This window comes from Microbacterium sp. NPDC056052 (genome assembly GCF_042266785.1).
Lineage (GTDB): Bacteria > Actinomycetota > Actinomycetes > Actinomycetales > Microbacteriaceae > Microbacterium.
On record NZ_JBHJWV010000001.1, the window covers coordinates 168039 to 283381 of the forward strand.

90 protein-coding genes, 2 tRNA genes and 1 pseudogene (2 of these 93 cut by a window edge) are annotated in these 115343 nt (G+C 69.5%); 61 read left to right on the top strand and 32 right to left on the bottom strand.

Features of this window, described 5'->3' with window-relative positions:
* Positions 1–143: the 5' end (the start) of a valine--tRNA ligase gene (gene valS, locus ACFC1J_RS00830; protein WP_375901628.1), read on the bottom strand. The gene continues 2461 nt to the left of window position 1, outside the view; only the first 143 of its 2604 coding nucleotides appear in the window; the start codon lies at positions 141–143; its stop codon lies beyond the left edge, outside the window.
* A 175-nt stretch (positions 144–318) separates the two neighbouring features.
* Here valS and ACFC1J_RS00835 point away from each other — a divergent pair, with 175 nt between their 5' ends.
* The 4 genes from ACFC1J_RS00835 to ACFC1J_RS00850 are packed head-to-tail and all read left to right on the top strand — an operon-like array spanning position 319 to position 5363.
* Entirely contained in the window at positions 319–1944 is a 1626-nt protein-coding gene (locus ACFC1J_RS00835; protein ID WP_375901630.1) for an ABC transporter substrate-binding protein, read from the top strand.
* A gap of 25 nt (positions 1945–1969) precedes the next feature.
* Positions 1970–2989 (top strand): ABC transporter permease, encoded by a 1020-nt coding sequence (locus ACFC1J_RS00840; RefSeq protein ID WP_375901632.1) that lies wholly within the window; start codon positions 1970–1972, stop codon positions 2987–2989.
* Entirely contained in the window at positions 2986–3798 is an 813-nt protein-coding gene (locus ACFC1J_RS00845) for an ABC transporter permease (RefSeq protein WP_375901634.1), read from the top strand. The genes ACFC1J_RS00840 and ACFC1J_RS00845 overlap by 4 nt, the downstream gene beginning before the upstream one ends.
* Complete coding sequence (locus ACFC1J_RS00850) at positions 3795–5363, top strand: ATP-binding cassette domain-containing protein (protein WP_375901636.1); 1569 nt, start codon at positions 3795–3797, stop codon at positions 5361–5363. Before ACFC1J_RS00845 ends, ACFC1J_RS00850 begins: the two co-directional genes overlap by 4 nt.
* 76 nt (positions 5364–5439) lie before the next feature.
* Here ACFC1J_RS00850 and ACFC1J_RS00855 read toward each other — a convergent pair whose 3' ends face one another.
* Positions 5440–6084 carry a pentapeptide repeat-containing protein gene (locus tag ACFC1J_RS00855; RefSeq protein WP_375901638.1) on the bottom strand — a complete coding sequence of 215 codons (645 nt, stop codon included), beginning with the start codon at positions 6082–6084 and terminating at the stop codon, positions 5440–5442.
* 280 nt (positions 6085–6364) lie between these two features.
* On the opposite strand from ACFC1J_RS00855, the gene ACFC1J_RS00860 reads away from it, so the two are divergent.
* From ACFC1J_RS00860 to ndk, 5 genes are all read left to right on the top strand, one after another.
* Complete coding sequence (locus ACFC1J_RS00860) at positions 6365–7207, top strand: DUF559 domain-containing protein (protein ID WP_375901640.1); 843 nt, start codon at positions 6365–6367, stop codon at positions 7205–7207.
* A gap of 475 nt (positions 7208–7682) precedes the next feature.
* Entirely contained in the window at positions 7683–11066 is a 3384-nt protein-coding gene (gene ileS, locus ACFC1J_RS00865; RefSeq protein WP_375901641.1) for an isoleucine--tRNA ligase, read from the top strand.
* A gap of 41 nt (positions 11067–11107) precedes the next feature.
* A complete protein-coding gene (locus ACFC1J_RS00870) occupies positions 11108–12418 on the top strand; it encodes a bifunctional folylpolyglutamate synthase/dihydrofolate synthase (RefSeq protein WP_375902689.1) in 1311 nt (436 codons plus the stop codon).
* The gene (locus tag ACFC1J_RS00875; RefSeq protein ID WP_375901643.1) at positions 12406–12882 is read left to right on the top strand and encodes a DUF4233 domain-containing protein; all 477 of its coding nucleotides are present in this window, start codon (positions 12406–12408) and stop codon (positions 12880–12882) included. Before ACFC1J_RS00870 ends, ACFC1J_RS00875 begins: the two co-directional genes overlap by 13 nt.
* 11 nt (positions 12883–12893) lie before the next feature.
* Positions 12894–13310 carry a nucleoside-diphosphate kinase gene (ndk, locus tag ACFC1J_RS00880; RefSeq protein ID WP_375901645.1) on the top strand — a complete coding sequence of 139 codons (417 nt, stop codon included), beginning with the start codon at positions 12894–12896 and terminating at the stop codon, positions 13308–13310.
* 63 nt (positions 13311–13373) lie between these two features.
* Here the strand turns inward: ndk and ACFC1J_RS00885 are convergent, their stop codons facing one another.
* Positions 13374–13985 (bottom strand): vitamin K epoxide reductase family protein, encoded by a 612-nt coding sequence (locus ACFC1J_RS00885; protein WP_375901646.1) that lies wholly within the window; start codon positions 13983–13985, stop codon positions 13374–13376.
* A 262-nt stretch (positions 13986–14247) separates the two neighbouring features.
* On the opposite strand from ACFC1J_RS00885, the gene ACFC1J_RS00890 reads away from it, so the two are divergent.
* Complete coding sequence (locus ACFC1J_RS00890; protein ID WP_375901648.1) at positions 14248–16674, top strand: Rne/Rng family ribonuclease; 2427 nt, start codon at positions 14248–14250, stop codon at positions 16672–16674.
* 34 nt (positions 16675–16708) lie between these two features.
* On the opposite strand, the gene ACFC1J_RS00895 is transcribed toward ACFC1J_RS00890, so the two are convergent.
* Both ACFC1J_RS00895 and ACFC1J_RS00900 read right to left on the bottom strand, forming a co-directional pair.
* Positions 16709–16879: a TMEM175 family protein gene (locus ACFC1J_RS00895; protein ID WP_375901650.1), complete on the bottom strand. Its 171-nt coding sequence runs from the start codon at positions 16877–16879 to the stop codon at positions 16709–16711.
* On the bottom strand, positions 16876–17175 hold the full coding sequence (locus tag ACFC1J_RS00900) for a DUF4031 domain-containing protein (RefSeq protein WP_375901652.1): 300 nt from the start codon (positions 17173–17175) through the stop codon (positions 16876–16878). The genes ACFC1J_RS00895 and ACFC1J_RS00900 overlap by 4 nt, the downstream gene beginning before the upstream one ends.
* A gap of 271 nt (positions 17176–17446) precedes the next feature.
* Between ACFC1J_RS00900 and rplU the strand changes: the two genes are divergently transcribed.
* The 11 genes from rplU (at position 17447) to ACFC1J_RS00955 (ending at position 27844) form a co-directional block, all read left to right on the top strand.
* The gene (gene rplU / locus ACFC1J_RS00905; RefSeq protein ID WP_233309240.1) at positions 17447–17755 is read left to right on the top strand and encodes a 50S ribosomal protein L21; all 309 of its coding nucleotides are present in this window, start codon (positions 17447–17449) and stop codon (positions 17753–17755) included.
* A 20-nt stretch (positions 17756–17775) separates the two neighbouring features.
* A complete protein-coding gene (gene rpmA, locus ACFC1J_RS00910) occupies positions 17776–18033 on the top strand; it encodes a 50S ribosomal protein L27 (protein ID WP_375901653.1) in 258 nt (85 codons plus the stop codon).
* Between the two features lie 117 nt (positions 18034–18150).
* Positions 18151–19680 carry a GTPase ObgE gene (obgE, locus tag ACFC1J_RS00915; RefSeq protein ID WP_375901655.1) on the top strand — a complete coding sequence of 510 codons (1530 nt, stop codon included), beginning with the start codon at positions 18151–18153 and terminating at the stop codon, positions 19678–19680.
* Positions 19677–20459 carry a glutamate 5-kinase gene (proB, locus tag ACFC1J_RS00920; protein ID WP_375901656.1) on the top strand — a complete coding sequence of 261 codons (783 nt, stop codon included), beginning with the start codon at positions 19677–19679 and terminating at the stop codon, positions 20457–20459. The genes obgE and proB overlap by 4 nt, the downstream gene beginning before the upstream one ends.
* 126 nt (positions 20460–20585) lie before the next feature.
* Complete coding sequence (locus tag ACFC1J_RS00925) at positions 20586–21812, top strand: glutamate-5-semialdehyde dehydrogenase (RefSeq protein ID WP_375902691.1); 1227 nt, start codon at positions 20586–20588, stop codon at positions 21810–21812.
* Positions 21813–21860: 48 nt separating this feature from the next.
* The gene (locus ACFC1J_RS00930) at positions 21861–22088 is read left to right on the top strand and encodes a hypothetical protein (RefSeq protein ID WP_375901658.1); all 228 of its coding nucleotides are present in this window, start codon (positions 21861–21863) and stop codon (positions 22086–22088) included.
* A 9-nt stretch (positions 22089–22097) separates the two neighbouring features.
* Positions 22098–22694, top strand: a complete 597-nt coding sequence (nadD, locus tag ACFC1J_RS00935; RefSeq protein WP_375901660.1) for a nicotinate-nucleotide adenylyltransferase — start codon at positions 22098–22100, stop codon at positions 22692–22694.
* Positions 22691–24184, top strand: coding sequence for a hypothetical protein (locus tag ACFC1J_RS00940; protein WP_375901661.1), 1494 nt, complete (start codon positions 22691–22693; stop codon positions 24182–24184). The genes nadD and ACFC1J_RS00940 overlap by 4 nt, the downstream gene beginning before the upstream one ends.
* Positions 24181–24570, top strand: coding sequence for a ribosome silencing factor (gene rsfS, locus ACFC1J_RS00945; protein ID WP_375901663.1), 390 nt, complete (start codon positions 24181–24183; stop codon positions 24568–24570). The genes ACFC1J_RS00940 and rsfS overlap by 4 nt, the downstream gene beginning before the upstream one ends.
* Before the next feature lie 38 nt (positions 24571–24608).
* Positions 24609–25493 carry a formate dehydrogenase accessory sulfurtransferase FdhD gene (fdhD, locus tag ACFC1J_RS00950; protein ID WP_375901664.1) on the top strand — a complete coding sequence of 295 codons (885 nt, stop codon included), beginning with the start codon at positions 24609–24611 and terminating at the stop codon, positions 25491–25493.
* Positions 25490–27844 carry an FdhF/YdeP family oxidoreductase gene (locus tag ACFC1J_RS00955; RefSeq protein WP_375901666.1) on the top strand — a complete coding sequence of 785 codons (2355 nt, stop codon included), beginning with the start codon at positions 25490–25492 and terminating at the stop codon, positions 27842–27844. The genes fdhD and ACFC1J_RS00955 overlap by 4 nt, the downstream gene beginning before the upstream one ends.
* Before the next feature lie 27 nt (positions 27845–27871).
* Here the strand turns inward: ACFC1J_RS00955 and ACFC1J_RS00960 are convergent, their stop codons facing one another.
* The gene (locus ACFC1J_RS00960; protein WP_375901668.1) at positions 27872–28414 is read right to left on the bottom strand and encodes an NUDIX hydrolase; all 543 of its coding nucleotides are present in this window, start codon (positions 28412–28414) and stop codon (positions 27872–27874) included.
* Between the two features lie 44 nt (positions 28415–28458).
* The gene (lysA, locus tag ACFC1J_RS00965) at positions 28459–29760 is read right to left on the bottom strand and encodes a diaminopimelate decarboxylase (RefSeq protein WP_375901669.1); all 1302 of its coding nucleotides are present in this window, start codon (positions 29758–29760) and stop codon (positions 28459–28461) included.
* Here lysA and ACFC1J_RS00970 point away from each other — a divergent pair.
* From ACFC1J_RS00970 to ACFC1J_RS00980, 3 genes are all read left to right on the top strand, one after another.
* Positions 29719–30024 (top strand): LysR family transcriptional regulator substrate-binding protein, encoded by a 306-nt coding sequence (locus tag ACFC1J_RS00970; RefSeq protein WP_375901671.1) that lies wholly within the window; start codon positions 29719–29721, stop codon positions 30022–30024. The genes lysA and ACFC1J_RS00970 overlap by 42 nt on opposite strands.
* A gap of 114 nt (positions 30025–30138) precedes the next feature.
* Positions 30139–30211, top strand: a tRNA-Ala gene (locus tag ACFC1J_RS00975).
* 1013 nt (positions 30212–31224) lie between these two features.
* Positions 31225–32562 carry a Shedu anti-phage system protein SduA domain-containing protein gene (locus ACFC1J_RS00980; RefSeq protein ID WP_375901673.1) on the top strand — a complete coding sequence of 446 codons (1338 nt, stop codon included), beginning with the start codon at positions 31225–31227 and terminating at the stop codon, positions 32560–32562.
* On the opposite strand, the gene ACFC1J_RS00985 is transcribed toward ACFC1J_RS00980, so the two are convergent.
* From ACFC1J_RS00985 to ACFC1J_RS00995, 3 genes are all read right to left on the bottom strand, one after another.
* Entirely contained in the window at positions 32484–33743 is a 1260-nt protein-coding gene (locus ACFC1J_RS00985) for a hypothetical protein (RefSeq protein WP_375901675.1), read from the bottom strand. The two genes, ACFC1J_RS00980 and ACFC1J_RS00985, sit on opposite strands and share 79 nt — an antisense overlap.
* Positions 33740–37132, bottom strand: a complete 3393-nt coding sequence (locus ACFC1J_RS00990; RefSeq protein ID WP_375901676.1) for an AAA domain-containing protein — start codon at positions 37130–37132, stop codon at positions 33740–33742. Before ACFC1J_RS00990 ends, ACFC1J_RS00985 begins: the two co-directional genes overlap by 4 nt.
* A gap of 247 nt (positions 37133–37379) precedes the next feature.
* Positions 37380–38306 (bottom strand): toll/interleukin-1 receptor domain-containing protein, encoded by a 927-nt coding sequence (locus tag ACFC1J_RS00995; protein WP_375901678.1) that lies wholly within the window; start codon positions 38304–38306, stop codon positions 37380–37382.
* A 385-nt stretch (positions 38307–38691) separates the two neighbouring features.
* On the opposite strand from ACFC1J_RS00995, the gene ACFC1J_RS01000 reads away from it, so the two are divergent.
* Positions 38692–42378, top strand: coding sequence for a DNA-binding protein (locus tag ACFC1J_RS01000; RefSeq protein ID WP_375901680.1), 3687 nt, complete (start codon positions 38692–38694; stop codon positions 42376–42378).
* Between the two features lie 53 nt (positions 42379–42431).
* Positions 42432–42639: pseudogene (locus ACFC1J_RS01005) on the top strand (CoA-disulfide reductase); the annotation flags it as partial.
* A 259-nt stretch (positions 42640–42898) separates the two neighbouring features.
* Here ACFC1J_RS01005 and ACFC1J_RS01010 read toward each other — a convergent pair.
* Both ACFC1J_RS01010 and ACFC1J_RS01015 read right to left on the bottom strand, forming a co-directional pair.
* The gene (locus ACFC1J_RS01010; protein WP_375901681.1) at positions 42899–43738 is read right to left on the bottom strand and encodes a hypothetical protein; all 840 of its coding nucleotides are present in this window, start codon (positions 43736–43738) and stop codon (positions 42899–42901) included.
* A gap of 9 nt (positions 43739–43747) precedes the next feature.
* Entirely contained in the window at positions 43748–44335 is a 588-nt protein-coding gene (locus ACFC1J_RS01015) for a hypothetical protein (RefSeq protein ID WP_375901683.1), read from the bottom strand.
* 311 nt (positions 44336–44646) lie between these two features.
* Here ACFC1J_RS01015 and ACFC1J_RS01020 point away from each other — a divergent pair, with 311 nt between their 5' ends.
* From ACFC1J_RS01020 to ACFC1J_RS01035, 4 genes are all read left to right on the top strand, one after another.
* Positions 44647–45018 (top strand): hypothetical protein, encoded by a 372-nt coding sequence (locus tag ACFC1J_RS01020; protein ID WP_375901684.1) that lies wholly within the window; start codon positions 44647–44649, stop codon positions 45016–45018.
* Between the two features lie 3 nt (positions 45019–45021).
* Positions 45022–45573, top strand: a complete 552-nt coding sequence (locus tag ACFC1J_RS01025) for an ImmA/IrrE family metallo-endopeptidase (protein ID WP_375901686.1) — start codon at positions 45022–45024, stop codon at positions 45571–45573.
* A 927-nt stretch (positions 45574–46500) separates the two neighbouring features.
* Positions 46501–46983, top strand: a complete 483-nt coding sequence (locus ACFC1J_RS01030; RefSeq protein ID WP_375901688.1) for a hypothetical protein — start codon at positions 46501–46503, stop codon at positions 46981–46983.
* Between the two features lie 228 nt (positions 46984–47211).
* The gene (locus tag ACFC1J_RS01035; protein WP_375901690.1) at positions 47212–48141 is read left to right on the top strand and encodes a hypothetical protein; all 930 of its coding nucleotides are present in this window, start codon (positions 47212–47214) and stop codon (positions 48139–48141) included.
* A 117-nt stretch (positions 48142–48258) separates the two neighbouring features.
* On the opposite strand, the gene ACFC1J_RS01040 is transcribed toward ACFC1J_RS01035, so the two are convergent.
* Positions 48259–49149 carry a DUF2262 domain-containing protein gene (locus ACFC1J_RS01040; RefSeq protein ID WP_375901692.1) on the bottom strand — a complete coding sequence of 297 codons (891 nt, stop codon included), beginning with the start codon at positions 49147–49149 and terminating at the stop codon, positions 48259–48261.
* Between the two features lie 55 nt (positions 49150–49204).
* Here ACFC1J_RS01040 and ACFC1J_RS01045 point away from each other — a divergent pair, with 55 nt between their 5' ends.
* A complete protein-coding gene (locus ACFC1J_RS01045; RefSeq protein WP_375901694.1) occupies positions 49205–49867 on the top strand; it encodes a hypothetical protein in 663 nt (220 codons plus the stop codon).
* A 76-nt stretch (positions 49868–49943) separates the two neighbouring features.
* Here ACFC1J_RS01045 and ACFC1J_RS01050 read toward each other — a convergent pair whose 3' ends face one another.
* Positions 49944–51134 carry a hypothetical protein gene (locus tag ACFC1J_RS01050; RefSeq protein ID WP_375901695.1) on the bottom strand — a complete coding sequence of 397 codons (1191 nt, stop codon included), beginning with the start codon at positions 51132–51134 and terminating at the stop codon, positions 49944–49946.
* A 168-nt stretch (positions 51135–51302) separates the two neighbouring features.
* Between ACFC1J_RS01050 and ACFC1J_RS01055 the strand changes: the two genes are divergently transcribed.
* From ACFC1J_RS01055 to ACFC1J_RS01065, 3 genes are read left to right on the top strand one after another with little or no spacing between them, the layout of a single operon-like run.
* Complete coding sequence (locus ACFC1J_RS01055) at positions 51303–52772, top strand: DUF3375 domain-containing protein (RefSeq protein WP_375901697.1); 1470 nt, start codon at positions 51303–51305, stop codon at positions 52770–52772.
* On the top strand, positions 52769–53497 hold the full coding sequence (locus ACFC1J_RS01060) for a DUF4194 domain-containing protein (protein ID WP_375901699.1): 729 nt from the start codon (positions 52769–52771) through the stop codon (positions 53495–53497). Before ACFC1J_RS01055 ends, ACFC1J_RS01060 begins: the two co-directional genes overlap by 4 nt.
* Entirely contained in the window at positions 53494–56850 is a 3357-nt protein-coding gene (locus ACFC1J_RS01065; protein ID WP_375901701.1) for an ATP-binding protein, read from the top strand. Before ACFC1J_RS01060 ends, ACFC1J_RS01065 begins: the two co-directional genes overlap by 4 nt.
* A 35-nt stretch (positions 56851–56885) precedes the next feature.
* Here the strand turns inward: ACFC1J_RS01065 and ACFC1J_RS01070 are convergent, their stop codons facing one another.
* Entirely contained in the window at positions 56886–57113 is a 228-nt protein-coding gene (locus ACFC1J_RS01070; protein ID WP_375901703.1) for a hypothetical protein, read from the bottom strand.
* Between the two features lie 85 nt (positions 57114–57198).
* Between ACFC1J_RS01070 and ACFC1J_RS01075 the strand changes: the two genes are divergently transcribed.
* Together ACFC1J_RS01075 and ACFC1J_RS01080 are read left to right on the top strand one after the other, a co-directional pair.
* Positions 57199–58200 carry a helix-turn-helix domain-containing protein gene (locus ACFC1J_RS01075; RefSeq protein ID WP_375901705.1) on the top strand — a complete coding sequence of 334 codons (1002 nt, stop codon included), beginning with the start codon at positions 57199–57201 and terminating at the stop codon, positions 58198–58200.
* Between the two features lie 164 nt (positions 58201–58364).
* Entirely contained in the window at positions 58365–59435 is a 1071-nt protein-coding gene (locus ACFC1J_RS01080; protein WP_375901707.1) for an NAD(P)-binding domain-containing protein, read from the top strand.
* Between the two features lie 19 nt (positions 59436–59454).
* Here ACFC1J_RS01080 and ACFC1J_RS01085 read toward each other — a convergent pair whose 3' ends face one another.
* Positions 59455–60744: a threonine/serine exporter family protein gene (locus tag ACFC1J_RS01085; RefSeq protein WP_375901709.1), complete on the bottom strand. Its 1290-nt coding sequence runs from the start codon at positions 60742–60744 to the stop codon at positions 59455–59457.
* An 86-nt stretch (positions 60745–60830) separates the two neighbouring features.
* On the opposite strand from ACFC1J_RS01085, the gene ACFC1J_RS01090 reads away from it, so the two are divergent.
* Positions 60831–62036 carry a glycoside hydrolase family 3 N-terminal domain-containing protein gene (locus ACFC1J_RS01090; RefSeq protein ID WP_375901711.1) on the top strand — a complete coding sequence of 402 codons (1206 nt, stop codon included), beginning with the start codon at positions 60831–60833 and terminating at the stop codon, positions 62034–62036.
* 19 nt (positions 62037–62055) lie between these two features.
* On the opposite strand, the gene ACFC1J_RS01095 is transcribed toward ACFC1J_RS01090, so the two are convergent.
* The gene (locus tag ACFC1J_RS01095; protein WP_375901713.1) at positions 62056–63009 is read right to left on the bottom strand and encodes a 3-methyladenine DNA glycosylase; all 954 of its coding nucleotides are present in this window, start codon (positions 63007–63009) and stop codon (positions 62056–62058) included.
* On the bottom strand, positions 63006–64064 hold the full coding sequence (locus ACFC1J_RS01100) for an App1 family protein (protein ID WP_375901714.1): 1059 nt from the start codon (positions 64062–64064) through the stop codon (positions 63006–63008). Before ACFC1J_RS01100 ends, ACFC1J_RS01095 begins: the two co-directional genes overlap by 4 nt.
* A gap of 123 nt (positions 64065–64187) precedes the next feature.
* Between ACFC1J_RS01100 and leuS the strand changes: the two genes are divergently transcribed.
* Together leuS and ACFC1J_RS01110 are read left to right on the top strand one after the other, a co-directional pair.
* Positions 64188–66806, top strand: coding sequence for a leucine--tRNA ligase (leuS, locus tag ACFC1J_RS01105; RefSeq protein ID WP_375901716.1), 2619 nt, complete (start codon positions 64188–64190; stop codon positions 66804–66806).
* Positions 66807–66852: 46 nt separating this feature from the next.
* A complete protein-coding gene (locus tag ACFC1J_RS01110; protein ID WP_375902693.1) occupies positions 66853–68595 on the top strand; it encodes a GDSL-type esterase/lipase family protein in 1743 nt (580 codons plus the stop codon).
* 47 nt (positions 68596–68642) lie between these two features.
* On the opposite strand, the gene ACFC1J_RS01115 is transcribed toward ACFC1J_RS01110, so the two are convergent.
* Positions 68643–69245 (bottom strand): HD domain-containing protein, encoded by a 603-nt coding sequence (locus ACFC1J_RS01115; protein ID WP_375901718.1) that lies wholly within the window; start codon positions 69243–69245, stop codon positions 68643–68645.
* A 1126-nt stretch (positions 69246–70371) separates the two neighbouring features.
* Here ACFC1J_RS01115 and ACFC1J_RS01120 point away from each other — a divergent pair.
* From ACFC1J_RS01120 to ACFC1J_RS01130, 3 genes are all read left to right on the top strand, one after another.
* On the top strand, positions 70372–70830 hold the full coding sequence (locus tag ACFC1J_RS01120) for a hypothetical protein (protein ID WP_375901720.1): 459 nt from the start codon (positions 70372–70374) through the stop codon (positions 70828–70830).
* 209 nt (positions 70831–71039) lie between these two features.
* On the top strand, positions 71040–71702 hold the full coding sequence (locus ACFC1J_RS01125; RefSeq protein ID WP_375901721.1) for a ComEA family DNA-binding protein: 663 nt from the start codon (positions 71040–71042) through the stop codon (positions 71700–71702).
* Complete coding sequence (locus ACFC1J_RS01130) at positions 71699–74062, top strand: ComEC/Rec2 family competence protein (protein WP_375901722.1); 2364 nt, start codon at positions 71699–71701, stop codon at positions 74060–74062. The genes ACFC1J_RS01125 and ACFC1J_RS01130 overlap by 4 nt, the downstream gene beginning before the upstream one ends.
* Positions 74063–74169: 107 nt before the next feature.
* On the opposite strand, the gene ACFC1J_RS01135 is transcribed toward ACFC1J_RS01130, so the two are convergent.
* The 3 genes from ACFC1J_RS01135 to ACFC1J_RS01145 form a co-directional block, all read right to left on the bottom strand.
* Positions 74170–75093 carry a peptidoglycan DD-metalloendopeptidase family protein gene (locus ACFC1J_RS01135; RefSeq protein WP_375901724.1) on the bottom strand — a complete coding sequence of 308 codons (924 nt, stop codon included), beginning with the start codon at positions 75091–75093 and terminating at the stop codon, positions 74170–74172.
* Positions 75094–75343: 250 nt separating this feature from the next.
* Positions 75344–77881 (bottom strand): bifunctional lysylphosphatidylglycerol flippase/synthetase MprF, encoded by a 2538-nt coding sequence (locus ACFC1J_RS01140; RefSeq protein ID WP_375901726.1) that lies wholly within the window; start codon positions 77879–77881, stop codon positions 75344–75346.
* 122 nt (positions 77882–78003) lie between these two features.
* Entirely contained in the window at positions 78004–78480 is a 477-nt protein-coding gene (locus ACFC1J_RS01145) for an Lrp/AsnC family transcriptional regulator (protein WP_375901728.1), read from the bottom strand.
* A gap of 113 nt (positions 78481–78593) precedes the next feature.
* Here ACFC1J_RS01145 and ACFC1J_RS01150 point away from each other — a divergent pair, with 113 nt between their 5' ends.
* The 9 genes from ACFC1J_RS01150 (at position 78594) to ACFC1J_RS01190 (ending at position 92492) form a co-directional block, all read left to right on the top strand.
* Positions 78594–79799, top strand: a complete 1206-nt coding sequence (locus ACFC1J_RS01150; RefSeq protein WP_375901730.1) for a trans-sulfuration enzyme family protein — start codon at positions 78594–78596, stop codon at positions 79797–79799.
* 84 nt (positions 79800–79883) lie between these two features.
* Positions 79884–81149 carry an MFS transporter gene (locus ACFC1J_RS01155; protein WP_375902695.1) on the top strand — a complete coding sequence of 422 codons (1266 nt, stop codon included), beginning with the start codon at positions 79884–79886 and terminating at the stop codon, positions 81147–81149.
* Between the two features lie 150 nt (positions 81150–81299).
* Positions 81300–83654 (top strand): hypothetical protein, encoded by a 2355-nt coding sequence (locus ACFC1J_RS01160; RefSeq protein ID WP_375901732.1) that lies wholly within the window; start codon positions 81300–81302, stop codon positions 83652–83654.
* Positions 83651–86311 (top strand): FtsX-like permease family protein, encoded by a 2661-nt coding sequence (locus ACFC1J_RS01165; protein ID WP_375901733.1) that lies wholly within the window; start codon positions 83651–83653, stop codon positions 86309–86311. The genes ACFC1J_RS01160 and ACFC1J_RS01165 overlap by 4 nt, the downstream gene beginning before the upstream one ends.
* Before the next feature lie 83 nt (positions 86312–86394).
* Positions 86395–87330, top strand: coding sequence for an ABC transporter ATP-binding protein (locus tag ACFC1J_RS01170; protein ID WP_375901735.1), 936 nt, complete (start codon positions 86395–86397; stop codon positions 87328–87330).
* The gene (locus tag ACFC1J_RS01175) at positions 87327–88031 is read left to right on the top strand and encodes an ABC transporter ATP-binding protein (RefSeq protein WP_375901737.1); all 705 of its coding nucleotides are present in this window, start codon (positions 87327–87329) and stop codon (positions 88029–88031) included. The genes ACFC1J_RS01170 and ACFC1J_RS01175 overlap by 4 nt, the downstream gene beginning before the upstream one ends.
* Before the next feature lie 93 nt (positions 88032–88124).
* Positions 88125–88712 carry a helix-turn-helix domain-containing protein gene (locus ACFC1J_RS01180; protein WP_375901739.1) on the top strand — a complete coding sequence of 196 codons (588 nt, stop codon included), beginning with the start codon at positions 88125–88127 and terminating at the stop codon, positions 88710–88712.
* Positions 88709–90007 carry an MFS transporter gene (locus tag ACFC1J_RS01185; protein WP_375901741.1) on the top strand — a complete coding sequence of 433 codons (1299 nt, stop codon included), beginning with the start codon at positions 88709–88711 and terminating at the stop codon, positions 90005–90007. The genes ACFC1J_RS01180 and ACFC1J_RS01185 overlap by 4 nt, the downstream gene beginning before the upstream one ends.
* Positions 90008–90065: 58 nt before the next feature.
* Entirely contained in the window at positions 90066–92492 is a 2427-nt protein-coding gene (locus ACFC1J_RS01190; protein ID WP_375901743.1) for an HAD-IC family P-type ATPase, read from the top strand.
* 82 nt (positions 92493–92574) lie between these two features.
* On the opposite strand, the gene ACFC1J_RS01195 is transcribed toward ACFC1J_RS01190, so the two are convergent.
* The gene (locus ACFC1J_RS01195) at positions 92575–93732 is read right to left on the bottom strand and encodes an acyltransferase family protein (protein ID WP_375901745.1); all 1158 of its coding nucleotides are present in this window, start codon (positions 93730–93732) and stop codon (positions 92575–92577) included.
* A gap of 72 nt (positions 93733–93804) precedes the next feature.
* Positions 93805–94296 (bottom strand): YbaK/EbsC family protein, encoded by a 492-nt coding sequence (locus ACFC1J_RS01200; RefSeq protein WP_375901747.1) that lies wholly within the window; start codon positions 94294–94296, stop codon positions 93805–93807.
* Between the two features lie 78 nt (positions 94297–94374).
* On the opposite strand from ACFC1J_RS01200, the gene pepN reads away from it, so the two are divergent.
* Together pepN and ACFC1J_RS01210 are read left to right on the top strand one after the other, a co-directional pair.
* A complete protein-coding gene (pepN, locus tag ACFC1J_RS01205; RefSeq protein ID WP_375901749.1) occupies positions 94375–96870 on the top strand; it encodes an aminopeptidase N in 2496 nt (831 codons plus the stop codon).
* A gap of 173 nt (positions 96871–97043) precedes the next feature.
* Complete coding sequence (locus ACFC1J_RS01210) at positions 97044–98198, top strand: cation:proton antiporter (RefSeq protein WP_375901751.1); 1155 nt, start codon at positions 97044–97046, stop codon at positions 98196–98198.
* On the opposite strand, the gene ACFC1J_RS01215 is transcribed toward ACFC1J_RS01210, so the two are convergent.
* A complete protein-coding gene (locus ACFC1J_RS01215) occupies positions 98182–98718 on the bottom strand; it encodes a GNAT family N-acetyltransferase (protein WP_375901753.1) in 537 nt (178 codons plus the stop codon). The two genes, ACFC1J_RS01210 and ACFC1J_RS01215, sit on opposite strands and share 17 nt — an antisense overlap.
* A 1-nt stretch (position 98719) precedes the next feature.
* Positions 98720–99358 (bottom strand): MBL fold metallo-hydrolase, encoded by a 639-nt coding sequence (locus tag ACFC1J_RS01220; protein ID WP_375901755.1) that lies wholly within the window; start codon positions 99356–99358, stop codon positions 98720–98722.
* A 128-nt stretch (positions 99359–99486) separates the two neighbouring features.
* Between ACFC1J_RS01220 and ACFC1J_RS01225 the strand changes: the two genes are divergently transcribed.
* The 7 genes from ACFC1J_RS01225 to ACFC1J_RS01255 all read left to right on the top strand — a co-directional run bounded on the left by ACFC1J_RS01225 (position 99487) and on the right by ACFC1J_RS01255 (position 105468).
* Positions 99487–99559, top strand: a tRNA-Glu gene (locus ACFC1J_RS01225).
* A gap of 146 nt (positions 99560–99705) precedes the next feature.
* Complete coding sequence (locus ACFC1J_RS01230) at positions 99706–100446, top strand: DUF1684 domain-containing protein (protein ID WP_375901757.1); 741 nt, start codon at positions 99706–99708, stop codon at positions 100444–100446.
* 65 nt (positions 100447–100511) lie between these two features.
* On the top strand, positions 100512–102017 hold the full coding sequence (locus tag ACFC1J_RS01235) for an ABC transporter substrate-binding protein (RefSeq protein WP_375901759.1): 1506 nt from the start codon (positions 100512–100514) through the stop codon (positions 102015–102017).
* Positions 102018–102054: 37 nt separating this feature from the next.
* Positions 102055–103026 (top strand): ABC transporter permease, encoded by a 972-nt coding sequence (locus ACFC1J_RS01240; protein ID WP_375901761.1) that lies wholly within the window; start codon positions 102055–102057, stop codon positions 103024–103026.
* A complete protein-coding gene (locus tag ACFC1J_RS01245) occupies positions 103023–103850 on the top strand; it encodes an ABC transporter permease (RefSeq protein WP_375901763.1) in 828 nt (275 codons plus the stop codon). Before ACFC1J_RS01240 ends, ACFC1J_RS01245 begins: the two co-directional genes overlap by 4 nt.
* Positions 103850–104680 carry an ABC transporter ATP-binding protein gene (locus ACFC1J_RS01250; protein ID WP_375901765.1) on the top strand — a complete coding sequence of 277 codons (831 nt, stop codon included), beginning with the start codon at positions 103850–103852 and terminating at the stop codon, positions 104678–104680. The genes ACFC1J_RS01245 and ACFC1J_RS01250 overlap by 1 nt, the downstream gene beginning before the upstream one ends.
* Positions 104677–105468 carry an ABC transporter ATP-binding protein gene (locus ACFC1J_RS01255; protein ID WP_375901767.1) on the top strand — a complete coding sequence of 264 codons (792 nt, stop codon included), beginning with the start codon at positions 104677–104679 and terminating at the stop codon, positions 105466–105468. The genes ACFC1J_RS01250 and ACFC1J_RS01255 overlap by 4 nt, the downstream gene beginning before the upstream one ends.
* Here the strand turns inward: ACFC1J_RS01255 and ACFC1J_RS01260 are convergent.
* A complete protein-coding gene (locus tag ACFC1J_RS01260) occupies positions 105434–106774 on the bottom strand; it encodes an acyltransferase (RefSeq protein WP_375901769.1) in 1341 nt (446 codons plus the stop codon). The two genes, ACFC1J_RS01255 and ACFC1J_RS01260, sit on opposite strands and share 35 nt — an antisense overlap.
* A gap of 229 nt (positions 106775–107003) precedes the next feature.
* On the opposite strand from ACFC1J_RS01260, the gene trpS reads away from it, so the two are divergent.
* The gene (gene trpS / locus ACFC1J_RS01265; RefSeq protein ID WP_375901771.1) at positions 107004–108044 is read left to right on the top strand and encodes a tryptophan--tRNA ligase; all 1041 of its coding nucleotides are present in this window, start codon (positions 107004–107006) and stop codon (positions 108042–108044) included.
* Here the strand turns inward: trpS and ACFC1J_RS01270 are convergent.
* From ACFC1J_RS01270 to glgX, 5 genes are all read right to left on the bottom strand, one after another.
* The gene (locus ACFC1J_RS01270) at positions 108032–109144 is read right to left on the bottom strand and encodes a DUF4349 domain-containing protein (RefSeq protein ID WP_375901773.1); all 1113 of its coding nucleotides are present in this window, start codon (positions 109142–109144) and stop codon (positions 108032–108034) included. The genes trpS and ACFC1J_RS01270 overlap by 13 nt on opposite strands.
* On the bottom strand, positions 109141–109701 hold the full coding sequence (locus tag ACFC1J_RS01275; RefSeq protein WP_375901774.1) for an RNA polymerase sigma factor: 561 nt from the start codon (positions 109699–109701) through the stop codon (positions 109141–109143). The genes ACFC1J_RS01270 and ACFC1J_RS01275 overlap by 4 nt, the downstream gene beginning before the upstream one ends.
* A gap of 55 nt (positions 109702–109756) precedes the next feature.
* Complete coding sequence (gene glgB, locus ACFC1J_RS01280; RefSeq protein WP_375901776.1) at positions 109757–111955, bottom strand: 1,4-alpha-glucan branching protein GlgB; 2199 nt, start codon at positions 111953–111955, stop codon at positions 109757–109759.
* Positions 111952–113970 carry an alpha-1,4-glucan--maltose-1-phosphate maltosyltransferase gene (locus ACFC1J_RS01285; protein ID WP_375902697.1) on the bottom strand — a complete coding sequence of 673 codons (2019 nt, stop codon included), beginning with the start codon at positions 113968–113970 and terminating at the stop codon, positions 111952–111954. The genes glgB and ACFC1J_RS01285 overlap by 4 nt, the downstream gene beginning before the upstream one ends.
* 109 nt (positions 113971–114079) lie before the next feature.
* Positions 114080–115343, bottom strand: the 3' portion of a protein-coding gene (glgX, locus tag ACFC1J_RS01290) for a glycogen debranching protein GlgX (RefSeq protein WP_375901778.1). Its footprint extends 836 nt past the window's final position; the window shows 1264 of its 2100 coding nt (coding positions 837–2100); its start codon lies off the right edge, out of view — the gene reads right to left on this strand; the stop codon is at positions 114080–114082.

The window sequence follows — 115343 nt, forward strand, 5'->3', positions numbered from 1 at the left end:
ATCGAGTAGACGCCGTCACGGCCGCTCTGCGCCGCGCGGAGGCGGTCGAAGAGGAACGTGCCGTCCGTGGACCAGCGCTCACCCCACTTCGCTTCGAGGCCTTCCAGCGCCGGCTTGTCGGGAATCGGGTTCGCCTGTGACATGGGTCTCTCCTCGTGCGATGTGTGCGGCACTGTGTGAGCGTGCCTGAGTGTGGGGTGTGGCGACAGTCTACCGGGCAGGCCCGCGCGCCCGGCCACCGATAGATCCACCCTGTCCACAAACCGGTAGCCTGGAGTGTCCCGCACCCGCACCCTCATCGCACCCCGAGGATCCCTCATGCCCTCTCCGCTTCGGCGTCGACTCCTGCCCCTCACCGCGCTCGCCGCGGCCGCCGCGCTCGCGCTCAGCGCCTGCTCCGCCTCGACGGGATCCGCCTCCGGACCCGGAGACGCGAACGGCGAGATCGTCTGGGGCGTCGACGGCAGCCTGCTCTCCTCCGGGAAGATGGATCCGCAGACCAGCCAGCTCGACGTGACCGCGATGGTGCAGCGCGCCGTGCTCGACTCGCTCGTGTTCCAGAAGGCGGACGGATCCTTCGTGCCGTGGCTCGCGAAGAAGTGGGAGGTCTCCGCCGACGGCACCGCGTACACGTTCCACCTGCGCGACGACGTCACCTTCACGAACGGGGAGACCTTCGACGCCGCCGCCGTGAAGGCAAACTTCGACCGGATCGCGGATCCTGCGACCAAATCGGCACAGGCGGCGAGCATGCTCGGCGGCGAGCTGTACAAGGGCACGGAGGTGGTCGACCCGACCACGGTCAAGGTCTCCTTCTCGCAGCCCTACGCCCCGTTCCTGCAGGCGGCGAGCACGGCGCAGCTCGGCTTCTACGCGCCGAAGGTCCTCGCCGAGCACTCCGCCGACCTCGCCGCCGGCGGCAAGGACGTCACCGTGGGCACCGGCCCGTTCCGGATCTCGACGTACACGCCGGATCAGGAGATCGTGTACACCCGCAACGCGACCTATGCGTGGGCCCCCGAGGGGGAGAAGGCCCCCGCCTTCAAGACCCTGCGCGTGCAGATCCTGCCGGAGGCCTCGGTGCGCAGCGGCTCCGTCTCCTCGGGCGAGATCGATCTCGCCTCGCAGCTGCCGCCGAACCTCGTGTCGCAGGTCAAGGGGTCCGCGACGGTGAAGTCCGTGCAGGTGCCAGGCCTGCCCTACTCGCTCTTCCTGAACGAGAAGAACGGGGTGTTCGCCGACCAGAAGGTGCGCGAGGCGTTCACCCGCGCGATCGACGTCGACACCGCGGTGGACAAGATCTTCTTCGGCCAGTTCCCGCGCGCGTGGAGCATCCTCGGGCCGACCACTCCCGGCTACGACAAGAGCCTCGAGAAGAGCTGGCCCTTCGACAAGGAAGCCGCGAACAAGCTCCTCGACGAGGCGGGTTGGACGCAGCACGGAGCCGACGGTATCCGCACCAAGGACGGACAGCGGCTCACCGCGAACTGGATCGCGTGGACCCCCGTCTCGGACGATCACGCCGCCCTCGCGAACGCGATCCAGTCGGACCTCAAGGCCGTCGGCTTCGAGATCACGCGGGAGACGCTCGAGCCCGGTGCATACAACGCGAAGTACGGTCCCAAGACGTTCGACATCACGGACTGGGACTTCTCCGGCGTCGATCCCGATCTGCTGCGCAGCCATCTCGCGACGGACGGCTTCCAGAACGCGTCGTCCGTGAGCGATCCGAAGCTCGACCAGCTCCTGAAAGACGGCATCGCCACCACCGACGCGGCGAAGCGCGCCGACGTCTACGCGCAGATCCAGAAGTGGAACGCGAAGGACGACGCGATCGTGCCGCTCTACGTCACCTCGGCGATCACCGCGGTCGGCGACACGGTGGCGGGCCTCGGCTTCGACATCTACGGGCGGCCGCTGTTCTTCGGCGCCGGCGTGAAGTGAGCGCGGTTCGCGGTATCGTCCGCTCGTGAGGGATCGTCCGGGGCAGTCGCCGACGAGCGTCTCGCCGCGATCCGGGGCACTCCTGCGCCGGATCGGCGGTGCGGCGCTCTCGCTCGTGCTCGTGCTCTGGGGTGCGGCGACGCTTTCGTTCCTCGCGTTCCGCGTGCTGCCGGGCGACCCGGTGAGCGTCATGCTCGGTCCGCAGGCCCAGGTGAGCGAGGCCGTCAAAGCCGGGATCAGGGCGGACCTGGGACTGGACCGACCGATGTGGCAGCAGTATCTCTCGATGCTGGGGGATCTGCTGCACGGGGATCTCGGAATGTCCTACCAGCTGCGGATGCCGGTGAGCGAGGTGATCGGGCGTCAGCTCGGCGCGACGCTGCAGCTCACGGCGGCCGCCCTCGCCGTCGCGGTCCTGCTCGCGCTCGCCGGAGTGCTGATCGCCCGCCGCCCGTTCGCCCGCGGGCTCCTCGCCGCGGCCGAGCTGGTCGTGCTGTCCTCGCCGGTGTTCTGGATCGGGCTGCTGCTGCTCACGGTGTTCGCCTTCGGCCTGGGCTGGTTCCCCGTGGCGGGCTCCAGGACCGGAGCCGGCCTCGTGCTGCCGGCGGTCACCCTCGCGCTGCCCGTCGCGGCCCTGCTCGGCCAGGTGCTGCGCGACGGCGTGGAGGCCGCGGAACGCCAGCCCTGGGCGCTGACCGTGCGCGCCCGCGGGGCCGACCACACCCGGCTGACGCTGCGGCACACCCTGCGGCACGGCTCGATCGGGGCGCTGACCCTGAGCGCGTACCTCGTTGGATCGCTGCTCGGCGGCGCGGTGCTCGTGGAGACGGTGTTCGCCCGCCCCGGCCTCGGCCGGGTCACGCTCGCGGCGATCACGGGCCGCGATCTGCCGGTGGTCACCGGGATCATCCTGTTCAGTGCCCTCGTCTTCGTGATCGTGAACACGCTCGTGGAGCTCGCGGCGCCGTTCCTGGACCCGCGGCTGCGCACCTCGGCCACCGCCGTCGACGAGGCCGCTCCCGCGCGCCCGGAGGCCCGACGATGAGGCTGCTGCGACGGCTACTGCTCGCGCTCGCCGTGCTCGTGCTGGCGGCGGTCGTGCTCGCCGCCCTCGTGCCCGGGCTGCTCGCCCCCGCGGATCCCGTGCAGACGCATGTGCGCGACGCGCTGCTCCCGCCCGGTCCAGGTCACCCCTTCGGCACCGACCAGAGCGGGCGCGACGTGTACGCCCGCGTGGTGCACGGTGCCGGGCGCTCGCTGGGGATCGGCGTCCTGGCGACGGGCCTGGCGCTCGTGGTCGGCCTCGTGCTCGGCTCGCTCGCCGGGGTCTCGCCGCGGCCGGTCGACGCGGCGCTCATGCGGACGAACGATGTGCTGATGGCCTTCCCGGAGTTCCTGCTGGCGCTCGTGGTCGTCGCGATTCTCGGCCCCAGTGCAGCCAATGTCGCGATCGGCGTGACGCTCGCCGCGATCCCCGTGTACGTGCGGCTCGCCCGCTCCCAGACGCAGGTGCTGCGTCGCGCCGAGCACGTCGAGGCGGCGCGGATCCTCGGCGTCGGAGCGTTCACGGCCTTCCGCCGGCACGTCGCACCGGGCGTGCTGGGGGCGCTCAGCGTGCTGGCCACGATCGGGCTCGGATCCAGCATCCTTGCGGCCGCCGGTCTCAGCTTCCTTGGTCTCGGGCCTACCGAGCCGTCGCCGGAGTGGGGGCTCATGCTCGCGGGCGGACGGAACGTGCTGGGGCAGGCGTGGTGGATCGCGGTGTTCCCCGGGCTCGCGATCACTTTGACGGTGCTCGCGGCGACCTTCCTCGGCCGCGCGCTCCGCGCCCGTGCCGAGGGGAGGCGCCCATGAGCGCCGCGACGTCTGGGAGCGCTGCTCTGTCGGCGCCCGAGCCCGCTCACCGGTCGGTTCCCCGGCCCGCTCTCCGCGTGGAGGGCCTGCGGATCGGCATCGACGGGCGGGTCCTCGTCGACGACGTCTCCTTCGCGGTCGCGCCGGGAGAGTGCGTCGCGCTCGTCGGAGAGTCCGGGGCGGGGAAGTCCCTCACCGTCCGCGCCCTGCTCGGCCTGCGGCCGGAGCATGCCGAGGTCTCGGCGGACACGTTGGAGGTGGACGGCGTCGAGGCGCGGCGGCTGGCCGCACGCGGGTGGCGCACGCTGCGCGGAGCGCGCATCGCCCTCGTCTCGCAGGACGCCCTCGTCTCCCTGGATCCGCTGCGCCGCATCGGCGCCGAGGTCGCCGAGCCGCTCGAGATCCACGGATCCCTGAGCCGCGCGGGGCGCGCGGCGCGCGTGCGGGAGCTCCTCGTCGACGTGGCCATGCCGGATCCCGAGCGACGCGCCAGGCAGCGCCCGCACGAGCTGAGCGGGGGACTGCGGCAGCGAGCGCTCATCGCGAGCGCGCTCGCCGCGGATCCGGCGGTGCTGATCGCGGACGAGCCGACGACGGCACTCGACGCGACCGTGCAGGCCAGGGTGCTGGCGCTCCTGCGCCGGATCGCTGACGACGGCACCGCGGTCGTGTTCGTCAGCCACGACATGGCGGCGGTGCGCCGGATCGCGGACCGTGTGGTGGTGCTGCGGGACGGGCGCGTGGTCGAGCACGGGCCGGCGGCGGAGCTGCTCGCCGCGCCGCGGGACGCCTACACGCGGGAGCTGGTGCTCGCGTCCTCGCGGACTCCGCGCACCCCGCCGGCCGGGGACGCGCCTGTGCTCGCCACGGTGACCGGGGTCGGGAAGAGCTTCGACCGCCCCGTGCTGCGCGACGCGTCGTTCGTGCTGCGCGGGGGAAGGACCCTCGGCGTGGTGGGGGAGTCCGGATCCGGGAAGACCACGCTGGCCCGGATCCTGCTCGGCGTCGAGCGCGCCGACACCGGCACGGTCGCATGGGCCGCCGGCGTGCGACCGCGGATCCAGCTCGTGCACCAGAACCCCCTCGGCGCGTTCGATCCGCGGTGGACGATCGGACGCTCGCTCCGGGAGGCGCTCGCGGCCGGAGGCGTTCCGCGCGGACGTCGGGCGCTGCGCGCCGCCGCACTGCTGGGCGAGGTCGGACTGGATCCGGCGCTCGCCGGCCGGCGCCCCGCCGCGCTCTCGGGCGGGCAGCGGCAGAGGGCGGCGATCGCGCGCGCGCTCGCCGCGGATCCCGAGGTGCTCGTGCTCGACGAGCCGGTGTCGGCGCTGGACGCGACCGTGCGTGCGCGAATACTCGCGCTGCTGGATCGCCTGCAGCGCGACCGCGGACTGACCATGCTCCTCGTCTCGCACGACCTCGGTGTGATCGCGTCGGTCGCGGACGATCTGCTCGTGATGCAGGACGGCGCGATCGTCGAGCAGGGTCCGGCCGCGCAGGTCCTCGACGCTCCGCAGCACCCCTTCACGCGCGAACTGCTGGCCGCCTCCGACCCCTCCGCCTGACCCCTCTACTTCGAGTCGTCCCCGTGAGCGGAGCCCAGAGCGTGCGGTCAGGGGGACGACTCGGAAGTGGGAGGGGTCAGTCCTGGACGTCGATGCCGGCGGCGCGGGCGAAGACCGGAGCGAGCAGCTCGACCTGCCGGGGGCTCAGGGTGACGCCGCGCAGCGAGGTCACATCGAGGAACGCCAGGGCGTCGAGCCCGCGCAGGTCGAGCGCGTCGGCCTTCAGGCCCCGGGTGTCGACCTCGTCCGCACTGCTGCGCTCGAAGCGCACACGGGTGACCGTGGCTGCCGGCACGTCGACGGTCGCGAGCGTGCAGTCCGCGAGGAGCGAATCCTGGACCCTCGCGGCCGCGAGGGAGAGGTAGTCGATGCGGGCGTGCTCGACGATCAGCTCGGCGACGTGCGCGCCGGACAGGTCGAGCGTGCCGATCCGGCCGCCGGCGATGCGCAGCCGGCGGATCGTGGCGTTCTTGAGGGACAGCACGGGCGTGCGGGCATCCACGATCTCCACGTCCAGCAGCGTCGCGCCGGCGAGATCGACGCGTTCCGCGGCGCCGGACAGCGAGCACTGCTCGAACTGCGCGTGCGCGAGATCCTCCGTCAGCGGGATCCGCAGGCCGATGTGGTCGCTGTGCCGGCGGCCCACCCCGTCGTCGAGTTCGTCCGGCAGATCCGGCGGCGAGACGCGGGGCGGCTGGGGGCGTTCGGTGGTGCGGGCCATACCACGACCCTAGGGCCGGCCGCCGACAGAGTGCTGGGGGCCGGAGCCGCACTGTCGCGGCGCGGGATGCGGGTACGCAGCCTCGGAGTTGTGCGTCATCTTCGGAGTGAATCGCGGGATCGCTCCGAGGATCGTGCACTTCTCCGTGCGGAGCGTCGTCCTGGCCGTCGGCCGCCCGGGCTCGGGCGGATCGTCCCTCACAATCGCCTCATCCGTCCGGTTTCGCACGGGTTGAGCGATCGGCTCTCGCGGCAGCCCTGTGCCGCATCACGGTAGGGGGATGACCTCTCGTTCGCTGGATCCTGTCGAGTTCGTGGCCTCCCGTGGCGGCGTCGTCCGCGTCGTGCGATTGAGGGACGAGGGGATCGGACGCCGCGCGATCGACGGAGCGGTGGACGCCGGCGGGCTGCACCGGGTGCGGCGGGGCTGGCTGGCGACTCCGGAAGCGGATCCGGTGCGCGTCGCCGCCGCGCGGAGTGGCGTGGTGATCACGTGCGTCTCGAGGGCCGCGCAGCTCGGGCTGTGGGTGCACGAGGCGCCGATCGCGTTTCATGTCGGAGCGGATCCGAAGTCCACCGGCCATCGATCCGACCGCGCCCACGTGCACTGGTTCGCACCGATCGTGCCGAGGGATCCGGACGCGTTGGAGGATCCGATCGAGAACGTGCTGGCAGCGGTGGCGCACTGCGAACCGTTCGAACGAGCCCTCGCGACCTGGGAGTCGGCGCTGAACAAGGGCCTTGTCACGGTCGAAGGCCTTGCGGGCTTTCCCTGGAAGCCCGCCGCGCGCCGGATCCTCGCGGAGGCGACGCCCTTCGCCGACGCCGGGTTGGAGACCTATCTGCGCCCGAGGCTGCGCTGGCTGCAGCTTCCGATCCGGATCCAGACCTGGATCGCCGGGCACAAGGTCGACGCGCTCATCGGTGATCGCCTCGTGCTGCAGATCGACGGCGCCCATCACGTCGGTGCACAGCGCAGCGAGGACATCCGTCACGATGCCGAGCTGCGCCTGATGGGCTACCACGTGATCCGGATCAGCTACCCGCAGATGATGTTCGAGTGGCCGGCGGTGCAGGACCTGATCATGCGCGCGGTCGCGCAGGGATTGCACCGCGCGGCATGATCGCACGGAGCAGGGGATCGGACGCTCCTCTCGCCCCCCGGGTGCCGTCCTTTCGGATCCTCGCACCGGTCCGGATTCACGTGCGCAGCTTCGGAGATGTACCGCAAGTTCGGACCGAATCTCGGGATCCGTCCGAAGATCGCGCACAACTCCGAGTGAACCGCACCGTCCCGTCCGGCAGCGTTAGACTGGACGGACGAGCATCGATCCGGCCATCACCGGGGAGCTCTCGGAAGAACACTCCTACCAGTTCAGCGCACGCACGATCGGCTGAGCGACCGGGGCAAGTAGAACCGAGCGGGGCAGGCCCGTCACAGCCGCAGTGAGAGTGGCAGTTCGGTCCAGCGGTTGCTGAGCCTGTCGAAGCACAGGGACCGAACCGCACGCGGGGTGGTACCGCGGTCCCTTCTGCCGGAAACAGCGCAGGGATCGTCCTCGCAGCAGCATCCGCCCGCCACCGACACTGCGAGACACGATGACCTACCCGCGCACATCCTCCGCCGGATCCTTCGGCCCCGCCGCCGACGCCGTCACCCCGAGCCCGCGCTTCCCCGAGATCGAACGCGACGTGCTCGCGTTCTGGGAGGCCGACGACACCTTCCGCGCCTCGATCGCGCAGCGCGAGGGCGCCGAGGAGTGGGTCTTCTACGACGGCCCTCCGTTCGCGAACGGCCTGCCGCACTACGGCCACCTCCTCACGGGGTATGCCAAGGACCTGTTCCCGCGCTTCCAGACCATGCTCGGCAAGAAGGTCGACCGCGTGTTCGGGTGGGACACGCACGGCCTTCCGGCGGAGCTCGAGGCGATGAAGCAGCTCGGGATCACCGAGAAGGACGAGATCGAGCAGATGGGCATCGACGTCTTCAATGCGAAGGCGCGCGAGTCCGTGCTCGCCTACACGCACGAGTGGCAGGACTACGTCACCCGTCAGGCCCGCTGGGTCGACTTCGAGCGCGGCTACAAGACGCTCGATCTCGGCTACATGGAGAGCGTGCTCTGGGCCTTCAAGACCCTGCACGAGAAGGGCCTCGCCTACGAGGGCTACCGCGTGCTGCCGTACTGCTGGCGCGACGAGACTCCGCTGAGCGCGCACGAGCTGCGCATGGACGACGACGTCTACAAGGAGCGCCAGGATCCCTCCGTCACCGTGAGCTTCCCGCTGTCGGGGGAGAAGGCCGCAGCACTCGGCCTTGAGGGCGTCCGCGCACTGGCCTGGACCACGACCCCGTGGACCCTGCCGACCAACCTCGCGCTCGCCGTGGGGCCGGAGATCGTCTACGCCGTGCTGCCTCTGGGCCCGAACGGCGCGTCCGAAGGCGCGCAGGGGGACCGCTTCCTGCTCGCGCGGGATCTGCTCGGCGGGTACGCGAAGGACCTCGGCTACGACAGCGCCGAGGATGCGCTCGCCGCGGTCTCGGCGACCGTGACCGGCGCCGAGCTCGGCGGGGCGACCTACGACCGCCTCTTCGACTACTACGCCGACGCTGAGACCTGGGGCACGCAGAACGCCTGGCAGGTCCTCGTCGACGACTACGTGACCACCAGCGACGGCACGGGCATCGTGCACCAGGCTCCCGCCTACGGCGAGGACGACCAGCGCGTCGCGGGTGCCGCGGGGATCCCCACGATCCTGTCGCTCGACGAGGGCGGCCGCTTCCTGCCGAACGTCACGGACGTCGCGGGCGAGCTCTGGATGGACGCCAACACCCCGCTCGTGCGCCTGCTGCGCGGGAACGGGCGCCTGCTGCGCCTGCAGAGCTACCTGCACTCCTACCCGCACTGCTGGCGCTGCCGGAACCCCCTCATCTACAAGGCGGTCTCCAGCTGGTTCGTGCGCGTCACGGATTTCAAGGACGACATGCTCGCGAACAACGAGCAGATCACCTGGGTGCCGGAGAACGTCAAGCACGGTCAGTTCGGCAAGTGGCTCGAGGGCGCGCGCGACTGGTCGATCAGCCGCAACCGGTACTGGGGATCCCCGATCCCGATCTGGAAGAGCGACGACCCCGAATACCCGCGCGTGGACGCCTACGGATCCCTCGCCGACATGGAGCGTGATTTCGGGCGCCTGCCGCGCAACGCCGAGGGCGAGGTTGATCTGCATCGCCCGTTCATCGACGAGCTCACCCGGCCGAACCCCGACGACCCCACCGGCAAGAGCACGATGCGGCGCATCGAGGACGTCTTCGACGTGTGGTTCGACTCCGGATCCATGCCGTTCGCGCAGGTGCACTACCCGTTCGAGAACCAGGAGTGGTTCGACTCGCACTCGCCGGCCGACTTCATCGTCGAGTACATCGGGCAGACCCGCGGCTGGTTCTACCTCATGCACGTGCTGTCGACCGCGCTCTTCGACCGCCCCGCGTTCACCGGCGTGAGCTGCCACGGCATCGTGCTCGGATCCGACGGCTACAAGATGTCGAAGTCGCTGCGCAACTACCCTGACGTCTCCGAGGTGTTCGACCGTGACGGATCCGACGCGATGCGCTGGTTCCTGATGTCGAGCTCGGTGCTGCGCGGCGGCAACCTCTCGGTCACGGAGGAGGGGATCCGCGCGGGCGTGCGCGAGTTCATCCTGCCGCTGTGGAACTCGTGGTACTTCTTCGCGACCTACGCGAACGCCGCAGGCGGCCCCGACGGAGCCGGGTACCAGGCGCGCTGGCGCACGGATTCGACCGATGTGCTGGACCGGTACATCCTGGCGCGCACGGGCGACCTCGTCCGCGGCGTGCAGGAGGACCTTGAGGGCCTCGACTCGACTACGGCCGCCTCGCGCCTGCGCGACTTCGCCGAGGTGCTCACGAACTGGTACATCCGCCGCTCGCGCGACCGGTTCTGGGTCGGCGTCGACTCTTCGACAGGCTCAGGGGCCGATTCCGGCACCGAGGCCTTCGACACGCTCTACACGGTGCTCGAGACGCTGACCCGCGTCGCGGCCCCCCTCGTGCCGCTCATCGGCGAGCGCGTGTGGCAGGGACTCACCGGCGGGCGCAGCGTGCACCTGACGGACTGGCCCGACGCCGACCTGTTCCCGCACGCGGACGAGGTGCGCGACGCGATGGACGCCGTGCGCGAGCTGTCCAGCGTCGGCAACGCGCTGCGCAAGAAGGAGAAGCTGCGCGTGCGGCTGCCGCTGGCCCGCTTCACCGTGGTGACCCCGCACGCGGAGGCCCTGGCGCCGTTCGAGGACATCCTCCGCGAGGAGCTCAACGTCAAGTCCGTCGAGCTCGTGGCGCAGGGCGAGGGCACCGCGGCCGAGTACGGCATCAGCCATCGCCTGAGCGTGAACGCCCGCGCCGCGGGACCGCGCCTCGGCAAGGAGGTGCAGCGCGTCATCCGCGCGGCGAAGGACGGCTTCTGGACCGAGGAATCCGGCGTGGTGACGGCCGACGGCATCGCCCTGGAGCCGCACGAGTACGAGCTCGCCCTGGAGACCACGGGCCGGCCGGAGGGCGAGGCGCTCGCTGTCGTCCCGACCGGCGGCTTCGTGCTGCTCGACACCGCGACCACCCCCGAGCTCGAGGCGGAGGGCCTCGCGCGCGACGTGATCCGCGCCGTGCAGGACACCCGCAAGAACGCCGCGTTCGACGTGAGCGACCGCATCAGGCTGCAGCTGCGCTTCGAGGACGCCGAGGACGCCGCGGCCGTGCGCTCCGCCTTCGCGGTCGCCGGCGTCGCCGAGGAGACGCTCGCCGTCGAGGCGGACATCGTGGAGGCGGGCGCCGAGTTCGCCGCGGCCGAGTTCGTGGCGGACATCGACAAGGGCACCTACGCCAACCGCGGCGGCTTCGCCGTCGCGGTGAGCCGGATCGGAGACGCATCGTGCGATGCGCTGAGCGAGCGGAGCGAGACGAAGTGACGGATGACCGGGAGCGCGCGGACGCGGTCTACTCCGCGCTCATGGAGCGCGCGGGGGAGCGCTGGGTGCAGCCCCGCAAGGAGCGCACGGCGCGCCTGCTCGAGCTCATGGACGACCCGCAGAAGACGTACCGCGTCGTGCACCTCACGGGCACGAACGGCAAGACGTCGACCGCGCGGATGATCGAGAGCCTGCTGCGCGCGCACGGACTGCGCACCGGGCTGTTCACGAGCCCGCACCTCGAGCGCTTCACCGAGCGGATCATGATCGACGGCGAGCCCATCGCGGACGCCGCCGTGGCGGACGCCTGGGAGGAGATCGAGCCCTTCGTGGGCATCGTGGACGCCGAGCTGGAAGCCGCGGGCGACGCGCCGCTGACCTTCTTCGAACTCCTCACCGTGCTCGCGTTCGTGGCCTGCGCGGACGCCCCGATCGACGTGCTCGTGCTCGAGGTCGGCATGGGCGGGTCCTGGGACTCCACGAACACGGCGGACGGCGATGTCGCGGTGTTCACGCCGATCGACCTCGATCACGCCGACCGTCTCGGCGACACGATCGCGAAGATCGCCGAGGTGAAGGCCGGGATCATCAAGGACGGCGCGGCCGTGGTCTCCTCGCGGCAGACGCCCGAGGCCGAGGCCGTGCTGCGCCGCGTCGCGACGGAGCGCGGTGCGAGCATCGCCTTCGAGGGCCAGGACTTCGCCCTCGTCGAGCAGCGCCTCGCCGTCGGCGGTCAGCAGATCACCGTGCGCGGGCTCGCAGGGCAGTACGCCGACGAGTACCTGCCGATGTACGGCGAGCACCAGGGCTTCAACGCCGCTCTGGCGATCGTGGCCGTCGAGTCGCTCATCGGCGGAGCGCAGCACGCGATCGTGGGCGATGTGCTCGCCGAGGGCCTGACGGGGGCGACCTCACCGGGCCGCCTCCAGCTGCTCGGGGTCGCGCCGACCGTGATCGTCGACGCCGCGCACAACCCGCATGGCGCTCGCGCCCTCGCCGCGGCGATGAAGGACAGCTTCGACTTCGACGAGTGGGGCCTCGTGCTCGGCGTGCTCGGCGACAAGGATGCGGCCGGCATCGTCGAGACGCTGCTGCCGTCCGTCGAGCACGTGTTCGCGACCGCTCCCGACTCGGATCGTGCGAGCGACCCGGACGCCCTCGCTGATCTGGTGGAGCGCGCGGGCGGCAGGGCGACCGTGCACCCGACCCTGGCCGACGCCGCGGACGCGGCGCGCGAATGGGCGGCCTCGGCAGACCGGCGCGCGGTGATCATCGCCGGATCCGTCGTGCTGGCGGGCGAGGCGATCTCGCTCGCCGCCGCGGAGGACTGGAAGAGCGGATGGCGCGCGTGACCGACGAGACCGCATCGGGATCCCCGGCCGCGAAGCCCCGCCGTGCCCGCCCGCCGCGCGGCCTCGCCCAGAAGCTCGGATCGATCATCCTCGCGTTCGAGGCGATCGTCGTGGGCCTCGCGGGGCTGACCGTCTTCGGCCTGAAGGCGCTCGGCCCTGGCGTCGAGCCGTGGTGGGGCATCGTGGGCGGCGCCGTCGTCGGCGTCGCGATGCTCGTCGCGGCAGGTCTCATGGGCAGCAGAGCCGGAATCGTGATGGGATGGATCCTGCAGGTCATCGTCCTGCTGTCCGCCATCCTGGTGCCCGCGATCCTGCTGGTCGCGATCGTCTTCGGCGGCATGTGGGCCTACGCGATGATCGTGGGCGGACGCGCGGACCGCGCTGCCCGCTCGGCGGGCTCCTCCGAGCCCTCGGCGGGCGCCGCCCCCGGATCCTCCACCGACACCCCTGGAAACGACGACTGAGAGTGACTGACATGCCCACCGAAGAGACCCTCGTCCTGGTCAAGCCCGACGGCGTCGCGCGCGGCCTGACCGGCGCGATCCTGGCCCGCATCGAGGCCAAGGGCTATGCCCTCGTCGACATCCGCCTCGTCGACCCCGACCGCGACCTCCTGGCCGCGCACTACGCCGAGCACGAGGGCAAGCCGTTCTACGAGCCGCTGCTCGATTTCATGCTGTCGGGCCCGTCCGTGGCGATCCGCCTGGCCGGCAACCGCGTCATCGAGGGCTTCCGCTCGCTGGCCGGCACGACCGACCCGACCACCGCGGCCCCCGGCACGATCCGGGGCGACTTCGGTCGCGACTGGGGCCTGAAGGTGCAGCAGAACCTGGTGCACGGCTCCGACTCGCCCGAGTCCGCCGCGCGTGAGCTCGGCATCTGGTTCGGCTGAGCCCGCACGAAGAACGCCCCCATCCGGCCTCGGCCGCGACGGGGGCGTTCTTCGTCGCCGGGCTCAGCGGAACAGGCGGATGACCTCGCCGATCAGGTCCACGCCGGCGGACTGCGCCAGCAGGATGACGATGACGAACGCGATGATCGAGGCGAGGGGGACCCAGGCGCCGAGCCGCTTCGCGCGCTCCTGGGCGCTGCGGCTGATCGGGAAGGTTCCGTTCGCGAAGAGCTGGAGCACGGTGGCCAGGAATGTCGGGATCACCACGATGTAGGTCAGGCCGCACCACGGGCACAGGGTGTGCAGCGAGAAGAAGCTCTGTCCGATCAGCCAGCAGATGAACACGAACGCGCCGGTGATGCCGAGGCCGAAGAGCCCCCAGAACCAGCGCGGGAAGCGGGCACCCGCGAGGATCGCGACCCCGACCACGAGAGGCGCCATCCATCCGGTGAGGCCGATGAGCGGGTTCGGGAAGCCGAACACGGAGCCCTGCCACGAATCGAGGTTCGCGCCGCACTGCACGAAGGCGCTGATGTCGCACCCCAGAGCGGCCTTGGGATTCGCCGCGGTGGCGAACTTGTCGAGGGTGAGCTGGAAGGCGGCCCACCACCCGACGACGCTCGCGATGATGAGCCAGATGGCGTAGCCGACGGGACGGGTGCGCTGTGCGGACATGCCGCGATTATGGCAGTCGCGCTTCTGTGCGACGTGCATGCGCACGTATCGGTTCGCGTCGAGTCGGGCATCTTGCCGCGATGGTGCGATAATGGAGGGGTCGAACCGCCATGACGGCGGCCGACGGATACAGACTTCGGGGGCCCCGGCCCCCAGCGATCAGAGCACATGCCGATCGCAGACCGATTGAGTTCGCGGCGCCGAGTGCGCCGCACGAGAGAATTCACGACGGCCGGGCCGTCGTGCAGGGAGTACGCCAGAGATGGCCGACGAGAACAATGACAACGCCCCTACCCTCGATCTCGACGCGCTGCAGGCGCCGGTAGTTCCCGAGCCTGCGGAGCCGGCGCCCGCGCCGACGAACGAGGATTCCGCTCCCGACGACGTCGTGGACGCCGCTGAGGCGCCCGTCGCCGAGGCGACCGCGGCCGGATCCGACGAGGACGCGGCCGCGCCCGCCGTCGCTGAGGCCGCTGCTGAGGTCGAAGCGGCCCCCGAGGCGGGATCCGCGGATGCGACCGAGGTCGCGACCGTGACGACCGCCGAGGCCGAGCCTGCTGCTGCAGAGCCCGAGCCCACCGCCGCGGTCGAGCCCGAGCCCTCGGCCGCCACGGCGGTCGAGCCCGCCGCGGAGCCGGAGGCCGCGACCGCGGTGAGCCTCGGCCTGCTGCCGGAGATCTTCGTGTCGCGCGTCTCGACGCAGCTGCACTTCCACGCTCCCGCGTTCGTGACGCTCCCGGCCCGCACGCGCGACAGCGGTCACGACGGCGAGGACAACCGTCGCACCCGCGCGCGCGGCGGCGACGGCGAGCAGCCGCGCCAGCGGCAGCGCGTCGTGGAGTACATCACCGAGCCGAAGGCGATCAAGGGATCCACCCGGCTCGAGGCCAAGAAGCAGCGCCGTCGCGACGGCCGTGACGCCGGCCGTCGTCGCCCCGTGGTGACCGAGGCCGAGTTCCTCGCCCGCCGCGAGGCGGTCGACCGCGAGATGATCGTGCGGTCCAAGAACGGCCGCACCCAGATCGCCGTGCTCGAGGACAACGTGCTCGTCGAGCACTACGTCGCCCGCAATCAGGACGCATCGCTCATCGGCAACGTGTACCTGGGCCGCGTGCAGAACGTCCTGCCCAGCATGGAAGCCGCGTTCGTCGACATCGGTCGCGGCCGCAACGCCGTGCTGTACTCGGGCGAGGTGGACTGGGACGGCGTCGAGACCGGCAACCAGCCGCGCCGCATCGAGCTCGCCCTCAAGGCGGGCGACCGGGTGCTCGTGCAGGTCACCAAGGATCCCGTGGGCCACAAGGGCGCCCGCCTCACCAGCCAGATCTCGCTGCCCGGCCGCTACCTCGTGTACGTGCCGAACGGATCCATGAACGGCATCTCGCGCAAGCTGCCCGACACCGAGCGCGCGCGCCTCAAGCGCATCCTCAAGGAGGTGCTCCCCGAGTCCAGCGGCGTGATCGTGCGCACGGCGGCCGAGGGTGCGACCGAGGAGCAGCTGACCAACGACGTGCAGCGCCTCACCGCGCAGTGGAGCTACATCCAGAAGCAGGTGGAGAGCCAGCAGGCGCCCGCGCTGCTGCACGCCGAGCCCGACCTGCTCGTCAAGATCGTGCGCGACGTCTTCAACGAGGACTTCACCCGGATGCGGATCCAGGGCGCCGACGCCGGCCACACCATCCGCTCCTACCTCGAGGGCGTCGCCCCCGACCTGCTGGACCGGGTTGAGGCGTACGAGGACGTCCGCGATCCTTTCGACGTGTTCCGCGTGACCGAGCAGATCGAGAAGGCACTGGACCGCAAGGTCTGGCTGCCCTCGGGCGGATCCCTCGTGATCGACCGCACCGAAGCCATGACGGTCGTCGACGTCAACACCGGCAAGTTCGTCGGCTCGGGCGGAAACCTCGAGGAGACCGTCACCAAGAACAACCTCGAGGCCGCGGAGGAGATCGTCCGCCAGCTGCGTCTGCGCGACATCGGCGGCATCATCGTCGTCGACTTCATCGACATGGTGCTCGAGTCGAACCGCGACCTCGTGCTGCGTCGTCTCGTCGAGTGCCTGAGCCGCGACCGCACCAAGCACCAGGTGGCCGAGGTCACCTCGCTCGGTCTCGTGCAGATGACCCGCAAGAAGCTCGGTCTGGGCCTGCTGGAGACCTTCAGCGAGCCCTGCGAGGTGTGCGCGGGCCGTGGCGTGATCGTGCACCACGACCCGGTCGTGAAGCACCGCGCGGCCGCACCCCAGCAGAGCTCCAACCGTCGCCAGCGCGGCGGGAACGGCTCCGCGAACGCCGGCGCACCGGCCCCGGCGGCTGCGGCGGCACCTGCGAACGGCGGCACGCACGTGATCCCGGAGGGCGCGAAGTCCGCCCTCGCCCAGATCGCCGCCTCCAGCCGCGCCGCCGAGGCGGCGGCCGGCGAGGCACCGCTCGAGCCCGTGACCGAGGCGCCGACCGAGCGCGCGGGGCAGGATCGCGCCAAGAAGCCGCGCAAGAAGCGCGGCTCCGACCGCGGCAAGTCGCCCAAGACGGAGGCGGAGCAGCTGCTCGACTCCGTGCTGGACGCGCTTCCGGAGCCGAAGGCGCCGGGGCAGGGCCGCAACCGTCGCCGCGTGAGCACCGCCGCCCTCTCCGCGGGCACCGCCATCGTGCACACGACCGAGGCCGCGCCGCAGGCGGACCAGGGCTGACCGGCCCGCAGGGCCACGTCAGGAGGGCTCGGCGCTACGGCGCCGGGTCCTCTTCGTCGTTCCCCACGGGGACCTCGCCGTGGTGCGTGCGCAGGTAGCGTTCGACCCGGCGGTCCGCCTTCGGCACGGCGAGCCCGAGCACCATCGCCGTGATGACGATCGCGAGGACGCCGTCGCTGAACGCCTCCAGCCTGCTCGAGGTCATCGCGGGATCCTCGTGTCGTGATCGTGGCCCCCGACGCGGTCGCGGGCCGGGACCCGCAGGCCGGATGCGATCAGCCGGCGGGTGAGCTCCTTGCCGCCCACGTGCTCCGCGCCGCCCGCGACGAGCCGGTCCAGCGCGTCGGCGGGGACGTCGTAGTGGTCCAGGTCGAACGCCCGCCGGGGGATGTCGTGCAGCGCGGCGAAGGCATGCAGCTCGGCGACGCTGGCGTCGCTGACAAGGTGCGCCCAGAGGCGGCCGTGCGCGGGCCAGATCGGATCGTCTACGAGGATCGCCATTCCGCCGATCCTAGACGCGGGGAGAGGCGTCGAGGCCGATCCGCTCCGTGATCGGATCCGGGATCCCGACACAGCGGCGCTCGCTTTGCGAGGGGGCCGTGGATCCGGTAAAGTAGCTCCTTGGTGCACCGCGCCGGACGCCCCACTCGGCCGCCGCGGGATCATGCAACTCGCGCCCGCCACTGCGGATCCCTCTGCTGTGGCGCGATGCAAGCACAGTCTTCCCGTGAGATTACGGAGCGGTTCCGCTCCCCAACGAAACAGGTATGAAGTGGTTTACGCAGTAGTGCGCGCCGGTGGACGCCAGGAGAAGGTCGAGGTCGGCACGATCGTTCAGCTCGACCGCCTGAAGGCGGCCCAGGGCGACAAGGTCGAGCTCGCCGCGGTGCTCCTCGTCGACGGTGACAAGATCACCACCGACGCCGACAAGCTCGCGAAGGTCAAGGTCACCGCCGAGGTCGTCAGCCACCTCCGCGGCCCGAAGATCGTCATCCAGAAGTTCAAGAACAAGACCGGTTACAAGAAGCGCCAGGGCCACCGTCAGGACCTCACGCGCGTCAAGATCACCGGCATCAAGTAAGCACGAAGAGGAGCTGAGAAATGGCACACAAAAAGGGTGCGAGCTCGACCCGCAACGGTCGTGACTCCAACGCACAGCGACTCGGCGTGAAGCGCTTCGGCGGCCAGACCGTCAGCGCCGGCGAGATCCTCGTCCGCCAGCGCGGCACGCACTTTCACCCCGGCGTGAACGTCGGCCGTGGCGGCGACGACACGCTGTTCGCCCTCGCCGCCGGCGCGGTCGAGTTCGGCGCGAAGGGCGGCCGCAAGGTCGTCAACATCGTCGCGACTGCCGAGTAAGGCTTCCACAGGCTCAGCCACCGGTTGGGCACTGTTCGGCAACGGGGCGGGCTTCGGCTCGCCCCGTTTCCATATCTCCGGGCACGTCCCTTCCCGCACCAATCCAGGAGGATCCGCATGGTCACGTTCGTCGACAGGGTGACGCTGCACCTGCGCGCGGGCAAGGGCGGCAACGGCTGCGTGTCGGTGCACCGCGAGAAGTTCAAGCCGCTCGGCGGCCCGGACGGCGGCAAGGGCGGTGACGGCGGCGACATCGTCCTCGTGGCCGACCCGCAGACCGGGACGCTGCTGTCGTACCACCACTCGCCGCACCGCACGTCGCAGAACGGCGGCTTCGGGATGGGGGACCACCGCTCCGGCTACGACGGCGAGGACCTCGAGCTGCCCGTGCCCGTCGGCACGGTCGTCAAGAGCCCGGACGGCGAAGTCCTCGCCGACCTGATCACCCCCGGCGAGCGCTTCGTGGTCGCCGCGGGCGGTCAGGGCGGCCTCGGCAACGCCTCGCTCGCGACGCCGAAGCGCAAAGCGCCCGGTTTCGCCCTCCTGGGCACGCCCGGCTTCGAGGGCGATGTCGTGCTCGAGCTCAAGACCGTCGCCGACGTGGCGCTGGTCGGCTACCCGTCCGCCGGCAAGTCGAGCCTGATCGCGGCGATCTCCGCCGCGCGGCCGAAGATCGCGGACTACCCGTTCACCACGCTGCATCCGAACCTCGGCGTCGTGCAGGCCGGAGAGTCGCGCTACACCGTGGCCGACGTGCCGGGCCTCGTCGAGGGCGCGAGCGAGGGCCGCGGCCTCGGTCTGCAGTTCCTGCGGCACGTGGAGCGCTGCTCCGCGCTCCTGCACGTGCTCGACTGCGCCACGCTCGAGCCGGGCCGCGATCCGCTCAGCGACCTCGACGTGATCCTCGCCGAGCTCGCCGCCTACGAGGTGCCGGAGGGACAGGTCCCGCTGCTGGAGCGCCCGCAGGTGATCGCGCTCAACAAGATCGATGTGCCGGAGGCCCGCGAGCTCGCCGACTTCGTGCGTCCAGAGCTCGAGGAGCGCGGCTTCCGCGTGTTCGAGATCTCCACCGTGTCGCACGAGGGGCTGCGACCGCTGACCTTCGCGCTCGGCGAGATCGTCGACGCGCACCGCGCAGAGCTGGCCGCGGCCGCTGCGGCGCCCAAGGAACGCGTCGTCATCCGGCCGCGCGGCTCGAAGCGCGAGTTCGAGATCCGCGTCGAGGGCGGCAGCTACGGCAACGTGTATCGGATCCTCGGCGACAAGCCGGTGCGCTGGGTGCAGCAGACCGACTTCCAGAACGAGGAGGCCGTGGGCTTCCTCGCCGACCGGCTCGAGAAGCTCGGCGTCGAGGACGAGCTGTTCCGCCTGGGCGCCGAGCGCGGATCCACCGTCGTGATCGGCCCCGGCGAGAGCATCGTGTTCGACTGGGAGCCGCAGATGTCCTCCGCCGCCGAGCTCATCACCTCGCCGCGCGGTCTGGACTCGCGCTTCGACCCGAACACCCGCCGCACCACGAATGAGCGCCGCGAGCGGTACCACGAGCGCATGGACGCGAAGGCGGCCGCCCGGGCCGAGCTCGAGGAGCGGCGCCTCGCACGAGGCGCCGCAGCGGGGGAGGACGCCGGCAGCGAGGACGTCGAGTGACGGCGCTGACCCGGGCGGACCTGCCGTCGGCGGCGCGGATCGTCGTCAAGGTCGGATCCTCCTCGATCAGCGGCGACGCGGCCTGGCGGATCCCGCTGCTCGTCGAGGCGCTCGCAGAGGCGCACGCGCGCGGCACCGAGATCGTCCTGGTGTCCTCCGGTGCGATCGCGACCGGGATCCCGTTCCTGCAGCTCGACGCCCGGCCCACCGACCTCGCCACGCAGCAGGCCGCGGCCGCTGTCGGGCAGAACGTGCTGATCTACCGCTACCAGGAGGCCCTGCGTCCGCACGGCATCGTGGCGGGGCAGGTGCTGCTGACCACCGGCGACCTGGAGCATCCGACCTCGCGCAGCAACGCGCGCCGCGCCATGGAGCGCCTGCTCGGGCTGCGCGTGCTGCCGATCGTGAACGAGAACGACACCGTCGCCACGCAGGAGATCCGCTTCGGGGACAACGACCGGCTCGGCGCGCTGGTGGCGCAGCTGACCGGGGCCGATGCGCTGGTTCTGCTCAGCGATGTCGAGTCGCTCTACACGCGGCCGCCGTCCGACCCTGCCGCCGAACCGCTCGACATCGTCGCGGCGGGCGCCGACCTGTCCGGCCTCGAGTTCGGCGCGACCGTCGTGAACAGCGTCGGCACCGGGGGAGCGGCGACCAAGGTCTCCGCCGCCCGTCTGGCTGCGGCGAGCGGCATCGGCGTGCTGGTGACCAGTGCGGATCTGGTCGCCGAGGCGCTCTCCGGCGCCGAGATCGGCACCTGGTTCGAACCCGCGGTCTGATTCCGTCATCCGGGCCTCAGGGGCACGGCGCGTGGGTACACTGACCGCATGTCCACCGTGATCGCCGACTTTGCCGTGCCCGCAGACGCCTCCGCGCAGGACGGACCGGATTCGCCCGAGGCGCGCATGCGCGCCGCCAAGGAGGCGTCCCGCGAGATCGCACGACTCACGAGCGCCGGCAAGGTGGCCGCTCTGCACGCCATCGCCGACGCGCTCACGGCCTCGTCGGCCGACATCATCGCCGCCAACGCGCGCGACCTCGCGCGCGGCGCGGAGGACGGCATCGGTGATGGGCTCCTGGACCGGCTGCGCCTGGACGAGAAGCGGATCGACGCGCTGGCGGCTGCCGTGCGCGAGGTAGCCACCCTGCCGGACCCCGTCGGCCGCGTCGTCGGCGGGCATCGCATGCCCAACGGCGTCGCCCTCGAGCAGGTGCGGGTGCCCTTCGGCGTGGTCGGCGCGATCTACGAGGCGCGCCCCAACGTCACGGTCGACATCGCCGCGCTCGCGCTGCGGTCGGGCAATGCGGCCGTTCTGCGCGGGGGCAGCGCCGCCAAGGAGAGCAACACCGTGCTCGTGCGCGTCATGCGCGACGCCCTCGACGCAGCGGGGGTGACCGCGGAGGCGATCCAGACCGTGGACGACTTCGGTCGCGCCGGCGCCACGGCGATGATGCACGCCCGCGGTCTCATCGACGTGCTCGTGCCGCGCGGCAGCGCAGGGCTCATCGAGACCGTCGTGACCGAGTCCACGGTCCCCGTGATCGAGACCGGCGCCGGCGTGGTGCACATCGTGCTGGACGAGACCGCGCCGCGGGACTGGGCGCGCGACATCGTCGTGAACGCCAAGGTGCAGCGCCCCAGCGTGTGCAACGCCGTCGAGACCGTCCTGGTGCTCCGCGCCGCCGCCGACCGGCTCGTCCCGGAGGTCGCGGAAGCGCTGATCGCGCAGGGCGTCACGATCCACGGCGACGAGGACGTCCGCCGGCTCGTGCCCGAGGCGGTCCCGACGACGGACGAGGACTGGGCGACCGAGCACATGAGCCTCGACCTGTCGATGCGCGTCGTGGACGATCTCGACGGCGCGCTCGCGCACATCCGGCAGTACAGCACGGGGCACACCGAGTCGATCATCAGCACCGACGCCCTCGCGATCGAGCGCTTCCTCGCCGAGGTCGACTCGGCCGTCGTGATGGCGAACGCCTCGACCCGGTTCACCGACGGGGGCGAGTTCGGCTTCGGCGCCGAGGTGGGCATCTCCACGCAGAAGCTGCACGCCAGGGGCCCGATGGGACTCGCCGAGCTGACCAGCACCAAGTGGCTTGCGCGGGGGTCGGGGCAGACGCGCGGCTGAGGGCTAGACTGAGGAGCTGAGATCCACCCTGATCACTCTGGAGAATCGATGAACCTCGTCGCACAGCTCGTGCAGACCGCCGCAGAGACCAACGAGCACCACGGAAACGTGGCGCTGGAGACCCTTCCGTTCGGTCTGATCGCCGCCGGCGTGTTCGCGCTGCTCGGCCTGGTCGCGCTCTCCTACCGCAACGTCGCCAACCGCCACGACCGCAAGGCGCAGGCGTGGGCGGCGGAGCACGGCCACGAGGGACATGGGGCCGGTCACGGTCACTGAGCTGATCCGATGACGACCACTCCGGCGCCGCGGATCGGCGTGATGGGCGGAACGTTCGACCCCATCCATCACGGTCACCTCGTTGCTGCCAGCGAAGTGGCGCACTCGTTCGGACTGGACGAGGTCGTCTTCGTGCCCACGGGCCAGCCGTGGCAGAAGAGCGACGTGTCGGACAGCGAGCACCGCTATCTGATGACGGTCATCGCGACGGCCTCGAACCCCTCGTTCACCGTCAGCCGCGTGGACATCGATCGTGAGGGCCCGACCTACACGATCGACACGTTGCGGGATCTGAAGGCGCAGCGCCCGAATGCGGAGTTCTTCTTCATCACGGGTGCAGACGCCGTGGCGCAGATTCTCAGCTGGAGGGATCATGATGAACTGTGGGATCTGGCCCACTTCGTCGCGGTTTCCCGACCAGGTCACGTGCTGAGCACGGACGGTCTGCCCAGTGACGACGTCAGCCAGCTCGAAGTCCCCGCCCTCGCGATCTCGTCGACCGATTGCCGATCCCGCGTCCGCGAGGGGGATCCCGTCTGGTACCTCGTGCCGGACGGTGTGGTCCAGTACATCGCGAAGCATCATCTTTATCGGAGCACGTCATGAGCACATCGGATCAGCAGGCGCACATTGCTGATCAGTCATCTGGCAGCAGCCAGCTGACTCGCAAGCAGCTGCGGGAGGCGCGCCTCACCGGATCGACCCCGATCGTCACTCCGGAGGAGGCCGAGGCGGCACGCCGGCAGAGCATCGCCTCCGCGGTCGCTCAACCCGCCGCGGCTGCGCCGGTGGCGGAGCCCGTCGTTGAGACGCCCGTTGCCGAACCCGTTTCAGCGCCCGTCGCCGACGCGCCCGTCGCCGAGGCCGCCGTTCCGGCTCCCGCAGGGGCCGGTATCGAGCGCCAGGACTCCGGCGAGGGCGAGGAGCCGCTCACCCGCCGCCAGAAGCGCGAGCAGGAGCGGATCCGCACCGGCGTGCTGCCGGTGTTCGATCCGGCCGCGCAGGATGCCCCGATTGCGTCTTCCTCTGCCGTCGTGGAGCCCGCCGCGGCGCCGTCGGCGCCCGCCTCCGCTTTCGCCCCGCCGCCGGTTTCTGCAGCGGCGCCTGTCGCGTCCGAGCCGGCCGCGTCCGAGGCGTCGGAGATGATCACGGACGTGCCGCGACCCAGCTACCCGAGCCGTCGCCGTTCCTTCGAGTCCGCCGCGCCGGTGTCGGCTCCGGAGCCCGATGAGCAGGACGGCGTCGACGACGCCGAACAGGGCGTCGCGCCGGTGTCGGTCTCCTCCGTCATGCGCGCCGAGGAGGAGACCGGACGCATGTGGCACGCGGATCCCGTCTCCGTGGCGCCCAAGGCCGTCGAAGACGCGCAGTCCGTCCGCCAGGCCGACTCGGCCTCCGCCTCGCTGCTGCCCGCGGTCCCCGCGCCGGATGCCGATCCGGTGAGCCTGCCCTTCTCGTCCGAGCAGACGGCCCTCTGGTCGGCCGCGGCGGACTCCGCCGCCGAGGCGCCGCAGACCCCTGCCACTCCGGCTCCGGCTGCGCCCGCCGAGGCCGCCCCGGGCCCCGTGTCTCCGGCCGCGCCCGCCGCAGGGTCCGAATCCACGGTCAACGCCGGTTTCGGCGAGCGCGTGCTCACGGAGCAGGCGCGCACCCCGCAGGTGGATTCCTTCGACGCGCTGATCGGGGACTCCACGGGGTCGCACCACGCCGCGCCGAACGCGCTGATCTTCCAGCAGGCGCCTGCCGGCCTGTCGCTGTCGGGCCCCGTCGCCTCCACCGGCGAGATCCTCGTCACCGGCAGCTACGACCTTCCCTCGGGTCTCGGCTCGCGCGGCCACGCCGACGGCATGGCCGACGGCAAAGAGGTCGACGCGGTTCTCGTCGACGGCGAGCTCGCGCCCGCGTCCTCGCCCACCCCGATCGCCGCCAGCGCGGCGATCGGCACGATCAAGCCCGCCGGCGAGGTCATTCGCCCGCCCGAGCCCGAAAAGGGCAACAAGCTCATGCTCGCTCTGACCATCACCGCCGGCGCTCTCGCCGTCGCCCTGGTCGGCGCGCTCATCGTCGCCATCACCACAGGAGCGTTCTCTTCATGATGCAGTCGCCGTCCGCCGCAGACATGCTGCAGATCGCCGCAGACGCGGCCCGTTCCAAGGGCGGAGAGGACCTGCTCGCGCTGAATGTGTCAGAGCCGCTGCCGCTCGTCGACATCTTCCTCCTCGTCACCGGCAACAGCGAGCGCAACGTCGCCGCGATCGCCGACGAGGTCGAGGACAGGATGATCGAGGCCGGCCACAAGCGCGTGCGCCGCGAGGGCCGCAGCGAGGCCCGCTGGGTGCTGCTCGACTTCGGCGACCTCATCGTGCACGTCTTCCACGAGGAGGAGCGCACGTACTACGGCCTGGAGCGCCTCTGGAAGGACTGCCCCGTGGTGCCGATCGCCGAGCCCACGCCGCTCGGTGTGACCGCCGAGCGGGACTGATCCGGCGAGGATCCGCGATCCGCGAGTAGGGTCGAGCCGTGGGACGGATCACGACGCTGCGGCCGGTCACCCGGATCGCCCTGGGGGAGGGCGTGCATCGTCGCGCCGACACGCTCGCGGTCGAGGAGCCGCTGGAGATCCGGATCGGCGGTGCGCCGCTCGCAGTCACGATGCGCACCCCCGGGCATGACGTCGAACTCGCGATCGGATTCCTCGTCTCGGAGGGCGTGATCTCGGAGAGGTCCGACTTCCGTGCCGCGATCCACTGCGGCGGCCCCGGCACCGGCGGCGCCGAGAACACCTACAACGTGCTCGACACGTCCCTCGCCCCCGGCGTACGGCTGCCCGGCGCCGACGAGGCGCGCCGTTTCTACACGACCAGTTCGTGCGGCGTGTGCGGGAAGGCCAGCATCGACGCCGTGCGGACGGTGTCGCACCACGACGTGACGCAGGACGACGTCCAGGTCGAGGCGGGATGGATCGCCGAGCTGCCGGACCGGCTCCGCGCCGAACAGGCCGCGTTCGACAAGACCGGGGGACTGCACGCCGCCGCGCTCTTCGATGCCGTCAGCGGCGAGCTGCTCGTGATCCGGGAGGACGTGGGCAGGCACAACGCCGTGGACAAGGTCGTCGGCTGGGCGCTGCAGGAGGGGCGGCTCCCGCTGCGCTCCACCGTGCTGCAGGTCTCGGGACGGGCGAGCTTCGAGCTCGTGCAGAAGGCCGCCATGGCGGGGATCCCGATCCTCTCGGCGGTCTCCGCGCCGTCCTCGCTGGCCGCGGAGCTCGCCGAGCAGACCGGGCTGACGCTGATCGGCTTCGTGCGAGGACGATCCATGAACGTGTACGCGCATGCGCAGCGCGTACTGATCGATGCGGCGACGCAGGGCGAGGAGCCCGTGCGAGGAGGACGGACAGAGCGATGAGCGACGACGTGGACGCGCGTGGGGGAACGGCCTTCGGACTCATGCCGGACGAGCCGCGGCAGGGCGGCTACGGGCCGCGCACGACGGCTGCCTGGTCGCGGAAGCCCTACCGTCACCCGGCCGCGGGCTGGGGTGCGGCGAAGTCCGTCGGGCAGGTGCTGCTGCGCGAGCGCGAGCCGATCGCCGGCTCCGGCGCGATGCTCATCATGAACCACGGCGGATCCGGATACGACTGCCCAGGGTGCGCCTGGCCGGACGATCCGGGCAACCTGCGCCTGGACATCTGCGAGAACGGCATCAAGCACGTCACGTGGGAGATGACGCACAAGCGCGTCGACCGGCAGTTCTTCGCCTCGCACACGGTCGCCGAGCTGTCCCAGTGGACGGACTTCGACCTCGAGGACCAGGGGCGCCTCACCGAGCCGATGAGCTACGACGCCGCGAGCGACAGGTACGTGCCGATCTCCTGGGACGAGGCGTTCGCTCTCATCGGCGATGAGCTGCGCGGTCTGGACAGCCCCGACGAGGCCAGCTTCTACACCTCGGGCCGCCTGAGCAACGAGGCGACGTTCCTGTACCAGCTCATGGTGCGCGAGTACGGCACCAACAACCTCCCTGACTGCTCGAACATGTGCCACGAGGCCTCGGGACGCGCGCTGAAGGCCTCGCTCGCCACGGGCAAGGGAACCGCGGATCTGCGCGACTGGGAGGAGTGCGACGCGCTCTTCGTCCTCGGCGTGAACGCCGCATCGAACGCTCCGCGCATGCTGACGGCGCTGTCCGATGCCGTCCGCCGCGGCGCCCAGGTGGTGCACGTCAATCCGCTCGTCGAGGTGGGGGCGACGCGGACGATCGTGCCGCACGACTTCGTCGACATGGCGCTGTTCAAGAGCACCGCCACGAGCACGATGAATCTGCAGGTGCGGCTCGGCGGCGATCTCGCGCTCATCCGCGGGATGGCCAAGGTCGTCTTCGAGGCGGCCGCGGCGGATCCCGCTGTCCTCGACACCGCATTCCTCCGCGCCTGCACGAACGGGCTCGAGGACTACCGCGCACTCGTCGAGGCCACGCCCTGGGCGGAGCTCGTGCGGCAGTCCGGCCTCAGCGAGGGGCAGATCCGCGAAGCCGCGGCGATCTACCTCGGCTCGGAGCGGACGGTGATCAGCTGGTGCCTCGGCGTGAGCCAGCACGAGCACGGCGTGGACACCGTGCGCGAGATCGTGAACCTGCTGCTGCTGCGCGGCAACGTCGGGCGTCCAGGGACCGGACCGTCGCCCGTGCGCGGGCACAGCAACGTGCAGGGCAACCGCACCTGCGGCATCGACCACCGCCCGCCCCCCTGGACGGACCGGCTCGCCGAGGTCTGCCGCATCGAACCGCCCCGCCATCCCGGCCTGGACACCGTCAAGACGATCCGCGGCATGCACGACGGAACGGTCAAGGTCTTCGTCGGCATGGGCGGGAACTTCGTGCTGGCCGCCCCCGACACGGCATACACCGCCGAAGCCCTCAGCCGCTGCCGGCTGACCGTGCAGGTGAGCACCAAGCTCAACCGCAGCCATCTCGTCCATGGTGGGAAGGCGCTGATCCTGCCCTGCCTCGGACGCACCGAGCGCGACCAGCAGCAGGCCGGCCCGCAGGGCGTCACGGTCGAGGATGCGATGAGCATGGTGCACCTCTCGGTGGGGCGCAAGCGCCCGGCGTCGGCCTACCTGCGCTCGGAGCCCGCGATCATCGCCGGGATCGCGATGGCCACCCTGCCGGCGTCGCAGACCCCCTGGGAGGACTACATCGCCGATTACGACCGGATCAGGGATGTCATGGCGCAGGTTCTCCCCGGCTTCGAGGGCTTCAACGACCTGATCCGCAACCGTCACGGATTCCGCATCCCGCAGCCCGCCCGCGAACGGGTCTTCGAGACGGAGTCCGGGCGGGCGGAGTTCTCGCACGCGCCGCTGCCCGATGTGATCCCCGCATCCGCCGAGACGCTGGTGCTGCAGACCATGCGCTCGCACGACCAGTGGAACACGACGATCTACTCGAGCAACGATCGCTATCGCGGCGTGAAGAACCTGCGCGAGCTGATCTTCCTGCACGCGGACGACATGCGCGCGAGGGGGATCGCGGAGGGGGATCTCGTCGACATCCGGTCGACCTCGAAGGACGGATCCACCCGCGTCGTGCACGCCTTCCGTGCGGTGCCCTATGACCTTCCGCAGGGCTGCGCGGCCGGCTACATGCCGGAGCTGAACGTGCTGATCGGACATGCCGACTTCAGCGCGCAGAGCGATCAGCCGCTCATGAAGAGCATCCAGGTCACCGTCACCCGGTCCGCGGCGCGCGCGGCCTGAGCGCCGTCGCGCTGCCGGGGGTCGTCCTCAGGCGTCCGCGAGCTGCAACGCCGCCTCCCGGACCGCGCGGAGGCGCTCTCCGAACCCGTCAGGCACCTCCGCGGGCAGGGCGTCGAGCGGGAACCAGCGGACGTCCTCGCTCTCGTCGCTGACGGCGATCTGCGTCGCCGGATCCGCGAGCGCCGCGAAGCCGACGTCCCAGTGCGCGGTGCAGGCGAAACCCCCGTGCAGCGCGTGCCGGTCGAGGTCGAGGATCCCGGCCGAGAGCAGGAGCAGGTCAGCGATCCCCGATTCCTCCCGCGCCTCTCTCTGCGCGGTCGCGGAGATCGACGGGTCCTGCGACTCGACGTGCCCTCCGAACTGCACCCAGAACCGCCCCTTGCCATGGAAGCACAGCAGCACCTGGGCGAAGTCGGGGGAGAACACGAAGCAGGATCCGGTGACGTGCTCCGCTCCGCCATCTCGGCGCAGCGCATCGTCGCCGCCCGCGCGCACGAAGTCGAGATAGGCGTCCCGCACGGGGGACGGCGGCAGCGCGGTCAGGTCGCGGAGCAGGTCGTGATGGCGCATCCCGCCATTCTGCCGTGGGGTGAGCGAGCCCGTCGCCCTCGCGGTCAGAGGTCGCGGGCGAACAGGTCGTCCCAGGTTTCGCGGCGGATCACGGCTCTGGCCGCGCCGTCGCGCACGAACACCACGGGCGGGCGGCGGTAGCCGTTGTAATTGTTCGCCATGGTGTGCGTGTAGGCGCCCGTCGCGGGCACGGCGAGCAGGTCGCCGACCCGGACCTCCGGGAGGCGCAGCGGATCGATCAGGACGTCGCCGGACTCGCAGTGCCGGCCGACCACGACGACGTCTTCCACGGCGTCCTCGTGCAGGCGCGCGGCGAGCGCGGCCTCATAGCGCTGCTGGAAGAGGGCGACCTCGAGGTTGTCGCCCATCCCGCCGTCGACCGCCACGAAGGTGCGGGCGTCGCGCTTGACCGTGGTCACCGTGTACAGGGTCAGCGCCGAGGCGTTGACCATGCTGCGTCCCGGTTCGATGATGATCTCGGCCTCGGCGGGGAGGTGCTCCGCCGCCGCGGCGAGCAGCGCCTCGATGTAGGCGTCGACCGAGGCGGGGTGCTCGTCGTAGGTGTAGCGCGCTCCCAGCCCGCCGCCGAGGTCGTAGACGGGGAAGGTTCCCAGCGCGGCGAGGGGTGCGACCGCGGCGGCGAGCTCGGCGGGATCCATGATCTGCGACCCGACGTGGGCGTGCACGCCGCGCATCCGCAGCTGCGGACTCTCCTCGATCCGGGTGATGAGCGCCTTCGCGGCCGCGGCGGTGAGGCCGAACTTGGATCCGACCTGTCCGGTCTGCACGTGCGGATGCGTGGAGGACTCCACCTCGGGGATCACGCGCACGAGCACGTCCTGGGCGTGCGCCTCCGGCACCAGCTGCTCCAGGCGGTCCACGTCGTCGGCGTTGTCGACGACGACCAGGCCGAGGCCCGCGTCGACCGCGATCCTCAGCTCCTCGGTCGTCTTCGCGTTGCCGTGCATGACCAGCAGTGCGGGGTCGATGCCCGCGCGCAGCGCGCTGAGGATCTCGCCGCCGCCCGCGACGTCCAGTCCGATGCCCTCCTCGACCATGACCCGCTGCACGGCGGTGGCCGGGAACGCCTTCGACGCAAACACCACGCGGGAGTTCGAGCGGCGCGAGGTCAGCGCGGTGCGGTACTCCTGCGCACGGGCGCGCAATGCGGCCTCGTCGACGATGATCGCCGGCGTGCCGAACTCACGGGCGAGGTCGTCGACGCGGCACCCGCCGATCCGCAGGGTGCCATCGGCATCGACCAGCAGGAGCGCTGGCTCTTCGCCGCCGCGGGAAATGACCCGATGGACACGATCGTGATCGACGCCTTCGCGGCCAGAGGGCACGCGCTCGACGTCGCGATCCGCACCGACGACTTCCAGGTGATGCTCGGGATGATCGCGGCCCGCCTCGCGGTGGGCCTGCTGCCGAGTCTCGCGGTCGGTGGATCCCATCCCGGGATCGTCCTGCGCCCGATCGCGGATCCGTCGTTCGTGCGCTCCATCCTCGTGGCGACCTCCGCCGAGGGGTCGACGCGCGGGCCGTCCACCGCGGTCCGACAGTTGGTGCTCGCGATCCGCGACGCCTTCAACGCGCTGCCCTCCGCGTAACCCCGGGGAGGGGATGACACGCCCGGCGGTGCGCATCAGGCGTCACGATTGGCGCGGCGCGACGGCCATGTTGTAGTCTAAATGAGTTGTCGCGGGAAGCCGCGAACGGCGTCTGGGCCTGTGGCGCAGCTGGTAGCGCACCTGCATGGCATGCAGGGGGTCAGGGGTTCGAGTCCCCTCAGGTCCACAGAGAAGACGGCCGATCAGACATGAGAAATCATGACTGATCGGCCGTTTTTACTCCAGTGTACGTACCGATCTGGCCGCGACCCCGCGCGATCGGATCATCTTCGCGATGCTCCTCGGGACGCACTTTTTTCGACCTGATCTGGCCATTTATCGATCTGACTGTTTCGAATCCCGCCTGGTGTTTACCGGTACACATCGCGCGTATCGGTACATACCTTCAGCGGTCCGGTTGGGTGCGGGGTCTGAGCCTGAGTTACACCGAGTCTGAATCGCTGGATGTTCGCGCCGTCTGGAGATGCTCTCGGGCAATCGCGATGATGATCCGGGCGATCTCATCTGGCTCTATGTGCGTATTGGTCTCGGAGAAGACCGCGATCCGTCGGTTTGACGTCTGCGGTCGGCGAGTGGCAGCGCGAGTCGGCGCAAGCGCTCCTGGGTTCTGACAGCGTTCAGATTCCGCCCTCCGCTGCGCGTTGAGCTTGGCGAAGGCTCGATATGCGAGCCCAGTCTGTCTGACAAGGTTCGGATCGCGTCGGGTCGCTTCGCTTCGAGCGCTGGCGAAGTCTGAACTGCGCAGCGGTAGGTCGAAGAGGTATAACGTCCGTAGCGAACTCCGCTGCTCGTTCGTGAGGCGCCCGAGCGACTTGCCGCCCTTCTCCCAGTCTGCGCGCAGGGCGGCTCGGCGGTTGCGATAGTCGGTGTCGTTGATTCTTGGCATGAGCCATTGTCGTGGTCTTGCCGCTCATCAGTGTGTTCTCTGTTCCGTTCTCATCATCAGCGTCGCCCGCGCTTACTGGGGTGAAGCGGTCGAGTTGCTAGACCCCGGACGGCCTGGCGTAACGATTCGACGAGGAAGTTCGACGGGGTCTGCAAAGATCGACAGCGTAAGGGCGCTTGACGCAGAAGGAAGAGACGAGCATGAGTCAGATAGACCTCGGAGAGAATCCCTTCGCTTCACCGTGGGATCCCGATCTCCGACTCACGGATCGAGCCGGAGCGGTGACAACCGAGATGGACAACGACGAGATCGTCCTATTGTGGACGCCGGACCGCACAGAGTCCGATCCGCTCGAGATGATCCGATTCGATACTGCGACGAACGTCCTTCGCGTCTTCCCTAGATCGATTGAGCGGGATGAGCTTCGAGATCAGTTCGATCGCATACGCGAGCTGCGTCTCGAGGGGTACGGATGGGACCCATCCGAACACTCTGAGGAGAGCGACCGATTTGGTTTGCTCCGAGCCGTCGGACTTCCGCTTGGCTTCAACGTCTTTTACGCCTATGGGCTAGGCATCCATCGGCACTACCAGGCGTTCGTCCGGACGATCGAAGGGCATTCCACGGGAACAGTTCTGAGCTTCACGCGCGATGGCACGGAGGGGCAATCGCAAGATGGCGATGTCTTCAGGGTTTCGCTGCAACGGTTCGAGCACTATCGCGCCGCTGTTGAGAGAAACAAGGGACGCAGTCGAGTCGCAGCGAGCCGTGTGAACGAGGCTGAGAGACACAACACGGTCGCAGATCTCTTCGACCTGCCTCAGGTCAACGTCAAGTATGGCCGGAACGAGATTGTTCGAAGACTCACTGAAGAGGTGTCCACGGGCTACGTCCTGAACGCCGCTGACCGAGGCGTGCTTGTCGACCAGGTTTCCGCGGCTGCTCCGTCCGTAGCTCGAGAGGAACCGGAGAGATTCGGACGCCTCCGCACGGACATTGAGCTTGTCTCGCTCGACACGCTCGTCGAGCAGTTCGAGGGAGCTCTTGCCGGCGGACACGCGAGCTCGAGCAGCGAGTCTTACTGGCAGCGGTTCTTCGACGCGAATCGGTTTGCGCTGCAGCAGCTCTTCGCAATGCCGATCGTCACCTTGATTCCGCAGGCTCACCTCCGAGGTGCTGACGCTCTTGGCGGGGGTGCACGCATCGCAGATTTCCTGTGCGCCAACAGCGTGACTCGAACGGCAATGGTGGTTGAGATCAAGACCCCGGGTACCACGATCATGGAGCCGCGGCCATATCGAGGTGGCGAGGCTTCGGGAGTCCATGCAGTGCATAAGAACCTCAGTGGCACAATCGCTCAACTGCAATCGCAGATGGCAGCGATACCGCAGGAACTTTCAAGTCAGCTGGCGAGAACTCCCAACCTGAATCTCGATCCGTGGAACGACGTGCGAGGAGCGATCATCGTCGGGAAGGTTTCGTCGCTCTCGGCGCCGCAGCTCGAGTCTTTCGTCCGTTACCGTAGCGCGCTTTCGACGGTGACGATTTTAGGCTATGACGAGGTCTTAGAACGGCTGAAAGGGCTCCTTGCGATGCTCGGAGGGAGTCGTGATTCGGTCTCATCTGCGTAGACGGTCGATTGAGTACGTCGCCCGACACGCCAGCTGTACTCCGAGCCCGTTCGACCACCCGACAGCCAATCAAAAGTCGTTTCGATCGTGACGTCGTCAGAGATGAGATAGGACGTTCCGGACAGGTTCGCGTAAGACACGGTGACGTTAGGTTCGGTTCTCGATAGCGTCCGGAGGCGTTCGGCTGCGCGCTGATCTACCAGTGACTCGTCGCCGATGATTATCGTCACGTCGGTGCCTGCGCGCGCTCGCTCTCTTAGGTATCTGCAGAACTGTTCATCCACCACATCAGAACGTGCTGACTGGGAGGCGATGAGCAGCCGCTTCCTCGAGTGCAACTCCGCTTCCAGCAGATGGTCGAGGTGCTCGATTGACTGCACATCAGATTGCTCGGCCCCGGGGGGTGCATTCATACCGAACCGCGGGTCGGGAATGAAGGGGGCACGTGCGACAGTTATGCGCAGTTGCGTCGCGGCAGCGGTGGCCTGGAGCGCTGATTCATGGGCAGATGAGATCTCGTCGTCGACATAGACGGCGAGCTCAAGTTCCTGCGATGTGCTGTCTCCGAACACGAGCAACTTTGCTGGAGCCCAGAGGTGGCGCCGACCAGCGAGCCTGTTGACTCGAAGGATAGTGGCTCGACGGCCCGGCACGATTCGATTCAGATCGTTGATCTTGATGTCGGTCACGCCAATCGCAGCGTTGGCCGCTGCGGGAACGAGCGTCAGCCCCCGTTGCGTTGCTTCGCGGCGCCTCAGGAGAGTCGACTGTTGATAGGCCACGGGTCGCCAGGCGAGTCGGTCGAAGATGAAGGCGATCTCTTTGAGCTCTGGTTGCGTCGCAGTCAGCTCGCGACTAGATACCAGTCCCTGTGCAGTCAGGCTGAATCGTGTCGAGTCTTGTCGCGTGAGGTTTCCCGCGCTTGTTTGCCGGACGGCAGCGTCGAGGAGGAGGTCGTTTGGCAGGCCCATGTATCTCGCGATGTCTTCGATCGTGTTGACACCCGTCTCTGTGAAGCGAAGGAGGAACTCATCGATTGCGGGCAGACTTCGCCTGTCATGGACCAAGACGTCTGTGCGGAGAACAGATACAGGTAGCGCGGCATCCTCGACAGCTAGCAGCCTAAGGCCAGGTCGCGCATCTGCGTATCGTCGAAAGATGCTCGTATACGTCTGGATCATTCTTCCACCGGCATGAGCGCGCAATCGCCCGGGTGACGCTCGACGTATTCGAGGACCTTCGAGAGGCCGCTGTCCTGGGATCTGATGAAATCAGAGTCACCGATGATCGTCAGACCGAACCGTGCCCTGGATAGAGCGACGTTGATCCGCCGCCAGTAGTCCGGGCCAAGGAATCCCAAGCTTTTCCTGTGGTTGCTCCGCGTTACTGAAAAGAAGGCAATGTCTGCCTCCCGTCCTTGTACTGCGTCTACCGACATCGCAGCCACTGAGAGGTTCTTGAATGATACGGCCGCGAGGCGGCGGCGAATGTCGGCTACCTGGCTCATGTAAGGCGCAATAGCCAAGACTTGGAGCTTTTGCCCCGATTGGGGACGAACGACTCCTTGTTCGAGTGCCTGGTCGAGGCTGAGGATCTTCTCCACCATGATCTTTGCCTCCGCGCGGTTGGCCACCGAGGTTCCGGCGGCGCTCGCCTCCCGGCGTTCGCTGCCGAGCGCCGATGTGTCGATCCACGTCACAGGGGCGCCGGCCCATAGGTCGTATCCGGGTATGCCGTCGTTCCGCGGGGACCGCAAGAGACCGTCGTAGAAGCACTCCGATATCATCGCGCCGATGGCGTTGATCATTCGATACTGGTGTTGTAGAAGGATCTGGGAGTCGGCCGGTAGATGGTCGACAAGCCGCTGAAACAAGGTTTCGGTGATGTCGGACGGCGTCAGGTTGTGTTCAGCCAGGATTGCGGGGCTCCGAAGAAGGTCTTCATCGCTTGGCGGTAGCTGTCTGGTGTCTCCCACCACAATCCATTGCTTGGAACGCGAAATAGGAATCAAGGCTTCGGTCAACGTTGCCCGCGAGGCTTCATCGACGATACAGACGTCAAACTCTGTGCGGGCAACGGCTCTGTGACGAAGGAGGCCAACACACGTGCCCGCGACGACCGATGTCGTGGCCAAGAAGAACTCAGCGATGTCCTCGTCTGATTCGATGCGATCCATCCACTGGGCCTGGAGCTCGACACGTCCCATAAATGACTGCGCGTTGGGCTTCCCGATGAGGATGGCGGCGAGTGCTTCTCGCGCGCCGACGGGCGAAAGGTGGCGGTCCAGGATGAGGTCGCTGCCGAGGAGCGCCTGGGCGTCTTTAACGTGTTCCTCGATGCGTTCGTCAAGTTTCTCGATCCGTGCCTGAATCTCCTCCGGCTGATCGACCAGTCCATCGTCTTCGAGGCCGGTGACGGAACCTGTCGAGGCCGGTTTCTCCGTGAGCCTGGAGGCCAGGAAGAGGCGTTCCGTTCCGAGTGCAGCGACTTGTTCGAGGAGGAGCGCAGCGCGTGCCTGATTCACGGGGATGTCGTATTTGATCGCCTCCTGCTCAATTGTGGCTTGCGCTCGACCGCGTATGTCGTCCGCCCATCGGGGGAGACGATTCTCAAGCAGCAGTGCATGAACGGAGGGGTCGACGGCTGACTGGTCGGATCCCGCCACACGGACGATGTTGGTGAGGCCCACTTGGGAAATGCGTTCGAGCGCGTTATCCACCGCGGCGTTTGTCTGCGAGGCAATAAGTACGCGTTTCCTCGGATCGCTGCGCAATACCTGGTGCACGAGCTCCGCAATCAGCCGGGTCTTGCCAGTGCCCGGAGGCCCTTCGATGACCAGAAGTCCGGAGCTACCAAGCGCGAGCTCGATCGCACGCTGTTTGTCGGCGTCCATGTCAGAGTGCCAACTGTCGACGCTGTACCGATCGGGCGAGGTGCTGGTAGAGGGGTCGACGACAACTTCGCGGATCGCACTGTTCGGCACTTTGCCGTCTCGCAGAGCGTGGAGAGCAGCCCTCTGCCGTGATAGAGCAATCGAGCTCGGGGCATCGAATGGGCGGAGCGTTCCGCGCAGTGGGATCGACTTCGCTTTTCTGCGAAGCAGGATCGTCAGATCCTTCCCGTCCTGCTCGACGACTTCGCCGCTAACGCCGCGAACGGGCTTTTCTGGGGAGATGGCCTCCCAGAATGTTCCGACGAGGTCGGTGTGGGGCTCCTCAATGAGCGCGAAGGTGACTCTGCGTTCGACCTGTTCGCAACGTCGGTATGTCATGGGTTCAACGGATCCGCGCGCGAGGTCGGCGCGGGCATCGAGGATCCGGCTCCACAGATCGAACAGTTCGTTGACTTCTGCGTCTTCGCGTGGCGAGAGGCGGGCGTCGAGATGGGCTTCGAGGAGGCGTTGTAGCGCCTGCCAGCCGCGCACTGGCGCGGCCGGGTTCAGGGGGCGCTTAAGTTCCCACCGGAACACGGCGGGAAGCTGAAGAGAACGGCGACGTTCTCGCTCAATCGTTTCGAAATCTCGGGGGGAGACCGCGGTGATCGTAAGCGGTTCACCGTCTTTTCGGGGAGCCGATAGCGAGTATCGGTGGGCGGCACCATAAAGGAACATCCAGGAGCGATCGGGAGCCCCAGTTTCGTCGATCCCGAACTCGGCGTGGACGGCTCCGTCGAGATCTTGAGCGACCACCGATTCGGCCGCCGCGCCCGCCGCGATCTGTGCCACGTCCCTACGGGCACGACCGGTGAAACTGAGCCACAGAGTGTTCTGGCGTTTCCCGGCGACCTCCGCCGCCATGTGCCACATGTCATCGAGCAGACCCTCAAGTTCGGTGGCAGACGATGGCCGCAGGTCGGGATCAAAGCTGACGCAGCGTGCGAGTATGTCCCGGACACCGTCGGGGACGTTTATCGCAGCTAACGCAGGTCGGATCTGGTCATAGTCGGAGATTGGTCCATTCGTCATGCACCGGATGGCCAGCACTCCGAGGCTGAAAACATCTCTAACGTACGGTCTACGCGTCTCCTGTTCGGGGGGAGCATACGGAACAGAACGGAACCGCCTGACTGTGTGAGTGCTCGGCGGGCCCGACGCGCGAACAGTCGCGATCCCGAAGTCAGCAACAAGTGGGCGTTGCTCAGAGTCCACCAGGATGTTGGCCGGTTTGATATCGCGATGTTCAGTATTGTTCAGATGCGCGTATGAGATTGCGGAGACGATCGGTCGAAACATAGTGGTGTAGAAATCGTCCCAGCGGTCCCAACTACTTTCCGAAAGCAGCTGCTCGAGGCTGGAGTCAACCCACTCAAGTACCACGTAGGGCGTTCCGGTCTCATCGACCCCGGAGTCCCGGATCCCGATGATGCTTGGGTGAGACAGGCGCCGTAGGGCTTCGGTTTCACGCTCGAACATGCGTTTGGTGAACTCATCTCGCCACGGCTGGATGAACTTCACCGCCACATAGTCGAAGGCCTTCAAATCGAACGCTCGCACGACGGTGGACTGGTTTCCTTGAGGAATCTTCGGCCCATCATCCTGGAGCGCGTACCGTTCCTTGACTACCTCACCCATGGACCCCCCTCCCCTGACGCTGCAAGACTATCTACGACTTCCGACAGCGGGACCGATAGGCGAACGAGAGAAGGCGCTGCCGGCCGTCACCTCGCACCGCGTCACGGCCAAGATGTTTCCGGAACCGGGCAAAGCCCCGCGAACCTCAAAGAACGCTGGTGGCACAGAATCTCCGACTGCTGTGATCGGAACCCCGTACGCGTCGACTTCTGTTTCGTAGCCATCGCGGTGCGGTCCCCCTCTTGGGCTAGAGCGCTCTCGCTCGGCGTTGCCCGGCCACGGTCGCTTGTGCGTGGGCGGTCCCGTCGAGCGTTGTGGTCACGCGGCCAATGAGCCGCTCGGTCTCGAGCATAGAGACGAGGGCATGGATTGTCTCGCGATCTGTCGCCTCGAAGCCGTCCGACGATCCGCGATTGACGAAATGCACGAGAAGCTTGTCGTGTAGCCCGTTGACATCTACTCCTCGCTTTCCCTGGACCGCCAACCAGACCCTCGGACGCAACCTTGTGATGCTCGTTCCGGCGAAGGACCTCGAAACCTCAACGAGTCCCTGCTCAGCGAGGGAGGAGATGGCCTCTTCGACAAGCTCGTTCGTCAGGTCGAGATCAGGCAGCCGTTCTAGCAGCTGCGACGCGCCGACCGAGCCGGGGCCTCTCTCAAGGATCATGTCGACAGTCGCGTCAAGGACGGCATCGTCCACAGGCTCGGGCAGAAGCTTCGGTGCGCGACGTGAGTAAGCCGGCGGAGTTCCAAGCGGTGGCGCGACGTCCGAACCGAATATCGTCCCCGCGATATCCGCGATAACCCCCGGAAGCCCGAGCGAGGCGAGGGAGCTGTAGCGCAGGTGCTGCAACGCGGGTGGCACTACTACGTCGTCGATCAGAACGGGGATAATTCGAGTCCCCTTCTGGATTTTCCGGATCACTCCGGCGTCGAGTTCCTCGGCGACCCAGGGCTTGGAAATAGACGTGCTCGACAACACAACGATGAAGACGTCCGCATTGTCGATGCCGTGCGCAAAAACCCTCTCCACGAGGGAGTCTCCTGCCCGGATCTCCCACTCATCTACCCAAGCGTTCACTCCTGCAGCTCGAAGCCGGGTCGCGAACTCGGTTACGAACCGCTCTTTGTCTTCGCTGGCGTGGCTAATGAAGGCTCTAGGCGAGTCGGGCATGCGTTCAGGCTAGCGGGACCTGCAGACATGGAGTGGGGCGTAGGAGCGTGCTCTCGAGTAGGTGTTCGTGCCGAGGTGCCCTTGGAGGTCTGGTTGAAGTCGGCGAGCCGGCCGCGCTCTTATCGAGAAGGAACGGTGCAGTCCGACGACTTAAGCGCTTGACATCGCTTGGGCGGAACATACACGGAATGAGGATGACTAAGGAAGCCGCCCGACGAGATCCGAGACTGGTGGGGATCCACTTCCAAGCCGCTCGTTCTCTCCTGCCCGGGGCGTACTAACCCGGCCTTCGTTCTCTGTGCCCGACGCCTTGAGTCGCGGTCTCCGATACGGTGAACTCGGAGATTTGGCGGTTGACGCATTCGTGGCTTTGGAGGCACTCGGGATGACATGGATGCAGAGAAACGCAGTCAGGTCTGCATTACAGCCGGTTGTGGTGCCCTCGGAGGCGAGCGCCTGGAACCTGCTGTCGCTGACTCCCACCTACCAGCCAGTTGCGCATGGACCGTACGTGGCAGCGATCCGCGCGGCTCTCGCTGATGAGAAGGTTCGGAACATCGCCCTATCGGGCAACTATGGCGTCGGCAAGAGCAGCATTCTCCTTCGAGTTTCCGAGCTCGAGGCACCTCGTGTAGTAGAGCTCTCGCTATCAACCCTGGCCCCGGTCGAAGCTCCGGATCTTGATCACAACGCGCTCCCTCCGCAGGCGACCACCCCGACCAATCGGATTCAGCAGGAGATAGTCAAACAGCTCCTTTATCGGGAGGAACCCAACCGCGCGCCAGGATCGAGATTCCGCCGTATCGAGCGGTTCCGGTGGCCGCGGGAACTGGGACTCAGTGCGATCGTCGGCTTCTCGGTCGCGGTTCTCTTCCTCGTCGCAGGCTGGGGCGCTACCGTCACGACGACTTTGGCGCCTGTGGTGGACCTTGCGCTCTGGATCTATCCGACCGTCTGGCTCGTCGCTACCGCCGGGTTCTTCGCCCTTCGCTACCTGCTCCAGGGGCGGGTGCACATCAAGGCCTTCTCGGCGGGGCCGGCAGCGGTCACCCTCGATGAGCACTCGGTATCGTATTTCGACCAATACCTGGACGAGATCGTCTACTTCTTCGAGACCTCGGAGCGCGACATCGTCATCTTCGAAGACATCGATCGGTTCGACGACTCCCACATCTTCGAGACCCTCCGCTCGCTTAACACCCTGCTGAACGCCGCCCCGCAGCTAGATCGACGCACCATTCGCTTCGTTTACGCCATTAAGGACAGCATCTTCGACCGAATCGGCCTGGAGTCCGAGGGGCGCAAGGACGCGACGTCCTCGGAGTCCGACGATCCGGCAGTGGCGGAGGCCGTGCGCGCGAACCGCACGAAGTTCTTCGACTTGATCATTCCGGTCGTCCCGTTCATCACCCATCGCAGCGCCCGCAACCTCGCAAGTCAACTGCTCGAGGGACTGGACAACAACGTCTCTCCCGACTTGATCGACCTGGCGGGCCGGTACGTGCCCGACATGCGCCTGCTGAAGAACGTGCGCAACGAGTTCGTCGTCTTCCGCGACCGAATCTTCTCCGGCGACGGCAGCGAACTCGACCTGAGTGAGACAGACCTATTTGCGATGATGCTCTACAAGAGCACGCACCTTGGCGACTTCGAAGCGATTCGTCTTGGCAAGAGCAACCTCGACGTGCTCTACGCGGCGCACCGGCAGCTTGTTGCTGACAACATTCCGCGGCTAGAGGCCGACATCCGCATCACCCGGCGCAAGCTTGCCCAGGTCGGCAAGATCACTGTTCGCAGCGAACAGATGGGAACGCGCCTCCTCGCGCACATCGAGCGTCTGATTGCCGCGGCGGGCTTCAACACAAGCAATCCTCAATATTCTCTCGGTCGCACCGCGAAGACAGCGGAAGAACTAAAGACGGCCGACTTCTGGCGGGAACTCTCTGGAGCTGGGGACGCGGCGAAGGTTGGCTGGCGGAGCAACTACACCGGCCAGCAGCTCAGCCTGACCCGCCAGCATCTTGTCGACGAGCTAGGCGACTCGCTCAACGCGTCCGCGTGGGAGGAGGCTGACCGCGACGACCTCAACGCCACGCTCGAGACACAGCTTGAACAGCTCACGTTCCTGCGCAGCGCCGACATGGGCGAAGTCATCAAACGCCCCGAGTTTGACGTCGAGTACGACAACGAAGTGCAGTCCCTCGCCTCCGTCGCCGAGACCCTGCTCACTGAGGGGCTCGCGTTCCAGCTCATGAGGGCAGGCCACATCAACCGCAACTTCACTCTCTACACGTCCACCTTCCACGGCAACCGCGTCAGCCCGGCGGCGACGAACTTCATCATTCACCACGTCGAGCAGAACTCGATGGATGCGCACTTCAAGCTGAACGGTGACGACGTTGACGCGGTCATTCGAGAACGGGGCGTCAGCGCCCTGGGCGATCCTGCGCTCTACAACATCGCGATCCTCGACCACGTGCTAGCAACCGACATTGCCAAGGCAGACGTGATGGTGGCCTCCCTCGCGCGAAACACCGGTGAGCCCGCGGCCGAGTTCCTTCAGGCGTACCTCACCGGCGGCACACAAACCACCAAACTCATCGAGCGGCTCGTACGAAAGTCCGCGAGTATCCTTCACCACCTAATCGCCAAGGCCGACCTCGACGACGCCACGAAGCTGCACCTCGTCAGCCACGCGCTCGCAAACCTCGCACCCGGGATGAAGTACTACACAGATGAGGCCTGCGCGCGGTATTTCCTCGACAATTATGCGGCCATGCCCGCACTGACCGCAGACACCCTCAACGCGCAGGCAGCGGTACGCATCGCCATCGTCTTTGGGATGGCGCCAATCAAGCTCCCTGATATTACGCCATTGACCGAGACGGTGCGGCGCGCGTTCGTCGATCGCAACGTCTACACCGTTACGGAATCGAATCTGCATTCGGCGCTCGGCGTCCAAGCCGACCTCGCGCTCGACCAAGTCCGCGAACGTGACACGGGCGTCTACGAGTACCTTCTCGATAACGTCAGCCCATACCTCGCGGTGGTCGAGGACCGCATCGCGACCAATCACGCCGCGGACGGATTCGCCGCCACGATCGAGGACGTGCTCGACCGCGACGTCGAGCGAGTCGATGACGTCATCACGCGCGCGTCAACCGAAAGTCGGATCGCCGACCTCGGCGCGGTGTCGGAGTCGGCGTGGCCTGCGCTCGCACGAGCGAACCGCTTCCCCGCAACGTTCGTGAATGTATCTCGCTACCTCGCATCAGTCGGAACCCTCGACGAGAACTTGGCCGTGGTGCTCAAGGGCGCGCGAACGATTAGCGACGTCGATGGCGCGACAGAGGCGGACAAGGTTGCACTCGCCCTCACAATCCTTGGCGCGAGAAAGGTCCTGCACTCCACTTACCGCGTCCCTCTCGTCGCAAGTCTCGCCTTGGCGGATCACCTTGGCATCTCGGCGATTACTCCCGAATCCGGACAGTTGTTTGCCCTTCTCGTCCAGAACGACGTCATTCCCGACGACGCGGACACGTACGACCGGATGGCGGGCATCGACTGGGAATGGCGAGAGCAACTCATTGGGGTCTCCCGCGCCTTCAAGACCTACATGACACCTGAACTCATCGGCGATGATCTGCGTTCCCTGCGGGCAAGCTCCAAGATCGGCAAGCCCCTCAAATTGCTCACCCTTGACCGCGCAGCTGAGTACGCGGCGGCCAGCGACGCCGCCGGACGCCGCGAACTCGCGCGATTCGCCATCACGAGTCAGCGGGAAGTTCCCGCGGAAGTGGTCGAGCAGCTGGCTACGGATCGCGTCGATGCCCGAACCGTCGTCACGCTCCTTCAGCCCCACCTCAACGCTCTTGACGACTCCAGGTTGTTCACGATCCTTCGAACGATCGGCGGCAAGTACGCACAGCTGACCACCGTCGGGCGTGACCATCCAACTGTCGTCAACGATCTACCGCACCAGGCGTTGTTGAAATCACTCACTGCACGGGGCATCGTCAGCTCCTACGATGCGAAGGGCCTGGCGCTCGTCGTGCACAAGAAGCACAAGTAGGCCGCCCGCGATGACAGAACTCATTTCCGGCCGATACCCACGACGGGCGCTAGCTCGGGGCTCAGCTCGTCGGTACCCGAGGCGCAGAGATCTCCAAGCGTGTCGACACCTACGCGACGGCTCTCCATCACGGCATGACGGTCGCCGCGATGAGCGACCTCGACCTCTCATCCACCTCCGCTCGGCTCGCCGTGGGATGCCGTGCAGGTTGCAATACAGGCATGGGAACGTGAAGCACGCTCGCTCAGTCCGACGGCGTAGCTCGAGAAAGTCGAGCGCTGTCGGTTGCTGGGCGGGAGCAAGTCGATGCGAGTGCCCACTAATCGATCTGCTACCTGCGATACCCGCAAGATTGAAATGGGTTAATGACGTTGGTCGACCTAAGTTGAGGGCTTCGCTGCGGTGATCGCGCTACCGGGTCGCAAAAGGCTCCATAGAGTAGCTGCCGGGCTTTGTGCAGCAACAAGCAGTCGACCGCGACATCGTCAGTCGGAGAGATGACGTAGCCGCCATTCATCGCCTAGTTGATGTCAGCGTCTACACCGAACGGGCGTACCGCGATCCAGTCAATGTCGTCGTTGATGAAAAGGAACTCTCTACCTGCGGGATTACGACGAAGTCGTCCCATGAAAGCGAAGTAGCTGCCTTCAAGGTCTTCGAGCCGTTCGAGTCCTGCGCGAGCGAGAAGCGTCTGAAGTCCTTCTTCTTCAACGACAACGGTGGGAGTGAAGCGTCCGGTGTTGAGCCAGGCGCCGCCGTCGTCTTTGACGTGGGGGAATCGAATGGTGCCCCAGTAGACGCGAAGGCGATTCTTGTGTTTTTCTTCGATTTCGGAGAGATGCACACAACCAGAGGAAACGCTCTGGCGGGTGTCATCGGACATGATGAGCAGCGTGCGGCTGTGGCGGAAGTTCTCGCGGAGCACGAGCTGGCGCAGTAGCCGGGCCAAACCCATGGCGGATGTGCGTCTGCCGCCAGGCCCGTGGCCGGTGTGACGAGCCGCGGTCCCGTGGTGTCGGGGTGCGGTGCTCGGGTCGTCATCGATGTGTCGGATCGCACGGGCGCGGTCCGGATCGATACGGAAGATGTCGCCGGCGTTGATCCACTCGTCGACCTCGTCCAGCGCGGCTGTGCCGCCGCCGTCGGTGACAAGAGACGCTAGCTCGCAGTTCTCTTTATGGGGCCGTGCGCCGAAGCATGCTCGGCGCCCGTTTCGAGCCGCGCGAACGAAGTAGGCGTCGGCGCCGCATCCGGTGCAGACGAGGGCTTCGCGCAGCGCGTCGCGTTCCGATGCGGCCAGGTCCGCGAAGTCGTCCGCCCAATACACAAGGCCGGTCGTCAGGCTCTTGGCCTCTTCCATCATTGACTCCTAGTCCGTCAGCCGGCGGTACTCGTGACCAAGTTCCTCGAGCCTCGCGTCGAGATCGAGGGCGTCGGGTTCAGCGGGAGCGACGATGCCCCGTCGCATGTCCACGAAGACAGGAGCGACGGCGCCATCCTCTTCGCGCGCGATGAGGTGCTGAACCAGGCGCATGGTGTCATCGGCGAGCTCCTCCTTGTTGAACCAGAAGTAGGCGGCCTCGCGATGCCCGTCGCTCCACTGCTCGGCAACGAGCGGATGGGTGCGGATCAGGACCTCGCCGAGATCAATGCGCTTGCTTCCGGAGGGAATGTGGCTAGCGCCGTTCCACCGCGCAGCCACATCACTCCATCGGTCTCGAATCGCTTCGAAGCTCGGCCGCCGCACGGTGGGGGCGGCTTGCACCACCTGGTGCAATGCGGTGCCATCTCGCGTGGTCTTGCGGTCCCGAACGATTGCCTGACGCACCGGCCGCCAGAAGTCCGTTGCGGGTGCGTACTCGCTCGTCACCTGGTCCGCAATCTGCCGCGCGATGCGGGGGCGCGCCTTCGGCGTGGCATTGGCAAAGCGGATGAATGCTCCGAGGCCGATTTCCATGACTAGTCCTCTCGTCGGACGCCCTTGAACGGCGAGCCGTCGCTCTTGCCGTCCATGAAACGACCCGTTGATGTGTCGCGCTTTGTGTGCGTTCCCGTCTTCGGGTTGTACGACTGGGATCGGCCAGAGACTGCGCCTTGTCGGAAGCCCTTGCCCGTGTTCTTAGCCATCACATCCTCCTCAGGAGTGTTGCAGTAGTGAAACAGTACGCCGATGCTAACACGCCGTGTTTCAGTTGCGCAACACGCGCCATCGTCCGCGATACACTGGGATGACCAAGTCACAGCATCACCCTCGACATTGGAGCCTCGATGACCAACACCGTGATTGACGTCAACGGCCTTGCCAGCGCACTAGAACAACGGGTGAAAGCCGATGGGATCTCTTGGCGGCAAGCTGCCGGCCAGATCGGTGTCAGCCCATCGCTGCTCACCCGCGTACGCAACGATCAGCGCCCAGATCTTGACGCGTACGCGCGCATCGTCCGTTGGTTACGGATCTCTGCTGATGTCTTCATGATCGACCCAGAAGAACTTGCGTCCCGGGAGGAACCCGAGCTTGGCTCGTCGATTAATGCCCTCCTACGTGCGAGAAGCGACCTCGACGAACAAGACAAAGAACATCTGACCAACATCTTGTCGCAGGGGCTTGTGTACTTCCAGCAGACGAGGAAACCGAGCTGACGGATGAACAAGGCTGCACTGGGTCGCCTCGCGAGCGAAGTCCGCAAGGATTTTGGTTTAGGTGACGATCAACCCTTCGACCCGTTCCAATGGTCCAGTGAGAACGGGATCCCGTTTATCTCGTTGCGAGAGTTCACCGCTGATGAAGCAGCCATGCGCCACTTCCTGGAAGAACGGCCCCACGTATGGTCAGCAGCCTTGCTCCACGACGGACGTCGGCATTTCGTTATCTACAACCCGGAACGCAGCCCAGAACGAACCCGATCCGACCTCACGCACGAAGTTGCGCATTTCGAGGCCGAACACGACCCGTCCCCGGCGTGGACGGACGAGGGTGGAGGATGCGGCGGCACCTCCAAGGCGATGGAGCGGGAGGCAGCTGAACTCGCGGGCGCAATTCTCGTCCCGCTCGAAGGTGCCAGACGATCTGCGATTCGAGGTCTCGCGCCGCAATCCGTTGCGCTTCGCTATCAGGTAAGTGTCGAGATGGCCGAATGGCGCATGCGCATGTCCGGCGGGTATGAGATTCGACGACGGGCTCGGGCCAAACGCTAGGCGGTGAAGGGGCGCGACCCGTACGGGTTGAGAGTGCCGTCCTTCTCCATGCTGGATGGATGCTGCGCTCGCGAAGGCCTTGACCTCTTCCGCACAGTCGGGGGGATTTGAATCCCGCTGCAGTTCGCGGCGATGTCTCACGGAGCAAATTGACCTGCCTCAGGTTCTTGTCGCGGGCGACGCGGCGAACGGCTACCGGCCTGGGCGGGGGCGGATGGGTACGGCCTCGTTGTGGAGTGCGGTGAGGACGGTTTGTGGATCGAATCCGAGTCGCCGCCCGATGCTTGCTGCGGACTGACCGTCTTGGTATGCCCCGACGGCGAAAGCGATGTCGGTCACGGTCATTCGTCGAACGGTTGCGACGCCAGCGGCGGACAGATGCTTCGCTGCAGTTTGGCGGGTCACGCCAAGCGCATTGGCCGCCGCGATGACGCTCGCGTTCTCGCGGTAGTGCGCGATGAGGACGCTTAGCTCCGCCGGCTTGAGCTGCCGGGCTCGACTTTTCACGGCGGCAGCGGATGTGAACGGGCGCCGTGAGCGATGAGCTTTGCTCGACAGATCAGCGGGGCTTGCGAGCCGTCGCGATTGTTTGGAGTAATCATGCAGTAGGTCCACGAAAAACCCCTGGTCACCCAGGGGTTTTCGTGTATTCGGATGGGGTGGGAAACACTCTGTTCCCGAGATGCGACGGAAAGCAACGCCCGCTGCTGAACGGCCATGGAGGGCGTCGAGACCCTACCTAGTGCAGACGCCGCGCGTGCGAGACGCATGCGCGAAGACACCAACGCCACAACTTCTATGGCTTCCGCGGGACGAAAGCCGGGTCTGTCGCCGGCTCGGCCCCGAAGCGCAGCGCTCACGGGTCTCAGCGCTGCCCGCCATCGGGTTGCGATCCGTCAGCTGTGGGATGGTGGACGGATGCGATCGATGAACATGGGTCAGAGGGCGATTGCGGTCGCGCTCGCGAGCGTGCTGCTGTGCGGAGCGGCGACAGGCTGCTCCGTCATCGCCTCGGAGATCGACCACCGCGCCGGTGAAGCGACCGGCTACGGGAACATCGCTGAGGCTGTCGTGGCCGCGTCCCCCAGAGTGCTGGCAGTGGAAGACCTCGGAAAGTCGCTCAACGGGTTCGCCTACCGGCTTGACCTGTCACTCGTGACAGACAGCGGCGAACCGTTCTCCGCAGACGAACTCGATGCGGTCGTCGAGGCGATCTGGGGTGCAGTGCCATGGGAGCCGAACGCGATTGAGATCACGGCCGGAGCGGACACGACCGACGGTCACGAGGTGGTCGATCTGAGGGCGGCGGCGGACGCCCTCGCTCCACTGGGCGTGACGAATGCGGGGACAGGGGGAGTCGGCCTCACAGGCATGACCGAACGCTATGGCGCATGGACCGGACCTCGGTGAGACTCTGACCTCGCTACCGCGCATGCCATCCGCTCGAAGACTCGGCCGGGCACCCCGCATGCGAGGTGGCAGACTGCTCCGTTGAGCGATCTTCGTGATGGAGGACCAATGGATGGCGTGAGTTCCCTCGAGTTCGACACCGCCGCCCTGCGGGGACCGGTCGACCGATCGGCACACGTCCGCCCGCGGGGGAGCGCGATCCACGGAAGCGCTGAGGAAGAGCTGTCGGTGCGACGGCTCGTCATCGGCGTCGTCGTCCAGGTTCTCGGCTTCGGGGTGCTGGCCGCGATCATGGTGGTGTTCGTGCAGATGATCTTCGGCGGAGATGGGATGAACGTCCTCACCTGGATCATCGCGGCGTTCATGGTCGCGCCGTTCGCGATCGCGCAGATCAGAGCGTTCGGATCCCGCCGTCGGGAGCTCGACGAGAGCACCTACCGGCTCACGCGCTTCGCCGCAGACAACCGGATGAGTTACGTCGTCGCCGAGCCTGCGGTGCAGCATCCCGTCACCCGATTCCGCGCCGGCGGGCCGCTCGCGATCAGGGATCTGCTGCGCGCGCCCGCCAGATCCGGGCTCGAAGCGGGCACCTACTGCTACGCGCGGAGCATGGGGCGCTCGACAGTCGCGCACAGTTCGAGCTATGTCGCGCTGGATCTTCGGGCCGCAGCGCCATCGATGACCGTGGCCACGAGGTTCGGCGACGTCTGGAGCCAGGCGTCGACTCGCGGAGGCACACAGCATCAGGTCAGCATCAACGAGGACTTTGACGCGCGGGTCCGTGTCTACTGCGAGCCCCAGGACGACGATGCCGTGCGGAAGCACCTGACACCGCAGGTGCGTGATGCTCTGCTTGAGGTCGCCGGGAAATGCGACATCGAGGTGCACGGCGGACGGATCTACGTCATCGCCCGCAAGGCCCTCCCGTTCGCCGATCCCGCGTTCTGGCGCTGGGTCGGCGACATCGATCGTCTCGTCTCCCTCTTCTCTTGGCCGGAGGCGCCGGTGCCGGTCGAGACGGCATCGGGATGGAGGAGCCGCAGCGTCGAGCGCGACGCGCTCTTCGCGGTGTCCCGGTCGGGTCGCGGCTTCGCCATCGGGGCCCTCGTCATCGTTCTGGGGCTGGCGGCGGCCGCCGTGATCACGGCGATGAGCTGAGGCGCCGTGCCGTGACGGCATCGAGAACTCGTCGAGAAGGTCGGCCTGCTCCGCGGGGAGTCGGATCGCCGCCCTTTCGTCTTCGCCGATGTCGATGCCGTCGATACGCGGTCTCGGTCAGATTCCCGCGTTTGTGAACGTTCCGTTCAGCGATCCATCGAGATGGATGCTGTGTCCGCCGAACATGGCGCCGTCGTCGAACTCCAGGCTGAACGAACCATCATCGCTTCCGACGTGAATCGACAGCAACCGGAGCCGGGACGCAAACTCATCTGCGTCGAGTGACGTGGTGTCCTCACGCCAGCTCTCGTTGTACAGCGGGCACAGTTCTTGTGCCGCGAAGGCGGCTGCGCCCGTCTGCCAGGTATCCGCGTCTTCGGTCAGGGTCGCGATCGTGCGGGTCGTCTTCTGCATCTGAGGAACGCTCGCCGCTGTGACGGACACCTCGATCTCGCGCCCGAGCCATGGCACGCGTCGCGTGAACCACCCCACTGCGCGGTCCTCGATCATCGAACCCAAGGCTGACGACTCGAACGTCTGCGGTGTCGTCTGAGCGGCAAGAACGGCCTCGAGCGCTGCTACATCGCGGTGCGGGAGAATCTCGACCAGGAGAAACTCGTCGACCGTATCGAACGTGAAACCCATCTCCGCCAGCTTGTTCCTCGCTGTCATTTCCGACGGGCTCAGATACCCGTTGCCCTGACGCACTTGAAGTGTGTAGATCTGATCTCCGCGAATGCTCTCCCGCAGCATTGCGAGTTCGCTCTCGTCGACGAGCCGCACCAGCTGAGCCTTTTTCGTGTGGAGTTCCTGTCGGGAATCAGGAACGAGAGACACCCATGCGGTTACGTCGATGGATGCTGTCCACAACCCGTCCGCCCCGAGCGGATGCCCTGCCCCAACCTTGTGGCCGGTGACGCCATTCGGCCCGGTCACCACGGCGATCTCCACGATGTCGGCATCGAATCGTGCTTCCTGCCGTGCGAGTTGCTCAGAGGATTCCGTCACATCCGCGATTCTAACGACGCTGGGATCGCGGCCCTGATCGGGCTAGGCTCGGCGAATGACGAACGCCCGTGTCCCCGGCTCCGCTTCGGAAGAACTCGTCAGGTTGCTGGAGACGTCAGCGAACGTGCAGATCGCGGGCACCGCTTCACGGGCGAGAGTGCTGTTGAACGAGGGCGCGCAGGTCGATGACCGCATGCGGGAGGCCGTTCAGCGCATCGGAGAGCGCTTCGAGTTCTATCGCGACGGCTTCGCACCGCGACTCCTCGACGAAGCAGACGCGGGGCTATCGCTGCTCTACGAACTCTTCACCGTGTCGCCTGTTCCGCGACGCTCCATCGATGCGCAGGATCGCATCGATCTCCCTTCCGGCAACTGGAAGGCTCAGCACGATGGGCTGTGGGATGCGCTCGTACCATCGAGCGGGGCGGCAACCACCGTGCAGGGCGAGCTGATTCGTGTCACCGGGAGAATCAGAACCGAGTTGCACGACAACGGGGGCGCCAACTGGGACGCCGACTACGCCCTGATGGCGGCCTCGATCCCCGCAATGCTGCGCCAGGGAACGCCGATCGACGCCGAGCTGACGGAAGAGGCGTCGTCTCTGGCCGACTCCATCCTGACGACGGACACAGCCGACAGGCTGGCGGAGTTGGCAGTCTGCTGGGTCGCCGCGAACCGCGAGCCCCTCCCATTGGCACAGCCCGCCTACCGACGGTAGAGTTCCACGTCGCTCCGCCGCCGCATCGCGAGCGGCGTCCAGCCGGGGGACTACCCGAGGCGCTTCCGGAGGGGGCTCACTCGACGCAGGCCGCCGTTGTCGGGTCGATGCCGTGGATCGTGGCCCACTGCGTCTGCAGCTCAGCGCCGAACTGGGCCGCCGGGCCGGACAGCTCCGGTTCGCATCCGGAGGTGCTGAATCTCCCGAGCACCTGTCCCGGGCGGGCGGTGATGGTGACGCTGTAGACGTCGCCGCCAGGAGCGGCGGCCTCGAGCAGGGTGCGGATCGACGCCCATCCGGGGGCATCGGTGAGAGCCGTATCCGAGGTGAGAGTCGGCGCCAAGGCCGTAGGGATCCTCCACCACAGTCTGGGTGGGCCGCTCTTGAACACGTCGACCCTGAGCTCGAGTTCGCGCTCGGGGTCGTTCCGGGCGAGGCCGCGGTGGGCGGCGTCGAACTCGCGAAGGATCGGTCCCAATGACGCCGGGACCGGGGACTCGATGGTGGAGTCGGACCCGATCGCAAGGGTGAGGAGGTCTGTCCGCGTCTGCATCGAGAACTCGTCGAGAAGGTCGGCCTGCTCCGCGGGGGAGAGGCCGTCTTCGGCCAGCCGGATCCTGCGGCCGTCGTCGACGGAAGCCGAGATCGGCATCCCGTTCTGTGCACGGCCCAGCCATTCCTGGACGAAGGTGACTCCGGTGGGCGCGGAACCGGGGCCCACGGTGAAGGAGGCCTCCGCGACGGTCGCGACGGTCAGATGCAGCGGGGCCGCGCCCGAACCGCTGACTTCGTATTCGTCGAAGCCTCCGTCTTTCGAGGACAGCCAGGTGGTGATCACGCGGTGCGCCTGCTCCGCCGTCGCACGCCGATCCAGCTCGACGTTCGTATCCCTCGAAATCCCCGCGTCGAATCCGCCGTCGTCCACGGTGCAGTCCGCCGACCCGACGCCCGGAAGCGGGCGAAGGATCTCGCAGGTCGCGTCCGCCGCGCGCTCGGCCTCTGCGACGTCCATCGGAGAAGAGCAGGCCCCCAGGGAGACAGGCAGCATCAGGACGGCGAGAGCCGCCAGCGGACGGGAGAATCGTCGCGGAGCGGTCCGCGCGCCGCGGCGGACTCTCGCCTCGGCGATCGCCCGTGCCAGGACCGGATCCGCCGCGGGGTGCGCACGCGAGAGCCCTGCGAACAGCGCGGCTCGCGCGGATCCTTGCTCCCCCTCTTCGACAAGACGACGAGCGCGGGTGAGCACCTCATCGATCGGCGCATCCATCGTTACCCCCCCCCACCATGACGCAACACCCCGACCCCTCGCAGCTCGACAAGGCGCGTCCCCAAGAACCTATCGCCCCGAGCGGGGAGGGGGGCTCCGCAGCAAGGGGCGCCCTTGATAGGCTGAAGCCTTTGGGAACGTCGCGTTCCACAGTCGTAGGGATCGATCGTGACCGGAAGCAGAGCAGAGGGCGCCTATCTGCGCGCTCTTGCGGCGTTCAAGACGCCGACGCTCGACCTGCTGCACGGCCGGTATGCGCCTTTCGTCGTCGCGGCGCTGAGCCAGATGTTCTCCGCCGACCGGCCGACGGTGGCCGTCGCCGACGCCCATATCGAGGTCGGCGAGATGCTCGACCAGCTCCGCGCGGCGGGCTACGAGGACGACGACCGCCGGCTGCCCGCCACCTCCGGTCGTGAGGTGTGCCGGTACTGGGTCAAGGTCGGCTGGCTCGGTCAGCAGATCGAGGGCGAGAGCGAGGTCTACCGTCTGACCGCGCACGCCGTGCGCGCGCTGGAGATCGCCGACCTCACCGGTGGCGGCGCGCGCGTCTCCAACTCCCGGGTGCGCACCCTGCTCGAGGCCGTGGAGCGCCTCGCGGGGAATGCGGACGGCGATCCGGCACGACGTCTCGCGCGCCTGCGTGCGGAGCGCGCCGCGCTCGATGCTCAGATCGCGGCGCTCGAGAGCGGGGCGGCCGACCCGGTGCCGGACGACGAACTGCTCGAAGAGGCCGAGAACGTCCTGCACCTCTCCCGGGGGCTGCCGGCGGACTTCACGCGCGTCGCGGAGTCGATCAAGGCGATGCAGCGCGACGTGATCCGCGACCTCCGCCGCGACGAGCGCCCGACCGGCGAGGTGCTGCGCGAGTACCTGCTGCGCGGCCAGCAGGTCATGCAGTCCACGCGCGAGGGGCAGGCGTTCGCGGGCGCGCTGCGCCTCATCGGCGACCCCGAGCGGATCGACGAGCTCACGGATCAGCTGCACGGCCTGCTCGCGCGCCCCTTCGCGCAGCTCCTGGACGGCACGCAGCGCACGGAGCTCGACATGATCGGGCGCCGCATGGAGCTGGGCGTGCAGGAGGTGCTGACCGCGCAGCGTCGCGCCTCGCACGTCATCGCGGGTCAGGTGCGCACGCACGACCCCGCGCGCGATCGCCAGGTCGACGAGCTGCTGCGCGACGTCATCGCGGGGATGCAGGCCTGGACGCAGACGCGGACCCCGGAGACCCCGGTGGATCCGCTCCGCCGCCTGCCGGTCGCGAGCATCGGCCACCTGCGCCAGTCGCTCGGCGACATTCGCCCGCCCGGGTCGCCGGCGGCGCTGCTCACGCAGGGGCAGGACGTCGAGTTCGTCGACGCCGACACGCGCGCCTGGGGCGGCCCGCACTACGCCGAGCTCGAAGCCCACGTCTCCGGACTCGGCGACACGTTCGACCTCGGCGAGGCGTTCCAGGCGATCGTCGCGGAGAGCACTCGCCGCCCGGTCGATCTGCTCGGTCTGCTCGAGATCGCCCACCGCAACGGCCTGGCAGAGACGGACGGGATGTCGATCGTGGAGACCGTGCGTCCCGACGGCACCGCGCGCCGATTCGCCTTCGGATCCGTGACGGCCCGTGCGAGGAAGGAAGAGGAACGATGACCGCCGATGTTGCAGAGACCTCCGATGCCACCGAGACCTCGGGGTTCATCGAGCCCGTCGCGATGGAGGACGACCTCGCCGAGCTGTTCCCCGGCGACCGCGGGGTGCTCGACCGCGAGGTGCGGCGCACGCTCGCGCTCATCCTGCACCGGCGCTTCCTGCTCGCCGACCGCAACCGCACCGAGTGGCGCACCCTCCTCGACCACCAGACGGTGATCGAGTCGCGCCTCAACGACCTGTACATCCGGCTGATCGTCGATCACGAGCACGGCCTTGCCTACAAGCAGCAGATCCGCGTCGACGAGCTCGACATCCCGATTCTCTTGCGCGATACGCCCTACACCCGCTCCGAGACCCTCGTGCTGGTGCACCTGCGCACCGTCTACGAACGGGAGAACGTCGCCGGCGAGGCCGCGCCGCGCATCGACATCGAGGATGTCGAGCAGACCGTGCTCAGCTACTTCACCGATGCCGACGGCGACATCTCGCGACGGCAGAAGGCCGTGCGCGATGCGATGCGCAAGCTCTCGAACGACGGGATCATCAGCGAGGAGACCACCGGCCGCTACCGGATCGGTCCCCTCGTCGAGGTCGTGCTGAGCGCGGAGAAGCTCACCGAGCTGCGCGACTGGCTGCGCGAGAGCGCCGCCGAACGACGCGCCGCTGCGGGTGGCATCGCGCTCGACGAGGACGCCGAGGAAGCCCTGGAGGACGCCCTGTCATGACCATGGTCGACACTCTCTTCGGACTCATCCCCGAAGCCTCCCGCGGCCAGCAGTGGGTCGCCGAGGATCTGCAGCTGGTGAACTGGGGCGGCTACGACGGAGGACCGCACCGCGTGCGGTTCTCTCCCGCCGCGACCCTGCTCTGCGGCGGATCCGGATCCGGCAAGTCGACGCTCATGGACGCCTACATCGCGCTCATGATGCCGCACACCACCCCGTTCAACGGTGCGTCGAACGGGGGCGTCACCGGTCGCCCCCGTGGCGACGAGCAGCGCAACGTGCTCTCCTACGGCCGCGGCAAGCTCGACGAGACGCGCACCGAGGAGGGGACGAAGGTGCAGGTGCTCCGCGGCGACGGCGAAGACACCTGGACCGCGATCGCGATGACCTGGCGCGACCACGACGACTCGCGCTTCACGGCCGTGCGCGCCTGGTACATCCCCGCAGGTGCGCGTGTGCTCGAGGACACGGTGCGCGTACGCGCGACGGCGAACACGGCGTTCGATCTCGCGACGCTCGAGCGCGCGGCCGTGCAGCGCCTCACCGACGCCTCCGTGCGCGCCGCCGGGTTGGAGCCCGTGGGCACGGACCGCGAATTCTCGGCCCGGCTGCACTCGGTCCTGGGCATCGGGGCCGCCGGATCCGGCGCGAACGCGATGAGCCTGCTCGCCCGCATCCAGGCGGGACAGCAGATCACCACGGTCGACGACCTTTACAAGCGCCTGGTGCTCGAGGAGCCCGAGACGATGCGCACCGCGGACGCCGTGGTCGTGCACTTCGACGAGCTGGAGAGCACGAAGCAGCGCATGCTCGTCGCACGACAGCAGGTCGCCGCTCTCGAGCCGATCCGCGACCTGCGTCGGCGCATCGAGGCCGCGGCCGGGCGGATGACGCTCATCGACGCGGTCGGCGTCTTCGAGGATCCGGCATCCGTCGCCTCCCTGTGGCGCGCCGAGCGGCGCATGGATCTGCTCCGCGAGGTGGAGGGCGAGCTCCGCGACCGCACGCGCGAGCTCGATGTCCTCGTGCGGGAGAAGCGCGTGCAGGCGGAGGCCGCGGAGGTCGAGCACGACGGCCTGCGGGATCTGCTGCGCGAGCGCGGCGGCGACCGGCTGGAGACCGCGCAGCGGGAGCTGCGCGGCGTCGAGCGGCGTCTTGAGGAGGCACGGGCGCTTCGCGCGAGGTTCGATGAGGACCTGCGCGCGCTCGGTGCGGAGGTGCGCAGCCGGGCGGAGTTCGACAAGCTCGTCGGCCGCGCCCGCACGGTGCTCGGCGACGCGGATGCCAAGGGCAGCGCGCGCGAGGCCTGGGCCGACGCACGTCGCGCGAGAGACGGCCTGAAGGCCGAACTCGCGCAGCGCGAGCGCGCCGCCGAGGAGGCCACGGCGTTCTCCGGCAACATCCCGGGCGATCTGTACCATTCCCGCGAGCTGCTCGCCGAGGCGGCGGGGCTCGAACCGCACCAGCTGCCCTTCGTGGGCGAGCTCATCGAGGTCCGCACCGAGTACGAGCCCTGGCGCGAGGCGTTCAACCTCGCCCTCGGCGGTTTCGCCACGACCGTCTTGCTCGATGTCGCCGATCTCGATCGGTTCCGCACCGCGATCGACGGCGTCCGCACTCCGCGCCGGCTCACCTACCAGGGCGTGCACACCGGTCTCCGTACGAGCGGCGGGGGAGCGGAGAACCGCCTTTCGGGACGTCTCGAGTACGCCGACACGCCTTTCACGGGCTGGCTGCAGGTGCGTCTGGCCGAGCGGTTCGGCTTCGTCTGCGTGAACTCCGCCGCGGAGCTCACAGCGCACGAGCAGGCGCTCACGATCACCGGCCAGGTCTCCCGCGGAGACCAGGGCGCGCACGGCGGGCACGGCAGGGCGAACGTGCTCGGCTTCTCGAACCGCGCCCGACTGCGGGAGCTGGAGACTGCGGTCGAGGAGCTGCGACCGGCTCTCGAGCGCGCGGAGGAGGCCGTGACGGCGGCCGAGACGGCGCTGGACCGGTTCGACGCCGAACGTGCGGCCTTCGCGAGGATCGTGGATGTGGTGTGGGATCAGGTCGACGTCGATGCCCTCGTCGCCGTGCAGGAGCGTTGGCGCGGCGTCGAGTCGGAGGTGGCGGAGAAGAACCCTGACATCACAGGGGTCGCGGCGCAGATCGAGAAGGCCAAGGCACTCGCGGGACGACTCCGCGAGGAGATCGGCGCGGCCACGGCCGAACGCCAGCAGGTCGAGCGGCGCTGGGGCGAGATCACCGACGACGTCGACGCCGGTCAGACGCTGATCGACGAGGCGGCCGGATCCGATCGCGCCGTGGGCGCGGAGCAGGCGCAGTACCTCGACGACCGCTTCGCCTCGCCCGCGTCGGCCAAGGCCGCGCCCTCGGTGCTGCTGGAGCGCTTCGACGGCGCGCTGCAGACCGCCGGCACCCGGCTCACCGAGGACCGCGCGAGCGCCTTCGAGGCGCACCACGAGCAGCGCGAGAGCATGCGCCGCCTGATGAGCGGGTTCCTGGAGCGCTGGGAGAACCCGAACCTGATCGCCGACCCGGATCTCTACGTCGACGACTTCGAGAGCATCCTCACGGCGCTGGAGACGAGCGGACTGCACCGGCTCGAGAGCGAGTGGAGGGATAGCCTCGTCCACCTCTCGGGCAACGACCTCACGAACCTCGACTCCACGCTCGGCCGGGCGCTCCGGGACATCCGGGAGCGGATCGAGCCGATCAATCGGATCATGCAGGACCTCCCGTTCTACGACGACCACCACCGCCTGCAGATCACGATCCGCGAGAGCCAGTCCGAGGCGCGCAAGCGCTTCCGCCGTGATCTGCGCGAGGTGCGAGGGCTCATCGAGGCCGCCTCCGGCGATCAGGAGCGCGAGCAGGCCTACCGCCGGATGTCGCGCCTCATCGGGCACCTGCGACGCTCCGCGCCCGACTTCGCCGACCTGATCGACGTGCGCAACCACGTGCGGGTGAGCGCCGAGCGGGTCACGGCCGACACCAAGCAGCACGTCGCGCTCTACGACCACATCGGCGAGAAGTCCGGCGGCGAGTCGCAGGAGCTCATCGCCTTCATCGTCGGCGCGGCGCTCCGCTATCAGCTGGGCGATGCCGGAGCGGAGCGTCCGCGCTACGCCCCGGTATTCATGGATGAGGCCCTCATCAAGGCCGACGCGCACTTCACCAAGCGCGCGATCGGCGCGTGGCGCGGGCTCGGGTTCCAGCTCGTCATCGGGGCGCCCAACGACAAGTACAGTGCGATCGAACCGCACGTCGACGTGGAGTACGACATCCTGAAGGACACGCAGGGCCGATCCTGGGCGAAGCTCAAGGTGGCGCTGCCAGCGGCTCACTGAGCCGTGGCGCGGATCTTCGGATCAGGGCCGGCGCGTCACCAGTCGCTGCGGTCGAGCGCTGCCCGCAGATCGCTCATCGCGCGCTGGTCCTCGCGGGTGGGCACGCCGCCGCGCTGCAGTATGCGGCGGGGCAGCCACGCCGGCATCGCGAGACGCGGGCGTCGCTGCGGCGACGCCGCGGTGTCCGCAGCGGAGCGCGGGGACGCGTCCGTTCGGGTCAGGGGGATCCGGAGAGGAGTGGGGGTCGTGGCGGTCTCGGTCATGACGTTAAAGCTACGAGCGTAAGGATTCTGCCACCAGATGGCGGAAAGACTTTCGCCATAAAGATTCTGCCACTATGATCGCAACATGCTGCACAGCGTCACCCTTCCCGTGATCGACGGGCTCGCGGTCTTCGAGTTCGGCCTCCTCAGCGAGGTGTTCGGACTGGACCGCAGCGTCTACTCGGACGTCCCTGCGTTCGACTTCCGCGTGTGCGGCATCGAGGCGGGGAGACCCGTGACCACCGAGGTCGGGGTGCAGGTCACCCCCGCGTACGGGCTCGAGGCGATGGAGCACGCCGACGTGATCGCCGTGCCGGCGGGACGGGTGCGCCCCGCCGAGGAGTACCCGGCCGAGCTGCTGGATGCGCTGCGCCGTGCCGCGGATCGCGGGGCGATCCTGCTGAGCGCCTGCTCCGGGGCCTTCATCCTCGGGGCGGCCGGCCTGCTGGACGGCAGGCCGTGCACGACGCACTGGAGGTACGCGGAAGAACTGCAGCGGCGCTACCCGACGGCGCGCATCGACCCGGACGTGCTGTTCGTGGACGACGGCGACCTGATCACGAGCGCCGGCACCGCGGCGGGCATCGATGCGAGTCTGCACCTCGTGCGCCGTGAGCTCGGCAGCGCGATCGCCAACGTCATCGCCCGGAACATGGTCGTGCCGCCGCAGCGCGACGGCGGGCAGCGCCAGTACATCGAGCGACCGGTGCCCCAGGCCGACTCGGATGCGATGGGTGACATCCTGGCGCACATGAGCGAGCGTCTCGGCGCCTCGCACTCCGTCGCGTCGCTCGCGCAGCGCGCGCACATGTCCACCCGCACGTTCGCGCGGAGGTTCGTCGCGGAGACCGGGGTGACGCCGATGCAATGGCTCACTTCTCAGCGCGTGCTGCACGCGAGGCTCGCCCTCGAGACGACGGACGCATCGATCGAGGAGATCGCCACGACCTGCGGGTTCGGCAGCGCGACGCTGTTCCGGCACCACTTCACCCGCGAGGTCGGGATCGCACCGACGGCCTACCGTCGCACGTACGCCTGCGACCTCGCGGAGGAGACGGCGGAGCGAGAGTTGCTGTCCTTCGGATAGCGACCCGTTGCTCGCCCGGGATTCGGCGGCAGGTTCGCGGGCGGCGTCACCGCTGTCACCATCGGTGGTCGCCGCCGATAGTGACGCGTCCCGGCGAAGAATCCCCCGGGCGTCCGCAGATCGATGCGCGGAACACGGAGAACGCTCGGGACGTTGCATCGGCCGTGGACATCCTCGACAGTATCGTGATCGGCGCCGGCCAGGCCGGCCTGTCGAGCTCGCACCATCTGCGCCGGCTCGGCATCGGGCACGTGGTCCTGGACGCGGACGAGGCACCGGGCGGCGCGTGGCAGCACCGTTGGGACGCGCTCACGATGCAGGACGTGCACGGCGTCGCCGAGCTGCCGGGATCCGTTCCGCCTCCGCGCACGGCGGAGCGGGCGAACCGCGCGGTGCCGGCCTACTTCGCCGGCTACGAGCGCACCCACGAGCTGCCGGTGATCCGGCCGGTGCGCGTCGACCGGGTGGCCGATGACGACGGGATTCTCGTCGTGCACGCAGGCGATCGGAGCTGGCGCTCGCGCACCCTCGTGAACGCCACGGGCACCTGGACGCAGCCGTTCCTGCCGCATTACCCGGGGATGGAGACCTTCCTCGGGGAGCAGCTCCACACGGTCGACTATCCGGGACCGGAGCACTTCCGCGGCAAGCGCGTGCTCGTCGTCGGCGGCGGGGCGTCGGCCGTGCAGTTCCTGGGTGCGCTGGCGCCGATCGCCGACGTGATGTGGGCCACGCGCCGCCCGCCGGTGTGGCGCAGCGACGACTTCACCCCCGAGGCGGGAGCCGCCGCCGTGGCGCTCGTCGAACAGCGCGTCGCGCAAGGGCTCGCCCCGCAGAGCGTGGTCAGCGTGACCGGTCTGATGCTGCGGCCGCAGGAGCAGGAGGCGGCGCGGCTCGGCGTCTACGACGCACGCCGGCCCATGTTCGAGCGCATCGAGCCGGACGGCGTCCGCTGGGCGGACGGCTCGTTCGAGCCTGTGGACGTGATCCTCTGGGCGACGGGGTTCCGCCCCGCGATCGGGCACCTCGCTCCGCTGCACCTGCGCAGCGAGCGCGGCGGGATCCAGCTGGACCGAGACGGGCGGGGGACGACGGCCGTGAAGGATCCGCGGATCCAGCTCGTGGGGTACGGCCCCTCGGCGAGCACGATCGGCGCGAACAGGGCCGGTCGCACCGCGGCGCGCGGCGTGCAGTGGTACCTCGCGCGCACGCCGGCCGCGGTCGACGCGGGCTGAGCCGATCCGGCCTGCGGGCTCAGCGGATGATGCGGATCGAGCCGGTCGCGGTGGACGGGGCGACGGGGCGCGTGATCCGCAGCGCGTCCGCGAGCAGCGCGCCGACCTTCGTCCCGATGCACAGGCTGATGAAGATCATCGGGGCGGCCGCGAGCGCCGCCGCGTCGAACGACGCGAGCGCGACGAGCCCGACCGTGCCGGGGACCAGCAGCAGGAACGCCGGCTGGAACGAGACCGTCGCGGGGACCGCGAGCGTCATCCTCTCCAGCACGCGCGCGGCGAGGAACAGCAGCCCGGCCGTGATCCCCGTCGCGACGGTGCTGCCAGTGTACGGGCTGAGCAGCATCAGCGCCGCATAGGTGCAGATCATCACGATCACCGTCGCGATCGTGAGACGGAAACCGGATCCGAAGCTCAGCCCGATCCCGATCGCGAGCACCACCACGCCGATCCAGCTCCACGCCAGAGGCGGCACCGCCTCCCACCCGCCGTGCCCCGTGACGAGCGAGGTCTCGCCGACGAGGGCGGCGGAACGCGGATCCACGCGCAGCCCGGTGGCCGCGGCGCCGGTGAAGATCCCCGCCGCCATGAACGTGAGCATGATCAGGCCGTACACCAGCCGCGACGCCCCGGTGACGATGTCGGCCGCGGTGAGTTCGAGCAGCGCATTTGTGATGAGGGCGCCGGGGACGAGGAGCGCGACCGGCGCGCACACCGCGAAGAGCGGCACCGCGCCCAGATCCAGGCGATCGGCGACCACCCCGACGACGAGGGTGGAGATCAGCGACGCCACGAACGGGACCACGGCGGCTGCGGCGCGGATCCGTTCCGTCGCCAGCACGATCGCGGCGACGAGCCCGCCGACCAGCAGCGCGAGCACGATCGCCCACCACGGGCAGCGGAACAGCACGGCGAGCCCTGCGGCGAGGAGTGCGCCGCCGAGCGCCGTCTGCAGGACCGGGTGCCTGCGCTCCAGCCCGCGGATGTGCGAGATGTGCGCGGGCACCTGGTCCAGCGTGACGCGTCCCGCCTCGAGCCGTCGCGCGAGGCGGGACGCGTGCGCGGTCTGGCGGAAGGTCAGCCCCGGCCCGCCTCCGGCCGAGATCGTGGTCGCTCCCGGAACGCCGGGACGGCTCACGAACACGTGCTCGGGAAGCACCGCGAAGGAGAGGTCGGTGCCGGGCGCGGTCGCGTCGCGGGCACGCTCGAGCGTGCCGCGGACGTCGGTCACGGACACGCCGGAATCGAGCAGCAGCGCGCCGAGGTCACCGAGGGCGACGTCGGGGGAGACGGGGTCGGAAGAGGACATCACCTGAAATCGTAGAACGTGCGGCCGCTCGCCGACGGCAGGTGGACCCCGGGGACGCCCAGCCACGGGCGACCTAGGCTGGAGGCATGCGGGTGTTCACGAGGCGATCCCACGAGTCGCACGCGGCCGGCCCGCGTGCAGGCGCCGTGGTTCTGCTGCTCTCGACCCTGCTCGCCGCATCCGCCTGCGCACCGAATCCCGCGTCGTCGGGGGGAGCCGGAGTGGCAGCGCCCACCGCGCACACGCAGAGCGCCGCACCCGCACCGACGTCGTCCCCGCGCTCCCGCGCGCAGGACGCCGTGGCGCGGATGGATCTCGCGCAGCAGGCGTCCGCCGTGGTGATGGGCAACACGCCTGGTACGGATCCGACGGCGATGCGCGCGATGATGAGCCGCGGATTCGGCGGGTTCATCCTGATGGGCTCCAACGTGCCCGCCACCCCGGACGAGCTGCATGCGATCACCGCCGCGCTCACGACCGACCCTGCGCTGCCGCCCCTGATCGCGACCGACGAGGAGGGCGGAGACGTGGTCCGCCTGCCCTGGGACGATCAGCCCGGTGCGGACGTGCTCAAGGCGCAGTCCCCTGCCGTCACCAGGGCGGCGTTCGCCCGGCGCGGGATGCTGCTCGCGCAATCGGGTGTGACGGTCAACTTCGGGGTCGTCGCGGATGTGGCGTCTTCGCCGGAGTCGTTCATCTACGACCGCTCGTTCGGCACGGATCCGACGGCCGCCGCCGAGCGCGTCGACGCGGCCGTGCGCGGAGAGGCGTCCTGGGTGTCCTCGACCCTCAAGCACTTCCCGGGACACGGGGCCGCCGAGGGGGACTCGCACCACATGATCCCGAGCACGGGCATGGACCTGGAGACCTGGCGCTCCCAGGTGGCGCCGCCGTTCCTCGCCGGGATCGGGGCGGGTGCGCCGATCGTGATGATGGGGCATCTCGCGTACACGGCCGTCGACGCGCAGCCCGCGTCCCTGTCGCCGCGGTGGCATCAGATCCTGCGCGACGACCTCGGCTTCCGCGGCGTGATCGTCACCGACGATCTCGACATGCTGGTCGATTCCGGCGATCCCGCGTACGCGGACGAGGTGGCCGACGCCGTGCAGGCCGTGGTCGCCGGGAGCGACCTCGTGCTCGCCCTCGACGGTGCGGGGCCCGACACGGCGCAGAAGATCGCCGACGGGCTGGTCGCCGCGGTCCGCAGCGGCGCTCTTCCCGCCGATCGGCTCCGCGAGGCGGCGTCCCGGGTGGTCGCGCTCCGGCTGGACGTCGCCGCCCGTCGGCACTGAGCAGTCGCGGCTCCGCGCGTCAGCGCGCCGTGCCCCGCCAGCCCTCGAGGATCCGGGCGCGCAAGATGTTGCCGCGCTCGGCGAACTCGCGCTGACGGCGCACGTACTCCGCCTTGCCCTCCGCGGTCTCGATCCGCACCGGGACGACGCCCCAGTCGGAGAGATCGTAGGGGGCCGCCTCCATGTCCAGGACGCGGATGTCGCGGGCCAGCTCGAACGCGTCGAGCAGGATCTCGCCGGGGACGAGCGGTCCCAGCTTCATCGCCCACTTGTAGACGTCCATGCCCGCATGCAGGCAACCGGGCTGCTCGAGGAGGGGCTGCGTCTCGCGGGTCGGGACGAGCCGGTTGCGCGGCACCGCCTCCGGTGTGAAGAAACGGAACGCGTCGATGTGCGTGCAGCGCAGCTCGCCATGCTCCACCACCGCGTCGGTGCCCGCCTGCCCCAGCCGCAGCGGCACCGCGTGCCGGTGCTCCGGCGTGCGGTACACCATCGCCCACTCGTGCAGGCCGAAGCAGCCGAACTGCCCGGGACGCGCGGCCGTGCGTACCAGCATCGCGTGCACGAGGCGCGCGAGCTCCGGCTTGTCGGCCGCGAAGGCGTCCGCGTCGGGCATGACGGCATCGGATCCGGATCCGGATGATGTGACGTCGGGATCCGGCGCGGGGGAGTACCAGCGCCAGTCCGCCCGCTCCGCGGCGTCCTCGAGCGCCACTCCCGCCCCGGGATGCCAGCGGCGCAGCTGGCCCGGCTTGTAGCCGTAGTACGTGAACAGGAAATCGTGCACCGGGTGCTTCTCGCAGCGGGCCTGGCGGGCGCGGTGCTCCGCGGTCAGCGCGTCGGCGCGCTCCGCGTGCGCCTCCGCGCGAGCGGACCAGGTTGCGCGATCCAGGCGCGTGCGAGGGGCCGCCGTCGCGGCAGAGCCCGGCGCCGAGGCGAGAGCAAGGGCCGGCGCGCCGGCTGGGCCGCTCATGGCTCCGAGCGCACGACGCCGGCGTCGATGAGCTCGTCGAGGATGCCTGCGCCGTCCTCCGCGCTCACCCATGGCGCGAGATCCTCGTCGCGTGCCTCGGCATCGGCGCCGTCGCCGTCGGCACGAGCCGCGGCGCGACGGCCGGCGAGCACGCCTTCCGCGGGGAGCAGGCGACGGATCGCGACCGCGGCGACGTTCTCGGGGTGATCGATGAGGAACTGCCCGTAGATGGCCTCGTCGTGCTGCCCGTCGTCGCCGATCAGCAGCCACCGCATGTGCGGGAACTCCTCCGCGAGCCGGGAGAGGTTCCGCAGCTTGTGCTCTCGTCCGCTGCGGAACCAGCGCTCGTGCGTGGGGCCCCAGTCGGTGAGCAGCATGGACCCGGCGGGGAAGAGATGCCGGGAGAGGAAGCGGTTGAGCGTCGGAGCCACGTTCCAGGCGCCCGTGGAGAGGTAGATCATCGGCGAGCCGGGGTTGTCCCGCATGAGTCGCTCGAGCAGCACCGCCATGCCGGGGACCGGGGTGCGCGCATGCTCGTCGACGACGAACGAGTTCCACGCGGCGATCAGCGGGCGCGGTAGGGCCGTCACCATGACCGTATCGTCGACATCGGAGATGACCCCGAAGCGGACGTCGTCGGCGACGACGAACACCCGCGCGGGGATCGGGTCCTGGCCTTCGACGGCCATCGTCACCTGCTGCCATCCCGGGGCGAGGTCTGCGTCGATGCGGCAGTCGACGACGCCGCCGCGATCCGCTGCGACCTCGTGCGTGCGGCCCGCGACGGTGATCGTGACGGTCGCGAAGCTCACCGGGATGCCGACGAAGCTGCGCCAGCCTCGGACGCTCGCGTCCTTGCCGCCGCGGCGGGTCTTCGGCAGGATCAGGACCCGGCCGACGACCCGGATCCAGCCCGCGCCGCCGTAGCCCGGGAAGGGCACGATGCTCGCGGTGCGGCCGCGTTTGCGGGCGCGCCGCTCGCGCCACGCGTGGAAGCGGTGCTCCAGGCGGGCGAACCAGTGGATCCGCTCCGGTCGGGCTGAGGACGAGGGCATAGCGCCTCTAGTCTTTCATGTCCGCGCGCGGACGCAGGCTCCGGCGCGGAACGCCGGTCCGCGTGGGCTGGGATAATCTGGAGGTTGCCCTGTTCGGGGCATTCTTTTCCCCTGCTGCAGAGAATGGTCGTCGCGTTGTCTGAGAACCCGTCCCACACCGCATCCCCGTCGATCGACGAGTCGCTGCCGGTGCACGAGCTTCAGGCGCGCCAGGCACAGCGGCTTCAGGAGAAGTGGCAGAGGTACTGGGCCGAGAACGAGACCTTCCAGGCCGGTGGCGCCGAGGACGTGCGCCCCCGCAAGTACGTGCTGGCGATGTTCCCGTACCCGTCGGGCGATCTGCACATGGGGCACGCCGAGAACTACCTCTACTCCGACATCGTGGCGCGCTTCTGGCGTCACCGCGGACACAACGTGCTGAACCCGATCGGCTGGGACTCCTTCGGGCTGCCCGCCGAGAACGCGGCCATCCGTCGCGGAGCGGATCCGCGCGAGTGGACGTACCAGAACATCGCCCAGCAGAAGGCGGGCTTCCAGGCCTACGGCGTCTCCTTCGACTGGAGCCGTGTGCTGCACACCTCCGACGAGGAGTACTACCGCTGGAACCAGTGGCTGTTCCTGAAGCTGTACGAGCGGGGCCTGGCCTACCGCAAGAAGAGCCCGGTGAACTGGTGCCCGAACGACCAGACGGTGCTCGCGAACGAGCAGGTGGTCGACGGGCGCTGCGAGCGCTGCGGTGCCGAGGTCGTCAAGAAGAACCTGACCCAGTGGTACTTCCGGATCACCGACTACGCCGACCGCCTGCTGGACGATCTGAACCAGCTCGAAGGCTTCTGGCCGCACAAGGTGCTGCAGATGCAGCGCAACTGGATCGGCCGCTCGATCGGCGCCGACGTGGACTTCGCGATCGAGGGCCGCGAGGGCGTCGTGACCGTGTTCTCCACGCGCCCCGACACGCTGCACGGCGCGACCTTCATGGTCGTTGCGCCCGACTCCGATCTGGCGTCCGAGCTGGCCGCGGGGTCGTCCGAGGACGTGCGGATGCGCTTCCAGGACTACCTGACCCAGGTGCAGAAGACGAGCGAGATCGACCGTCAGTCCGCCGACCGCCCGAAGACCGGTGTGTTCCTGGACCGCTTCGCGATCAACCCCGTGAACGGCGAGCGGCTGCCGATCTGGGCCGCCGACTACGTGCTGGCCGACTACGGCCACGGCGCGGTCATGGCCGTGCCCGCGCACGACCAGCGCGATCTCGACTTCGCCCGCGCGTTCGACCTGCCCGTGAAGGTCGTGGTGGACACGACCGCTCCGATCACCGGCGCGCTGCCCGTGATCGAGGTCGACGAGGACGGCGTCCCGATCGAGCCCCTGGAATCGCTCGACGACCAGCACCCGGCGAAGACCGGCGTCGCGCTGACCGGCGACGGACGCATGATCAACTCCGGCGAGCTGAACGGCCTCTCCAAGCGCAATGCGATCGCCCGCGCGATCGAGCAGCTGGAGGCGGCCGGCACCGGCCGTGCCGCGAAGAACTACCGCCTGCGGGACTGGCTGATCTCGCGCCAGCGGTTCTGGGGCACGCCCATCCCGATGCTGCACACGCAGGACGGCGAGATCGTGCCGGTGCCGGAGGAGCAACTGCCCGTGCGCCTGCCGAGCATCGAGGGCCTGGACCTGTCGCCGAAGGGATCCTCGCCGCTGGGAGCGGCGACCAGCTGGGTGCAGACGACCGTGCCCGGCACCGGCGAGCCGGCGCTGCGCGACCCGGACACCATGGACACCTTCGTGGACAGCTCCTGGTACTACCTGCGCTTCCTGTCGCCGAACAGCGACACCGTGGCCTTCGACGTGGACGAGGCCCGCCGCTGGGCGCCCATCGACTCGTACATCGGCGGTGTCGAGCACGCGATCCTGCACCTGCTGTACGCGCGGTTCATCACCAAGATCCTGTTCGACATGGGCCTGATCGACTTCACCGAGCCGTTCTCCAGCCTCATCAACCAGGGCATGGTGATCCTCGACGGCGCGAAGATGTCGAAGAGCAAGGGCAACCTGGTGCTCTTCCAGGAGGAGCTCGACGCCTACGGCGCCGACGCGCTGCGCGTCGCCCTGGCCTTCGCCGGCCCCGTGGAGGATGACAAGGACTGGAAGGATGTCTCGACGACGGGGGCGCAGAAGTTCCTGGCCCGTGCGCTGCGCGCGGCGCAGGACGTCTCGAGCGCCGTCGACGTCGTCTTCGACGGAGGCGATGCGGCGCTGCGCCGGATCACCCACCACCTGCTGGCCGACGCACCCGCGCTCGTGGAGCAGACCAAGTTCAACGTGCTGGTCGCGCGTCTGATGGAGCTGGTGAACGCGATCCGTAAGACGATCGACGCCGGATCCGGCCCTGCCGACCCCGCTGTGCGCGAGGCCGCGGAGACCGTGGCCGTCATGCTCGACCTCGTCGCTCCGCACACGGCGGAGGAGATGTGGGAGATCCTCGGACACGAGCCGTCCGTGGGACTCGTCACCTGGCGTCAGGCCGATCCGCTGCTGCTCGTCGAGGACACCGCGACCTGCGCCGTGCAGGTCAACGGCAAGGTCCGCACCACGCTCGAGGTGCCCGCCAAGATCGGCGACGCGGATCTCGAGGCGCTGGCCCGCGCGGACGAGAAGGTGCAGCGCGCACTCGACGGCAAGGAGATCGTGCGCGTCATCGTCCGGGCTCCGAAGATCGTGAACTTCGCCGTCAAGGGCTGAATCTCCATTGCGCTCCGGGGGGAAAGGAGCGCGCGCCCTCCGGGTGATGAGGCGCGTGCTCGGCACGGCGGTGATCATCGCGCTGGTCGCGGGCGGGGGGCTGCTGCTGGTCTGGCAGCTGCCGCGCCCCATCAGCGACACCAGCGCGATCGGCGTGCTCTGGCACACGCACAGCGATGAGCTGGGTGCCGCGTGGAATCGTGAGACGTGCGCGCAGGGGGTGTGCCGGCAGGACTACCGCGGGGGCACCATCTACGCCGCAGTCAAGGGCGACGCGCACATCGTGCGCGGCGGCGCGGTCGGCGAGACGTTCGACGAGCTCGGTGGCGTGGCGGCTCTGGGCCTGCCGATCGCGGAGCAGAGCGGACCCGCCGACCGGCCATGGCAGGCGTTCCAGCGCGCGGGCATCTTCGCGAACGAGGACGACGTCGCGGCGCTCGTGCGCGGAGTCTTCTGGCAGTCCTGGCTGCGCTTCGCGGAAGAGCGCCGCGGCCTCGGGTTCCCGAAGGGCCCCGAGCACAAGGACAGGCGCGGCATGCCGATGCAGGAGTTCGTCAACGGCGTGATCTACCTGCGCGATGGCGCGCCCGTGCCCACGATCTCGGATATCGCGGCCGCCCACCGTCGCGCCGGAGGGGCGTACGGGCCGCTCGGATACCCGAAGGGCACGCAGCGCGCGGTCGGCGATCGTCTCGTGCAGCAGTTCGACGGGGGCGAGGTGTGGTGGTCCGGTGACACCGGAGCCGCGTCGGTGCAGGCGCCGTTCCTCGCCGCTTACCATGACCGCGGCGGAGCGGACGGCTCGCTCGGCTTGCCCACGGCGGAGGCGTCGCGGCTCGAGAACGGCTCGATGCAGCCCTTCCAGGGCGGTGTGCTGTACCGCTCCGACACGGACGGGGCGATCCGCGCCACCACTGCCGGCGTCATCCAGGAGCGCTACGACGAGCTGGGCGGTCCCGAGGGCGAGCTGGGGCTGCCGACGGGGGAGAAGGTCGACGTCGCGGGGGGACGCTATCAGGCGTTCGCCGGGGGTGCGCTGCTGTGGCACGAGGGGGCGGGGGTGTTCCGCCTCGACGCCGCGAACTTCGCGATCTGGGTGGCGGATCCTGCCCGGTTCGGGTGGCCGACGAAGGACTCGCGGACCGACGAGCGCGGGGTGCACCAGGACTGGGAGAAGGCGCAGACCGTGCTGCGCGAGGGGCGCCTGCTCACCGTGCCGTCGACGCCTGTCGACGCTTCGACGGCCGTGCTCCTGTGCGATTCGCAGTGCAGCGGCAACTCCTGGATCGAGCAGGGCGCGCGGGGCGCGGGGTTCTCGAACATCGTGGAGTTCGGGTACGGCGGGTCGGGATATCTCGCGCCGATCAGCGGGCTGGGGACCGGCTTCACCGAGAGCGCGTCGCGCAACAGTCTGCTTCTTCCGGAGGGGGATCCTGGCGTCGTGATCGTCACCCTCGGAGGCAATGACGCGGCGCAGAAACGCGCTGCCTCTGACGTGACGGCCGCCGAGGAGCAGCTGATCGGGATGCTGCGTCAGGCCTACCCGAATGCCGCGATCGTGGTGGACGGCGTGATGAGTCGCAGCGATGCCGCTCACGCTGCTCGCCGGGCGATGGACGCGGCGGTGACCGAGCGGGCGCGGCAACTCGGCGTGCACGCGATCTCGGTCGCGGGGTGGGTCAGCGACTACGCCGCACCGCAGGCCGACAACGTGCACCTGGCACCCGCGGGGCACGACAAGATCGCTCCGCACTACGCCGACGCGCTGCGCGCGGTGCTCGGCCGCTGATCCGGCTTTCTCCGCGGGGCGCGCCGCGGGCGGAAATCCGGATCCGGTCAGATCCGCTCGAGGGGGTTGTCCGCGAGCTTGCCGACGATTCCGCCCTCGACGAGACGGCGCGCCTGGCTGTACGGCTTGCGCTCCGCCTGCTGCTGCACGCAGTCGCCGAACTCGGCGGCGAGGCCGAGCCGGGGGTACGCCGCCAGCACCTCGCGACGGAACTCCAGGGGGATCTCCTCATCCCGGCGTCCGGAGATGTCGAGACCGGTCGACGTCTCGAGCAGGTATCCCTCGACGTCTTGCGCGGGATCCACTGACGGCCAGTTGTGCCGCACGATGATCTCGTTGACGCGGCGCTGCCGCTCCACGGACCATCCGGCCCCTGCCGTCAGCGCTTCGCCCACGAAGCCGCCCGCCTCCTCGTAGCCGAGCACGTGGTTGTCATACGCCGGCGCGAGCCCGATGTCATGCAGCACGGCTCCGGTGTAGAGCAGTTCATGGTCGATCCCGCGGTGTCCCTCCACGATCGCGAAGGCCTCCGCCCACAGCCAGCTGCGCAGCACGTGATTGACCAGGGCGGCGGACTGGAACCGGATGACGAGCTCGTGGGCCCCGCGGGCCGCAGCGGTGTCGGGTGGGAAGAAATCGTGCAGGCGCATGGCGGCTCCGGGTCGATCGTGGGATGAGGCCAGCGTAACGCTCGGTGCGGCGGCGGCTCCGTGCCGCAGGCCTGTGCGGCTGGTGCGACGGAATGGTGAGCCGGATCTGGTCAGCAGATCAGAGTCGAAAACGGCTGATCCATTACGCGGTGTTATCGACTCTTGATCGACCTTGGAGATTTTTTTGCACCAAGGCGGAAATATGCCGATTCGGCTTGGTCGCCTTCCGTCGCGCCCCCTATGTTCAGCGGTGAAACTGCCAGGCGTCTCATAGCTTCGGCGGTTCGACCGGCGGAGAGCAAGGTCGGTGGAGGCCTCAGCTCGGTGGAACAGAAGACGCTTCAAGATGCGCTGAGGCCAGATAAGCTTGACCACATATTCGCATCCAAGCACAATTTTGACTCACTGACATACGCGTTTGGTGGCCGTGAAGCACTTCTTGAACAAATGGTGCGCAGCTTGGGAAAGAATCTCCCTGCCGATGGGGCATTCGAAGTCATTCGTTCCATCGGCGGACATGCTGTTACAATTAGGGGAGCAGTTATCGACGGAGTGCCTCGGATTGGAACCGCATTTATCCCATGAATTCCGAAAATAGCGCAAGGCACCTGGATCACGATATTGTGGCTCTCGTTGCGTATGTAAGCTCACAGTTAGGCGACGCGTCAAAGAGCCTTGAAGTACAGGCCAACTTGGCAATCGTTGAGAAGTACTCCAGCACAATGATTGACGTTAACGTACCCGCGCCGGCTCCCATCATCGATCTGCCAGACGGCCCTATCCCTGGTAGGTTTCTTGTCTATCGAGCGGGCAAGCTATCGGGCGAGGTGCTCGTCTGGGTGAAGGCGGGGCGGCTTATCGGGCTTGAACAAACTTGGTACGAAAATCTCCCCGAATCATGGCCCGCAATATCAGATTTGCGCCTAGCGTAACTGGTAAGTATGAGGTGGCAGCGGTGCGGCTCCGGGGAAACACACCGTGCTGGTGCTGGATAGGCGCTGTCGGCAATGCCTCGGTGGAGAGGCCGGAACCGTAGAGTTAGCGGCTTTGAAGAGTAAGCGAGCAACCTTGCTCCTGATCCTTGGGGGGATCAGTGATTACTGAACCGAGCATTGGCGGTGTCGTCATGGACGATGCCGAGATCAAACGGCATGTGGACGACATCGCGCGATTCGTGCTCAGCCGCCCGTCCGCGCTGGTGGTTCTCGTTCTCGGACCGCTCCTGCGGGTGTGGACCGGGCTGATGTTCTCGTCGGCCACCTGGCAGCCGCTGATCCTGGCTTTGGTCGGGTCGATCCTGTTGATCGTCGTTTTCGTCGTGATCACGCGGAGGTCCGCTTCTCGCGTCGTGTGGGCGCAGTATCCGGTGGGCTCGCGCGTGGTGGCAGAGGTCGACGGCGACGTGCTGCGCACGTGGACGGCGCTGAGCCGCGGCGAGACTTCCTTCGCGTTGCTGGCCGGAGTGCTAATCGTGGGCGGCACTGTTGTTTTGAAGCGCAGAGGCGGCTCGTTCGTCGTGGTCCTTCCCGCGGCAGCGTTTTCCGAAACCGATCTCGGCGCGCTGCAGGCGGCCTTCGCTGGGTAGATCAGCCCTCTGTACGTGAACAGGCATGGGCGTGCTCGATCGATGGTCTCCGTTGAGGATCCGAGTTCCTCCTACGCCGCCCGTCTTGCGTCCTTCGAAACGCTGGCGGAGCGTCGTACTCGTCCTCCACAGCGCCCGTATTGCGCGGGATCCGCACCTGTTGCGTGAAGTCGTCTCCGGTGGCGATCGCGCGCGCATAGCGTCGGCGTGTGAGTGAGCAAGCGGAGACGGAGGAGGCAGGCCCGACGCTCGTGGTGCGCGCACCACGGCGGTTTCGCCTGGGACTCGGCGCGGCCGTGGTGGTCGGGCTCGTGGCGGTCTCGGTCACGGTGGGCATCGGCCTGCTCGGCCGGGCGACGGTGCCGGAGGAGATCACGGTGTCGCCATCGCCGCGCGCGAGCGGCACCGCTGTCTCCGCGGGTGCGGTCTACGCCCACGTGCTCGGGGAGGTGTCGAAGCCGGGCCTCTACGTGCTCGATGACGGCGCGAGGGTCGCCGAGGCGCTGGCGGCGGCCGGAGGCACGCTGCCGACAGCCGACCTGGCCGCGGTGAACCTCGCCCGCACGGTCGCCGACGGAGAGCAGATCCTGGTGCCGGCGATCGGCGCGGCAGGCGCGGCAGGCGCTGCATCGGGCGCGGCGGCGGGAGGATCCGGTGCGGCGGGCGGGGGAGCGGCGGGCGGACTCGTCGACCTCAACACGGCCGACGTCGCCGCCCTCGACCAGTTGCCCCGGATCGGCCCCGCGCTCGCCCAGCGCATCATCGACTGGCGCACCGCCAACGGGCGCTTCACGAGTGTGGACGACCTCCTCGGCGTCTCCGGCATCGGCGAGAAGATGCTGGCGGGGATCCGCGACCTGGTGCGGGTATGACCGCGCCGGATCCGCGGGCTCCGCGAGGACGGCTGCGCGACGTGCGCATGGTGCCTGTCGCTGCCACCGCGTGGACGGTCTCGCTCCTGGTCTCGTTCCTGCCCTGGGCGGCCGTGACGGTGATCGCTTTCTCGGTGGCGGGGGTCGGGATCCTGCTCATCGTGTGCCGATTACGGATCCGCACCGCGGTCGCCCGCGCCGGGCCTCTCTCGATCGTCTGCCTGACCGTCGCCGCGGCGATCGCCGGTGCTGCGGCGGCCGCGACACCCGCCCGAGTACAGGCCGCCTCGCTGGCAGGGCACGTGGTGACCGCCGAGGTGAGCGTGCGGTCGCTTCCCTCACTCGGCGCCGACGGCCGGCTCTGGGCCGATGCAGATGCGTTCCGGCTCGGTCCGGGGGATCAGCCCGCTCCGCTGCGGGTGCCGGTGCGCATTGGGATCCCGCCCGACGCCGGATCCGCCACCCTGGGCCCAGGAACGGTGCTGCGATTCATGGCGCAGGCGAAACGCACGGATCCGGGAGAGCGGGCGGCCCTCGTGCTGTTCTCGAACGGGGCGGCGGTGCAGCTGTCGCGCGGCGGCCCGGTCGAGCGGCTCGCCGGCGACGTGCGTGCGGCGTTCATCGAGCGCGCCGGACGTCTGCCCGAACCCGGGTCAGAGCTTCTTCCTGGGCTCGCGGTCGGCGATGTGCGAGCCGTGAGCGACGAACTCGATGCCGCGATGAAGGCCAGCGGACTCTCGCATCTGACCGCCGTGTCCGGCAGTAACCTCGCGCTCGTGGCCGCGGCGGCGTTTGGGATCGTGGCTCTGTGCGGCGGCGGCAGGGTGCTCCGCATCGCCGTCGCGGTGGTGGCTCTCGCCGGGTTCGTGGTGCTGGTCACGCCGCAGCCCAGCGTCATCAGGGCGGCAGCCATGGTCGGAGTCGCCCTGACCGCGTTGCTGCTCGGGCGCCCGCGGGCGGGTCTCTCGGTCCTGCTGCTCGCGGTCACGGTGATCCTGCTCGTCGATCCGCATCTCGCGGCCACTCCCGGGTTCGCGCTGTCGGCCGCGGCCACAGCCGGTCTCATCGTGCTCGCGCCGCCACTGGCGCGGGGGCTCGCGCGCCGGCTGCCGCGGCCTGTCGCCCTCGCGATCGCGGTGCCGTTGTCGGCACAACTCGCCTGCGGCCCGATCATCGCGTTGTTCGCCGCACAGCAGTCCCTGATCTCCGTGCTGGCGAACCTGCTGGCCGCACCAGCGTCGCCGATCGCGACCGTGCTCGGTCTGCTCGCCTGCCTCGCCATGCCGCTCCCGCCGCTCGCCGACCTGTTCGCGGCCGCAGCCTGGCTTCCGTCGGCGTGGATCGCGCAGACCGCGGTGACGACCTCGGCGCTGCCGATGGCTACGATCGAGGCGCCGGCCGGCATCGGCACAACGCTCGTGGTGGCGGCGCTCAGCGCTGCAGTGTTCTGGGCGATCGCGCCGCGCCACCCGCTTCGCGCTCCCTGGCGCGTCATCGTCGGCGGGGTTCTCGCGGTCGTGGTCGGCGCGGGGGCGGGCTGGGGCATCGTCGCCGGTCCGGTCGCGCTCCTGCAGCGCCCGGCGGACTGGGCGATCGCCCAGTGCGACGTCGGGCAGGGCGACGCTGCATTGGTGCGCTCGGCCGGCCGCACGATGCTCATCGACACCGGGCCGGAGCCGGAGCCGCTGCGGCGCTGCCTCGACGGGCTGAGGATCGCGCGGATCGACTTGCTGGTGCTGACCCATTTCGACCGGGACCATGCCGGGGGCTCCGACGTGGTCGTCGGGCGGTCCGACGTCGTGCTGCACGGGCCAGTGGACACTCCTGCGCATCAGAGCCGGCTCGATCGGCTCGAAGCCGGGGGAGCGGACGTCATCCCAGCGGCGGCGGGGATGGCGGGGCGCTTGGGAGAAGCGGACTGGCGCGTGCTCTGGCCCCGCCGTGGCGAGAAGGCGTTCCCGCCGGGGAACGACACGGGTGTGATCCTGCAGGTCGAGGGCGGAGGCGTTCCGCGGAGCCTGTTCCTGGCGGACCTCTCAGCCACTGCGCAGGGCGCGCTCCGACGGCTCGCGCGTCCGCACGATGAGAGCGTCGTCAAGGTCGCCCATCACGGCAGCGCCGATCAGGATCCGCAGCTCTACACGGACTTGCACCCTGCGCTCGCCCTGATCTCCGTGGGCGCCGGGAACGACTACGGACACCCGCGCGCTCCGACGCTGGAGATGCTGAGGGCGCTGCGCGCGACGATCTTGCGCACGGATCAGCGCGGCATGATCCTGGTGTCGCAGGGGAAGACGGGATTGCGCGTCTGGGCTGAGCGCGCCTCTCCGGCGGACGGTCGGACGGGTCGTCCGCCATGATCGGCGATCAGCGGCGGTACGGATCCGCATCCCCACCACGGACCGGGGGCCGGAAACGCGACGAGGCCCCCGCCGGAGCCGGGGCCTCGTCGTGATCCGACGTCGGATCAGAAGACGTTGGACTCGAGCCAGGCGAGCGGGTCGATGGCGCTGTCGTTGATGTGCACCTCGAAGTGCAGACAGGAGCCGACCGTCCAGCCGGTGTCGCCGACCCGGCCGATGTACTGACCGGCGGTGACGCATTCACCGGCCTGGACCGCGCGGCTGCCGTAGGTCATGTGCCCGTACAGCGTCGAGACGGCGTTGCTGCCGCTGAGCGCCGTGTGGGCGATCTCGACCGTGACGCCGTAGCCCTGGTAGCTCTCCGAGGAGAGGGTGACGCAGCCGTCGGCGGCCGCGTAGATCGGGGTGCCGATGGGCGCGGCGAAATCCTGGCCCATGTGGCTGCGGCCGGTGCGCGCGGCGCCGAAACCATCCGTCAGCGTGTACGAGCCCGCTGCCATCGGGTAGATGACCTGGCCGGGCTTGGCGATCGAGGCGACGCCGGAGCGCTCGGCGGCGGCCGTCGCGGCCTGCATCGCGCTGAGCTCGGAGGGCGTGGTGGCGGTGAAGGTGCCGTGCACCTGGACGTCGGGGAGCACGCCGTTGGCGGCGGTGAACGACTGGGCGCGGATGTCTGCTGCCGCACTGGTCGCGGGCTTGGCGTCGCTCGCGCGCGCCATCCCGAGGGCGGGAAGCGCCGTGCCGACCACGAGTGCGGAGATCGCGAGGGCGGCGCCCGTACTGCGGGTGAGGTTCTTGCCTCCACGCCGGGGGCGCTTGCCGGCCGGGACGACGTGCGCAGGCAGCTGCTCGGGGGCTGCGGAGCGGGTCGCCGGCCGTGAGGCCTGCGGAGGCGCGGGGATGCGCGTCTGAGCGGTCGTGGGGGAGAACAGCGACGAGGTGGCAGGCTCTGCGGGGGTGCGCGAGAAGGCGGCGGGAACCGAGGGCTGCGCGGAGGCGGACGACTGTGCGGCGGCCTGTTCCCTCATCTCCCGTCGCGAACGGGGTGCGGCGGTGCCGGCGGTCGCGGACGGGGATTCTGACGTGCGGGCAGAGGTGTGCGCGGTTTCGGGGGCTCGCGAACTGATGATGTGCTCCTCGGGCAGCGGAGAGGGTGTGACTTCTCCGTCATCGGGGGAACGGAGTGGTGTTACAACTCCGTAATAATACGGATCGTTCCTGAGAGTTCCATACATTGGCCGCGAAACGCGGTCCCGGCGTGGCGCGATCCGCAGGTCCTCAGCGGTCGCTCCCGCGGTTGGTGATGGTCTGCACGAGCGCCAGGTACTCCTTCGGCGTCGTCTCGGGCAGGTAGGCGCTGCCGATGGCCATGCCGATGTTCGCGAGCTGGGCGGGGTCTGCGTAGGCCATGTAGATGGTCTCGTAGCGCGGGTTGAACTTGCTCTTGAACCGGAACAGCGAGGTGAACCCGTAGGCCGGTTCCAGCATCTCTCCGAGCCAGCCGAGCAGGCGGTCCATGATCCCCGGTTCCGCGGGCTCTTCGCCGGGCTTGGTCGCGAGCGGCGCGCCCGACAGGCTGAGCACCTGGACGCCCTGCTCCTTCATGCGCAGGGCCGCGGAGGCGATGACGAACTCCATGATGCCGGGCATGGATCCGTCGCCGCGGCGCATGAAGTCGATGGTCCAGCCGGTGATCCTGCCGTCGGTCCAGCTCGGCAGCCAGCTGGTCGTGGCCTCGATCTTGTCGTCCTTGTTGATCGCGAGGAAGATCCCGACATCCGGATCCTTCAGCTCCTCCATCCCGCCGAGCGTGAAGCCCATTTCGGGGAGCTTCTTGTTCGCGACCCACTCCTCGCTGACCGCGGTGATCTCCCTCGAGTAGCGGGTCGGCAGGTCATGCCACGTCGACCAGAGCGTGGTGATGCCCTCGCGTTCGCCGCGATTCAGGGGCTGACGCACCTTCTGCCACGCCTTGCCCGTCAGCTCGAACCCGGCCAGATCGATCACGGTCTCCTCGCCCACGGACATGTGCTGCCATCCGAAGGACTGGAAGACCGGTAGGAAGCGCTCGTGGAAGCTGTAGAAGCAGGCCGACCAGCCCTGGGCCTCGCAGTAGGCGATGAACGCCTCGATGGTCTCCTGCTCTCGGCCTTCGGCGCAGACCGGATCCGACATCGTCAGGGCGACCTTGCGGATGACGCGGTAGGCGACCGCCCCCTCGCCGTCCGCCGTGAACCAGTAGCTGTTGCCGGCCCAGGTGCCCATGAACCCGAGGGTGCCACCGCCGCCCTCACGCAGAAGCGCACGGAAGCGGGCCTCCTCGATCACATGCCGGTCGACCTGGGTGGCGCGGAACAGCCGCACGGCCGCGAAGATGAACACGATCCAGAACGGCACGCCGACCCACTGGTAGACGAACAGGGCGGCGCCGTCGACCGGGATCCCCGCATCCGCGATGGCGGGCAGCAGGCCGCTGGAGACGAACGGTCGCACCAGGTCGGCCAGCAGTTCGCCGAGGGACGGCTGACCGTCCAGGTAGTTGTCGCCGTCGATCAGCCCGATGACCAGGTAGATCCCGGCGAAGACGACGAACGCGCCGACGACGGTGAGCGTGAAGCGCCGCACGGCGGCCCGCGGCGCGGCGACCCGGAAGTGCCGCCGGGTGAACAGCAGCAGGGCGATCACGCCGATCGGTACGAGCACGGCCAGGATCATCGCGATCCCGTCCTCGATGAGCAGGGCGCCGCGGATCTTGTCGTCGAGCAGATCGTTGATGCCGACCGACACGGCGGTCAGCAGGGCGATCACGGCGTTGACCACCAGCGCCATGATCCACGCGGCCCGGCGGCCGGTGCGAAGCCCCCAGGCGGCGAGAAGAGTGAGCACCAGTGGGACGAGGCTCACCAGGAACGGGCCCGGACCCGAGTTCAGGATCGCGTCGGCCTGCCGCACGCAGTCGGCGGTGAAGTCCTGCACGCAGGTCGCGGGCATCGACTCCGCCTCGATCGGGGAGAAGCCCGAGACCACGAGCCCGAGGGGTGCGTACCAGGCACCGGAGATGAGCACGATGAACGGCCCGAGTCCGGTCGCGGCTACGATCGCCGCGACCAGGGTGCGCACCTCGCGATGAGAGCTGCGGTGCCACGTCGCCCGCACCGTGCCGCGCGCCAGGAGGAGGCCGAGCAGCAGGCCGAGCACGCCGGAGATGAGCCGGAACACGCTGTCGCTGTCCGCGGCGTAGAGCGCGAACATCACCAGCAGGGTGAAGCCGATGACGCGGATGCGGCGCTGCCACAGCGCGGGGGCCATCGAGCTCGCCGCCATCAGCATGCCGACCGTGCCGATCGTCGGATCCGCCACCGCGTCGTAGCTCGCGAGCAGGCCCCATTGCGAACCCCAGGAGACGAGCAGCCCCTGCGCGCTCAGGCCGATGACCATCGCGAGTATTCCGGTCAGGAAGAAGGTCCACGCGGCGCGGACGCTGCCGAGCTTGCGCTCCGCATACGCGCCGGCGGTGAGGATGAGGGCGATCGCGAGCACGCCGCCGATCACCGAGTCCCCGAACAGCAACGCGGTGAGCGGGGTCCACCAGTCGCCGTCTTCGATCGTCGTGCTCACGGACGCGGCGAACTCCTGCGGGAATCGACCGAGGAACGTCCCGGTGACGAAGCCCGCGGCCAACACGACCACGGCGAGCATCGCGCTGAACGGATTGCGGAGCAGATACGTCAGCACCGCGCGGATCCAGCGCGGCGTATCACCCGGTGCCGGCGCCGGGGGGACGGCGCCGGCAGGGGCGTTGTCGGAGGCGGTCATGCGCGGCTCTCTCTGCGATGAGCGCACGGTTCGCTCCGGATCCGTGCGGTGGTGCGGCACCACACCTTCAGAGTGCCGAACCTCGGCGGTGTTGTACAGTCGCCATGCCTTCCGCCGGCCCGTCAGCGTGGGGCGGCGACGCCCGCGCCGTCACGCCGCTCGAACACGAGCTGCGTCTCTGTGGCCCGAACCACATCGTGCACCGTGATGCGCTCGAGGACGATGTCGCGGAGAGCCGCGGCGTCGGCGACGGCGACATGCACGAGGAAGTCGTCGGCGCCCGCGATGTGGAAGACCTGCAGCACGCCCTCCGTCGCCTCGAGCGCATCGAACAGCGCTTCCACGCCGGTCTTGCTGTGGTTGCCCAGCCGCACGCGGATCACGGCCTGCACGGGGCGGCCGAGCGCGGCAGGATCGAGCTGCAGCCGCAGCCCCTGGATCACTCCGCGCGAGCGGAGGGAGCGGAGCCGGAACGCGCACGTCGAGGCGGGGATCCCCAGCGCCGCGGCGAGCTGCTTGACCGGGACGTCGGGCTGCGCGGAGAGCGCCATGAGGATGCGCAGGTCGAGCGCGTCGACCCCATGCTGTGCTGCGATCAAGATCCGCTCCTCAGGACGTCCGGATGTTGTGTTTAGAACAACCTTGGCACTCCCGAGGCTTCTGCACAGCAAAGGATCTGGCGAATCCCTGCGCACAGACGGATCCTGAGACCATGATCGACGACGATTCCCTGCGCGAGACGCCCCTGCGACCCGAGACCGTGGCGGTGCACGCCGGCCGGGCCGACCTCGCGGCCCTCGGCGTGCACGCCGCGCCGATCGACCTCTCCTCGACCAACCCGCTGCCCGACATCCTGCACGGGGGCGACTCCTACGAGTCGATGGCGACCGGCGGACACCCGCTGCCGGACGGCGGCAACGTGTACGCCCGGCTGTGGAACCCGACGGTCGCCCGGTTCGAGGAGGGCCTCGCCGAGCTGGAGCACGCCGAGGCCGCCGTCGCGTTCTCGAGCGGCATGGCGGCGATGACGGCGGCGATCCTGTCGCACACCACGGCGATCGGCAAGCACCACATCGTCGCGGTGCGCCCGCTCTACGGAGGCACGGATCACCTGCTCGACTCCGGACTGCTGGGTGCGGAGGCGACCTTCTGCGCCGAGGACGAGGTGCGTGCGCACCTGCGGGCCGACACAGGGCTCGTGGTCGTCGAGACCCCGGGGAACCCCACCCTGGACATGGTCGACATCGCGGCGGTCGTCGCGCAGGCGGGGGACGTGCCCGTGCTCGTGGACAACACGTTCGCGACGCCGCTGCTGCAGAACCCGCTCGACCTGGGCGCGCGGATGTCGCTGCACAGCGCGACCAAGTACATCGGCGGGCACGGCGACGTGATCGCCGGCGTCATCGCGTGCTCCGAGGAGACGGCGCAGGCGCTGCGCCGCGTGCGCGCGATCACGGGGGCGCTGCTGCACCCGCTCGGCGCCTACCTGCTGCACCGCGGTCTCGCGACCCTGCCGGTGCGCATGGAGCGGCAGCAGCGCTCCGCGGAGCGCGTCGTCGCGTGGCTCGCCGAGCACCCTGCCGTGGCCGAGGTGTTCTATCCCGGGATCGGCGACGAGCGCGGTCTCATCCCGCGGCAGATGCGCGGCGGCGGTGCGATGATCGCCGTGCGACTGCGCGACGGCTACGCGGCCGCGGAGGCCCTCACCGGATCAGTGCGGCTGTTCACCCACGCGGTGTCGCTCGGCGGCGTCGACTCGCTCGTGCAGCACCCCGCGGCGCTCACCCACCGGCCGGTCGCGGCCGAGGCCCGCCCCGGCGCCGACGTCGTGCGGCTCTCGATCGGCCTGGAGGATCCGGAGGACTTGATCGGCGATCTCGCCCAGGCCCTCGCCAGGATCGGCGTCGCCGTGCGCTGAGCGCGTCGCCCCGAGCCCGACGCGCTGAGAGCGCCAGGGGAGGGGGATGTCCGTGGTCACCGGCAGAATTGTGCGGTGACCGGAATGAGAACCTTCTGGGCCGCGCTCCCCACCCCGGGGCGCTGGCTGCTGTCCACCGTCGCCATCCAGACGCTGGGCCGTGGACTGACCCTGCCCTTCACGATCATCTACCTCCACGAGGTGCGCGGCTTCGACCTGGGCGTCTCCGGCGCGCTGATGAGCGTGATCGCCATCACCGGACTCGTCGTGACGGGGCCCGGCGGGACGCTGATCGACCGCTACGGCGCGCGGAGGGTGCTGCTCGCGGGCCTCGTGGCGATGATCGCGGGCTGCACGCTCCTCGCCTTCGCGACGTCGCCCGCGGTCGCGGCGATCGCGCTCGTGCTGATCGGGGTGAACTTCGGCGTCTCCTGGCCGGGCTTCAACGCACTGATCGCCACGATCGTCTCGGGTGAGCTGCGTCAGCAGTACTTCGGCGTGAACTTCGCCCTGGTCAACCTCGGCATCGGCGTGGGCGGCATCATCGGCGGCTTCTTCATCGACGTGCACCGGCCGGAGACGTTCACCGCGATCTTCCTCATCGACGCGGCCAGCTCGCTCATCCCGATGGCGCTGCTGCTCGGGCCGCTGCGGCATGTGCGCACTCACGCGGATCCCTCCGCGGAGCACGAGACCGAGACCGAGGGATACCGGCAGATCCTGCGGAGGCCGGCCGTGCTGTGGCTCACCCTGCTGACGTTCCTCGCCGTGTTCATCGGCTACGGACAGATGGAGGGAGGCTTCCCGGCGTTCGCGCGGCAGGTGTCCGGCGTCTCGACGCAGGTGATCGGGTTCGCCTTCGCGGTGAACACCGCCGTCATCGTGCTGCTGCAGTTCGCCGTCCTGAAGCTCATCACGGGGCGCCGCCGCACCAGGGTCATGCAGGTGATGACCCTCATCTGGGGGTTCTCCTGGGTGCTCCTCGGCCTCACCGGGCTGCTGCCGGAATCGCTCGCCGCGGCCATCGGCGTGCTGCTGTTCATGGGAGTCTTCGCCTTCGGGGAGACCATGCTGCAGCCCACGGTGCCCGCGATCTGCAACGACCTCGCCTCTGACCGCAGCCGCGGGCGGTACAACGCGATCAACGCTGCGGCGTTCCAGGGCGGGGCGATCGCCGGGCCGATCGCGGCGGGGCTGCTGCTTGGCGAAGGGTGCCAGGTGTGGTTCATCGTCGCCATGGTGGCGGGCTCGGTGCTGATCTGCGTGCTCGCGTTCGCCCTCGAGCGGCGGCTGCCGGCGGCGGCCAACGGCGTGGCGGCCCCGGTCGCGACCGAGGCCGGCGCCGTTTGAGCGGGCCGTGCGAGGGCTGATTCACAGAAGTCGCAAAGAGGACATTGCGCGGCCGTGTCGGTGCCCCCAGGATGGGGAAGTGCGTTTCGTTCGGATCGGTAACGATCCCGGAGCAGGCGCGCGGAGTGGTCGGTGATACAGGCGAGGACGATGACGTTTGCGGTGAGGCGGGCCCGGCAGCAGGCAGCGCGACTCCTGCTCGTCCTGCTCGCGGCCGGACTCGTCGTGCTCGGCGTGGGCGGGATCGACGGCCTGTCGGGGCGGCTCGTGGACGACGGCGTGCGGGAGGTCGCCGAGCATGCGGAGTCCGGAACGCGCGTCGCGACCGTCACCGCGCTGAGCACCGGGGATCCTGCGGCGCAGGACCGTGCTGTCCGCGCGGCGATCGCGAAGGCCTTCGCGGGCGCCCCGGTCTCGGTCGCCCGGATGGCCGTGAGTCAGATCTCCCTGGGCAACCCCGATGCGGTGCAGGCGATCGGCGGCGAAGGCGTCACTGATCGCGGTGAACTCGTCGCGGGTGCCTGGCCCGCCAGGTCCGGCGAGGCGGCCGTGCTGAAAGCCGCGGCGGAGACCCGGGGCTGGCGGATCGGCGATCGGATCCGGCTCGGTGCGCACGCGTCGGGAGGTGTCGTCGAGGTCACGGTGGTCGGGACCTGGCGGGCGAAGGATCCTGCCGCGCCGGCCTGGGCGGGCGATCCCGCGGTGGCGTCCGGCGACTCCGACGGCGCCGCGGGACCCGTGCTGATCACCGACGACGACATGGCGCAGCTGTGGACCACGCCGACGGTGACCTGGACCATCGTGCCGACCGCGCTGACAGCCGACAGACTGAGCGCGTATCGTGCCGGGCTGGCGCGACTGCCGCAGCTCCCGGCCGAGGTCGACCCCGACAGTCGGTCCAGCACCGCGGTCGGCGGCGCGCTCGGCGATCTGCTGGACCGGCAGGCGCGCGCCGTCGGCGTCGCCCGCGGCATGATGGCGGTGCCCACGGCGATCATCGTCGTGCTGGGAGCGATTGCGATCGCCGTGATCCTCACGTCCGTAGCGGGTGTGCGCCGCGAGGAGCTGCGTCTGGTCCGCGCGCGGGGCGCCTCGGTGAGCGAGATCGCCGCCGGTGGGGCGGGAGAAGCCGCGGCGGCGGCGGGCGCGGGCGCCGTCCTCGCCCTGATCGTGATGCTCCCGCTCGCCGCCCCAGGCCTCCCCACGGTCGCGGCCGCAGCGCTGACCGTGCTCATCGCGGCGGCGGCCGCCGCCTTCACCGCGGCACGTGCGTCCGCCCCGACGTTCGGGACCCGCTCGGACGCCGGCCGGGGCATCATGACGACGCTGCTGGTGCCGACCCTCATCGTCACCGCCCTGGCCGCATTCGCGCTCTGGCAGCTCTTCACGCAGGGCGGCGTGATCTCTGAGGGCGGCGCGGCGGATCCCGTCGCCTCCGCGGCCGGAGCGGTGACGCTCCTCGCGTTCGGACTGCTCGTTCCCGTGCTCGCCGTGCTTGTGGCGGCGGTGGCCGAACGTGCGGCCCGCAGCGGCCGGGGGATCATGCCCGTCCTGCCTCTGCGCCAGATCGCGCGGCGCGCCGGAAGCGTCGCCGTCGCGATCCTGTGCATGGCGCTGGCGGCGGGATCCGTGACCATGGCGCTCGGCGCGGCCCCGCTCGCCGCGGCCGTGGACCGCGGCGAGGTCCGCGCCGCGCTCGGGCTCGACGTGCGGGTGTCGGTCGCAGCACAGGGCACTGTGCCGCTCACCGCGACGGAAGCCGCGGCGATGCCGACGGTCACGCGCGCCGCCGAGGTTCTGAGCCGAGACGCGGAGGTCGGCTCGGACACGGTGGCGTTCCTCGCCGTCGATCCCTCCGCCCAGGCGGTCCCCGCTGCGGACCGGTCCGCGATCGCCGGCGGTGCCGGGGACTCCGTCCCCGTGGCGATCACCACGGCGCTCGCGCAGCGACTCGGCGCCGCGAAGGGCACGACGTTCTCGATCACGCTGCGGCCGGAGGGCACGCGGCTGCCGGCGCAGGTCGTCGCGATCCTCCCGGCGATCGCCGGCATCGGATCGGGCCCAGGGATCCTCGCCGATCGCAAGGCCACCGCAGCGAGGACAGGGCGGCTGCCCTCGAACGAGCTGTGGCTCGCGACCTCGGACGCCTCGGCGGTCGCGGCGGAGGTCCGCACCAGGGCGAGCGCTCCGATGCGGATCCTTACCGCCGCCGCGGTGAGCACTGCCCCGATCACCGGGACGACCACGATCCTGCTGACCCTCGGATCCGCGTCCGCGGCGCTGCTGGGGCTGCTCGGGTTCCTCGCCGCCGTCGCCGCGGACCGCTCCCGGCGAGGCGAGGAGGGCACCGCGCTGCGCGCTCTCGGGCTCAGCGCCGGACGCCAGCGTTCCGCGCGCCTCGGCGAGGTGACGGGGGTCGCGATCTTCGGCATCCTCGGCGGTGCGGCCGCGGGACTCGTCGTGGTGGCGGTCGTCCTTCCCGTGATGTGGGGGAGCGGAGCATGACGCGCCATCCCGGGACGCCCGCCGTCGTGCTGCGCACCGCGCTCACGACGCCCCTGCTGTCCGCCTTCCTCGTGCTCGCGATCGCCGCCATGACCCTCGCGGGCGCGCTGGTGCCGCCGCTCATCGACGCGGCACGCACCGCCACGGTGCAGCACCAGATCCGTGATATCCCCGAGATCGGCCGCCCTCTCACGGCGGCGCAGTCCTGGATCGCGGGGCTCCAGCGCGGGGGTCCGGGGAAGACGGACGTCTGGTCGGAGCCTCTCGCGGCGCTGCAGGCGCAGCGCGATCGCCAGCCCGAGCCCCTGCGCAGTGTGCTGGGAACGCCGCGTGCCGTCGGAGACTTCCGGGCGATCGAGCTCCAGGGCGATCGGAAGACGCCGCGCAATGCCGTGCGGCTGATCATGGATCCGGGGCTCGAGCAGCGCAGCCGCCTCGTGCAGGGCGCGTATCCTCGGGTCACCGACCCCGCAGAGGGCATCGAGATCGTGCTCAGCGACCAAGCCGCCGCCGAGCTGGACTGGAACGTCGGAGAGGTGCGCGACAGGCAGGGTCTTCCCGTCACGCTCACCGGCCTGGTCGCCCCGAGCGGCGCCGATGACCTCGACTGGGACATGCTGGTCGGCTCGCGTGCGCCGACCGTCCAGTACACGCCGATGGGCGACACCATCCTGCAGACGGTCGGCTTCATGGCGCCGGACGAAGCGGGCGTCCTCGGCGATCTGCTCACGCAGTCCGCGACCTTCGCGTGGATCCCGCTCGACGTGAGCAGGATCCCCGCTCGCGACGCGGCGACGGTGAGCACCCAGCTGCGGCTGTTCATGGCCAACCCCGTGCACGTGGGCTCCGGCGGCGGCTTCCACGACGACGGACTGCAGTTCTCCTCTCCCCTCGCCGACGCCCTGGATCGCGGCGTCGCGCGAGGCAGCGCCCTCGTCGCGGTCGTCTCCGTCGCCGCCGTCGGTCCGCTCACGGTGGCGGCCGTGGTCCTGGCGCTGGCCGGACGGCAGCTGGCTCTGCGCCGACGGAGAGCCGCTTCGCTCGTCCGTGCCAGAGGTGCATCGCTCGTGCAGCTGTGCGTCGTGCTCGGCGGTGAGACGCTGGTGCTCGGGATCCTCGGCGCGGCGATCGGTATCGCGGCGGGCGCGGCGCTCTCGTCGGGCGGACCGGATGCGCTGACGGTGTTCGTGGCAGCGGTGCTCGTGCTCGTCCCGACGTGCGCGGTCCCGTTCACGATCGTGGCGGGCCTGCGCCGGGCGGAACGTCGAGACGGGGCCGCGCCGCGGCAGCGTCCGTGGACGCGCCTGGTCGCCGAGGCCGTGGTCGTGGCACTCGCGGTGGGCGTCGCCGTGGTCCTACGGAGCCGCGATGGGGCCCTCCGGGTGGATCCGGTGCTGCTCGCGATGCCGGTGCTGATCGGCGCGGTGGGAACGGCGGCGGTGCTGAGGCTGCTCCCGCTCGTGCTGGAGGCGCTGCTGCGCGCCGCGCGCCGCCGCAGCGGACTGATCTCGCTGCTGGGACCCGCCCGCGCACTGCGCGATGCCGCCTTGCGCACGGCTCCCGCCCTCGCCGCGGTGATCGGCATCGCAGTGGCGGTGTTCGCGGTCTCGTTCGCCGCGACCGTCTCGGACGGGATCGATCGCACCGCGCGGGACGCCACCGGTGCCGACATCGCGGCGTCGATGCCGTTCTTCGAGGACGCGCAGACCGCCGCGGCACGGAAGATCCCCGGCGTGGAGGCGGTCGCGACACTGGATGCGGACGAGATCGGCCAGGGCGCGTCCGAGGGCGTCACCGACCGCGTGCGCGTCTATGCGGTCGATCGGGACGCCTTCGCACGCGTGCAGCAGGGATTCGACGGCGCCCTGCCGCTGCCCGCCTCGCTCACGGAGACCTCGGGTGGGAGCATCCCCGTCGTCGCGTCGGAGCAGCTGCTCGCGCGCTTCGGCGAAGGGCTCACGGTGAACGGCCACGCCGTCCGGGTCGTCGCGCACACGGCGCAGCGGACCCCGTTCGGCAACACGGAGAGGTGGGTGATCGTCGACCGCGGGAACATCGACCGCATCGGCGTGGCCTCACCGCTGATCACGAAGCTGTTCGCCGCGGTGGCCCCAGGGCACGATCCGCGCACCGTCTCGAAGGAACTGGCCGCGCGGCTCGGCGAGACCGCGACGGTGACGACCGCCGATCAGCTCATCGCGCAGACGACCTCGGATCCTGCGTCATCCGCCCTGCGCGTCGCGCTGATGGTGGCCGCCGCGATCGTCGCCGTCCTGCTCGCGGTCGCCGTCCTGCAGACGCTCCTGCTCGGGGCGGTCGCACGCGCCCGCCTGCTCGCGCTCCTGCGTGCGGTCGGCTATCCGCGGCGCAGGGAACTCCCTCTCGTGGCGTGGGAGGTGGGGCCGGCGCTGGTGATCGCGCTGCCGGTGGGCGTCGCCTCGGGCCTTGCGATGTCATGGCTGGTGATCGGAGCGCTGGACCTGCGCGGTTTCACAGGCGGAGAGACGGCACCGGCGCTGAGCCTGCCGCCGGTGTGGCTCGCCGCGGCGGTGCTGGGCTTCGCCGCGATCACCGCAGCGGCGGTCCTGCTGGCGACCGCCGCGGCGATGCGACTGCGCAGCGCCGACGCGATCCGGGTCTCGGATGACGAGGGGTGACGGATGACGGTCGGGGAGAAGGATGGCCACGGCGACGAGGACGAGGGACGAGGGATCATGACCGCAGCAGGAGGGATCGGATGATGGCCGATGTCGACATCGCATGCGAGGGTCTGGTGCGGATCTTCACCGCCAAGGGCGTCGAGGTGCAGGCCCTGCAGGGGCTGGATCTGCGCGTGCAGGCGGGGGAGATGGTCGCGCTCGTCGGCGCTTCCGGATCCGGGAAGTCGACGCTCCTCGGGATCCTCGCCGGACTCGACGCACCGACCGCAGGGAGCGCCCGCGTCGCCGGGCACGACCTCGTGACGATGCGGGGCGCCGAGCGGCTGCGCTACCGCCGGCGCAGCGTCGGCTTCGTCTGGCAGCAGTCCGGGCGCAACCTGCTGCCGTACCTCACCGCACGCGAGAACATCGCCCTGGCGCACGGCGTCGCCCGCCTGGTGCCGAAGGCGGAACGCGCGGGTCGTGCGCAGGCGCTGCTCGAACTGCTGGACGTCGCCGATGTGGCCGAGCAGCGACCCGCTCAGCTGAGCGGCGGCCAGAAGCAGCGGGTGGCGATCGCGGTCGCGCTCGCGAACGAGCCGCGCGTGCTGCTCGCCGACGAGCCGACCGGTGAACTGGACGAGCGCACGAGCGCGGACGTGCTCGCCGCGATGCAGGCCGTCAACACCGAGCATGGCGTCACGACCCTCATCGTGACGCACGACACTGCGGTGTCCGAGCACGTCGACCGCACGGTGCGGATCCGCGATGGCCGCACCTCGACCGAGACCCTGCGCAGCACGCACACCGATGACGAGGGGCGGGAGGTCCGGATCGCCCAGGAGTTCGCGGTGCTCGACCGGGCGGGCCGCATGCAGCTGCCCGGCGAGTTCGTGAGCGCGCTCGACCTGCGCGACAGGGTGCGGCTGTCGCTCGAGGCCGACCACGTGCGGGTCGCGCCGAGCGCTTCCTCTGCGGCGACGGCGGTGGAGCCGGGGCCGGACGAAGCACTGTCACCGGGGGAGGACCAGTCATGACGGAGGTCCTGCGTGCGGAGGGGCTGACTCGCGTGTTCTCGGCGCCCGGCGGCGATGTCACCGCGGTGCGCGAGGTCGACCTGACCGTCTCGGCGGGGGAGCTCGTCGTGATCACCGGGCGCTCGGGTTCCGGCAAGACCACGCTGCTGACGATGCTCGGCGGTCTCGACCGGCCGACGCGCGGGCGGGTGCTGCTGGACGAGCACGATATCAGCGCGGGGGATGCGAGCCACCTGCTGGGCGAGCGGATCGCCTCGATCTTCCAGACGGCGGGGCTCCTTCCGGTGCTCTCCGCCGCCGAGAACGTGGAGGTCCCGCTGCGGATCCGGCGCACCGCGGTGGCGGAGCGGGAGCAGCGGGTCGCCCGCGCGCTGGAGGCGGTGGGGCTCGCGGATCACGCGCGGCAGCGCCCGGCCGAGCTCTCCGGCGGGCAGCAGCAGCGCGTGGGGATCGCGCGTGCGCTGGTCATGGATCCCGCGGTGCTGATCGCGGACGAGCCGACCGCGCAGCTGGACAGCGAGACCGGGGCGCAGATCATGGATCTCATCGCGGGACTCGTGCACGAGCGGGGCACTGCTGCGGTCGTTGCCACGCACGACGCCGCCATGCTCACACGCGCCGATCGCGTGCTCGACCTGCATGACGGTGTGCTGCACGAGCTCGGTCCCCGGGCGCTCGCGGCCAAGACAGGGCATCGCTGATGTCCTGACGCCGGCTCCCTCGTGCAGAAGACTCGTGCAGAGAAAGCGTGCACAGATCTTGTGCATAAAATCCGTGCATGCAAGAGTGGGGTCATGGACACCCCGGAACGACCCGTCGGCATGCGTCTCGACGAGCGCGCGGTGCGCGTGCTCGCCCACCCGCTGCGCTCGCGACTGCTCAGCGAGCTGCGCGTGCACGGTCCCGCGACCGCGACGCAGCTGGCGGCCGCGCTGAGCACGAACACGGGGGCGACGAGCTATCACCTGCGCGCCCTGGAGGAGGTCGGCCTGGTCACCGATACGGGCGAGGGCGCAGGCAAGCGGCGGATCTGGCGTGCCAGCACCGATTACCACTCCTGGAGCAACTCCGCCTTCACGGACGACGAGGACGCGCAGACCGCGCTGGGCTGGCTGCGCCGCGACTACGTGCGGCAGTTCGCCCTACGGGCCGAGCGCTGGCTCGACGTCGAGGCCTCCTGGCCTGCCGCCTGGGTCGACCGACTCGGGCTCGATGACGCGCTGCTCACCGTCACGCCGGATCAGCTCGCCGCCTTCCACGAGGAGGTCGACGCGCTGACCGAGAAGTACCGGCGTCTCGGCGAGGGGGATCCGGCCGCGCGGCGGGTGCACGTGGCTGTGCAGGTCACCCCGATCGACCTCGACCCGCCGGAGGAGCCATGAGCACCGAGACGGCGAGCGCGGATGCCGCGAGCGCGATCTCCGCGGCGCAGCGCCGCCTGCTCCTGCTCACGGCGTTGCGCTGGCTCCCGGTCGGCGTGACCCTCGGGGTGACCGTGCTGCTGCCGCTCGAACGCGGGCTCTCGATCGCTGAGGTCGGCTCGATCCTCGCGATCCAGGGCTTCGTGGCGCTCGCCCTGGAACTGCCCACGGGCGCTCTGTCCGACACGCTCGGACGCCGTCCGGTGCTCGCCCTGTCGGGAGTGCTCGCGGTCGCGGCGAGCGTGCTCTTCCTGCTCGCCGACTCGTACGCGCTGTTCGCGGTGTCGCTGCTGCTGCAGGGCGTCTTCCGGGTGCTCGACTCCGGCTCGCTCGAGGCGTGGTTCGTCGACGCCGTGCACGAGCACGATCCGCAGGCCGAGGTCGCGCATCCCCTCGCACGTGCCGGCACCGTGCTCGGCATGGCGATCGCGGGCGGGGCGCTGCTCGGCGGTCTGCTCGTCGCGTGGCATCCGCTCTCCGCGCTGTCCGCGCTCGTGCTGCCGCTGATCGTGGCGATCGGCCTCTTTGTCGGATACACGGTGCTCGTCGTCGCGCTGGTGCGGGACGTGCCTCAGGAGGGGGCGGCGATGACGCGGGCGCTTCCCACCCTGTGGCGCGCCGCGCAGCAGACCCCGCGGACCATCGTCGACGGCCTGCGCCGTGCGGCGAGCTCGCGGGTGCTCGCAGGTCTCGTGCTCGTCGAGGTGTTCTGGTCGGTCGCGATGATCGGCTTCGAGACGCTGACCCCGGTGCAGCTCGAGGGAATGCTCGGCGGGGAGGCTGCGGCCGCCGCCGTGTTCGGCCCGGCGTCGGCGGCCGCGTGGGGACTCTTCGCGGTCGGATCCCTGTTCGCGGGCCGGCTGAGCGGCGTGATCGGCGTGACCTGGACGGCGATCCTGAGCCGGATCCTGAACGGCGCGTTCGTCGTCATCATGGGTCTCTCCTCGGGAGTCGTGGGCCTGCTCATCGGATACGGGCTGACCTATCTCGCGCATGGCGGGGCGGGTCCGATGCACTCCGCGCTGCTGCATCGCGAGGCGGACCGATCCACCAGGGCGACGGTGCTCTCGCTCAACTCGATGGTCTCCGGAGGCGCGTACAGCATCGGCCTGCTCGTGCTCACCGCTTTCGCGGGAGCGACCTCCGCCGCGACCGCGACCATCGTCGCCGGGGCGTTCAGCATCCTGGGCGCGGCCTGCTATCTGCCGGCACTGCGCCAAGAGCGGAGCCGGAAGACGGCGCTGAACGCCGCGTGAGCGGTGCGGTGCGGGGCGGTCACCGGCCGCGCGGACCTCGCGCTGTTACGGTGATCGCATGACACCCGGAAGCCCCGCCCAGGCGACCCGTGCCCCGTTGACCGCCGCGCAGGTGGCGGAGAGGATCTCGCGCGGCGAGAGCAACGCCATAGAGTCGCGCACGAGTCGCAGTTTCGGGGAGATCTTCCGGGCCAACGCCTTCACCCGCGTGAACGGGATCTACCTCGTGATGTTCCTGCTCATCCTGGGCACCGGCTACTTCATCGACGGGCTCTTCGGACTGCTCATCATCGTGAACAGCGTCGTCGGGATGGTGCAGGAGGTGCGCGCCAAGCGCACCCTGGACCGGCTCGCGCTGCTCAGCAAGGCGCCCGCCCGTGTGGAGCGCGCCGAGGGTATCGCGGAGATCGACGTGGAGCAGCTCGTGCTCGACGACGTCGTGCTGATCGCGGCCGGCGATCAGATCCCGGTCGACGGTGAGGTGCTCGACGAGACGGGCCTCGAGGTGGACGAGTCGCTGCTCACGGGCGAGTCGGAACCGGTCCTCGCCGGCGCTGGATACGAGCTCAAGTCCGGCAGCTTCGTCGCCGCGGGATCCGCGAGCTTCCGCGCCACGGCCGTCGGCGAGCACGCCTACGCCGCCCGCCTCGCCAAGGAGGCCTCCGAGTTCCGCAAGCCCTCCTCGCAGCTGCGCGCCGGGATCGACCAGATCCTGAAGTACGTGACCTGGGCACTGATCCCCGTCGGCGTGCTCACGATCGTCAACCAGATCTGGGGACGTTCGGAGGACTGGCGGAAGGCCGTGCAGGGTCTCGTCGCCGCGCTCGTGCCGATGGTGCCGGAAGGCCTCGTGCTCATGACGAGCGTCGCGATGGCGGTGGGCGTGATCCGCCTCGGGCGCCGGAACTGCCTCGTGCAGGACCTGCCGGCGATCGAGCAGCTGGCCCGCGTCGACGTGGTGTGCACGGACAAGACCGGGACTCTGACCGAGGACGGCATGCGGGTGGGCGCCGTCGAGCGCCTCGGCGTGGACGACGAGCGCATCGATGGCGCCCTCGCCGCGATCGGTCGCGCCGAGGGCAAGCCCAATGCCAGCATGGCGGCGATCTTGGAGCACGTCGGCGATGCGCCGGCGCTCATGACGCAGACCTCGATCGCGTTCTCCTCGTCGCGCAAGTGGGCCGCGATGCAGTCGGCCGATGCGGCTACGGGTGCCGTGGAGAGCTGGGTGCTCGGCGCCCCCGACGTGCTGCTCGCGGTCGGCGATGCCGCCCGCAGCCGCTCCGATGCGCTCGCCTCCGAAGGTCTGCGCGTCCTCGCCCTCGCGCGCGGCGACGGCGCGCTGCCGGATCCGGAGGCGCCCGGCGACGGGCTCCCCGACGGTCTGGTCGCGACCGCGCTCGTGATCCTGGACCAGCGCCTGCGCGCCGAGGCGCCCGGTGCGATCGCGTATTTCGCGGAGCAGGACGTCGACATCAAGGTCATCTCCGGCGACAACGCGGCCGCGGTCGGCGCGATCGCCGCGGAGGCCGGCGTCCCGAACGGGCGCGACGCGGTCGACGCCCGCACCCTGGATCCGGACTCGGCGCACTTCGACGACGAGGTGCGCGACCGCACCGCGTTCGGCCGGGTCACGCCGACCCAGAAGCGTGCGATGGTGCACGCGCTGCAGGGGGACGGGCGCGTCGTCGCGATGACCGGCGACGGCGTCAACGACGTGCTGGCGCTCAAGGACGCCGACGTCGGCGTGGCGATGGGATCCGGCTCCCCGGCCGCCCGCGCCGTGTCGCGCATCGTGCTGCTGGACAACTCCTTCGCCACGCTGCCGCACGTGGTCGCGGAGGGGCGCCGCGTGATCGGCAACATCGAGCGGGTCGCGACCCTGTTCCTCACGAAGACGCTGTACTCGATCCTGCTCGCGCTGCTGGTCGCGGTCACCGCCGTGCCGTTCCCGTTCCTGCCCCGGCACGTCACGCTCATCGCCTGGTTCACGATCGGGATCCCGGCGTTCTTCCTCGCCCTCGCGCCGAACACCGCCCGCGCCCAGGACGGCTTCGTGCGCCGGGTGCTCGACGCGGCCGTTCCGGGCGGCATCGGCGCGGCGCTCGCCTCCTACGGGGCGTATCTGACGGCGCGCGCGGTGTTCGGCGCGGGGCACGCTCAGCTCGTGCTGACCTCGTCGACGGCGTTCCTCGCGCTCGTGATCGTGGCGTTCTTCGTGCTCATCACCGTGGCCCGGCCGTTCCAGCCGTGGAAGATCGGCCTCGTGGGAGCGATGATCGGCGGCATGCTCGTCGTGATCCTGACGCCCCTCGGATCCCGGATCTTCTCCGTCGACCTGCACGATCCCCGCGCGGTGCTGATCGCGTGCGCGTTCGGGGCCGCCGGGATCGCGGTGCGCTTCGGCGCCCGCGCTGTCCTGCGCGCGATCTACGCCGCCGTGTCTCGCCGCCGCCACCGTCGCACCGTGCTCCCGCACTCCTGACCCCCTCCCCACCTTCGAGTCGTCCCCGTCAGCGGACGCCATAGGCGCCGCTGACGGGGACGACTCGGATAGTAGGAGGGGGTTATCGGGTGCGGGCGAGGGCGATACGACGGGCGGCGCGGATGCGGCGCACATGCACCCGCTCCGCGAGCGCGGCGCCGATCGTGCCGGCCTGCCAGGCGAGGTCCTGCGCCTGCCGCTCGACGAGCACGTGGAACAGTGCGGCGACCGCGAGGCTCAGAGGGATCCCGATCAGGCAGGCGAGCCACCACCGCTCGGCCCCGAGCAGGTAGCAGAGCGACGCGAGGATCGGGGCGTGCACGAGGTAGAGGCTGAACGACACGCGTCCCAGCCACTGCATCGGGCGGGCGTCGAGGACCCTGTGCGCGCCCGGCCACATGAGGGCGAGGACGACGAGCAGCGCTGCGCCGGCGCCCGCGAGCGCCCACAGCACATCGGCCGCCGTCGTGCCGGCCGTGATCGGACGCGCCAGCCAGCTCGCGATGAGCAGGGTGCAGGCGATGACCGCGAACCAGGGGAGCGCACGGCGCACGCGCGGACGCTCGGCCCAGGCCTGCAGATCTGCGAACCGCACCGCGATCAGGGTTCCGAGGAGGAACACCGGAAGATAGGTGAGCGCGGACTCCTCGGTCGCGCGCCCCACGAACATGAGGAGCACCGCGGCCGCGGCAGCGGGCACGGCGAAGCGTCGGATCCGCAGAGCGGCCCAGAGATACAGCGGGAGCAGGACCGAGAAGAACAGCTCCCAGCGCAGCGACCACAGCACGTTGTCGATCGGATAGTTCGGCCGCAGCAGCGTCATCTGCGACAGCACGTCGCCGGCGGAGACGCTCGTGGCCTGCGCGTCCTGCATCCACGAGTCCTCGGGCATCGTGGACGCGTCGCGCGGGATCAGCTGGACGAGGAGCGCGGCCCCGCCGAGCGCGGCGATCACCGGCACGTACAGCCGGATCAGGCGGGCCGGGTAGTACCGCGCCCAGGAGAAGCCCTGTCGGAGCGCGGGAAGTGCGACCACCATCCCGGACAGCACGAAGAACACCATGACCGCCTCGGATCCGGCCAGGAGCAGCTTGAGCGGCGACTGTGTGAGGAGGGCCCAGCCGGCCGGGTCCATCCATGGTTCCGCAATCAGGGACGCATGGTGGATGAGGACGATCCCCGCGGCCAGGCCGCGGAGTCCGTCGAGGGAACTGATCCTGCCGTTACCGTTCTGTGACATCCCTCTCGACGGTAGGCACCGAGTCTGGGTGCCTCCTGGACTGCGCCCCGGAGGGCGCGAAGGACGCCCGGATCAGTCCGCGGCGATCACGACGACCTCGCCGCCGGTGAGGGACACGAGCTCGTCGAACGTCATCGGCATGACCGTGTGCGGGGTGCCGCCTGCCGTCCAGACCAGGTCGTAGTCGCGGAGCGCCGCATCGATGAGCGTCCGCACCGGAGCGGGGTGACCGACCGGGGCCACGCCGCCGATCGCCTGCCCCGTGACCTCGCGCACGGTCGCCGCCGGCGCCATCGAGACCGTCTCCGCTCCTACGGCCGCGGCGAGCAGGGCGACGTCGACCCTGTGCCGGCCGCTCGTCATCACGAGCAGCGGCGCGCCGTCCGCGAGGAAGAGCAGACTGGATCCGATCGCGCCGACCTCGCAGCCCAGCGCCGCGGCGGCCTCGACGGCGGTGCGGGCGGAATCGGGCAACTCGCGCACCTGTGCGGAGAGGCCCGCGGCGCGCACGTGCTCCTGCACGATCCTGCTGCGCTCGGGGAGAGAGGCGGTCTGCTCTGTCATGCGACCATGCTGGCACAGGGTCGTGCCGCCGGGCGCCCTTCCGCCCGGCGCACGTGCAGAGCATGGAACGATGGATCCATGACCACCGCCAACCTCACCCGCACCGAGACCGCCGCTCGATCCAGGAGCGTCGACCTGCACCGTCTCCGGGTCCAGCTCGACGTGACCGGCGCCACCGACCCGGCGAACACAGGGTTCTCCGTGACCACGACGCTGGAGTTCGACGCGCGCACGACGGAGACCTGGGCCGACTTCCTCGGCGAGGCCGTGCACGACGTCGAGGTGAACGGGCAGCAGCGGGAGGTCGAGTGGGACGGCGCGCGGATCCGCCTCGTCGGCCTCGCCGAGCACAACACCGTGGTCATCCGTGCCACCGGCGCCTACAGCCGCTCCGGGGAGGGACTGCACCGCTTCGCCGACCCCGTGGACGGGGGCGTGTACCTGTACACCCACGACGAGCCCGCCGACGCGCGCCGCTTCATGGCCTGCTTCGAGCAGCCGGACATGAAGGCGGCGATCACGGTCGTGGTGACCGCTCCCGAGGGCTGGGAGGTGCTGTCGAACCAGTCGCCTGCGACGACGAGCGCCCATGACGGCGCGCAGACCGTCGAGTTCGCGCCGACGCTGCCGCTGTCGAGCTATCTCACCTGCATCGCGGCGGGGCCCTATGCGCGCGTGTCGTCCGAATGGCGGCGCGGCGATCTCGTCGTGCCGCTCTCGGTGCTCAGCCGCGCCTCGATGGCGGAGCACCTCGCCGCCGCCGAGATCCTCGAGATCACCCGGCAGGGCCTGGACTTCTTCGCGGAGGCGTTCGCCTTCCCGTACCCGTGGGGCAAGTACGACCAGATCTTCGTGCCGGAGTACAACATCGGCGCCATGGAGAACCCCGGCCTGGTGACCTTCACCGAGTCGTACCTCTACCGGGGAGCCGCGACCCGCGCGCAGCGGCAGGCGCGGGCGAACACGATCCTGCACGAGATGGCGCACATGTGGTTCGGCGACCTGGTCACCATGACCTGGTGGGACGATCTGTGGCTCAAGGAATCGTTCGCGGACTACATGGGATCGCACGCCTCCGTCGCCGCGACCGAGTTCGCCGACGCCTGGGTCGCGTTCGCGAACCGTCGGAAGGCCTGGGCGTACGCCCAGGACCAGCTGCCGAGCACCCATCCGATCGTCGCCGACATCGCCGACCTCGAGGCCGCGAAGCTCAACTTCGACGGCATCACGTACGCCAAGGGCGCGGCCGTGCTCAAGCAGCTCGTCGCTTTCGCGGGGGAGGACGCCTTCTTCGAGGGCGCCCGCCGCTACTTCGCCCGGCACGCCTACGGCAACACCACGCTCGAGGACCTGCTGGTCGAGCTGGAGCAGGCCTCGGGCCGCGACATGCGCGCCTGGGCCCAGGCATGGCTGCAGACCACCGGCATGAGCACGCTGAGCATCGAGCGGGGGGAGGGCGGCACGGCCGTCGTCGTCCAGGCGGATCCGCGTCCGCATCGGCTGCAGATCGGCCTGTACGACCTGCAGGACGACGCGCTCGTGCTGCGCGAGCGGATCCCCGTCGACATCGCCGAGGAACGCACTTCTGTCTCGCTGCCGGATGCCGACCTCGTCCTGCTCAACGACGGCGATCTCACGTACGCCAAGGCGCGGCTCGACCCGCGTTCGCTCGCGGCCGTCGAACGGGGCCTGTCCTCGCTCTCCGATCCGCTGGCGCGCGCGCTGCTCTGGTCGGCGCTGTGGAACGCGACGCGGGACGGCGAGCTCGCCGTCGAGCGCTATCTCGGGATCGTCGCGGCGCACGCGCCCGCCGAGGCCGACAGCGCCCTGCTCGGCGGCGTCGTGCTGAACGCGCCGTTCGCGATCGGGCACTACCTGCCGGAGGCCGCCGTGGCCGAGGCGAGGGGTGCCTGGCTGGACGCGACCTGGGCGGCGCTCGGCGCCGCCGCTCACGGCAGCGACGCGCAGCTGATCTGGGCGCGCGCCTTCGCCGCCGCGGCGGCCTTCGACGATAGCCGGCGTCTCGACGTCTCCACGCTCCTGATCGGATCCGGGCCGGAGGGTCTCCCGATGGATGCCGACCTGCGCTGGGAGCTGCTCACCGCGCTCGTCGCCACGGGGCATGCCGGGGCGGAGGAGATCACCGAGGAGCAGTTGCGCGATCACACGGCGAGCGGCCGCACCGCGGCTCTCGCCGCTGCCGCGTCGACGCCGAGCGCGGCGGTGCGCGCGGCCGACTGGCGTGCGGCCTGGGGCGACCTGGCCCTCACGAACGACCACCTCGACGCGACGATCCGCGGATTCGGGGCGGGCGGGCGACGCGATCTCGTGTCCGGTTTCGACGCGGAGTACTTCTCGCGCATCGAGGCGGCATGGGCGGAGCGGTCGATCGAGATCGCCCGGCGCCTGGTGATCGGTCTGTATCCGGACGCGGAGACGACCGACCTCGTCGATGCCTGGCTCGATGCGCATCCCGCCGCTCCTGCCGCCCTGCGCCGGCTCGTGCTCGAGCAACGGGACCATCAGCGGCGCGCGATCCGGGTGCGCGGGGCACAGGCGGACCTCGCGGGCTGAGCCCGGGCGTCCGGCCCGCAACGTCGAAGGACGAATACGACTCCGCAGGAGGATCCGCCCGTGATCATCCTGCGGAGTCGCATTCTTCCTGCCGGGCGATGCCGCGTGGGCGGCACGGATCCGGCGGCCTCCGGATCCGGGAGTACGCGGACCGGCGGAATTAGAGTGTGCGCATGACGTTCGCGACCCTGGCGCTGCTGGTGCTGGTGGGACTCGCCGGCCCCGTGCTCGCCGGCCGGCGCGCCTGGCGGATCCCGGTGATCGCCGGGGAGCTCGGGGCCGGCCTCGTGATCGGATCGACCGGGTTCGGCTGGGTGGACGCGGCGGAGCCGACGTTCACGCTGCTCGCACAGCTCGGGTTCGGCCTCATCATGCTCGTGATCGGCTCGCACATCCCGATCCAGGACACCGCGGTGCGCTCCGCGATCGGGCGCGGGGCGGCGGGCGCCGGGATCGTGGCCGCGATCGCCGTGGCGCTCGGAGTCGGCACCGCTCTGGTGTTCGGCACCTCGCACGGGGCGGTCTACTCGGTACTCATCGCGTCCTCCTCGGCCGCGCTCGTGCTGCCCATGCTGCGGTCCCTGGACGTCTCGGCTGATTCGGCCGCGCAGCTCATCGCGCAGATCGCGATCGCGGACGTGGCCTGCATCGTCGCGCTTCCGCTCGTGCTGCAGCCCGAACGCGTGCCGCTCGTCGCACTCGGCGGGGCGGGCATCGCCGCGGTAGGGGTGCTGCTCGTGCTGGTGCTGCGGCGCGTCGGACCGCATCGGCTGCGGGCTCTGCACGAGGTGTCGGAATCCCGGCAGTTCGCGCTCGAGCTGCGGTTCAGCCTGCTGGCGCTGTTCGGGTTGGCGGGGATCGCCCAGTTCACGCACGTCTCGGTGATGATGGCGGGCTTCACGCTCGGGCTCGTTCTCTCGGCTGTGGGGCAGCCTCGACGCCTCGCCCGCCAGCTGTTCGGGATGACCGAGGGCTTCTTCGGACCCCTGTTCTTCGTCTGGCTGGGGGCCTCGATCAACCTGCGGGATCTGGGGTCGCACCCGCAGATGATCCTGCTCGGACTCGCGCTGGGCGCCGCGGCGGTCGTCGCGCACCTCGCAGGGCGCATCACCGGCCTGCCCTGGGCGCACGCGGTGGCGTCGGCGGGGCAGCTCGGCGTGCCGGTCGCGGCGGTGGCCCTGGGCGTCGAGACCAAGGCGCTCCTGCCCGGAGAGGGCGCCGCGATCCTGCTCGGGGCTCTCGTGGCCGTGGTCGCGTCCTCCGCCGCGGTCGCCGTCGTCTCGCGACGGAACGCCGCATCGTCGCCGCCGGTCAGCTCTCCGGGGTGACCTGCAACCCCATGACCGTGCGCACGATCCACGGATGAGCGTGGTCATCGGCGATGTGCGTCATGCCGAGCTTGGCCGCCACCCGCAGCGACGCGGCGTTCTGCGGATGGATGATGGCGGTCAGCGCGGTCGGAGCGAACACGCGGCGCACGAGCTCCACGCAGGCCTGCGCGGCCTCGGTCGCGAGGCCCTGGCCCTGCCGGTCCGTGCGCACGTGGTAGCCGACCTCGCGGACGGCGATCCCGTTGTACGTCTGCCAGGTGATCCCGCAGTCGCCCAGGAACTCGCCCTCCGTGGTCTCGATGATCCAGAGACCGTGGCAGTCCTGCTCATAGCGCCGGCGCTGGTTCGCGATCCACTCGGCGCTCTCGTCCCTCGTCTTCGTGGTCGGATAGAACGCCATGACGTCCGGATCTCCGAGGAGCGCGGCCATCGCGTCGAGGTCGCCCTCGCCCATCTCCCGGAAGCGGATCCTGGCGGTCGGTGAGGGGAGGAGCCGCGCGACGGGGGAGTCCGTCACCTCAGACCTCGAGGTCGTCGCCGGGATCCAGCTCGAAGAACTCGCCGCCGTTCTGCTCGGTGGCCCACTTCAGGCGTCCGCGATGCATGTTCGCGCCGATCACGGAGAGCGTCATGTCGTGCGTCCCGAACGCGCGGCGGGGCTTCACGGAGAGCACGAAGTCGATCGCCTCGCCGACCTTCAGCCACGGGGCGCCCAGCGGTGCGGCGAGCGTCCCGACCTCGACGCCCTCCGGCACGGCATAGGAGTCACCCGGGTAGTACAGCTCGTCGTCCACCAGCACCCCGACGTTGTCGATGAGCGGGATCGAGGAGTGGATCTCCGCGTGCACGCCCCCGAAGAAGCGCAGCGTGAAGTCGCCCGCCGTGACCGTGTCGCCTGGTGCGACCTCGGTGATCTGGTATCCCTCGGCGGCGCGGACCACGCCTGCTGGAGCGAAGATCGGGGTGCCGGCGGCTGCGCGCAGGATCCGGTCCAGGTGCTCCGGCGTCCAGTGGTCCGCGTGCTCGTGGGTGATCACGACGCCCACGAGGCGCTGCAACTCGTCGAGCGGGAGCGTGAAACCGCCCGGATCGATGAGCAGGGTCTGGCCGTGGTCCTCGACGCGGAGCGCCGCGTGCTCATGCTTGGTGATGCGCATTCCCCGAGCGTAATCCTGCGGGGCGCGACACACCCGGGGTTCGCGTCGAGCCGGGCTCGATTTGGCGGCCGCTGGGGGTCATGTCATACTTGAACGGTTGTCGCGAGACGGAAACGGATCGCCAAGACGGCCCCATCGTATAGCGGCCTAGTACGCCGCCCTCTCACGGCGGTAACGCGGGTTCGAATCCCGCTGGGGTCACAGACAACACACGAAAGCCCTCGGTTCGCCGAGGGCTTTCGTCGTCTCGGAACGCATCGCCGCGAAGCCCACACACGCGGCCGGGAATACGACGAACGATGACGCGCGTTGAGGAGCGGGGGAAACCCTCGACCTAGGCTGGAGAGATGCCTGTGAACGCTACGACCGACGCCGGTTCCACGGCGGCGCGTGCCGCCCATGACGAGTGGAAGGCCGGCCGGCTCGCCGCAGTGACGGCGCCGCAGGGGAACCTCGCCCTCATCGAGACGCGATGGCTGGATCCCGAGGACGCCACGACGCCCGAGGAGGCGTCCGCAGGCCTGCCCGACACGGTCGTCGTGACCGAGCTGACCCGCCGCCACCTCACCACGGGAGAGCCAGAGCGGGGACTGCGGTTCTGGGACGCAGCGTCCGCGCGCAATCGCGAGTTCGAAGGCATCGCGACGTTCGACTACGACCCCGCCTGGCGGCTGACCGGCACGTTCACCCCGGTCGACGGCGGCCGTGCCGTGCCCTACGAGCACCTCCGCGACAACGGCCTCAGCCGTGAGCTGCCCGTGCCGGGCGACCTCGCGGTCACGATCGAGGACACCGACTACTCGCTCGACGCGTTCGACGACGGCGGCACGCTGCTGCTCGTGTTCGCGGACCCGACGAACCGCACCGAGGATCCTGAGACGCGCACCTACGGGCCGGGACGGTTCCTGTTCGTGCAGGACGACTCGGGCCTCGAGGGGACGCGCGACGTCGTGCTCGACTTCAACCGGGCCTTCGTGCCGCCCTGCGGCTTCTCCGACCAGTACAACTGCCCGCTGCCGCCGCTCTCCAACCGGATCACCACGCCGGTGCGCGCCGGCGAGCGCCTCCCTCTTCCCGACCAGCACTGAAGCCTCACGACCCGCGCCGAGTCTCCCGACGCGGACCGAAGTCTCCCGACCAGCAAGGACGATCCATGAAGTTCTCCCGCATCGCGGCACTCGCCGCCTCCCTGACCGTGGTGGCCGTGCTCGCCACCGCGTGCTCCGGCGGCGCCGGATCGGCCGGCGGCACACCCGACGCGAACGCGACCATCCGGATCGGCTCGCTCTCGGCGCCGCTGAACCTGTCCAACGTCGACGCGGGCGGACAGGGCGTCACCGAGGCGCTGAACGGCAACGTGTACGAGGGGCTGTTCCAGCTCAGCGACGACGGCAAGGTCGTCAACCGCCTCGCCACCGACTACTCGGTCAGCCCCGACGGCCTCGCCTACACAGTGAAGCTGCGCAGCGGCGTGACCTTCCACTCCGGCAAGGCGCTGACCAGCGCCGACGTGAAGTCCTCGCTCGAGCGGGTGCTCTCCGACAGCTCGCAGTCCGCGCGCAAGTCGCAGCTCGCGGTCGTCGACAGCGTCGAGACGCCCGACCCGGAGACCGTGGTCTTCCACCTGAAGTCGCGCTCGATCTCCTTCCCGTACAACCTCAGCTACGTGTGGATCGTGAACACCGACGCCAAGGATCTGAAGACCGCCGAGGACGGCACCGGACCGTACACGGTGGACCAGTTCAAGCGCGGCTCCTCGCTCACCCTGAAGCGCTTCTCCGACTACTGGGGCACCGCGGCGAAGAGCAAGGAGGTCGACTTCACCTACTTCACCGACGCCTCCGCGCTCTCCAACGCGCTGCTGACCAACGCGGTCGACATCGTCACCCAGGTGCAGAGCCCCGACGCGCTCACGCAGTTCGCGGACAACAAGGACTTCACGGTCTCCGAGAACACGTCCACGACGAAGGAGCTGCTGGCCTTCAACGACAAGGTCGCGCCGTTCGACGACAAGCGGGTGCGCAAGGCGATCACCCAGGCGATCGACAACAAGAAGCTGCTGGACTCGATCTGGGACGGCCGCGGCACGCTGATCGGATCCATGGTCCCGCCCACGGACCCCTGGTACGAGGACCTCACCTCGGTGAACCCGTACGACCCGGCGGCGGCGAAGTCGCTGCTCGCCGAGGCCGGGCAGTCCTCCCTCTCTTTCACCCTCGACACCCCGTCCTACGACCCGCACCCGGCGGTCGCGGAATTCATCAAGTCGGAGCTGGCCAAGGTCGGCGTCACGGTGAAGATCAACACGATCTCCGAGGACCAGTGGTACACCAACGTCTTCCAGAAGAAGGACTTCGCAGCGACGCTGCAGGAGCACGTCAACGACCGCGACCTGGTCTGGTACGGCAATCCGGACTTCTACTGGGGCTACGACAACCCGCAGGTCGTGCAGTGGGTCGCCGACGCCGAGCAGGCGAGCAGCACCGACGAGCAGACCGCGATCCTCAAGAAGGTCAACACGCAGATCGCGGAGGACGCCGCGAGCGACTGGCTATTCCTCGCCCCGCAGATCGTCGTCGCATCGAGCTCGGTCAAGGGCTACCCGGTGCACGGCCTGAACTCGCAGTTCTTCGTGGCGGACATCGAGAAGACGCAGTGACCGCAGCCGTCGAGCGGGAACGGCGGACAGGAGCGCGGTGACCCGATACCTCGTCCGCCGCCTGCTCTTCCTGGTGCTCTCGTTCCTGGTGGGGATGCTCGTCGTCTTCCTCCTGCTGCGAGTGCTTCCCGGCGACCCGGCGAACGCGCTCATCTCGGTGAACGCGACGCCCGAGCAGATCGCGGCGGCGAGGGCGCAGGTCGGATCCGATCAGCCGGTCATCGCGCAGCTGGGGTCGTGGCTGTCCGGCCTGCTCCGCGGGGATCTGGGCACGTCCTTCACCTCGGGGGCTCCCGTCGCGGACGACATCGCCGCCCGCCTCGCGGTGACGCTGCCGCTCGCGCTCATCTCGTTCGTGATCGCGACGGTGCTGGGCTCCGTGATCGGCGTGGTCGCGGCGACACGGGCGCGGAGCTGGTACGGCGCGCTGCTCGGCGCCGTCACCCAGCTGGGCATCGCCGTGCCGGTGTTCTGGGTGGGACTCCTCGTGGTCTGGCTGTTCGCGCTGACCCTGAGACTGCTGCCGTCGGGCGGCTTCCCACGAGACGACTGGGCGGATCCCGGTGCGGCTCTCAGCGCCCTCGCGCTGCCGGTCATCACGATCGTCATCGTGATGAGCGCCTCGCTCGCGCGCTACGTGCGCTCGGCGACCCTCGACGTGCTCGACTCCGACTACCTGCGCACGGCCCGCGCGCTGGGGGAGAGCAGGACGGGCGCGTTCTTCGCGCACGGGGTGCGCAATGCCGCGGTGCCGGTGATCTCGATCCTCGGCATCGAGCTCGCGTCGACCCTGCTCGGCGCGGTGGTCGTCGAGTCGGTCTTCACGCTCCCTGGTCTCGGCGCGCTGCTGGTCAAGGCGGTCGGCGAGCACGACTACCCGAGCATCCAGGGCGTGCTGGTGGTCACCACGGCCCTGGTGCTGCTCATCGGCTTCCTCGCCGACGTCGCCCAGCGCCTCGTCGATCCGCGCCTGCGGGGCAGCATCTCGGCGAGAGGGGGCCAGGCATGACCCGCTCCCTCCGGCGCCGGGACGTCACTCTCACGATCGGGATCGTGATCCTCGCGGTGCTCGCCCTCGCCGCGCTCGTCTCCGTGTTCTGGACGCCCTTCCCGCTCGACGACACGTCCGGCGGGCGGCTGGTGCCACCCGGCGGCGCGCACCTGTTCGGCACGGACAAGCTGGGACGCGATCTGTTCAGCCAGGTGCTCGCCGGCACGCGGATCGCGATGCTGGTCGGGCTCGGCGCCGTCGCCCTCGCGGCCGTCATCGGCTTCGTGCTCGGCACGGCCGCGGCGCTGCTGCCGGGCTGGGTCGACGACGCGGTCTCCTCGCTCCTCGACGTCCTGATCGCGTTCCCGACCCTCCTGCTCGCGATGCTGATCGTCGCGGCGCGCGGCCCCGGCCTGGACACGGCCATCGTCGCGATCGGGATCGCCGGATCCGCGATCGTGTCGCGCTTCACGCGGATCCTCGTCAAGAGCGTGCTGTCGCGGAGCTTCGTCACGGCCGCGCGCACCTCCGGCGCGCCGATGGCGGGCGTGCTCGTGCGGCACGTGCTGCCGAACATCTGGCCCGCGCTGGTGGTGAACCTCGCGGTCCTCTTCGGCGCCGCGATCATGGCGGAGGCGTCGCTGTCCTACCTGGGCCTGGGCGTGCCGCCGCCCAACTCGTCGCTCGGACGCCTGCTGCAGGAGGCGCAGGGGACCGTGCTGACCTCGCCGTGGGGCGCCGTGATCCCGGGAGCCGTGATCGCTCTGCTCGTGCTGGGGGCGAACGCGGTCGCCGACGGACTGCGGGAGCGGTTCGATCCGACCAGGCGGGGGAGGAGCTGATGGGCGCGGCGCTGGAAGTGCGGGGCCTCCGCATCGTCACGAACGCGGGAGCGGAGCTCGTCCGAGACCTCGACCTCGAGCTCGCCCCGGGTGAGCGGCTGGGGCTCGTCGGCGAATCCGGATCCGGTAAGACGCTCACCGGACTCGCGCTGCTGGGTCTGCTGCCGTCCGGGCTCACGGCCGGCGGATCGATCCGGCTCGACGGCATGGAGCTGATCGGCGCCGGCGAGCGGGTGCTGCAGCGGGTCCGCGGATCGCGGATCGCCGCCGTGTTCCAGGATCCGTCGTCCGCGCTCGATCCGCTCATGCGGGTGGGAGATCAGATCGCCCGGCCCCTGCGACGGCACCGCGGGCTGCAGGGCGCGGCGCTGCGTGCGGCCGTGCGCGCGGCCGCCGAGGAGGTGCGCCTGCCGGACGCGGAGCGGCTGCTGCAGCGCTACCCGTTCGAGCTCTCCGGCGGACAGCGGCAGCGGGTCGCGATCGCGATGGCGCTCGCCTGCCGTCCCGACGTCCTCCTCGCGGACGAGCCGACCACGGCGCTCGACGTGACGGTCCAGGCCACCGTGCTGGAGCTGCTCGACGACGCGGTGCGCCGGCACGGGACCTCCCTCGTGTTCGTCTCGCACGATCTCGCCGTCGTCGCCGGGATCGCCGAGCGCGCGATCGTGCTGCGTCGTGGCGAGGCCGTCGAGGAGGGCCCGGCGCGACGCATCGTGACCGCCCCCGCACACGAATACACCCGCCGTCTGGTGGCGGCGGCGCGCGAGCTGGAATCAGCGCTCGACCGCCTGAGCGGCATCGGCACTGGCGGGGAGGGAGGCCGCGCATGAGCGCACTGTTCACGCTGGATCGCGTCTCGCACCACTACCGTCGGTCCGCGTCCGCGGCCCTGCAGGATGTGACCTTCGCGGTGGAGGAGGGACGCAGCCTGGGGCTGGTCGGCGAGTCCGGATCGGGCAAGACCACGGCGCTCTCCCTCATGCTCGGCCTGCGCCGCCCGACCTCGGGAACGGTGCTGTTCGAGGGGGCGGGTCCCGCCTCGGGTCCCCGCGGCGCCGTGCACGCCTTCCGGCGCGCGGTGCAGCCCGTCTACCAGGATCCGTTCGCCTCGCTGGATCCGCGTCAGCGCATCGACTCCCTTCTCGCCGAGCCGTTGCGGTGGCTCGGGGATCCCGACACCGAGCGCGGCGACCGGGACGCGCGTCCCTCGCGCCGCGATCGGCTGATCGGGGCGCTGCGGGACGTCGAGCTCGACGACGAGGCCCTGCTGCGCTATCCGCACGAGTTCTCCGGAGGTCAGCGTCAGCGCATCGCGATCGCGCGCGCCCTGATCACGCGCCCCCGGGTGCTGCTCGCGGACGAGCCCGTGAGCGCGCTCGATCTGTCCACCCGGCTCGACATCGTGCGGTTGCTCGCGCGCCTCCAGGCGGAGCACGGCATGACGCTCGTGATGGTCTCGCACGACCTGTCGATCATCGCCGAACTGTGCGCGGACATCGTCGTGCTGCAGGGGGGACGCGTCGTCGACGCCGGACGGACCTCCGACGTGCTCGCGGACCCGCGGAGCGCCTACACGCGCGCGCTCATCGACGCGGTGCCGCGGCTCCCGCCGGCGTGAGCCGCGCGCGGTACGCGCCGACGAGCCACAGCGCCAGCGCCGAAGCGATCAGCGCGGCGACGGCGAGGGGGAGATCCAGGCCGTAGGCCGTGATCGCGAGGATCGGCAGGACGAAGACGAGGATGGCCGCGGCCGTCGCACCGCGGGACGGCTTCTCGCCCATCGCCGGCGCCTTCTCGAAGCGCACGAGCCAGAGGGACAGCAGCCACACCGCCGCGAGCACGACGAGGAAGAACGGCACCCTGGTCCACCACCACGCCGGGCTCCCCGGCGCCGGCATGGGCACCGGCAGCAGCAGCTGCAGCCCGATCAGCACCATGATCATCGGCAGGTGCCAGAGGTACACCGTCATGAGGCGCGAACCGATGAGCAGCACCGCGCCCTGCGCGGGGCGGGTGCGCATGAGCGCCGTGAGCGGCCGGTGCAGTACGGTGAGCGCTGCGGCCTGGACGACGGCGAGGATCGCGAGCGGCGCCGTCGGCGGCCACTGGTTGCTGAGCATGTTCCAGGAGTACCCGCCGAGCGACACGAGGCCCCAGATGGCGAGGTACCCGACCGCGATGAGGCCGAGCAGCTGCCAGAACCGTCGACGGGCGAACCAACCGTCGAAGAGGAAGAAGCCGACCTGCTGGGCGAACAGCCACACGAAGGCCACGTTGGGGATGCCGAAGAGCTCGGCGCCGATGCCGTAGCCGGTCGAGGGGACGTGGCCGAGCCCGAGCAGCCCTCCGGCGACGAGGAAACGGAGTGCATCGGTCGCCGCCGCGCCGACCAGCAGGACGAACGGCACGAACATGCCGAAACGGGCATGCAACCCGATCATCCACGGAGCCAGTGCCTGCACGAGCAGATACGCGGCGAGGAACCACAGCGGTGAGCCGATGCCGATCGCGATCGTGGCGACCAGTGCGGGGTCGATCCCGAGCAGCGCGGTCGCCGCCAGTGCGATGGTGAAGAACGCGAACACGGGGAACGCCGGTCGGGCCAGGCGCGCCAGGCGCAGCCGCACGAAACCGACCGCGTCCTCGCCGCGACGCTGGGCGGAGCGCCAGCCGGCCCTCGCCGCATAGCCGCCGACCACGAAGAACAACGGCATGATGTTCAGGACCCAGCTCACCGCATTGAACCAGACCTGACCCTCGACCGTGCGCTCGATGAGGAGGGAGCCGTCGGGTCGCCGTCCCACGCCGGTGAACAGGATGTGCACGAACACGACCAGGAGGACGCATGCGACGCGAGTCAGATCCAGAGTGAGATCTCGGCCCTCGGGAACGACGCGGGAGGGGGAGATGGCTGCGCTGCTCATGGCGACGACTCTAGCGGCCGCGGCAAGCGGAATCCGGCGGGCCACCGGTACGGCGAGCCGCGGTCGCGGACCGGCGTACGATGGTGCCATGCGCGTGACGAACTCATGGTGGTGGCTGCTCTAGCAGCCGTACGCGCACGAAAGACCTCTCATTCACGCGGGCTGCATGGCGGCCCGCATTCTTCGTGTGCGCAGTGCATCCGTGCGGCTCCCGACCCCTGGAGCAGACATGGACACCTTCACCGCGACGAACGCCCGCATGATGCGGCTGCGATCCGAGATCGTCGCGCACCCGGAGCAGCATCGGATCCTGACCGGGGAGCGTCCCACGGGGCGCCTGCACCTCGGCCACCTGTTCGGGACGATCCTCGAGCGGGTGCGCCTGCAGAAGGCAGGCGTCGAGACCTTCGTCGTGCTCGCCGACTATCAGGTGATCACGGACCGGGAGAGCCCCGGAGAGGTCCGCGCGAACATCCTCGAGGCCGTCCGCGACAACCTCGCGGCGGGGCTCGACCCGGAGCGCACGGTGTTCTTCACGCATTCGTCGATCCCGGAGCTGAATCAGCTGCTGCTGCCGTTCCTCAGCCTCGTGACCGAGGCCGAGCTCCACCGCAATCCCACGGTGAAGGCGGAGGCGCAGGACTCGGGGCGAGCGCTCAGCGGGCTGCTGCTGACCTACCCCGTGCATCAGGCGGCCGACATCCTGTTCTGCAAGGGGACGCTCGTGCCGGTCGGCAAGGACAACCTCCCGCACGTCGAGATGACCCGCACGGTGGCACGGCGATTCAACGAGAGGTACGGCGCGGTCTTCCCCGTGCCGGAAGGTCTCGTGACGGACTCGCCGGAGCTGCCGGGGCTGGACGGCCGGAAGATGTCGAAGAGCCACGGGAACGGGATCGCGCTCGGCATGAGCGAGGAAGAGACCGCGGTCGCGATCCGCCGGGCTCGCACCGACTCGGAACGGCTCATCGCCTACGACCCCGTGCGCCGCCCCGGTGTCGCGGGCCTCCTCAGGACGGCCGCCACGTGCCTCGGTGTCGCACCGGAGGAGGTCGCGGCCCGGATCGGCACGGGAGGATCGGCCGAGCTGAAGCGCGTCACCACGACCGCCGTCAACGACTTCCTGCGCGCGCACAGGGAGCGCCGAGCGCGGATCTCACCGGAAGACGCCGCCGCGGCGATCCGCGCGGGCAATGCACGCGCCCGCAGGGTCGCCGTCGACACCCTCGACGAGGTCCGCGCTGCGATGGGGATGCGCTACGGCTTCTGAGGCTCGGGCCCGGGCTCGGTCCCCGAGGCCTGGGTGCGCCCGGCGATGGCGCGGCGGGTGCGCCGAGCACGGCGCGTCCGCACGATCGCCCACACGATGAGCGTCACGACGAGCGCGAGCGCCAGCCAGGGCAGGAGGAATCCGAGCGCGATCACGAGGGCGTTGAGGGACACGATGAGTCCCTTCCAGCCTGCGGCGAGACCGTCGCCGAAGCCCGCCGGATCCGCCGCGGCCGGTGCCTCGCGCACGAGCGTCACCTGCACGGAGGACATCGCGACCTGGGACTCGAGATCCTTCAACTGCTGCTGCGCCGACTGCAGCTGGGACTGGCGGTCGGTGAGCGCGGTCTCGGCTGTGAGCAGATCCGACACCGAGGTGGCCTGGGACATCAGCTGGGTCAGGCGCGTGACGGACGCCGTCAGCGAGTCGATCTGCGCGCGCAGATCGGTCGTCGCCGTGGTCACGTCGTTCGTGCCGATCGAGGTCGCCAGCACCGTGCCCTGCGCGCGCAGCGCGTCCATCACGGCGTCGAGGTCTGCGACAGGGACCCGCAGGGTCACCCAGCCATCGCCGGACGGCGGAGGGACGATCCCGCCATCGGTCGCCACAGGTCCCTGCGCGGAGCCGATCTGCTGACTCTCCACGAAACCACCGTGCTTCTTGGCGAGCGCGGCCAGGGCATCAGCGGCCTTGCGCACGTCGTCGACCTGCACGGTGGCGGATCCGGTGCGGATGACATCCCGCGCCTCGTTCGCCGGCGGTGCGGCGGCGCCGCCGGAGCTCTCCGCGAGGTCCTTCGCCACCCCGGACAGCGACTGCGGTTTCGGCGTCGTGTCGTAGGGCGCACCGGCGGCCGAGGAACCGGAGGACGCGGCACCGGTGGCGTTCAGGATCGCCGGCGTCACCAGCACGCCGACCACGAACGCGGCGGCGACGCCGCCGGCGGTCAGCCAGCCGCGGCGGCGCGCGCGTCGGCGGGTGAGCGCCGTGTGCGCACGCTCGGCGTCGCGGTCCTCGGCGATCTGGGCGAAGACGGCCTCCTCGATGCGGTCGACCGTCTCGTCGCTCAGCGCGGGCAGCCCCGTGGGTGTCGTGGTCATGATGCGGGCTCCGTTTCGGTCACAGCGCCGCGCAGGCGGGTGCGCACGCGGGAGAGACGGTTGCGGACGACGCCGTGCCCGACGCCGAGCTCGGCGGCCGCGGCCCGGTAGTCCCAGCCCTCGGTCGCGCACAGCCGGAAGATCTCCCGGTCCAGCGCGGTCATGCCGTCGAGCTCCGCGGCGATCCTGTCGGCGAGCTCGGCGGCGATCACCTGCTGCTCGACGTCGATCAGTGCGGGGAGCAGCTCGTCCACGCCCTCGGCGGTGTGCGCGGCATCCCGCTGGCGGCGGCGCAGCCGGTTGGCCGCCTGGAACCGGCAGATCGTCGCCAGCCAGGGCAGCAGCGAATCGCTCGCGAGCTCGAGTCCTGGCAGCTTGCGCCAGGCGACCACGAAGGCCTCCTGCGTCACGTCCTCGGCGTCTCCGGCGTCTCCGAGGATGCCGTATGCGATCCAGTAGACCGGGCGGACGTAGGCGCGGTACAGCGTGCGGAAGGCGCTCTCGCTCCCCGCCGCCGCGTGCGCGACGAGCGTCCTGTCCTGTGCATCGTGTGCCATTCCGGCTCCGTTCGGTGTCTCTCACCCTAGGAGTGTCGGCACCGGCGGATTCGTCTCAGCCCTTGCTGACGATCGGCACGTGCGGATCCTTCTGGTGCCGCAGCCAGATCGTGGACAGCGCGGGGATCGTCAGAGTCGCCTGCGGGGAGCCGTTCTCGACCTCGGCCGCGTACACGAGGCCGAGGTTGCCCTCGCCGTGCCCGCCGAACTCGGCCGCATCGGTGTTCAGCACCTCGGTCCAGCCGCCCGCGAGCGGCAGGTCGAGCCTGACGCCGTGCCGGGTCGTGCCGGCGAAGTTGCTGATCACCGCGAGATGTCCGCCGTGCGCGTCGCGCCGCACGAACGCGACGATGGTCGGATCCCAGTCCGGGGCGCCGATCCTCGTGAACGAGCTGCTGTCGTGATCGCGCTCCCAGAGCGGGGCGTTCTGCCGGTAGGTGCTGTTCAGCGCGCCCACGAAGTCCTGCAGCTGGCGGTGCGACGGCTGGTCGAGCAGCCACCAGTCCAGGCCCCGGTCCACGGACCACTCGGAGAGCTGGCCGAACTCCTGGCCCATGAACAGCAGGTTCTTGCCCGGATGCCCCCACATGTAGCCGAGGTACGCCCGCACGTTCGCGAGCTTCGCGGCGTGATCGCCCGGCATCTTCGAGAGCAGACTGCCCTTGCCGTGCACGACCTCGTCGTGGCTGATCGGCAGGATGTAGTTCTCGCCGAACGCGTACACGAAGGAGAACGTCATCTCGCCCTGGTGGTGCGAGCGGTACAGCGGGTCGCGCTCGATGTAGACCAGGGAGTCGTTCATCCAGCCCATGTTCCACTTGAACCCGAAGCCGAGCCCGTTGTGATCGGTGGGCGCCGTCACGCCGGGGAAGCTCGTCGACTCCTCGGCGACCATCACGATGCCGGGGTGCTTGCGGTATGCGGTCGCATTGACCTCCTGCAGGAACCGGATCGCCTCCAGGTTCTCCCGTCCGCCGTGCACGTTGGGCTCCCACTCGCCGTCGTCGCGCGAGTAGTCCAGGTACAGCATGGAGGCGACGGCGTCGACGCGCAGGCCGTCGGCATGGAACTCGTCCAGCCAGAACAGGGCGTTCGCGACGAGGAAGTTGCGCACCTCGTTGCGGCCGTAGTCGAAGATGAGCGTGCCCCAGTCGCGATGCTCGCCGCGGCGGGGATCCGGGTGCTCGTAGACGGCCTCGCCGTCGAAGCGGGCGAGGGCGAAGGCGTCCTTGGGGAAGTGTCCCGGCACCCAGTCGATGATCACGCCGATGCCGGCCTGGTGCAGCCGGTCGATGAGGTGCTTCAAGTCGTCGGGCTCGCCGTAGCGGTGCGTCGCGGCGTAGTAGCCGGTCACCTGGTAGCCCCAGGAGCCGGTGAACGGGTGCTCGGAGACGGGCATGAACTCGACGTGCGTGAACCCGGTCGCGGTGACGTGCTCGATGAGTTCGTCGGCGATGTCGCGATAGCCGAGACCGGGCCGCCACGAGCCGAGGTGCAGCTCGTAGACGCTCATCGGCTGGGCGACCGCGTGCGTCGCCGCGCGGCGGGTCATCCAGGCGCCGTCTCCCCACGAGTACTCCGACCGCGTGACGATCGAGGCCGTCGCGGGCGGGACCTCGGCGAGCTGCGCCATCGGATCCGCCTTGAGGATCCAGGTGCCGTGCGGGGTGAGGATCTCGTACTTGTAGTGCGCGCCGGCGTCGACGCCGGGGACGAACAGCTCCCACACGCCGCTCGATCCCATCGAGCGCATCGCGTCGAGGCGGCCGTCCCACCCGTTGTGGTCGCCGACCACGCGCACGGCCTTCGCATGCGGGGCCCACACGGCGAACGCGGTGCCCTGGTCGCCGTCGATGAAGCGCGGGTGTGCGCCGAGCGCGTCCCAGAGGCGCTCGTGGCGGCCCTCGCGGATGAGGTGCAGGTCGAGCTCCCCGATCGTGGGGGCGTGCCGGTACGGATCGGGGGAGATCCAGTCGGGGGCGTCGCCGTACGTCGCCCTGATCCGGTAGGCGCCGGTGGGCCCGGTGACCTCTCCCTCCCAGACGCCCTCCGCGAGGTGGGTGAGGGGCACCTCGACACCGCCGTCGAGCAGCACCGAGACGCCCTTCGCGAGCGGGCGCAGCGCTCGCACGATCGTCACGCGTCTGCCGCCCGACTCGGGCCGCGGATGCGCTCCGAGCACGGAGTGCGGGTCGTGGTGTGAGCCCGAGGCCACGGCCTCGAGCACAGCCGGGTCGATCGCAGTGGTGATCATGGCTGCCCCTTCACATGGAGGATGTGCACCGGCTCCGTGAAGGCGTCCAGGCGCACGAAATTGTGATCCGTCCAGGTCCAGACGGATCCGGTGACGAGGTCCTCGACCTCGTACGCCGTCCCAGGCTCGATGCCCCACGCGAGGGTGTCGAGATGCACGGTCGTCTGCCGCACGGAGTGCGGGTCGACGTTGGCGACCACGATGATCGTGTCGCCGGAGTCCGTGCCGGTGAAGGGCGCGTCCAGGTGCTTGGAGAACACCAGGACCGCGTCGTCGTCGCTCCAGTGCAGCCGCAGATTGCGCAGCTGCCGTAGTGCCGGGTGCGCGCGGCGGATCTCGTTGAGGCGGGTGAGGTAGGGGGCGAGCGACCGCCCCTCCGCCTCGGCCGTCGCCCAGTCGCGCAGCTTGTACTCGTACTTCTCGTTGTCGATGTTCTCCTCGGAGCCCGGACGGGCCACGTTCTCGAACAGCTCGTAGCCGGCGTAGACGCCGTACAGCGGTGCGCTCGTCGCGGCGATCGCGGCCCGGATCCGGTACGCCGCGCGCCCGCCGAACTGCAGGTACTCGGTGAGGATGTCGGGGGTGTTCACGAACAGGTTCGGCCGCATGTAGTCGGCCGTCTCCTGCGAGACCGAGAGCAGGAACTCCTCGAGCTCCGCCTTGGTGTTGCGCCAGGTGAAGTAGCTGTAGCTCTGCTGGAACCCGACCGCGGCGAGCCCCCGCATGGGCGCGGGACGGGTGAACGCCTCGGCCAGGAAGACCACGTCGGGATGCTTGGTGTTGACGGTGCGGATCAGCCACTCCCAGAACCGCAGCGGCTTGGTGTGCGGGTTGTCGACGCGGAAGATCGACACGCCCTGCGCGATCCAGTGCTCGACGATCCGCAGCACCTCGGTGTAGAGACCGACCGGATCCCGGTCGAAGTTCAGCGGGTAGATGTCCTGGTACTTCTTCGGCGGATTCTCCGCGTAGGCGATCGTGCCGTCGGGGAGCTCGGTGAACCACTCCGGGTGCGTCTTCACCCAGGGGTGGTCGGGGGCGGCCTGCAGCGCGAGGTCGAGGGCCACCTCGAGTCCGAGCGCGTTCGCCTTCTTCACGAAGGCGCGGAAGTCGGCGAGGGTTCCGAGGTCGGGATGCACGGCGTCGTGCCCGCCCTCCGCGGCGCCGACCGCCCACGGCGAGCCGGGATCGCCGGGGCCGGCGGTGAGCGTGTTGTTCGGTCCCTTGCGGTTGAGGCGTCCGATCGGGTGGATCGGCGGGAGGTAGAGCACGTCGAAGCCCATCGCGGCGACGGCGGGGAGACGCTCGGCGGCGGTCTCGAACGTGCCACTCGCGATCGTGCCGTCGGTCTCGCGCACCGCGCCCTCCGAGCGCGGGAAGAACTCGTACCAGGCGGCGGCGCCGGCGACGGTGCGCTCGACCAGGACCGTCTGCCACGGCGTCGCCGAGTCGAGCGCGGCGAGAGGGCGGTCCGCGAAGAGGGCGGCGAGCTCGGGATCGCTCGCGACGGCGAGCGCATCCTCCGCGGTCCCGTCGGGGGCGCGGAGCCGATCCGCCACCGCCGCGAGCCGCTTGCGCTCCGGCTTGGGACGGGACTTGTCCTTGGCGGCGCGTGCGAGCAGGCCCGCACCGAGCGCGCGCATCACCTCGACATCCACGCCGGCGGCGATCTTCAGCTCGGCCGCGTGCGCCCAGGTGGCGAACTCGTCCGCGAAGGCTTCGAAGCGGAAGGTCCACGCGTTCGTCTCGTCGAGCGCGACGTCGACCTGCCAGCGGTCGGTGCCGTCGCCGAGCGGGGTCAGCCGGTGCAGGCTCTCCTGGTGGTTCGGGGTGCGCAGCCGCAGGTGCACGCCGATGAGGTCGTGCCCCTCGCGGAAGGCCACGACCCGGAACGGGATCACCTCGCCGGAGAAGGCCTTCGGATGGAATCCCTCAGGGGCCGCAGGCGACGGATCCGCGAGCGGGATGCGGGTGGTCTGCGCGTCCGCCGCGTCGATGTCCGGCAGTGCGCGCACCGGGATCTGCGCGGTGCTGCGGAGAGCATCGGACGAGGGCTGTGCGGCAGTTCGTTCGGACACACCCTGAACCTACCGCGCTCCGAGGTCGGAAGAGGTAACGCGCCGGTCACTCCGCGCGGAACAGTCGCATCGAGGTGCCGGGAAGGGCGAGCACGTCGCCCGGCCGATGCACCGTCTCGACCGGCGAGGGGCGCTCATCCGCGCTCGACCACAGCGCGACGTAGCGCGACACTCCGTCGATCTCCGGCAGCCGGACGTCGATCGGCGATTCGGTGCCGTGCACGACGAGCAGGATCCGGTTGAAGGCCTCTTTGTCCGGCGTGGAGGACGCGACGTACTGCAGGGTGCGGTTGCGGGGATCGTTCCACTGCTCGACCTCCATCGTCTCGCCGTCCTGGTCGAACCAGTCCATGACCGAGGCGTTCGGGATGTGCTCGCCGAGCCGGGCGTAGCGGAGCGGACGCAGGGCCGGGTTCTCGTCCCGCAGCCGTGTCAGCAGGGAGGCGTGCGCGAACAGGTCCTGCTGCCACGGCTCGTGGTCCCAGTTGAGCCAGCTGATGGCGGAGTCCTGGCAGTACGCGTTGTTGTTGCCGCGCTGGGTGCGTCCGAACTCGTCGCCGGCGGTGAGCATCGGCACACCGGCGGAGAGCATGAGCGTGCCCAGCAGGTTGCGCATGGCCTTGCGCCGTGCGGCGAGGATGACCGGATCGTCCGTGGGCCCCTCCGCGCCGTGGTTGAACGAGCGGTTCATGTCGGCGCCGTCGTGATTGCCCTCGCCGTTGGCCTCGTTGTGCTTGACGTCGTAGGAGACGAGGTCGTGCAGGGTGAAGCCGTCGTGGGCGGTGACGAAGTTGATGCTCGCGAGCGGTCCCCGCTCGTCGCTGAACGTGTTCGCCGATCCGGCGAGCCGGTTCGCGAACCCGCCGATGCCGGTCGGCGCCGAGGCGCGGCGGGCGTAGTCGATGTCGCTGAGCCAGAAATTGCGGACGCGGTCGCGGTAGCGGTCGTTCCACTCGCTCCAGCCGGTCGGGAAGTTCCCCGTCTGCCAGCCGCCGAAGCCCACGTCCCACGGCTCTGCGATGATCTTGGCGTCCGCGAGGACCGGATCCGTCCGGATCGCGTGCAGCAGAGGATGCTGCGGAGCATAGGTGTTCGCGGCGTCCCGGCCGAGCGCGGTGGCGAGGTCGAAGCGGAACCCGTCGATCTGCATCTCCGTGGTCCAATAGCGCAGCGAGTCCAGCACGAGGCGCGCCGCCGCGGGCGTCGCGGTGTCCAGGGTGTTCCCGCAGCCGGTGGTGTCGATGTAGCTGCCGTCCTCCTGCTGGCGGTAGTAGAGGGCGTTGTCGATGCCTCGCAGGCTCGTGCGGGGG

Coding starts and splice junctions, on each gene's coding strand:
- ACFC1J_RS00850 (WP_375901636.1), top strand. CDS start 3,795: ATGAGCGCCGCGACGTCTGGGAGCGCTGCTCTGTCGGCGCCCGAGCCC.
- ACFC1J_RS00930 (WP_375901658.1), top strand. CDS start 21,861: ATGAACCTCGTCGCACAGCTCGTGCAGACCGCCGCAGAGACCAACGAG.
- ACFC1J_RS01245 (WP_375901763.1), top strand. CDS start 103,023: ATGACCCGCTCCCTCCGGCGCCGGGACGTCACTCTCACGATCGGGATC.
- ACFC1J_RS01150 (WP_375901730.1), top strand. CDS start 78,594: ATGATCGACGACGATTCCCTGCGCGAGACGCCCCTGCGACCCGAGACC.
- ACFC1J_RS01230 (WP_375901757.1), top strand. CDS start 99,706: ATGCCTGTGAACGCTACGACCGACGCCGGTTCCACGGCGGCGCGTGCC.
- trpS (WP_375901771.1), top strand. CDS start 107,004: ATGGACACCTTCACCGCGACGAACGCCCGCATGATGCGGCTGCGATCC.
- ACFC1J_RS00990 (WP_375901676.1), bottom strand. CDS start 37,132: ATGGGTGAGGTAGTCAAGGAACGGTACGCGCTCCAGGATGATGGGCCG.
- ACFC1J_RS01070 (WP_375901703.1), bottom strand. CDS start 57,113: ATGACCGAGACCGCCACGACCCCCACTCCTCTCCGGATCCCCCTGACC.
- ACFC1J_RS01270 (WP_375901773.1), bottom strand. CDS start 109,144: ATGACCACGACACCCACGGGGCTGCCCGCGCTGAGCGACGAGACGGTC.
- ACFC1J_RS01095 (WP_375901713.1), bottom strand. CDS start 63,009: ATGAGCGGCCCAGCCGGCGCGCCGGCCCTTGCTCTCGCCTCGGCGCCG.
- ACFC1J_RS00860 (WP_375901640.1), top strand. CDS start 6,365: ATGACCTCTCGTTCGCTGGATCCTGTCGAGTTCGTGGCCTCCCGTGGC.
- obgE (WP_375901655.1), top strand. CDS start 18,151: ATGGTCACGTTCGTCGACAGGGTGACGCTGCACCTGCGCGCGGGCAAG.
- ACFC1J_RS01135 (WP_375901724.1), bottom strand. CDS start 75,093: ATGAGGGAACAGGCCGCCGCACAGTCGTCCGCCTCCGCGCAGCCCTCG.
- ACFC1J_RS01115 (WP_375901718.1), bottom strand. CDS start 69,245: ATGCGCCTGCACGATTTCTTCCCACCCGACACCGCTGCGGCCCGCGGG.
- ACFC1J_RS01045 (WP_375901694.1), top strand. CDS start 49,205: ATGACGAACGCCCGTGTCCCCGGCTCCGCTTCGGAAGAACTCGTCAGG.
- ACFC1J_RS01120 (WP_375901720.1), top strand. CDS start 70,372: ATGGACGATGCCGAGATCAAACGGCATGTGGACGACATCGCGCGATTC.
- ACFC1J_RS01065 (WP_375901701.1), top strand. CDS start 53,494: ATGACCATGGTCGACACTCTCTTCGGACTCATCCCCGAAGCCTCCCGC.
- ACFC1J_RS01030 (WP_375901688.1), top strand. CDS start 46,501: ATGAACATGGGTCAGAGGGCGATTGCGGTCGCGCTCGCGAGCGTGCTG.
- ACFC1J_RS00885 (WP_375901646.1), bottom strand. CDS start 13,985: ATGTCCGCACAGCGCACCCGTCCCGTCGGCTACGCCATCTGGCTCATC.
- ACFC1J_RS01160 (WP_375901732.1), top strand. CDS start 81,300: ATGACGTTTGCGGTGAGGCGGGCCCGGCAGCAGGCAGCGCGACTCCTG.
- ACFC1J_RS01255 (WP_375901767.1), top strand. CDS start 104,677: ATGAGCGCACTGTTCACGCTGGATCGCGTCTCGCACCACTACCGTCGG.
- glgB (WP_375901776.1), bottom strand. CDS start 111,955: ATGATCACCACTGCGATCGACCCGGCTGTGCTCGAGGCCGTGGCCTCG.
- ACFC1J_RS00925 (WP_375902691.1), top strand. CDS start 20,586: ATGCGCGCCGCCAAGGAGGCGTCCCGCGAGATCGCACGACTCACGAGC.
- ACFC1J_RS01110 (WP_375902693.1), top strand. CDS start 66,853: ATGAGGCGCGTGCTCGGCACGGCGGTGATCATCGCGCTGGTCGCGGGC.
- ACFC1J_RS01170 (WP_375901735.1), top strand. CDS start 86,395: ATGGCCGATGTCGACATCGCATGCGAGGGTCTGGTGCGGATCTTCACC.
- ACFC1J_RS01000 (WP_375901680.1), top strand. CDS start 38,692: ATGACATGGATGCAGAGAAACGCAGTCAGGTCTGCATTACAGCCGGTT.
- ACFC1J_RS00900 (WP_375901652.1), bottom strand. CDS start 17,175: ATGGCGATCCTCGTAGACGATCCGATCTGGCCCGCGCACGGCCGCCTC.
- ACFC1J_RS01175 (WP_375901737.1), top strand. CDS start 87,327: ATGACGGAGGTCCTGCGTGCGGAGGGGCTGACTCGCGTGTTCTCGGCG.
- ACFC1J_RS01165 (WP_375901733.1), top strand. CDS start 83,651: ATGACGCGCCATCCCGGGACGCCCGCCGTCGTGCTGCGCACCGCGCTC.
- ACFC1J_RS01140 (WP_375901726.1), bottom strand. CDS start 77,881: ATGACCGCCTCCGACAACGCCCCTGCCGGCGCCGTCCCCCCGGCGCCG.
- ACFC1J_RS01155 (WP_375902695.1), top strand. CDS start 79,884: ATGAGAACCTTCTGGGCCGCGCTCCCCACCCCGGGGCGCTGGCTGCTG.
- ACFC1J_RS01185 (WP_375901741.1), top strand. CDS start 88,709: ATGAGCACCGAGACGGCGAGCGCGGATGCCGCGAGCGCGATCTCCGCG.
- ACFC1J_RS00940 (WP_375901661.1), top strand. CDS start 22,691: ATGAGCACATCGGATCAGCAGGCGCACATTGCTGATCAGTCATCTGGC.
- rpmA (WP_375901653.1), top strand. CDS start 17,776: ATGGCACACAAAAAGGGTGCGAGCTCGACCCGCAACGGTCGTGACTCC.
- ACFC1J_RS01075 (WP_375901705.1), top strand. CDS start 57,199: ATGCTGCACAGCGTCACCCTTCCCGTGATCGACGGGCTCGCGGTCTTC.
- ACFC1J_RS00970 (WP_375901671.1), top strand. CDS start 29,719: ATGGACACGATCGTGATCGACGCCTTCGCGGCCAGAGGGCACGCGCTC.
- ACFC1J_RS01250 (WP_375901765.1), top strand. CDS start 103,850: ATGGGCGCGGCGCTGGAAGTGCGGGGCCTCCGCATCGTCACGAACGCG.
- leuS (WP_375901716.1), top strand. CDS start 64,188: ATGGTCGTCGCGTTGTCTGAGAACCCGTCCCACACCGCATCCCCGTCG.
- ACFC1J_RS01235 (WP_375901759.1), top strand. CDS start 100,512: ATGAAGTTCTCCCGCATCGCGGCACTCGCCGCCTCCCTGACCGTGGTG.
- ACFC1J_RS01190 (WP_375901743.1), top strand. CDS start 90,066: ATGACACCCGGAAGCCCCGCCCAGGCGACCCGTGCCCCGTTGACCGCC.
- rsfS (WP_375901663.1), top strand. CDS start 24,181: ATGATGCAGTCGCCGTCCGCCGCAGACATGCTGCAGATCGCCGCAGAC.
- ACFC1J_RS01020 (WP_375901684.1), top strand. CDS start 44,647: ATGACCAACACCGTGATTGACGTCAACGGCCTTGCCAGCGCACTAGAA.
- ACFC1J_RS00870 (WP_375902689.1), top strand. CDS start 11,108: ATGGAGCGCGCGGGGGAGCGCTGGGTGCAGCCCCGCAAGGAGCGCACG.
- ACFC1J_RS00985 (WP_375901675.1), bottom strand. CDS start 33,743: ATGATCCAGACGTATACGAGCATCTTTCGACGATACGCAGATGCGCGA.
- pepN (WP_375901749.1), top strand. CDS start 94,375: ATGACCACCGCCAACCTCACCCGCACCGAGACCGCCGCTCGATCCAGG.
- ACFC1J_RS01090 (WP_375901711.1), top strand. CDS start 60,831: ATGCGGGTGTTCACGAGGCGATCCCACGAGTCGCACGCGGCCGGCCCG.
- ACFC1J_RS01060 (WP_375901699.1), top strand. CDS start 52,769: ATGACCGCCGATGTTGCAGAGACCTCCGATGCCACCGAGACCTCGGGG.
- ACFC1J_RS00855 (WP_375901638.1), bottom strand. CDS start 6,084: ATGGCCCGCACCACCGAACGCCCCCAGCCGCCCCGCGTCTCGCCGCCG.
- ACFC1J_RS01260 (WP_375901769.1), bottom strand. CDS start 106,774: ATGAGCAGCGCAGCCATCTCCCCCTCCCGCGTCGTTCCCGAGGGCCGA.
- ACFC1J_RS00955 (WP_375901666.1), top strand. CDS start 25,490: ATGAGCGACGACGTGGACGCGCGTGGGGGAACGGCCTTCGGACTCATG.
- ACFC1J_RS01085 (WP_375901709.1), bottom strand. CDS start 60,744: ATGTCCTCTTCCGACCCCGTCTCCCCCGACGTCGCCCTCGGTGACCTC.
- ACFC1J_RS01015 (WP_375901683.1), bottom strand. CDS start 44,335: ATGGAAATCGGCCTCGGAGCATTCATCCGCTTTGCCAATGCCACGCCG.
- ACFC1J_RS01130 (WP_375901722.1), top strand. CDS start 71,699: ATGACCGCGCCGGATCCGCGGGCTCCGCGAGGACGGCTGCGCGACGTG.
- ACFC1J_RS01050 (WP_375901695.1), bottom strand. CDS start 51,134: ATGGATGCGCCGATCGATGAGGTGCTCACCCGCGCTCGTCGTCTTGTC.
- ACFC1J_RS01200 (WP_375901747.1), bottom strand. CDS start 94,296: ATGACAGAGCAGACCGCCTCTCTCCCCGAGCGCAGCAGGATCGTGCAG.
- ACFC1J_RS01220 (WP_375901755.1), bottom strand. CDS start 99,358: ATGCGCATCACCAAGCATGAGCACGCGGCGCTCCGCGTCGAGGACCAC.
- ACFC1J_RS01100 (WP_375901714.1), bottom strand. CDS start 64,064: ATGCCCTCGTCCTCAGCCCGACCGGAGCGGATCCACTGGTTCGCCCGC.
- ACFC1J_RS00980 (WP_375901673.1), top strand. CDS start 31,225: ATGGACAACGACGAGATCGTCCTATTGTGGACGCCGGACCGCACAGAG.
- ACFC1J_RS01210 (WP_375901751.1), top strand. CDS start 97,044: ATGACGTTCGCGACCCTGGCGCTGCTGGTGCTGGTGGGACTCGCCGGC.
- ACFC1J_RS00875 (WP_375901643.1), top strand. CDS start 12,406: ATGGCGCGCGTGACCGACGAGACCGCATCGGGATCCCCGGCCGCGAAG.
- ndk (WP_375901645.1), top strand. CDS start 12,894: ATGCCCACCGAAGAGACCCTCGTCCTGGTCAAGCCCGACGGCGTCGCG.
- ACFC1J_RS01275 (WP_375901774.1), bottom strand. CDS start 109,701: ATGGCACACGATGCACAGGACAGGACGCTCGTCGCGCACGCGGCGGCG.
- nadD (WP_375901660.1), top strand. CDS start 22,098: ATGACGACCACTCCGGCGCCGCGGATCGGCGTGATGGGCGGAACGTTC.
- ACFC1J_RS01025 (WP_375901686.1), top strand. CDS start 45,022: ATGAACAAGGCTGCACTGGGTCGCCTCGCGAGCGAAGTCCGCAAGGAT.
- ACFC1J_RS00890 (WP_375901648.1), top strand. CDS start 14,248: ATGGCCGACGAGAACAATGACAACGCCCCTACCCTCGATCTCGACGCG.
- ACFC1J_RS00835 (WP_375901630.1), top strand. CDS start 319: ATGCCCTCTCCGCTTCGGCGTCGACTCCTGCCCCTCACCGCGCTCGCC.
- ACFC1J_RS00895 (WP_375901650.1), bottom strand. CDS start 16,879: ATGACCTCGAGCAGGCTGGAGGCGTTCAGCGACGGCGTCCTCGCGATC.
- ACFC1J_RS00845 (WP_375901634.1), top strand. CDS start 2,986: ATGAGGCTGCTGCGACGGCTACTGCTCGCGCTCGCCGTGCTCGTGCTG.
- ileS (WP_375901641.1), top strand. CDS start 7,683: ATGACCTACCCGCGCACATCCTCCGCCGGATCCTTCGGCCCCGCCGCC.
- ACFC1J_RS01010 (WP_375901681.1), bottom strand. CDS start 43,738: ATGGAAGAGGCCAAGAGCCTGACGACCGGCCTTGTGTATTGGGCGGAC.
- ACFC1J_RS00995 (WP_375901678.1), bottom strand. CDS start 38,306: ATGCCCGACTCGCCTAGAGCCTTCATTAGCCACGCCAGCGAAGACAAA.
- ACFC1J_RS01180 (WP_375901739.1), top strand. CDS start 88,125: ATGGACACCCCGGAACGACCCGTCGGCATGCGTCTCGACGAGCGCGCG.
- ACFC1J_RS00960 (WP_375901668.1), bottom strand. CDS start 28,414: ATGCGCCATCACGACCTGCTCCGCGACCTGACCGCGCTGCCGCCGTCC.
- ACFC1J_RS01195 (WP_375901745.1), bottom strand. CDS start 93,732: ATGTCACAGAACGGTAACGGCAGGATCAGTTCCCTCGACGGACTCCGC.